This is a genomic window from Gordonia gummivorans (assembly GCF_022513585.1).
Classification (GTDB): domain Bacteria; phylum Actinomycetota; class Actinomycetes; order Mycobacteriales; family Mycobacteriaceae; genus Gordonia.
In genome coordinates this window covers 1-87753 of record NZ_JAKWBF010000024.1, presented here as the reverse complement: position 1 = coordinate 87753, position 87753 = coordinate 1, and the positions used below count along the sequence as shown (strand labels likewise).

Annotated in this window: 74 protein-coding genes and 1 tRNA gene; 46 read left to right on the top strand and 29 right to left on the bottom strand. The window is 66.2% G+C overall.

Features of this window, described 5'->3' with window-relative positions; genetic code table 11:
* Positions 1-124: 124 nt before the first annotated feature.
* The gene (locus MKW15_RS17350) at positions 125-982 is read right to left on the bottom strand and encodes a chromosome partitioning protein ParB (RefSeq protein WP_240860358.1); all 858 of its coding nucleotides are present in this window, start codon (positions 980-982) and stop codon (positions 125-127) included.
* Positions 972-1664 (bottom strand): metallophosphoesterase family protein, encoded by a 693-nt coding sequence (locus MKW15_RS17345; protein ID WP_240860356.1) that lies wholly within the window; start codon positions 1662-1664, stop codon positions 972-974. Before MKW15_RS17345 ends, MKW15_RS17350 begins: the two co-directional genes overlap by 11 nt.
* Before the next feature lie 24 nt (positions 1665-1688).
* On the opposite strand from MKW15_RS17345, the gene MKW15_RS17340 reads away from it, so the two are divergent.
* Positions 1689-2264: a suppressor of fused domain protein gene (locus tag MKW15_RS17340; protein WP_240860354.1), complete on the top strand. Its 576-nt coding sequence runs from the start codon at positions 1689-1691 to the stop codon at positions 2262-2264.
* Here MKW15_RS17340 and MKW15_RS17335 read toward each other — a convergent pair whose 3' ends face one another.
* On the bottom strand, positions 2265-3350 hold the full coding sequence (locus tag MKW15_RS17335; protein ID WP_240860371.1) for a magnesium and cobalt transport protein CorA: 1086 nt from the start codon (positions 3348-3350) through the stop codon (positions 2265-2267). It abuts the gene before it with no gap.
* A 95-nt stretch (positions 3351-3445) separates the two neighbouring features.
* On the opposite strand from MKW15_RS17335, the gene MKW15_RS17330 reads away from it, so the two are divergent.
* A complete protein-coding gene (locus MKW15_RS17330) occupies positions 3446-4066 on the top strand; it encodes a MarC family protein (protein WP_240860352.1) in 621 nt (206 codons plus the stop codon).
* 31 nt (positions 4067-4097) lie between these two features.
* Positions 4098-5033 (top strand): glycine betaine ABC transporter substrate-binding protein, encoded by a 936-nt coding sequence (locus MKW15_RS17325; RefSeq protein ID WP_240860351.1) that lies wholly within the window; start codon positions 4098-4100, stop codon positions 5031-5033.
* A gap of 10 nt (positions 5034-5043) precedes the next feature.
* On the opposite strand, the gene MKW15_RS17320 is transcribed toward MKW15_RS17325, so the two are convergent.
* The 5 genes from MKW15_RS17320 to MKW15_RS17300 all read right to left on the bottom strand — a co-directional run bounded on the left by MKW15_RS17320 (position 5044) and on the right by MKW15_RS17300 (position 10587).
* Positions 5044-5676 (bottom strand): NifU family protein, encoded by a 633-nt coding sequence (locus tag MKW15_RS17320; protein WP_240860350.1) that lies wholly within the window; start codon positions 5674-5676, stop codon positions 5044-5046.
* Positions 5677-5683: 7 nt separating this feature from the next.
* A complete protein-coding gene (gene feoB, locus MKW15_RS17315) occupies positions 5684-7735 on the bottom strand; it encodes a ferrous iron transporter B (protein WP_240860349.1) in 2052 nt (683 codons plus the stop codon).
* A complete protein-coding gene (locus MKW15_RS17310) occupies positions 7732-7980 on the bottom strand; it encodes a FeoA family protein (protein WP_240860348.1) in 249 nt (82 codons plus the stop codon). Before MKW15_RS17310 ends, feoB begins: the two co-directional genes overlap by 4 nt.
* Before the next feature lie 216 nt (positions 7981-8196).
* Entirely contained in the window at positions 8197-9027 is an 831-nt protein-coding gene (locus tag MKW15_RS17305) for an SDR family NAD(P)-dependent oxidoreductase (protein ID WP_240860347.1), read from the bottom strand.
* 21 nt (positions 9028-9048) lie between these two features.
* Complete coding sequence (locus MKW15_RS17300; protein WP_240860346.1) at positions 9049-10587, bottom strand: flavin-containing monooxygenase; 1539 nt, start codon at positions 10585-10587, stop codon at positions 9049-9051.
* A gap of 133 nt (positions 10588-10720) precedes the next feature.
* Here MKW15_RS17300 and MKW15_RS17295 point away from each other — a divergent pair, with 133 nt between their 5' ends.
* Positions 10721-11305: a TetR/AcrR family transcriptional regulator gene (locus MKW15_RS17295; protein WP_240860368.1), complete on the top strand. Its 585-nt coding sequence runs from the start codon at positions 10721-10723 to the stop codon at positions 11303-11305.
* 60 nt (positions 11306-11365) lie between these two features.
* Here MKW15_RS17295 and MKW15_RS17290 read toward each other — a convergent pair whose 3' ends face one another.
* The 4 genes from MKW15_RS17290 to MKW15_RS17275 form a co-directional block, all read right to left on the bottom strand.
* Positions 11366-15229 (bottom strand): multifunctional oxoglutarate decarboxylase/oxoglutarate dehydrogenase thiamine pyrophosphate-binding subunit/dihydrolipoyllysine-residue succinyltransferase subunit, encoded by a 3864-nt coding sequence (locus tag MKW15_RS17290; protein ID WP_308221063.1) that lies wholly within the window; start codon positions 15227-15229, stop codon positions 11366-11368.
* Positions 15230-15422: 193 nt separating this feature from the next.
* Positions 15423-19289: an ABC transporter ATP-binding protein gene (locus MKW15_RS17285; protein ID WP_374247449.1), complete on the bottom strand. Its 3867-nt coding sequence runs from the start codon at positions 19287-19289 to the stop codon at positions 15423-15425.
* Positions 19286-20026: a hypothetical protein gene (locus MKW15_RS17280; RefSeq protein ID WP_240860345.1), complete on the bottom strand. Its 741-nt coding sequence runs from the start codon at positions 20024-20026 to the stop codon at positions 19286-19288. Before MKW15_RS17280 ends, MKW15_RS17285 begins: the two co-directional genes overlap by 4 nt.
* 35 nt (positions 20027-20061) lie before the next feature.
* The gene (locus MKW15_RS17275; protein ID WP_240860344.1) at positions 20062-21129 is read right to left on the bottom strand and encodes a glutathione S-transferase family protein; all 1068 of its coding nucleotides are present in this window, start codon (positions 21127-21129) and stop codon (positions 20062-20064) included.
* Positions 21130-21226: 97 nt separating this feature from the next.
* Between MKW15_RS17275 and MKW15_RS17270 the strand changes: the two genes are divergently transcribed.
* The 7 genes from MKW15_RS17270 to MKW15_RS17240 all read left to right on the top strand — a co-directional run bounded on the left by MKW15_RS17270 (position 21227) and on the right by MKW15_RS17240 (position 28490).
* Positions 21227-21889 (top strand): PadR family transcriptional regulator, encoded by a 663-nt coding sequence (locus MKW15_RS17270; protein WP_240860343.1) that lies wholly within the window; start codon positions 21227-21229, stop codon positions 21887-21889.
* Complete coding sequence (locus tag MKW15_RS17265) at positions 21886-23400, top strand: MFS transporter (protein ID WP_240860342.1); 1515 nt, start codon at positions 21886-21888, stop codon at positions 23398-23400. Before MKW15_RS17270 ends, MKW15_RS17265 begins: the two co-directional genes overlap by 4 nt.
* Positions 23401-23456: 56 nt before the next feature.
* Positions 23457-24686, top strand: coding sequence for an exonuclease SbcCD subunit D (locus MKW15_RS17260; RefSeq protein ID WP_240860341.1), 1230 nt, complete (start codon positions 23457-23459; stop codon positions 24684-24686).
* Positions 24683-27655 carry an AAA family ATPase gene (locus tag MKW15_RS17255; RefSeq protein WP_240860340.1) on the top strand — a complete coding sequence of 991 codons (2973 nt, stop codon included), beginning with the start codon at positions 24683-24685 and terminating at the stop codon, positions 27653-27655. Before MKW15_RS17260 ends, MKW15_RS17255 begins: the two co-directional genes overlap by 4 nt.
* Positions 27656-27711: 56 nt before the next feature.
* Positions 27712-27784 (top strand) — tRNA-Arg (locus MKW15_RS17250).
* Between the two features lie 179 nt (positions 27785-27963).
* Positions 27964-28329, top strand: coding sequence for a hypothetical protein (locus tag MKW15_RS17245; RefSeq protein WP_240860338.1), 366 nt, complete (start codon positions 27964-27966; stop codon positions 28327-28329).
* Positions 28326-28490: a hypothetical protein gene (locus MKW15_RS17240; RefSeq protein ID WP_240860336.1), complete on the top strand. Its 165-nt coding sequence runs from the start codon at positions 28326-28328 to the stop codon at positions 28488-28490. Before MKW15_RS17245 ends, MKW15_RS17240 begins: the two co-directional genes overlap by 4 nt.
* 901 nt (positions 28491-29391) lie before the next feature.
* Here MKW15_RS17240 and MKW15_RS17235 read toward each other — a convergent pair.
* From MKW15_RS17235 to MKW15_RS17185, 11 genes are all read right to left on the bottom strand, one after another.
* Complete coding sequence (locus MKW15_RS17235; RefSeq protein WP_240860334.1) at positions 29392-31110, bottom strand: HK97 family phage prohead protease; 1719 nt, start codon at positions 31108-31110, stop codon at positions 29392-29394.
* Positions 31111-31518: 408 nt separating this feature from the next.
* On the bottom strand, positions 31519-31785 hold the full coding sequence (locus tag MKW15_RS17230; RefSeq protein ID WP_240860332.1) for a hypothetical protein: 267 nt from the start codon (positions 31783-31785) through the stop codon (positions 31519-31521).
* A gap of 93 nt (positions 31786-31878) precedes the next feature.
* Complete coding sequence (locus MKW15_RS17225; RefSeq protein ID WP_240860331.1) at positions 31879-32199, bottom strand: transcriptional regulator; 321 nt, start codon at positions 32197-32199, stop codon at positions 31879-31881.
* Between the two features lie 252 nt (positions 32200-32451).
* Positions 32452-33501, bottom strand: coding sequence for an AAA family ATPase (locus MKW15_RS17220; protein WP_240860330.1), 1050 nt, complete (start codon positions 33499-33501; stop codon positions 32452-32454).
* Positions 33498-33779 carry a DUF2742 domain-containing protein gene (locus MKW15_RS17215; RefSeq protein WP_240860329.1) on the bottom strand — a complete coding sequence of 94 codons (282 nt, stop codon included), beginning with the start codon at positions 33777-33779 and terminating at the stop codon, positions 33498-33500. The genes MKW15_RS17220 and MKW15_RS17215 overlap by 4 nt, the downstream gene beginning before the upstream one ends.
* On the bottom strand, positions 33776-34021 hold the full coding sequence (locus MKW15_RS17210; RefSeq protein ID WP_240860328.1) for a DUF6011 domain-containing protein: 246 nt from the start codon (positions 34019-34021) through the stop codon (positions 33776-33778). Before MKW15_RS17210 ends, MKW15_RS17215 begins: the two co-directional genes overlap by 4 nt.
* 97 nt (positions 34022-34118) lie before the next feature.
* A complete protein-coding gene (locus tag MKW15_RS17205; protein ID WP_240860327.1) occupies positions 34119-34316 on the bottom strand; it encodes a helix-turn-helix domain-containing protein in 198 nt (65 codons plus the stop codon).
* 111 nt (positions 34317-34427) lie between these two features.
* Complete coding sequence (locus MKW15_RS17200; protein ID WP_240860326.1) at positions 34428-34940, bottom strand: hypothetical protein; 513 nt, start codon at positions 34938-34940, stop codon at positions 34428-34430.
* Positions 34933-36066, bottom strand: a complete 1134-nt coding sequence (locus MKW15_RS17195; protein ID WP_240860325.1) for a tyrosine-type recombinase/integrase — start codon at positions 36064-36066, stop codon at positions 34933-34935. The genes MKW15_RS17200 and MKW15_RS17195 overlap by 8 nt, the downstream gene beginning before the upstream one ends.
* Positions 36067-36372: 306 nt before the next feature.
* Positions 36373-37173, bottom strand: coding sequence for a DUF305 domain-containing protein (locus MKW15_RS17190; RefSeq protein ID WP_240860322.1), 801 nt, complete (start codon positions 37171-37173; stop codon positions 36373-36375).
* 15 nt (positions 37174-37188) lie between these two features.
* Positions 37189-38010: a DUF3105 domain-containing protein gene (locus MKW15_RS17185; protein ID WP_240860321.1), complete on the bottom strand. Its 822-nt coding sequence runs from the start codon at positions 38008-38010 to the stop codon at positions 37189-37191.
* Positions 38011-38198: 188 nt separating this feature from the next.
* On the opposite strand from MKW15_RS17185, the gene argS reads away from it, so the two are divergent.
* From argS to rho, 6 genes are all read left to right on the top strand, one after another.
* On the top strand, positions 38199-39851 hold the full coding sequence (gene argS / locus MKW15_RS17180) for an arginine--tRNA ligase (protein ID WP_240860320.1): 1653 nt from the start codon (positions 38199-38201) through the stop codon (positions 39849-39851).
* Complete coding sequence (lysA, locus tag MKW15_RS17175; protein ID WP_240860319.1) at positions 39848-41269, top strand: diaminopimelate decarboxylase; 1422 nt, start codon at positions 39848-39850, stop codon at positions 41267-41269. Before argS ends, lysA begins: the two co-directional genes overlap by 4 nt.
* Positions 41269-42603 carry a homoserine dehydrogenase gene (locus MKW15_RS17170; RefSeq protein ID WP_240860318.1) on the top strand — a complete coding sequence of 445 codons (1335 nt, stop codon included), beginning with the start codon at positions 41269-41271 and terminating at the stop codon, positions 42601-42603. The genes lysA and MKW15_RS17170 overlap by 1 nt, the downstream gene beginning before the upstream one ends.
* On the top strand, positions 42596-43675 hold the full coding sequence (gene thrC, locus MKW15_RS17165) for a threonine synthase (protein WP_240860317.1): 1080 nt from the start codon (positions 42596-42598) through the stop codon (positions 43673-43675). The genes MKW15_RS17170 and thrC overlap by 8 nt, the downstream gene beginning before the upstream one ends.
* Entirely contained in the window at positions 43656-44645 is a 990-nt protein-coding gene (gene thrB / locus MKW15_RS17160) for a homoserine kinase (RefSeq protein WP_240860316.1), read from the top strand. The genes thrC and thrB overlap by 20 nt, the downstream gene beginning before the upstream one ends.
* A gap of 330 nt (positions 44646-44975) precedes the next feature.
* Positions 44976-46964 carry a transcription termination factor Rho gene (gene rho, locus MKW15_RS17155; protein WP_240860314.1) on the top strand — a complete coding sequence of 663 codons (1989 nt, stop codon included), beginning with the start codon at positions 44976-44978 and terminating at the stop codon, positions 46962-46964.
* 52 nt (positions 46965-47016) lie between these two features.
* Here the strand turns inward: rho and MKW15_RS17150 are convergent, their stop codons facing one another.
* From MKW15_RS17150 to MKW15_RS17135, 4 genes are all read right to left on the bottom strand, one after another.
* A complete protein-coding gene (locus MKW15_RS17150) occupies positions 47017-48591 on the bottom strand; it encodes an aspartate:alanine exchanger family transporter (RefSeq protein WP_240860312.1) in 1575 nt (524 codons plus the stop codon).
* 93 nt (positions 48592-48684) lie between these two features.
* Positions 48685-49683: a ChuX/HutX family heme-like substrate-binding protein gene (locus MKW15_RS17145; RefSeq protein WP_240860310.1), complete on the bottom strand. Its 999-nt coding sequence runs from the start codon at positions 49681-49683 to the stop codon at positions 48685-48687.
* 40 nt (positions 49684-49723) lie between these two features.
* Positions 49724-51562 (bottom strand): sulfite reductase subunit alpha, encoded by a 1839-nt coding sequence (locus tag MKW15_RS17140; protein WP_240860309.1) that lies wholly within the window; start codon positions 51560-51562, stop codon positions 49724-49726.
* A gap of 1 nt (position 51563) precedes the next feature.
* Entirely contained in the window at positions 51564-56897 is a 5334-nt protein-coding gene (locus tag MKW15_RS17135; RefSeq protein ID WP_240860307.1) for a glutamate synthase-related protein, read from the bottom strand.
* Between the two features lie 304 nt (positions 56898-57201).
* Here MKW15_RS17135 and rpmE point away from each other — a divergent pair, with 304 nt between their 5' ends.
* The 17 genes from rpmE to MKW15_RS17050 all read left to right on the top strand — a co-directional run bounded on the left by rpmE (position 57202) and on the right by MKW15_RS17050 (position 72982).
* Positions 57202-57429: a 50S ribosomal protein L31 gene (gene rpmE, locus MKW15_RS17130; protein WP_240860304.1), complete on the top strand. Its 228-nt coding sequence runs from the start codon at positions 57202-57204 to the stop codon at positions 57427-57429.
* A gap of 128 nt (positions 57430-57557) precedes the next feature.
* Positions 57558-58634: a peptide chain release factor 1 gene (gene prfA, locus MKW15_RS17125; protein ID WP_240860303.1), complete on the top strand. Its 1077-nt coding sequence runs from the start codon at positions 57558-57560 to the stop codon at positions 58632-58634.
* Positions 58631-59500 (top strand): peptide chain release factor N(5)-glutamine methyltransferase, encoded by an 870-nt coding sequence (prmC, locus tag MKW15_RS17120; RefSeq protein ID WP_240860300.1) that lies wholly within the window; start codon positions 58631-58633, stop codon positions 59498-59500. The genes prfA and prmC overlap by 4 nt, the downstream gene beginning before the upstream one ends.
* Positions 59501-59611: 111 nt before the next feature.
* Positions 59612-60454: a hypothetical protein gene (locus tag MKW15_RS17115; protein WP_240860298.1), complete on the top strand. Its 843-nt coding sequence runs from the start codon at positions 59612-59614 to the stop codon at positions 60452-60454.
* Positions 60455-60504: 50 nt separating this feature from the next.
* Positions 60505-61164, top strand: coding sequence for an L-threonylcarbamoyladenylate synthase (locus MKW15_RS17110; RefSeq protein WP_240860296.1), 660 nt, complete (start codon positions 60505-60507; stop codon positions 61162-61164).
* Positions 61161-62378: a serine hydroxymethyltransferase gene (locus tag MKW15_RS17105; protein ID WP_240860294.1), complete on the top strand. Its 1218-nt coding sequence runs from the start codon at positions 61161-61163 to the stop codon at positions 62376-62378. Before MKW15_RS17110 ends, MKW15_RS17105 begins: the two co-directional genes overlap by 4 nt.
* A 52-nt stretch (positions 62379-62430) precedes the next feature.
* Positions 62431-63603: an MraY family glycosyltransferase gene (locus MKW15_RS17100; protein ID WP_240860360.1), complete on the top strand. Its 1173-nt coding sequence runs from the start codon at positions 62431-62433 to the stop codon at positions 63601-63603.
* Between the two features lie 636 nt (positions 63604-64239).
* A complete protein-coding gene (locus MKW15_RS17095; RefSeq protein WP_240860291.1) occupies positions 64240-64653 on the top strand; it encodes a hypothetical protein in 414 nt (137 codons plus the stop codon).
* The gene (atpB, locus tag MKW15_RS17090) at positions 64650-65405 is read left to right on the top strand and encodes a F0F1 ATP synthase subunit A (protein WP_240860290.1); all 756 of its coding nucleotides are present in this window, start codon (positions 64650-64652) and stop codon (positions 65403-65405) included. The genes MKW15_RS17095 and atpB overlap by 4 nt, the downstream gene beginning before the upstream one ends.
* A gap of 96 nt (positions 65406-65501) precedes the next feature.
* Positions 65502-65756, top strand: coding sequence for a F0F1 ATP synthase subunit C (locus MKW15_RS17085; RefSeq protein WP_240860289.1), 255 nt, complete (start codon positions 65502-65504; stop codon positions 65754-65756).
* A 51-nt stretch (positions 65757-65807) separates the two neighbouring features.
* Positions 65808-66311, top strand: a complete 504-nt coding sequence (locus MKW15_RS17080; RefSeq protein WP_240860288.1) for a F0F1 ATP synthase subunit B — start codon at positions 65808-65810, stop codon at positions 66309-66311.
* A complete protein-coding gene (locus MKW15_RS17075; RefSeq protein ID WP_240860287.1) occupies positions 66312-67658 on the top strand; it encodes a F0F1 ATP synthase subunit B/delta in 1347 nt (448 codons plus the stop codon).
* A 126-nt stretch (positions 67659-67784) separates the two neighbouring features.
* Positions 67785-69413: a F0F1 ATP synthase subunit alpha gene (atpA, locus tag MKW15_RS17070; protein WP_240860286.1), complete on the top strand. Its 1629-nt coding sequence runs from the start codon at positions 67785-67787 to the stop codon at positions 69411-69413.
* 60 nt (positions 69414-69473) lie between these two features.
* A complete protein-coding gene (locus MKW15_RS17065; RefSeq protein ID WP_240860285.1) occupies positions 69474-70403 on the top strand; it encodes a F0F1 ATP synthase subunit gamma in 930 nt (309 codons plus the stop codon).
* A gap of 69 nt (positions 70404-70472) precedes the next feature.
* A complete protein-coding gene (gene atpD / locus MKW15_RS17060; RefSeq protein WP_240860284.1) occupies positions 70473-71921 on the top strand; it encodes a F0F1 ATP synthase subunit beta in 1449 nt (482 codons plus the stop codon).
* 9 nt (positions 71922-71930) lie between these two features.
* Positions 71931-72311, top strand: a complete 381-nt coding sequence (locus MKW15_RS17055; protein WP_240860282.1) for a F0F1 ATP synthase subunit epsilon — start codon at positions 71931-71933, stop codon at positions 72309-72311.
* A gap of 209 nt (positions 72312-72520) precedes the next feature.
* The gene (locus MKW15_RS17050) at positions 72521-72982 is read left to right on the top strand and encodes a DUF2550 domain-containing protein (RefSeq protein ID WP_240860280.1); all 462 of its coding nucleotides are present in this window, start codon (positions 72521-72523) and stop codon (positions 72980-72982) included.
* 420 nt (positions 72983-73402) lie between these two features.
* Here MKW15_RS17050 and MKW15_RS17045 read toward each other — a convergent pair whose 3' ends face one another.
* On the bottom strand, positions 73403-74014 hold the full coding sequence (locus tag MKW15_RS17045) for a cob(I)yrinic acid a,c-diamide adenosyltransferase (RefSeq protein ID WP_240860278.1): 612 nt from the start codon (positions 74012-74014) through the stop codon (positions 73403-73405).
* 45 nt (positions 74015-74059) lie between these two features.
* Here MKW15_RS17045 and murA point away from each other — a divergent pair, with 45 nt between their 5' ends.
* From murA to MKW15_RS16985, 12 genes are all read left to right on the top strand, one after another.
* Positions 74060-75334, top strand: a complete 1275-nt coding sequence (gene murA, locus MKW15_RS17040) for a UDP-N-acetylglucosamine 1-carboxyvinyltransferase (RefSeq protein ID WP_240860276.1) — start codon at positions 74060-74062, stop codon at positions 75332-75334.
* A gap of 5 nt (positions 75335-75339) precedes the next feature.
* Positions 75340-75669: an ArsR/SmtB family transcription factor gene (locus MKW15_RS17035; protein WP_240860272.1), complete on the top strand. Its 330-nt coding sequence runs from the start codon at positions 75340-75342 to the stop codon at positions 75667-75669.
* Between the two features lie 198 nt (positions 75670-75867).
* Positions 75868-76587, top strand: coding sequence for an energy-coupling factor ABC transporter permease (locus MKW15_RS17030; protein WP_240860270.1), 720 nt, complete (start codon positions 75868-75870; stop codon positions 76585-76587).
* On the top strand, positions 76584-77048 hold the full coding sequence (locus MKW15_RS17025; protein ID WP_240860268.1) for a PDGLE domain-containing protein: 465 nt from the start codon (positions 76584-76586) through the stop codon (positions 77046-77048). The genes MKW15_RS17030 and MKW15_RS17025 overlap by 4 nt, the downstream gene beginning before the upstream one ends.
* 1 nt (position 77049) lies before the next feature.
* The gene (cbiQ, locus tag MKW15_RS17020) at positions 77050-77826 is read left to right on the top strand and encodes a cobalt ECF transporter T component CbiQ (protein WP_240860266.1); all 777 of its coding nucleotides are present in this window, start codon (positions 77050-77052) and stop codon (positions 77824-77826) included.
* Complete coding sequence (locus MKW15_RS17015; protein WP_240860265.1) at positions 77823-78593, top strand: energy-coupling factor ABC transporter ATP-binding protein; 771 nt, start codon at positions 77823-77825, stop codon at positions 78591-78593. The genes cbiQ and MKW15_RS17015 overlap by 4 nt, the downstream gene beginning before the upstream one ends.
* Before the next feature lie 190 nt (positions 78594-78783).
* Entirely contained in the window at positions 78784-80076 is a 1293-nt protein-coding gene (gene mdo / locus MKW15_RS17010) for an NDMA-dependent methanol dehydrogenase (protein WP_240860264.1), read from the top strand.
* An 88-nt stretch (positions 80077-80164) separates the two neighbouring features.
* Positions 80165-81457 carry an AAA family ATPase gene (locus MKW15_RS17005; RefSeq protein WP_240860263.1) on the top strand — a complete coding sequence of 431 codons (1293 nt, stop codon included), beginning with the start codon at positions 80165-80167 and terminating at the stop codon, positions 81455-81457.
* A gap of 20 nt (positions 81458-81477) precedes the next feature.
* Entirely contained in the window at positions 81478-83004 is a 1527-nt protein-coding gene (locus MKW15_RS17000; RefSeq protein ID WP_240860262.1) for a VWA domain-containing protein, read from the top strand.
* Positions 83005-83067: 63 nt separating this feature from the next.
* Positions 83068-84255: an iron-containing alcohol dehydrogenase gene (locus MKW15_RS16995; RefSeq protein ID WP_240860261.1), complete on the top strand. Its 1188-nt coding sequence runs from the start codon at positions 83068-83070 to the stop codon at positions 84253-84255.
* A 1-nt stretch (position 84256) separates the two neighbouring features.
* Positions 84257-85681 carry a MadS family sensor histidine kinase gene (locus MKW15_RS16990; protein WP_240860260.1) on the top strand — a complete coding sequence of 475 codons (1425 nt, stop codon included), beginning with the start codon at positions 84257-84259 and terminating at the stop codon, positions 85679-85681.
* Positions 85678-86334, top strand: coding sequence for a MadR family response regulator transcription factor (locus MKW15_RS16985; protein ID WP_240860259.1), 657 nt, complete (start codon positions 85678-85680; stop codon positions 86332-86334). Before MKW15_RS16990 ends, MKW15_RS16985 begins: the two co-directional genes overlap by 4 nt.
* 69 nt (positions 86335-86403) lie before the next feature.
* On the opposite strand, the gene mftM is transcribed toward MKW15_RS16985, so the two are convergent.
* Positions 86404-87243: a mycofactocin oligosaccharide methyltransferase MftM gene (gene mftM, locus MKW15_RS16980; RefSeq protein ID WP_240860257.1), complete on the bottom strand. Its 840-nt coding sequence runs from the start codon at positions 87241-87243 to the stop codon at positions 86404-86406.
* Between the last annotated feature and the right edge of the window lie 510 nt (positions 87244-87753).

Genomic DNA, 87753 nt, shown 5'->3' with positions numbered 1-87753 from the left:
GTTCGAAGTCGTCCGCGAGATTTTTCTGGGGGAAGACACCAAGGGTAGGGGAAGAAGTCTCTTCCCCTACTTTTTGTGGGCGCAGGTTGCCTGGCACTTCAGCCGGCGGGAGGGACTTCCAGCGCTATCTCCGCCGCCGTCGCGAGTGGTCCCGCAGTTCGTCAAAGATGTCGTCGTCCCAGATGTGCTTGCGCACCAATCGGTATCGCTCGCATGCGACCCACATGTACAGTTCGGCGTCGCTCTCGAGGTCGGGACGGATCTCGGCGCGGCGTGCCATGCGCACCACCGGCAGGAACTCTTCGCCGAACCATCGTCGCGCGGCGTCGACCCGGCCCAGGTACTCACCGGTCTCCTGGCTGCGCCGAAAACCCCACGCCTCAACGTTTTCGGCGAGCTCGGCGTAGTCGAACGGGTAGGAGAGCCGAATGGCGTCGGCCTGGGCACCGGTGAGTGGAACCCGTGAGAGGAACAGCCGCCGATGGTCTTTGAGCACGAGGTCGGACGGCGCATTGATGCCCTCCGGTGAGATTCGGGTGTGGATCTCGGTGACGTAGGCGTCGATCGTGGTGAAATGTCGCGCGAAGGCGATGGAGACGCGATGGTGCCCGTCGATGACGAAGTGCATCGATCCGATGCGATAGAGCTGGATCGGCGGAACCGACTCGCCCCGTCGCTGGGCTGCTGCGAGTCGTTGCCACCGTTCCCGGATCCGTGATGACGTGGGCCGGAAGTAGCGGTCGAAATCCCTGGTGCGGTCGACACTTCCGACGATCGAGGACACCTCGACCACCTGCAGGCCCAACGCGGTCTCGCCGGTACGGCCGAGAGCGGCGACGACTTCGTCGAACGGCAGGATCGTGTTGACGTCGGCCGGAGCGCGGGTGAACCAGTGTGCGAGACGGGACAATTCGGCCTGTCGGCGGAGACGGGCGAAGTCGTTCTCGGCGTCAGCGTCGGGAAACCCGGTGTCACGCGCCATGTCGTCGTCTCACCACCTCGAACTCGCGCGTGCCCGGCTCGATGTCGAACTCGCAGTAGCCGACCACGTTCATGGATATCGTCGCCTCGCCGACCATGCGGTCGCGTGGTGATCGGCCGTACGGATGGACGTGACCGTGGACCAACAATGTCGGGTCCAGTGACCGTATCAGCGGATGGAAACAGTCGAACCCGCGATGGCACGCGTCGTCGGCGTCGCCGACTCCACGGGCCGGGCTGTGCGTGAGCAGGATGTCGGGGCGGGCATCTCCCCGGGTCAGTGCCGCGGTGCAGCGCAGACGCCAGCCGCGAAGACGCTGCTGGGTGTCGGTGTACTGATTGGGCCCCGGGTTGTAGCGCCGGCTGCCGCCGAGCCCGCTGATGCGCAGACCGCCGACGGTGACCGTCCGGCCGTCGGCATTGACGGCACCGTTGGGTCCGGGGTTCGACGTCGGAAGACCGGCTCGCGTCCAGCCGCCCCGACCCTCGCGATACCCGTGCAGATCACGATCGTGATTGCCGGGCACAAAGACGCACGGAGCATCACAGAGCTCGGAGAGGACCTCGAGGTAGTCGAACGGGAGGTCGCCGGCGCCGAGGATGACGTCGGGTTTCGCGTCGAGTCCGACGCCAAAGGTCAGCGATTCCACCACCTCGTCGGCCACCGCCAGAACTCGCACCACCGTTCCCACGTTAGTGTGTGCAAGGTGAGTGAGTCCGTTACCGATACCCTCGGCCGGTTTCTCCGGGATCGCATCGGTGTCGAACCGCAGCGCGCGTCGGTCACCTTTCTCGGTGTCGAACCCGTCGAGGTCCTCCGATTCTCCACGTCCGAGCAGGTCGTGTACGTGACGTCCGGCTGCTCGCGCCACCCGATGTCGGACCCCACCGACCTCCACGCCGACCCGGTGCGCGGGCCGCGCGCCGAGTTGGTGGTGCGTATGGCAGCGGGCTCCTCGTTGCCGGGGCTGCACAAGCGGATGGCGACGGTGGCGGCCGCACCCGCGGTGGAAGGGCTGATCCTGGCTGCCGATGCGCTGGTCGACCTGGGTGAACCGCTGTGGGACACGGCGACGAGCACCGCGTTCCTCCTCGACGACGACGACCTGGGAGAAGTCCCTCTCACAGAACCGATGGACTCGATCCGCCTGCTGCGTGCCGTGCCGATCACCGCGAACGAGGCCGCGTGGGTACGCCTCAAGGGTGCTGCTGCATTGCGGGAGGCGTGGACGGAGGCGGGGATCGACGTGACGCACGCGGATCGGTCGTCGGCGAATCCCTGATCAGAGCCAGTGGTGGCGCCGGAACACCCAGAACAGGGTGGTGCAGGCGACGACGAGGCACAGCACGACGGCCGGGTAGCCGTAGCGCCACCCCAGCTCGGGCATGTGCGCGAAGTTCATGCCGTAGATACCGGCGACCATCGTCGGCACTGCTCCGATGGCGACCCACGCCGAGATCTTGCGCATGTCCGTGTTCTGCTGGATGCCGACTTTCGCGGCCGCGGCATCCAGCAGTGAAGTGAGCACCTCGTCGTACTCGACGACGCGCTCGACGACCGTGGTGAGGTGGTCCGCGACGTCGCGCAGATGACGGCGGATCTCCTTGGGGATCAACGGATTGTTGGTGTCGGTGAGTCGGGCGAGCGGCACCGACAGTGGTTGGACAGCGCGCCGCAGTTCGAGGACCTCGCGTTTGAGCAGGTAGACCGGGTCGATGTTGAGCCAGCGTTTCTGCCTGCCGAAGACCGACTCTTCGATGGCGACGACGTCGACCTCCATCCGCTCGGTCACCGCGAGGTAGCTGTCCACCACCTTGTCGGCGATGGCGTGCATGACCGCGGTGGGGCCGAGCGCCAGCCGCTCAGGGCGAGCCTCGAGTTTGCGTCGAACGCCTGACAGGTGGGTGTGGGCGCCATGGCGGACCGTCACGACGAAGTCGGGTCCGGCGAAGATCATGATCTCGCCGGTCTCCACCACCTCGCTGGCGTGTTCCATCGATTCGTGCTCGACGTACTTGACCGTGCGCAACACCATGAACTGGGTGTTGTCGTAGATCTCCAACTTGGGGCGCTGGTGCGCGTGCACGGCATCTTCGACGACGAGCTCGTGCAGACCGAAGGCCTCACCGACACCGGCCATTTGTTCGTCGTCGGGAGCATGCAGCCCCAGCCACACAAAACCTTGTCCGGACTCTCGGACCTCGGCCAGCGCCTGTTTGTAACCGATCCGCCCCGGCTGTCGGATGCCGTCGACATAGACCGCGCAGTCCACCACCGCGCGTGCCACCGGCACCGGGATGCGCGGCAGCGGCGGCTTGTCCCGCCGCGGGTAGACAAAGCCGCGTCCGCCCGGACGGAGGTTCGGCATCGAGGGCACGTGATGGATGCTACTCGCGTGGTTGGTCACCGACCCGACCACTGACGGGGCTTCGCGATGGGCGGCGACTTTGTAAGATTCCGTCCGTGTCCTTCGACGTCACGGTCTACACCACGACGCTGATCACCCTGCTGGTCATCATGGATCCGCCGGGCCAGATCCCACTGTTCCTCAGCCTCGTCGGCCACCGCTCGCCCGAGTACCGGCGTCGGGCCGCGTGGCAGGCGCCGTTGGTGAGTTTGCTCGTGATCAGCGTGTTCGCGGTCGGCGGCAAGGCGATCCTGACCTATCTCCACATCGGGATCCCGGCGTTGCAGGGGGCGGGCGGACTGTTGTTGCTGCTGGTTGCACTCCAGTTGCTCACCGGGCTGGGAAATGCGGGATCACCACAGGCCTCCGAGGACGTGAACGTCGCCCTGGTGCCGTTGGGAACTCCGCTGCTCGCCGGCCCGGGAGCGATCGCGGCGGTGATCGTCGGGGTCAGCGCCGTGTCGGGCGATGCGGGCGGCTACCTCGCCATAGCGGCGGCGATCGTGAGCGTGCACATCGTGGTGATGCTGGTGCTGCGCTACTCGACCTATCTCATCCGCATCCTGGGCGTCGGCGGAATCACTCTGCTGGCCAAGATCGCGGGTCTGCTGCTGGCCGCGATCGCCGTGCAACTCATCGCCGACTCGATCGCCGGGTTCATCGCCGAGGGCGTCTGAGCGTTGGGAGGCCACACGCTACGGTGAAGCGGTGGTGAACGGGGTGCTGAAGACAAGGCTGACGGCGGTGGGGCTGACCGCTGTGGCGGTGCTCGTGCTGCTCGGCGGCTGTGCGCAGCCGACCACGCCGTCGACGTCCGAACTGCATGTGGGTTCGTCGTCGAGCCCCGCGATGCGCGTCATGGCCGAAATCTATGCGGGAGCCTTGCGCAACACCGGCACAGAGGTTGCGCGCGAGATGATTGTCGGCGACGACCCGGAGTTGCTCGAGGCCATGCAGAAGACCGACGTCGACCTGTTTCCGGCGTTCACCGGGCAACTGCTGAGCGTGCTCACGCCCGAGACGACCGCGGTGACCGCCGAGGCCGTCTACAACGACGTCAATCGTGCTCTGCCGCAGGGTGTTTCGGTGGGGGACGCGACGCCGGTGTCGGCATCGCCGCAGGTGGTGGTCGCCACTCGATTGGCCGAGCCTGCGCAGGTGACCGGTCTCGCCGATTGTGGACGGCTACCGGCGGGACTGACGGTGGTGACTGTCGGTGCGCCCGACGACGCGGTGCTCCGCTCATTTGCCGACGCCGGATGCCGATTCGGGGCAGTCCAAGCCCTGCCGGACGCGTCGGCCGTCGTGGATCGGGTGGCCACCGGGACCGCGGTAGGAGTGCTCACACCCCTGGAATTGTCCGGTGACCGTCGCGGTTCGGCGACTTCCGTTCAGGCTCTGCGGGTTTCGACACCCGATTCCGATGGCGGACCGGTGAGCGCAGTCGTCGCAGCAGGTCCACGTGCCCAGACCCTCGTGCCGGTCTACCGCAGTACGGCGTTGTCGCGCGACGACGTGAAGACCGTCAACAAGGTTGCCGGCGAGATCACCACGGCCGACCTCGCCGCGATGGCCGCGAGCGTCGCACGGGGGAACGACCCTCACGAGATCGCGGTCACCTGGCTGGGCGATCACGGTCTGTAGTGGTGCGTCTCTAGCGGCCGCGACGACCGACACCCGGCAACGAGAGCCACGTGCGCGGCGAGCGCTGGGGCGTCTCGTGGTCGCCGACCGTGTGCAGTGAGCGGAAACCGGGAACGCGAAGCAATTGTGCGGCCAGGTTGCTCTGCAGCGTGTTGTTGGCGGCGGCACACCCGTGGCAGTGGCCGGTCAGACGGACCGTCACGTCCCCGTTCTCGACGCCGACCAATTCGACGGCCCCGCCGTGTGACGCGGTGTACATGCCAAAGCTTCCGGCGAGAACTGCGCGAACGGCGTCGGCGACCTCCGCGTCGGCGGCCTGGCGGACCGCTTCGCGTTCGTCCGAGGCGATGGCTTCGTGTGCGTCGGGCCATCCACCGGGCGCGGTGAGGATCTCGTGCAGTGCGCCGCGGATGCGCCGACCATCCGCGGCTGCGGTGTGATCGGCGCCCAAACGAGTGCGTACTTCACCGGGTGTCACCCACACCGACTCGACGGTGCCCTCGGCGGCGAGGTCGGCGAGAGGAGTGGGCAGGTCCGCGGCGTCGACCTGGCCGGTCTTGCGAACCAGACCCGGCCCGACGCGCCACCGTACGAGAGCGGGATCGTCGGGGTCGGCCGGCATCGGCAAGAGGACGAGACTCATGGCGGCATCACCCGGTCACCGCGGCCGTGATGGTGTGACCGATGTAACCGGCCACCCACGCGAGGGCGAACATGTAGACCCACGCGATGATCGGCCATCGCCACGAATTGGTCTCGCGCCGCATCACTCCGATCGTCGACATACATTGCAGCGCGTAGACGAAGAACAGCAGCATGGCCACGATCGTCGGCGGTGAGAACACGACCTCACCCTTGTTGGGGCCGTCCGTGTACGTCATTTGTTCCAGGGCCGACGTCGGGTCGTCGGGATCTTCAGCAGCAGCGATCTGGCCCAGAGTCGACACGACGACCTCTCGCGCCGCGAACGAGCCGAGGATGCCGATGTCGATGCGCCAGTCGAATCCCAGTGGGGCAAACACGGGCTCGACGAACTTGCCGATGGCGGCACCGAAGCTGTTGTCCATCACATACGAACGCGACTCCGCGTCGCCGGCCGCTTCGGCTTCCTCCTGGGTCGCACCCTGCTGGAGTTGTACGGCGACGGTGTCGTTCTTGATCTGCTCCGCTTCGTCCGTGCGGGCGGGCAGCGACAGCAGAATCCACAGCACGATCGACGTGAGCAGGATGATCTTGCCGACCTTGCGCAGGAACATCCGAGTCGAATCCCACACCATCATCAGGACCGTGCGGGCCGCCGGGATGCGGTACGGCGGCATCTCCATGTAGAAGGGCATCAGTCCGCTGCGCAGCGCCGGAGTGCGTTTGAACACCGCCGCCGCCGTCATCGCCGACACCCCGCCGAGCAGATACAGGCCGAACATCACCGCACCCTGCATGCCGAACGGACCGAACTTCGCGTCGGGCGATACCAGCATTCCGATCAGCAGTACGTACACGGGGATGCGGGCCGAACAGGTGGCGAGCGGGGCCGCCATGGTGGTGGCGATGCGATCCTTCGACGACGGGATGCTGCGGGTGGCCATGATGCCGGGGACCGCACATGCGAACGACGACAGCATCGCGACGAAGGCGCGACCCTCGAGCCCGGCACCGCTCATCGCGCGGTCGGTGACGAACGCGGCGCGGGACATGTAGCCGACGTTCTCCATCAGGGCGATGAGCAGGAACATCAGCACGATCTGCGGCACGAACACGAGCACACCGCCGACGCCGCCGATGACCGCGGTGGACAGGAAGTCCGCGAGGATCGGCCACGTCACGTACTCGGTGACCAGGCCTCCGAGCCACCCGAAGAACGACTCGACCAGGTCCTGTAGTGGCGCCGCGACCGTGAAGACCACCTGAAAGAAGCCGAACATGATGCCGAGGAAGACCAACGTGCCGACCACGGGGTGCAGCAGGACACGGTCGACGGCGTTGGTGATGGAGTGCGAGCGGGGTGCTTTGTAGCCAGCCAGTTGCAGGACCGACGCCACCCAGTCCTCGTGTTCTTGGCCGTCGGCGACCGTTGGCGGCGCGACGGCAGGCCTGCTCCACGACTCCGGCGCGCCGAGCAGGGTCCGGACAGACTCGAGGGTCGACTTGCGAGTCCCGATGACGGCCCGCACCGGGACGCCGAGCGCTTCCTCGAGTCCCTCGGGGTCGGCCTTGCCTCCGCGAGCGGCCATTTCGTCGGTCATGGTGAGCACGATCGCGATGGGGATGCCGAGGTTCATCGCCTCTGCGACAAGTCCGAGTGACCGTTGGAGCACCGTCGAGTCGACGACGATCAACGCGGCGTCGGGCCTGTCGGCGCCCGATATCTTTCCGTCGAGCAGGTCGGCGACGACCTGCTCGTCGGGTGAGATGGGCTGGAGGCTGTAGGTGCCCGGGAGGTCTTCGAGATTGATCTCGATCGGTTTGGCGGCTCCGGCACCGGCCATGGCCGGGACCTTCGCCCGCCCGATCGATCGTGTCACGGTGACACCCGGGTAGTTGCCCGTCTTCTGGCGTAGCCCCGTGAGTCCGTTGAACACCGACGTCTTGCCGGCGTTGGGGCTGCCGATCAGCGCGACCGACGGTGCATCCGCCAGCGGCTTCTGGCCGCCGCCACCGTGTTCGTGGTGGTGCCCGCCGCCGGGATCGTGGCAGTCGCTCATGACGCCACATCGCATTCGATGAAGTCGGCTTCGTGTCGGCGGAAACAGATCTCGTAGTCCATCACCCGATAGACGCTGGGATCGCCGAGCGGTGCGCGGCGCATGCGGCACACGGTGGTGCCGTGGATGAAGCCGAGGCTGGCGAGCCGGTGACGTATCTCCGGTGGGCAGGACTCGCTGAATCCGTGTATCCGGGCGCTCTGACCGACGTTGAGTCTGGCCATCGGCATCGTGCTGGCTGCCATCGTCGCAGGCCGCCTTTCGAGGTAAATCGACCCTAACTCGATTTACTTTACGCGCGGGTAGGGCGGTTCTGGTCGCAACAGCGAGTCTTTGGGTCTTTAGCCCCGGAGCCGAACGGGCCGAATGTCACCGGTGGCGAACACGACACAGGGCCGCCTGCGCCTTGCGCGAGCGGCCCTGTGTGACTTGGGTTTTGGGCAGACCTGAGTCCTGTTGGGTCAGTTCACCTTCGACAGTGCCCAGCCGGTCACCTTGGCGGTGACCCACTGGTACTTCGACGCGACGATCCGCACCCAGATGTCGAGTAGCTGGGCGTCGGCGCCGACGAGGATGCGTGCCTTGTTCTTGCGCACACCGTCGATGATGATGTCGGCAGCCTTGGGCGAGGTCATCCGCGCGAGGTATTTGTCGAAGAAGGCGGCACTCGACTGCTGGTCGTGGTCGCCGGACACCGTGGCGTTACGCGCGATTGCGGTCTTGATTCCGCCGGGGTGGACACAGGTCACCTTGACGGGGTGCTTCGCGATGATCATTTCCTGACGCAGCGCCTCGGTGAAACCGCGGACCGCGAACTTGGCGGAGTTGTAGGCGGCCTGGCCTGGCTCGGCCAGCAACCCGAAGAGCGACGACGTGTTCACGATGTGTCCGTCGCCGGACGCGATGAGGTGGGGGAGAAATGCCTTGGTGCCGTTGACGACTCCCCAGTAGTCGACATCCATCACGCGCTCGATGTCTTTGAATTCGGTGCGTTCGATCTCACCGTGATGGGCGATGCCGGCGTTGTTGAACACGGCGTTGACGACGCCGTAGTGCGCGACGACGGTGTCGGCGTAATCGAGTACGGCCTCACGCTCGGCGACGTTGAGGATCTGGCTGTGCACCTGCGCGCCGGTCTCGCGGATCAGGTCCTCGGTGACCTGGAGGCCGCCGGGGTTGACGTCGGAGATCGCCAGGCATGCACCGCGTTGCGCCAACTTGACCGCGAGGTCGCGGCCCATGCCCGACCCTGCGCCGGTGATGACGACGACCTTGTTGTTGAAGTCTTTCATCTGCTGCTCCTGTCTGCTGGGTCAGGCGGTGACGGTGTCGGTGATTGACGCCGTGCTCGCGGACGTGGTGTCAATGGGCGCCTTCGTCCGGGACACCTCGAAGGCGGAGATGTCGAAATGCTTTGTCGCACGACGGAAGTTGAAGGTGAAGCCGGGCCACAGTGTGGTGATGTTGCCTCTGGCGTCCTTGTACCAGGAGGCGCAGCCGCCGTTGACCCATACGCTGTTGCGCAGGGCGTGCTGGATGTCCCGGTTGAACCCGCGCTGTGCCGACTCGGTCACCTCGGTACGGGTGATGCCTTGGGCGCGTGCAGTTTTCAGGTAGTCGACCAGATAATTCAACTGTGATTCGATCATGTACACCATGGAGGTATGGCCCAGCCCCGTGGACGGTCCGACCATCAGCAGCATGTTCGGGAAGCCGTGCACGAAGGAGCCCTTGTAGCCCTGCATGCCGATCTCGTCCCAGACCGCTGCGAGGCTGCGGCCGTCCTTGCCGACGATCCTGCCGAACACCGGTGAATCGGTGACGTGGAACCCGGTCGCGACCACGACCACGTCGACGTCGCGCGTGGTGCCGTCCACGGTGGCGACGCCGGTGGGGGTGACGCGGGCGATGCCGTCGGTGACGAGGTCGACGTTGGAGCGGTTGATGGCGGGGTACCAGTCGTTGGAGCGCAGAATGCGCTTGCAGCCGACCTGGAAGGCCGGGGTGGCCTTCTTGCGAAGCGCGCGGTCGGAGATGCCGCGGGCAATGTTCGCGCGGCAGATCAGCTCGACGGGTTTGAGTGCCTTCGGCGAGTAGGTCAGACCGAAGGCGGTCGCTTCGTTGGCAGCGTAGATTGCGCCGCGCACGGCGGACTGGAAGCCGGGCACGTTTTCGTAGGCCCAGTGCTCCGCGCCGGTGTACGCGCGCTCGGTGCGGGGGACGATCCACGGCGCTGTGCGCTGGTACACGTCGAGGCGCTCGGCGACCTTCGCGAGCTCGGGGACGAGCTGGATGGCCGATGCGCCGGTACCGATCACGGCGACGCGCTTGCCGGTGAAGTCGTAGTCGGTGTCCCAGCGTGCGGAATGGATGATCTTGCCGTCGAATCCGTCGATGCCCTCGATGTCTGGGAGGTTGGGTTCGCACAGCGGGCCTACGGCGCCGACCATCACGTTGGCGCGGACCTGGGTGGCCTCACCGTCGCGCTCGGTGTCGATCAGCCAGACGCGCTGCTCGTCGTCCCACGCCGCGTGGGTGACCTCGGTGCCGAAGCGCGTGTTGGCGCCGATGCCGTAGGTGTCGGCGACACCGTTGATGTAGCGGTGGATCTCCGGCTGATGTGAGTAGGACCGCGACCAGGTCGGATTCTTCGCAAAGGAGAAGGAGTACAGCTGCGACGGGACGTCGCACGCCGCACCGGGGTAGACGTTGTCGCGCCAGGTGCCGCCGAAGTCGCGGCCCCGATCGAGGATGACGAAGTCGTCGAAGCCTGCCTGCTTGAGCTTGATCGCCGCACCGAGCCCAGAGAAGCCTGCTCCGATGATGGCAATCTCTACATCGTTCGTTGTCATGAAGTCACCATAGGAAGCTACTGAACTCATGTCAATAGCTTATTGAATCTGATTCAGTAAGTGGCTAGGGTCGGTGTGTGTCGACGGTGAGAGGAGGGAATCCGTGTCGGTGACCCAGGGTAAACGCACGCGGATGAGTCCCGAGGCGCGTCGCGAACAACTCATCGAACTCGGTCTGGAGATGGTGTCGGAGCGTCCGCTCGACCAGGTGTCGATCGAGGCGATCGCTGAGGCCGCCGGCGTCTCACGAGCGCTGCTGTTCCACTACTTCGAGTCCAAGCAGGACTTCCATGTGGCCATCGCGGCCACTCAGGCTCGGCAGATGCTCGAGTGCACAGCGCCCGACCCGTCACTCGAGGACCCGCTCGCGATCCTGCAGTCGTCGATGACCGCGTTCATCGACTATGTGAGCGAGAACCGGTCGTCGTACATGACGTTCATGCGCGGTGCGTCGAGTTCGGATGCCACCATGCGCGCCATCTTCGACGACACTCGTGCGGTGATGGCCCAGCGCGTGCTCGACCACGTGCCCGCGCTCGGACTCACCGTGACCCCGGTCGTCGAGATGACCGTGCACGGCTGGATCTCCTTCGTGGAGGAGACCACGATCAGCTGGCTTGCGGGACCCCGGATCTCTCGCGACGAACTGCTGGCGCTGATCACCGCGGCGTTGCCGGCGCTGGCCGGGGCGGCGGGTGTGGTGGTTCCCGAGGCCTGACCCCCTGAGGTGCGGGCGAAGCGAGCCCCGACCGCACCTCAGTCGGCGGAGAGGCCGTCGCTACTCGGCGAACGCCTCGCCGATGATCTCCTGCTGCTCCACGGCATGGACCTTGCTGGAGCCCGACGACGGTGCCGACATCGCGCGCCGCGAGATACGACGCAGGCCGCCGAGCGTGTCCGGGAGCACCTCGGGCAGCCACAGGCCGAGGAACGGCCACGGTCCCTGGTTCGCCGGCTCCTCCTGGACCCAGGCGAAGTCGGTGGCGTTCGGGTACTGCTCCAACGTGTTGCGGAGTCGGCGGTGCGGAACCGGGTAGAGCTGCTCGATCCGGACAACCGCGACGTCGTCGCGATCATCCTTGTCGCGGCGTGCGGCCAACTCGTAGTAGAGCTTGCCGCTCACCAGCAACACCCGCTTGACCGTGCTGCGATCGCCTCCGCCGACATACTTCGGGTCGTCGATCACCGAACGGAACTTGTCGTCGGTGAAGTCTTCGACCGGGGAGACAGCGGCCTTGTTGCGCAGCATCGACTTCGGGGTGAACACGATGAGCGGGCGGCTGATGCCGTCGAGCACATGGCGGCGCAGCAGGTGGAAGTAGCTGGCCGGCGTCGACGGTAGGGCGACGGTCATCGATCCCTCGGCACACAGCTGCAGGAAGCGTTCGATACGCCCCGAGGTGTGGTCGGGGCCTTGGCCCTCGTGACCGTGCGGAAGCAGCAGCACGACGTCGGAGAGCTGGCCCCACTTGGCCTCACCGGAGGAGATGAACTCGTCGATGATGGACTGCGCGCCGTTCACGAAGTCGCCGAACTGCCCTTCCCAGAGCACCAGGGCGTCCGGGTTGCCGACCGAGTACCCGTACTCGAATCCGACCACCGCGAACTCGGACAGCGGCGAGTCGTAGACCATGAATTGGCCACCGCCGTGCTCACCGTCGATGGGCTTGAGATGGTTGAGGGGGGTGTACTCCGACCCGTTCTCCCGGTCGATCAGAACCGAGTGACGCTGCGTGAACGTGCCGCGGCGGGAATCCTGTCCCGACAGGCGCACGGTGCGACCCTCGAGGACGAGCGATCCGAACGCGAGAAGCTCGGCGAACGCCCAGTCGATACCGCCGTTGCGTGATGCCTCCTGCCGGCGGTCGAGCACCGGCTTCACGCGGGGATGCGGGGTGAATCCGTCGGGCACGTTGACGAAGGCATCACCGATGGTCTGCAGGGTCGTCTTGTCGACGGCGGTGACGAGCTTGGTGGGCAGCGTCTGGTCGGATTCGACGGACGGGCTCGGCTCGGGGCGGTACTTCTCCAGTTCTTTGACCTCGTTGAAGACCCGCTCGAGCTGTCCCTGGTAGTCGCGCAGGGCGTCCTCGGCCTCCTTGGTCGAGATGTCACCACGACCGATCAGGGCTTCGGTGTAGCTCTTGCGGACTCCACGCTTGGTGTCGATCACGTCGTACATCGCCGGCTGGGTCATCGACGGGTCGTCACCCTCGTTGTGTCCACGACGGCGGAAGCAGACGAGGTCGATCACGACGTCCTTGTGATAGGTCTGCCGGTAGTCGACGGCGAGCTTCGCCGCCCACACGCAGGCCTCGGGATCGTCGCCGTTGACGTGGAAGATCGGCGCGCCGATCATCTTCGCGACATCGGTGCAGTACTCGGACGAGCGCGAATGCTCCGGTGCGGTGGTGAATCCGACCTGGTTGTTGACCACGATGTGCACGGTTCCGCCGGTGCGGTAGCCGGGCAGCATGGCCAGGTTGAGGGTCTCGGGCACCACGCCCTGTCCCGCGAAAGCGGCGTCGCCGTGCAGCATCAGCGGCAGGATCGAGAACTCGCCCTCCTCGTCGAGCTGGTCCTGCTTCGCGCGGACCAGACCTTCGAGAACCGGATCGACGGCCTCGAGGTGACTCGGGTTGGCGGTGAGCGACACGGTGATCTCGTTGTCGCCGAACATCTGGTAGTACTTGCCCTCGGCGCCCAGGTGATACTTCACGTCGCCGGAGCCGTGCGCCTGCGACGGGTTCAGGTTGCCTTCGAATTCGGTGAAGATCTTCGAGTAGGGCTTGCCGACGATGTTGGCCAGGACGTTGAGCCGCCCGCGGTGCGGCATACCGATGACGACCTCGCCCAGGCTGTGCTCGGCGCTCTGGTCGATGACGGCATCCATCATCGGGATGACCGATTCCGCGCCCTCGAGCGAGAACCGCTTCTGCCCGACGTACTTGGTCTGCAGGAAGGTCTCGAAGGCCTCTGCGGCGTTGAGCTTCGACAGAATGTACTTCTGTTCTGCGACAGGCGGTTTGGAGTGCTTGATCTCCACGCGCTCGCGCAGCCACTTCTGCTGGTCGGGCTCGAGGATGTGGGTGAACTCCACGCCGACGTGGCGGCAGTAGGCGTCGCGCAGAATCGACAGCACGTCGCGCAGCTTCATCTTCTCCTGGCCGTGGAAGCCGCCGACGTTGAAGGTGCGGTCGAGATCCCAGAGCGTCAGACCGTAGGTCAACACGTCCAGATCGGGGTGGCTCGCCCGGGCGTCGCTGTCCATCATCAACGGATCGATGTCGGCCATGAGGTGGCCGCGGCTGCGGTAGGCGGCGATCAGTTCGAGCACTCGGGTGTTCTTGTCGACGGTTCCCGCGGGGATGTCGCGGCGCCACCGGATCGGCTCGTAGGGGATGTGGAACGCGGTGAAGATCTCGTCGTAGAACGCGTCGTCGAGCAGCAGCTCGTGGATCCGTCGGAGGAAGTCACCCGACTCGGCACCCTGGATGATGCGGTGGTCGTAGGTGGACGTCAGTGTCATCAGCTTGCCGACGCCGAGCTCGGCGATCTGCTCGTCGCTGGCTCCCTGGAACTCGGCCGGGTACTCCATGGCGCCCGCGCCGATGATGGCGCCCTGACCCTTCATCAGGCGAGGAACCGAGTGGACGGTCCCGATGGTGCCCGGGTTGGTCAGCGAGATCGTCACGCCGGCGAAGTCGTCGGCGCCGAGTTTGCCGTCGCGGGCGCGGCGGACGATGTCCTGGTAGCCGGAGTAGAACTCGGCGAACCCCATCGTCTCGCATTCCTTGATGGCGGCGACGACCAGCGTGCGGTTGCCGTCCTTGCCGACCAGGTCGATGGCGAGCCCGAGGTTGGTGTGTGCGGGCGTCACCACGTTGGGCTTGCCGTCGACCTCGGCGAAGTGCCGGTTCATGTTCGGGAACGACTTGATCGCCTGCACGATCGCGTAGCCGAGAATATGGGTGAAGCTGATCTTGCCGCCGCGGGTGCGGGCCAGATGGTTGTTGATGACGATGCGGTTGTCGATCATCGCCTTGACGGGCACGGCGCGAACGCTGGTCGCGGTCGGGATTTGCAGCGACGCCGACATGTTTTTCGCGATCGCGGCCGCGGGACCACGCAAGACCTTGTTCTCGTCGGCCGATTCGGACTTGTCGGTCGATGTCGCCGTCTTGGCGACCGGGCGGCTCTGCGACCGCGCCGATCCGTCGCGGCTCGCCACGCTCTGCCCGGAGGCCGCCTTGGTGGCGGTGGCCTCCTTGGCCGGTGCGCTCTTGCGCGCCGCGGGACGGGTGGGTGTCTGGTCGAGGGTGACCTGCTTGGACGCAGAGCCCTCGGACGATGCCTTGGTTGAGGCCGGCTTCGCAGCGGACTTGCTCGCAACAGGTTTGCTTTCGGCGGTCTTGCTCTCGGGAGCCTTACTCGGGGCGGGCTTGTTCGACGAGGCAGTCGCGGGGGCCGACCCGTTGCCGTTGGCGTTCGATCCCGACTCGGCGCCGTTGGCTGACGGCTTGTAGTTCTTCAGCAGGTCGTGCCAACTCGGATCCACCGAATCAGGGTCCTGGATGAACTGCTGGTACATTTCCTCGACCAGCCACGTGTTCTGCCCGAAATCGGATAACGAACTGCTCACAGCGGTATCTCGCCTCAATTCCCAAAAAGGTGCCGGGTTTTTCTGCCACCGAGGTCTCTCGTGAAGACTATCGGTGAACCACCTGCAGATGGTACGCGCGTGAAAGCAGTCCGTGCGCACCGACCTGCTACTTCACGGTCAGTTCCACACGTCGTCCACACGAGGACAGAGCCTCGTCATCTGGCTCGGACTTTCACGCTGTCGTGGGGCCGGCGTCGTTGCCGGATGGGCCCACCGGAATCGGCGATTCGTCGGGATCGACACCTGCATCCCAGAACGCTCGATACCTTCCGGTCAACGACAGCAACTCGTCGTGTGTTCCCATTTCGACGATGCGTCCGTCTTCGACAACGGCAATCAGGTCGGCCCGTGCGGCGGTGGCAAGTCGGTGCGCGACGATCACCGACGAGCGACGCCTGGTGACCGCGGCGCCCGCAGCGAGCACGAGCGCTTCGGTTGCCTGATCCAGTGTTGCGGTGGCTTCGTCGAGAAGCAGCAGATCGGGTTCGACGAGTTCGGCACGCGCCAGAGCGACGAGTTGCCGCTGGCCTGACGACAGGCCCTGGCCGCGCTCGCCGAGCGGATGATTCATGCGTCCGGGAAGTGACCGGATCATGTCGATGGCACCGACTGCCGCCGCGGCCCGAGCGATCGTCCGGTGGTCGGCATCGGGCCGGCCGTAGGCGATGTTCTCCGCGACCGTGCCGGTGAACAGGTGTGGTTCCTGGGGGACAAGTCCGAGGCGTTGCCGGTAGGCCGACAACGTGTACTCGCGGATGTCGACGCCGTCCATTCGCACCGAGCCGGAGGTCGGGTCGTAGAACCTCGCCAGCAGTTTGACGATCGTCGACTTGCCTGCGCCGGTGCGCCCGACCAGGGCCACCGACGTGCCCGGCGCAATGGCCAGGTCGAGGTCGGTGAGTGCGTCGCCGGCGGCACCGGCGTAGCGGAACGAGACGTGATCGAGCGTGGCAGCCCCGTCGAATCGGGCCGGGCCGGGTTCGGTGGCCGACGGCGACGCGGCCAGCGAACTCGGTGTCGACACCAGATCGCCGATCCGTCGCAATCCCACGGCGGCCTGCTGGTACCCGTCGAAGACCTGCGTGAGCTGCTGCACCGGGCCGAACAGCATCGCGAGATAGAGAATGAAGGCGACCAGGGTGCCGGCCGACATCGCGCCCGTCGACACCTGATGGGCACCCACCGCGACGGCGACGGCGGTCGCGAGATCCGACATGAAGGTGATGAACGGGAAGTAGATCGAGATCGCGCGTTGGGACACCATGCGCGCGTGCACCCAGTCAAGGGTCCGCGTGGTGAATCGTGCGTCGGCGACCGCGACGTGACGGTAGGTCTGCGTGGTCTTGATGCCGGCGATGTTCTCTTGGAAATCTGCGTTGACCGCACTGACGAGTTCGCGGGACCGGGTGTACGCGCGCGCTGCGATGCGCCGGAACACCACGGTGGCCACCACGACGACGAGAAAGACCGGGAGGATCAGCGCGCCCAGGACCGGGTCGGTCACGACGAGTGCGATCGTGACGCCGATCAGCGTGAGTGCGGCGACGATGGCCGAGGAGAGGCCGGTCTGCAAGAACGTCGACAGCGCGTCGACGTCGGTGGTCATGCGGGTCATGATGCGGCCCGACAACTCACGCTCGTAGTAGTCGAGTCCGAGGCGTTGCAGGTGCGCATACGAGCGGATGCGCAACCCGTACAGGACTCGCTCGCCGGCCCTTGCCGAGGTGATCGTCATCGCCGAGGTCGCCACCCAACCCAGGCCCACGAGCGCCACACCCACCCCGGTGGCCCACCACAGTGTCGCCTCGTCGGCGTTGGTGGCAGCGTCGATCACGGTCCTCGCGAGGGTCGGGAACATCAGCCCGATCAGGGTGTCGGCGGCGATCGCCACGATCGCGGCGACCATCAACCACCGGACCGGTCGAAGGATGCCGCGCAGAGTGAAGTGCGGGTTCTCCCGGCGCGCGGCGACCGTGTCGACCTGCGGGTCCTCGGTTGCCGGTGGCAGCGCGGCCACCGCCTCGGTGAGTGCGGGCGTGGCAGGCATCGACCCGAGGGCGGAACCGATGCCCGGGCCGCGTCCCATGCCGCCGGTGGCCGGGGCCGGATTCCGGATCGGTCGAGCCGGGGCGTCGGCGCCGGTCGGAACCCGATCGGGCCAGAGATCCTCGGCGGAGTCGGGAGACATGGTGATACCGGCCGGGACCTCGGGCATCGTGGGTGACACCGGCGCCATGAGGTCACGGAAGCGTGGTGACGTCGTCTCGAGTTCGGCCACGGTGCCGACCGCGGTGATCACGCCGCCCTCGATCACGGCGACACGATCGGCGAGGGTCAGGGTGGAGCGTCGGTGGGCCAGAACGAGCATCGTACGGTGCTGGGCGCGGAGACCGCGCAGGATGCGGGCCTCGGTGGCGGCGTCGACCGCCGACGTCGCGTCGTCGAGGACGAGGATGCGTGGGTCGGCGAACAGGGCGCGTGCGAGGGCGATGCGTTGACGTTGTCCGCCGGACAGGGTGAGTCCTCGTTCGCCGACGACCGTCGCGTACCCGTCCGGGAGGTCGTCGATGAACTCGGCCGCGTCGGCGCGTTGTGCTGCGTCGACGACGCGCTTCATCACCGCCGCATCCACGTCCTCGGCGGCGACGTCGAGCGCGATGTTCGCGACGATCGTGTCCGAGTAGAGGAACGGCTCGTCGAAGACCACCGCGAGCGCGTGGTGCAACGCGTCGGGGGCCAGCTCCGACACCGGATGGCGGCCGTCGGCACCGACGATGTCGATCGACCCGGCGTCGGGTGTCAGGTATCCGCTGACGAGGTCGGCCAGCGTCGACTTGCCCGAGCCGGGCGGCCCGACGATGGCGACGCATTCGCCGGGTGCGATGCGCAGATCCACGCCGTCGAGGACCGCCGGTTCGGAATCGGGATCGTCGTATCGGTGGTGTCCGAAGCGGACGGCGTCGAGTTCGAGTCCGAGTGGTCCCGGCGGCAGTGTGCCGGTGTTGCCGATCGCCGGGTCGCGGGGATGCTCGGTCACGTCGAAGACACGCTCGACCGCGGCTCGCGCCAGCTGTGCGCTCACCACCAGGTTGGTGAGGAGTCGGGCCATGGCGGTCATGCTCGCCACATACGTCGTGAAGGCGAGAAAGGTTCCGGTGGTGATGTGGCCATCCATCGTCAGATAGCCCCCCACGGCGATCACCGCGACCATGCCGATCTGCGGGATCGCGGCCATGGTCGGTGCGAATCGTGCGTTGATCCGGGCGGCGCGCAGTCGCCGTGCGTAGAGTGCGGCACCGAGGTCGACGAGTTCGTCGACCGCGCGCTGCTCCTGCCCGAAGCCCTTGACGACGCGGACACCCGTGACCGTCTCCTCGACGTGCTGCGCGACGTCGGCAGCGGCTTGCTGAGCCGACCATGTGGCAGCGAACAGACGCCGACGAGTACGCCAGATGACCAGTGCAACAACGGGAATGATGAGCAATGTGACGGCGGTCAGCAGAGGCGACAGGTAGGCCATGATGCCGATCGCGATGACCACCTGGACCGCGGCGCCCGCCGACAGGGGAACCATCGCCAGCAGCCCCTGCAGGATCTGGAGATCGGAGATCGAGCGGGAGACGATCTGCCCGGTCCGGATCTCGCGCTGCGCCAGGCCATCCAGATGCAGCAGCGTGTCGAGCAGTCGCAGGCGCAGAGCGTTCTGCACGTTGATGGACAGCCGGCCGGCCGTGATGCGGCGTCCGTACTGGCAGGCGTACCGGACGAAGGCGAGCACCACGAGCATCGTCACGATCGCGGTGATGGACAGCCCGTGGGTCGCGACGCCGGTGGCGTTGTCGACGGCGGCCTTCGCCAACAGGGGAGTGGTGAGGTCCACCGCGACGGCGATCGCGGTGGCGATCAAGGTGGTGACGACCAGCCGCCGGTACTTCCACGATTCGGCGGCCAGGCGTCGGATCCATCCGGGTGATGTCGCGTCGGCCGCTCTCTCCTCCGACGGGGACGGCTGGACTTCGTTGTCGAGGGCCGTCGTCACCACCGGCGCACGGGCGGCAGGCCGGCGTCGTACACGACCGTCGAATCGACATGCCACGCGACCGGCGGGGGTCCGAAGACCTGCCGGGAGTTACGCACCACTCGTCGGCCAATCGCCCGACTGCCGGCACCACCGATGACGGCGCCGATCCCGGCGGGCATCAACTTGCCGAGCACCAACGGCGCCTTGCGATATGCGTACTTGCGCGACAGTTTGGCGACGAGCTTCTTGTTGAGTTTGGTGATCGCGCTCTGCGGGACCGACGAGCGGCCGAGTCGGCGCAGCACGCCTCCCCGGGTCCCGACCACGCGTCCCAGCGCGAGCACACCCTCTTCGCCGAGCGCGACGGTGAGCACCAACGTCTTGCGTCTTTCGTTGTCGTGCAACGGAATTCCATGGACCTCGGCGATTGCCAAGGCAAGTAGCGCGGAGGCCTCGATGAAGAAGGCCGATTCGCCCGTCATCGCACCGAGTGCGGTCATCGTCCCGACGCCCGGGATGGCCGCAGTGGCACCCACCGCGCCGCCCGAACCGGTGACGGCGTGCAGGTAGCGCTTCTCGAGACGTCGGATGAGTTGCGCGGGTGAGTCGTTCGGGTACTTCGCGCGCAACGATTCGACGTACTTCTTGACCCGGGGGGCCTGGAGTCGTTGGGCGCGGTCGAGCACACCGCCGGCCACCTCGACGGTCCGACGCGACGTCGGAGGTTCGGGCTGTTCCCACTGGGGCTGTTGCATGTTCCGTGGCTGGGGCGGGTATCGGGGGTCGAATGTCATGAGAGGGGTACCCAATCTCGAGCGGGGACGACTTCGGTTGCCGGCGGTGGCCCGGGTGGCGTGCCATCTCCGAATGGCCGTCCGCCGAGTTCTTCGCGATGGTGCGGCGTCAGCCATCCGCGCAGGTCCGGGCCCTTGGGAACGATCTGCGTCGGATTGATGTCGCTGTGCACGATGTAGTAGTGCTGCTTGATCTGGGTGAAATCGGTGGTGTCGCCGAACCCGGGCGTCTGGAACAGGTCGCGAGCATACGCCCACAGAACCGGCATCTCGCTGAGCTTGGTGCGATTGCACTTGAAATGGCCGTGGTAGACGGCGTCGAACCGGGCGAGCGTGGTGAACAGCCGCACGTCGGCCTCGGTGATGGTGTCGCCCACCAGGAATCGTTGCGTGGACAGCCGTTCGGATAGTTCGTCGAGCTTGGTGAACAGGCGGTCGTAGGCAGCGTCGTAGGAGTCCTGGCTGCCGGCGAACCCGCACCGGTACACGCCGTTGTTGACTTCGGTGTAGACGCCGCGGTTCACCTGGTCGATCTCGTCACGCAGGTGTTCGGGGTACAGGGCGGGTGCACCCTCGCGGTGGTAGGCGGCCCATTCCAGCGAGAAGTCGATGGTGATCTGCGGAAAGTCGTTGGTCACCACTTCGCCGGTGGCGGTCTCGACGATGGCCGGCACGGTGATGCCCTTGGGGTAGCCGGGGAATCGCTTCTCGTAGGCGTCTTTGAGTCGCGGGATGTCCAGGACCGGGTCGACGCCGCCGGGGTCGAGATCGAAGGTCCACGAGTTCTTGTCGTGCGTCGGACCGCACAGGCCGAGCGAGATCACGTTCTCGAGTCCGAGGAGCCGGCGCACAATCAGCGTCCGATTGGCCCACGGGCATGCACGGGCGGCGACGAGACGGTAGCGACCGGGTTCGACGGGATACCCGTCGCGACCGTCGGCGGTGATCCGGGTCTCGATGTACTTGGTGTCGCGCACGAACTCCTGACCGGTGGTCACATAGCTGCCCTGCTCGGCGTCGCCGTGTGTCGTGCCGGTGTCTCTCGTTCCGCTGTCGGGGGCCATGCCTCACACAGTAATGATCTGTACCGACTCTTGGCATCGGTTGCCCGGCGCGGTATATTCCAGTCGGAATATTTGGTCGGAAACATGGAGTTGGGACATGGGTGAACACGGCTCGGCGCAGCCTCTGCCGCCGATCGCGATGCTGATCCTCGGTTTGCTGGCCGAGCGGCCCATGCATCCCTACGAGATGTTCCAGACCACCGTCGAACGCCGGGAGGACAGGTTGGCCAAGATCCGGCCCGGCACCATGTATCACTCGGTGGACCGTCTGAATTCCAAGGGACTCATCGAGATCCAGGAGGTTCGACGCGAAGGCAATCGGCCCGAGCGGACCGTTTACGCGATCACCGAACACGGACGTGAGGTGCTGACCAGAAGCCTGGAGCAGATCCTTGCCCGGCACCCGGAGGAGTATCCCGAGCTCTATCTGGCTCTGTCCGAGGCGCACGGGTTGCCCCGGGCCCGGGTGATCGAGTTGGTCGGCGAACGAATCGAACGGATGCAGACCGAGCTCGCCGAGTACGAGGCGGCGGTCGCGGTGGCGCAGGCCTGCGGCAAACCGGAGATGTTCCACCTCGACGCCGGCTGCAAGATGGCCACGCTACGCACCCAGATCGACTGGCTCACCGATCTCGTCGACCGCATGCGAACCTCGCGGATCGCCTGGCTCGACGACCCCGACTTCCTGACCACCATCAACGGCCTGCCTGCGGGGGCGGCGGCCGATCCCGAACGCGCACAGAAAGAGAACACACCATGACCACCTCTCCGCCCTCAGCTGGGCAGATCACCAGCCGGCCATGGGTCGCACTGCTGGCGCTCTGTGTCGGCTTCTTCATGATCCTCGTCGACATGACGATCGTCGCGGTGGCGCAGCCGCAGATTCAGGCCGCGCTGGACACCGACGTCAACGGGATCGTCTGGGTGTCGAGCGCCTATCTGCTCTTCTACGCGGTGCCGCTGCTCATCACCGGCCGGCTCGGCGACAAGTTCGGGCCGAAGAACGTCTACCAGCTGGGTCTGCTGGTCTTCACCGCCGCCAGCCTGTGGTGCGGTCTGTCCGATTCGATCGGTGAGCTGATCGCGGCCCGAGCCCTGCAGGGTATCGGCGCGGCGCTCATCACCCCGCAGACGATGGCACTGATCACCCGCATCTTCCCGCCGGAGAAGCGCGGCGCGGCGATGGGTGTGTGGGGCACGGTTGCCGGTGTGGCCACCCTTGTCGGTCCACTGCTCGGCGGCATCCTCACCGACAGTTTCGGCTGGGAGTGGATCTTCTTCGTCAACATCCCGGTCGGCATCGTCGGCCTGGTCCTCGCCGCCGTGCTGGTGCCCAGCGTCGAAACTCATGACCACCAGTTCGACTGGATCGGCGTGATCCTCTCGGCGGTCGGTCTGGCGGCCCTGGTGTTCGGCATCCAGGAGGGTGAGACCTACAACTGGTCGGCGTGGATTTGGGCACTCATCGTGGGTGGCGTGCTGGTGATGGCGTTGTTCGTCTACTGGCAGTCGCGGATTCGCACCGAGCCGCTGGTGCCGCTGTCGTTGTTCCGCGATCGCAACTTCTCGCTCTCCAACATCGGTATCGCCACCATGGGCTTCGCGATCTCCGGTCTGATGATCCCGACGATGTTCTTCCTGCAGCTCGTCGGCGGTATGTCGCCGACCCAGTCGGCGGTGATGATGGTGCCGATGGCCGTGCTCACCGGCGTCCTCGCGCCGATCGTCGGCCGCATCCTGGACCGCGTCCACCCACGCGTGATCATCGCCTCGGCCCTGCTGCTCAACGCCGTCGCGGTCGGACTGCTCGGCATGCTGGCTCAACCGGATACTCCGGTGTGGCAGTTCGTGATCCCGCTCTGCATGATGGGTATCGCGTCGGCCGGGATCTGGGCCCCGTTGGCCGCCACCGCCACCCGAAACCTGCCCTGGCAGCAGGCCGGCGCCGGCGCCGGCGTCTACAACACGACGCGGATGATCGGTTCGGTGCTCGGCGCGTCGATGGTCGGCGCACTGATGCAGACACGACTGGCTGCGGAGCTGCCCAACGTGAACACCAACGAGCACCGGGACACGGTCGCCCAGTTGCCGGCCTTCCTCCGGGAAGGGTTCGCCGACGCCATGGGGCAATCGCTGTACCTGCCGGCCGCGGTGCTGCTGATCGGTGTGGCGGCGACGGTGTTCCTGGTGCGGCCCAAGCACCAGACGCCTCGGGCGGCCACGGAGGCACTGCTCGCCGAAGGTGAGGTGGAGGGAGCAGGCGCGGCCTGAGGACGCGCGTCGTCGCCTCCCGAATCCTGTCGGTGCCCGGCCGTACCGTGTAATCCATGCGGATCTTGCACACCTCGGACTGGCACCTGGGCCGGACCTTTCACGGTGTCGAACTGCTCGACGACCAGCGACGTGCCCTGACGCAGCTGGCCGCGATCGTGGCCGAGGAAGCCGTCGACGTGGTGGTCGTCGCGGGCGACGTCTATGACCGGTCGGTTCCCTCGGCAGACGCGATCGCCACCTACGACGCGGGCCTGGCCGAGATCGCCGCCGCCGGGGCACAGATCGTGATCACCTCCGGCAACCATGATTCGGCGACCCGGCTGGGCTCGGCATCCGCCTTCGCCGCTGCGGGCGGACTGCATCTCCGTACGACGATCGCCGGCATCGACCGTCCGGTCGTCCTGTCCGACCAGTTCGGTGACGTGGCGATCTACGGCATCCCGTATCTCGAACCCGATACCGCGCGTGGCGAACTCGGCGTCGAACAGGATCGCGGGCACAGCGCGGTCCTCGCCGCGGCGATGGATCGGATTCGGGCGGATCTCGAGGGCCGGTCGGCGCGATCGGTGGTCGCTGCACATGCATTCGTGGTGGGTGGCATCGCCTCCGAGTCCGAGCGGTCGATCAGCGTCGGAGGTGTCGAAACGGTGTCCGCAGATACTTTCTCGGGCGTCGATTATGTGGCCCTGGGGCACTTGCACTCGCCGCAGCGGCTCACCGACACGGTGCGCTACAGCGGCTCGCTGCTGCCGTATTCGTTCGGTGAACGTACGCACCGGAAGTCTGTGTGGATCGTCGACCTCGACGCGCGTGGGGTGTCGGAGGTCCGTGCACACGACCTGCCTGGGGTGCGCGAACTCACTTGTCTGCGTGGCACTCTCGACGACCTGCTCACCGACCCGGCCCTGGAATCCGCCACCGACCACTACGTGGAGGCCGCCCTGACCGACAAGGTGCGCCCCGTCGACGCGATGCGCATACTGCGGCAACGCTTTCCGCACGCGGTGCATGTGCGGTGGGAGCGTCCCGAGCAGGGTGAGGGTGTCGACTATCGCTCGCGAGTTCGGGGTCGCACCGATGCCGAGGTGGTCACGTCGTTCATCACCGATGTCCGGGACGAGCCGACTCCGGGTGAACTGGCGATCGTCGATCGTGCACTGCGCGCGGTGGTCGGTGAGCCCGAGGCGGACGGTGTCGGCGCCAGCGCACCGGAATCGGTTGCTTCGGAAGGGGAGTGGGCCCTGTTTGATGTCGGGGTGGTCGATGTGGCGGAATCCGCGTGAGACTGCACAGACTCCGCATGCGCGCCTTCGGGCCGTTCGCCGAGGACACCGAGGTCGACTTCGATGCGCTGTCCGCCGAAGGCCTCTTCCTGCTGCACGGTCAGACGGGTGCGGGAAAGACGACGGTGCTCGACGCGGTTGCCTTCGCACTCTATGGCCGGGTTCCGGGAGCTCGCGACATCAATCGGCGGCTGCATTCGGATCATGCACGCCCGGAACAGGTCCCGGAGGTCGAACTGGAGGCGACGATCGGTGGGCGCCGGATGCGGATCATCCGCTCACCCGAACACCACCGGCCCAAGAAGCGGGGCCAGGGCACGCGCAAGATCAACGCCTCCGCCACGCTCCACTGGGTGGACGGTTCGGGACCCGATCTGACGCGTTTGCCGGACATCGGCGATGTCGTCGTACGGCTGATCGGTATGAGTGCGGAACAGTTCTTTCAGGTGGTTCTGCTTCCCCAGGGTGAGTTCGCGAAGTTCCTGAGGGCCAGTTCCGAGGATCGGGAACGGTTGCTGGAGAGGCTGTTCGACACCGAGCGCTTCGGTGACCTGGAAGAATGGCTTCGCGACTGTTCGCGTGCGAGCGAGGCGACCGTGACCGAGCGAGTGACAGCGCTCGACCGCATCGCCGGGCAGATCGTCGCGCTGGGAGGGGTGGATGCGCCGCCCGCAGCGCCGGACCTGGACTGGGCGCAGGAGTGTCTCGACGCTGCGCGTTCGGTGTGCGACAGTGAACAGGCGGCCCTCGATGCCGCCAGGGCCGCAGTCCACGTCGCACAGGCCGCACACGACGCAGGAGTGCAGCGCGCCGAACATCGACGCCGAGGGAGGCAGGCCACCGAGCGGCTCGATCAGCTCCGCCTCGGTGAGGCCGATCGCTCGAAGGTGGCTTCGGCTCTCGACGCAGCACGGCGGGCTGCGCCGATCGCATCGCTGATCGACGAGCACGAACATGCCTGTAGCGCTTACGATGCCGCCACCCGCGCATGGGAGAGCGCTCGCGCGGCCATGGCGGCAGTAGCCGGCGGTGAGGCGGTCTGCGACGCGAACGAAGCCGAGTTGCGGGTGGCGGTGGACGGCTGGACCGCCGAGTCCGGTCGGTGGGAACCACTGGCGGCCCGGGTCGCAGAGAGGCCGGCGTTGGTCTCCGACATCGAGACCCTGAAGCGCGACGTCGGTGCCGCGCAGACTCGTCGTGCGGAATTGGCCGGACTGTTGGCGGCGGCTCCTGGTCGCCGTGACCAGGTCCAAGCTGCGCTCACCACGGCGCTCGAGGCGCGTGGGCGAATCCCGCAACTCGAGTCCGAGCGCGAGCACGCCGAACGGATCGCCAGGGCGCTGCTGGCCCGCACGCAGGTCGATCAGTCTCTGCGGCAATCGGATACGGCAGTTCTCGAAGCCCGCGAGATCCACGTGGCCGCCCGCGAGCATCTGCTCGACCTGCGTACACGCAGACTGGCCGGGATGGCCGCCGAACTCGCGGCGGAGTTGGTCGACGGGGAGCCGTGCGTCGTCTGTGGGTCGCAGGAGCACCCGCAACCCGCGCGAGCGGGGGACGCGTCACCCGTCGGCGATGCGCAGGAGTCAAGTGCTGCGAACGCAGAGCAGCGTGCCGCGAAAACACGCGCACGGGCCGAATCGGACCGCGCCGCTCTGGTCGAACGCCGCAAGAGCCTCGACGAGACCGTCGGAGACGCAGTCGCCACGGACACCGAGCATCGGCTGCAACGGATAGGTGAACAACTCGCGGATGCGCGTCGTTGCGCCGAAGGTGTTCCGGCGCTGCAGGTTGCGGTCGAGAATGCGGCCGCGGAGTCCGACGCTCACCGGGCAGAGGCAGCCGACCTCGATTCGGCGCAGTCGGCGCGCAATGAACGGTTGTCTGCGTTACGGACCCGTCTGGCCGAGCTCGACGCCGAGGTCCTCGAGGCCACAGGCGGACGCGTCGGAGTGACCGAACGGCGTCGTGAACTGGCCGACCTGTGCCGCCTTGCGGGACAGTTGCGCGATGCCCTGCGGGAGCGGGAGTCGGCCCGGGTCCGGCGTGACGAGATCGCCGCGCGCCTGCGCGATAGGTGTGTCGACGCCGGCTTCGAGGATCCTGCCGGCGTCCGGGCCGCACTGGCCCCTGCCCAGCAGATCCAGAAGTGGGAATCGACTTTGCAGCAGGCGATCACGCTGCGCTCGGCCGCGCTCGAGACGCTCGGCGACCCCGACGTGACATCCGCCCTCGAGGGCGATCCGGTCGACACCGGCGCCCTGGCAGCGAGTCTCGCGCTCGCACGCGGCGCGGCAGACAAGGCGGCCAGCAGTCATGCGGTGGCGGCCCGGCGAGCGGCAGATCTGGAGCGATACGTCGCCGAGTTCTGGGCGGCGTCGGATGCGCTGGCGCCGCTGCAGGCCAAGTGCGCGGAACTGTCGGGGCTTGCCGAACTCGTCAGCGGACACGGCCAGAACGCGCGTCGGATGTCGTTGCATTCGTACGTGCTGGCAGCGCGTCTGGAGGAGGTGCTGGTCGCCGCGTCGGCCCGTCTGCACCAGATGTCCTCCGGACGTTACGAATTCGTGCACACCGATGCCGTCGGACCGCGAGGACGCCGGGGTGGCCTGGGTATCGAGGTGCGTGACGAGTACACGGGTGCGGTACGCGCGACGACGACCCTCTCCGGCGGTGAGACCTTCTTCGCATCGTTGGCGCTTGCCCTCGGTCTCGCCGACGTGGTGTCGGCAGAGAGTGGCGGTCGGGTCCTCGACACGATCTTCATCGACGAGGGTTTCGGCACTCTCGATCCGGAAGCACTCGACTTGGTGATGGGCGTCCTCGACGACCTGCGTTCCGGTGGGCGATTGGTGGGAGTCGTGAGTCACGTCGACGAGTTGCGCGCTCGAATTCCCGCTCAGCTGCAGGTGGTGCGGGGCGACAGCGGTTCGACGGTCCGGATGAGTGAACTGCTGCGCGTGTCGTGAGCAGCCCGATTGGGGATCGCCCGAGCCCGTGCGCTACTCTGTGTTTCGCCCGTTGAGCCCCCGTAGCTCAGGGGATAGAGCGTCTGCCTCCGGAGCAGAAGGCCGCAGGTTCGAATCCTGCCGGGGGCACCGTATCTATGCAGGTCAGAGGCTTTTCTAGCCCGGTTCGCTGACCGTGTGCGATCACCGTGTCATCCCGGATGATCCTCCGTTGAAACCAGAACGGCCCCGGTCGGTGCGTCAACACCGATCAGGGCCTCGGCCCAACGGAAGTGAGTCCGATGAACCGTTCATCAACCCTATCCCTCGTGGCGGGCGCTGTAGCGTTCGGCGCGCTCGTCTACTTCGTCCCGCTCGGACTGTTCGAGCCGGTCATGAGAACCACAAACTCCCAGCTGACCGCGTGGTGGAACCTGCACGACGTCGCCCGCGAGGTGGGTGTCGACGCCGATCAGCTCCGCAGCGCGTTGCACGACCTTGAGGACCAGCTCGACAACGGTGCGGCCGGGGACTCGACGCGCGTCGACGAGCTGGCAGCCACGGTCCGGCAAGATGTGATCGCCGTGTGCCGCAAAGGCACTGACGCAAACTCGACATTGACCGCAGCGCAACTGTTCCGCGCTGCGGACACACTCGGAATGCGCGCCTCCAAATTGCTCGGAGTCACCGAATGAGCGGCGGTGACCGCACCTTCTGGTGCGAGCGGGCAGCCGACGCGCTGGATCGCATCGAGTCCGAGTCGATGTCTACCGAGCAGATACGGGTGCTGGCGTTGGTACTCGAAACGCTGACGGGTGAATCTGCGCCGCGTCGGCCTGTATTGACTCTCGTCTGACCTTTCAGTCCACGGGGCGCACGTTTGCGCCCGCGAATGCCCTCACGGTCGAACCGTCGTCATGATGGCCGCGGTTGCCGGTTCGATTCCGGCATGGGCACGCACGCAACCGATCCGACCGCGTTGCCGTCGTTCTCGTACCGCTCGACGCAAACCAGCGGGCAGCACGTAGCCCAGTCCTCAGCCGTGCTCTGAGGCCACCGATCCCGACCTCGCGAATCGAGACCAGGTGCCACAGCGATACCGCCTACCCTCCGGGTCAGGTGGCAACACGTCGTGGCCTGACGCGATCAAGGGCTCGGGTTCGTGGGTCGACCGGGATGGGGTAGAACGCGCGGCCACCCGTCAGGGTGTCCACTATGCGACCCTAGTTCTCCCAGTCGTCAGTCGCCTGAACGATGTCCTTGAAGGCGAGGGATTGTGCAACCGTATCGAGAACTGCCTGAACGTCTTCCGGCTCTCGCTCAAGCGCTTCCATGATCTGATCCGTAATCATGAGCACGGTTGGTCGTAGCCGGTCGTCGTCAGTCTGTCCCAATGCCTCGGTGAACCCTTCCGCGACACTCGACGCACGCGAGATCAGCGCCGCGATTCTCAGCAGCGCGACGTCGAGCTAGCGGCCCCGACCGCTCCCGTCTGCTTCGGCGAACAACTCTGCTGCTTTCGCTGAGTCCTGCCGGTTGACGCGAATGATGAGCAACGCGCGGCGATAGTCCGCTTCGTAGAGAGCCATCACCGGAAGCTACACCATCGGCCCTGACAGCACACGACCCCGCTGCTCGGCGCTGCAGCGGGGTTGTGTGGCTTGGGGGATGGCCCTCGACGCCGGCCAGGGAAGAGGTTCCGACATCGAGGGCCGTCCGGGTCGGGCGCGCAGTCAGACGCCCGAGTCTGCGATCGATCAGGCGGCGGTTTCCACGCTGACGATGCCGGCGGGCTTGAACACCGACAGGCCGAATCGGCCTTCGACGCGGCACCGGACGAAGTTCTTCACGAAGTCGTCGGACACCGCGTCAGACCACCGGGTATCGATCATGCCGTCGGTGTCGATGGACACGGCCGAACTGTCCAGCAGCACAGCGGTATCGGCGGGTAGCGCGTTGGAGATGACGGCCTGCACGCCGAACAGCTTGCGGGTGATCGCGTCGACCGGCACACCACGCACGTCGGTCGCACCGGAGGTCACCGACAACAGCTCCAGGGCCTCCCAGTCGGCGGCCGAGATCGCCAGGACCGAGGGCACGTAGCCGGTCGATTCGAGCTTCGTGATGGCCTTGCGGACCGAGGTCAGAGTGTTGGTGGCGAACGCCTGGGTCTGGATACCCGAGGTGTTGAGGATGCCGCGCAGGGCCGGGGCGGTTCCGCTGCCGTTGAGCACCTGGTTTTCCAGAGCGACGCGCAGCCCGTAGAGCATCTCGGACTCGACGAACGCTTCGAGGTTGGAGTTGTCCTCGATCGCGTAGTGGCCGATCTGCTCGGACACGTGCGCGATCACCTGCAACTTCGCGTCGACCGACTCGACCGTGTACACCGACGTGGGCTTGGTGCCACCATCGGCGACCGGGGCGGCGTTGCCTGTCCGCACCGTCTGGCGCAGGAAACTGTACGTCGTCCCGACACTGCGCGTGGCCAGCACATCGAGCAGGGATTGCGGCACCCGGCCCTGTTCGGCGACTTCCTCGCGCAGCTCGATCGGCGTCGTGCGCGACCCGGACGCAACGAGCGCCTTGGTCTGCGGGTCGGTCGAGGCCTTCGCGATGCGCTGCGCCATCGACTTCACCCCGGCACCGGTCATCGGGAGATACCCGCTCGTGCGGGCCGAACCGTCGTCGTCACCGCGCACACCACCGACCGACTTCGCCAGGGCGAACGCCTCGGCCATCACCGACTCGTCGGCCTCGGCCTTCTTCAGCTTCTTGTCGAGATCCTTGGCCTTCTCGGTCGCGGCCTCGACCTGCTCGGCTTCCTCACCGGTGAGGTCGCGCTGCAACTTGTCAGCGGTCTCGACGATCTCGGTGATGAGCTTGATCTGTTCATCACGGCCCTTGGTCAGTGCCTCGATACGTGCGGTGGTGTGCATGGTGGTGGTGCCTTTCAGGCTGAGAACGGAATCGGCTGCGCGGCGCGCGAGCCAGGAACGGGTTGGTGCGGTGGAGCGGGACTTGACGTTGGTGACCAGCGCGCGGTCGTTGGCGCCACGCGCGACAAGGGAGACCTCGAGGAGATCGAGGTCGAGCAACTCGGTGTTGCCCGCGGCGTTCTTCGTCGAGCGGTTGACGTAGTAGCCGATCGACAGGCCGGTGACCCTTCGCCCTTTCACCTGCCGATACGCCGCGGCACCCTGGTTGGTGTCGAGGTCGAACCGGCCCTTGATCGCCAGGCCCTCGTCGGTCTCGCGGGCCTCGATCACCTCACCCACGTAAGCCAGCGGCGAGGATGCCTGGTGCTCCCAAATCAGGGGGGTGACCTGATCGGCCTTGAGTGCCTTGGCGAACGCGCCACGCCGGACGATGTCACCGACGCTGTCGACGTTGTCGAACGCGCTGGCAATGCCCTCGAAAACCCCTTCGTCCAGGCCGGCGGTCTTGATCGCCGCGACCTTCAATGTCTTGCGGTTCATACGTGAATACCCTTTCCGGGCAACAGAATTGGAGAGGACTCAACAGACTCGCGGGCCGACGGGGTACGGGGTGTGCCCGGTGGCGGGGCGGTCCGGATTCGTTCGCGGACTCGGTGATGCTGGCGAGCACACGAGGTGCTTGGCCGCGATGAGCTGGCGACGTCTCCACTGCCGAGAGTATCAGCACCACAGGACGACTCACGTGCATCGAACACCTTTGCGCGGGTCATCGCGGCGGCTGACGGTGCCATACCCGGTCGTCCCAGTGCTCCCAGGCGTCTGCGGGCACGTCCACGACCTCGCGGACGAAATCGCCCAGCTCGTCATCGAACCGCACTCGCACAGCTCGGCGGGTAGCGCCCGCCGGGTCGGCCGGGGTGGGGTCCGGGGGCGTACCCCCCTCGCCCGTCACCGCTGGCCACCCGGATCGACACTCAAGTCAAGCAAGGTGAGATCCACGGTCTTCTTCGCGGCCTCCAGATTGCCGCCAGTCGCGTAGGCGAGTTGCTCGGTCAGTGCCGTCGTTAACGAGGCGATGATGCCGCACAGCGCCGCCTCACAGCCGTCCGCCCACGCCTCATCGAGCACCGCACGAGCACCGGACGTGTCGTCATCGAGCTGCGCACGCAGAATCAGGGCTGCGCGTCGTCGGTTGGTGATCTGGTTGTCGGTCATCGGTCGTTTTCCTTCCAGAAGGGGGTAGGGGGGTCAGAATCCCTGCGGTCGACAGGGGGGTACGCCCGCTCGGGGAGCACGGCTTTTTTATGCTCAGAATCTGGACACTTTGTTGGGTGGGTGTCCAGGTTTGCCGTGGATGGGTGGGTCGGGGATTCGGCCGGCCACTACGGACTCGTCGAGGTCTGCGGTGCTGGCCCAATCGCGGCACCGGGTGAACGCCGTGCATCGGTGGCAGAGCCGGACGGCGGCTCGGTGCCGGAAAGCTGTGTCGTCGGCGTCCTCGTCGGGGCGCCGCGCGTCGAACAGCTCGGGTCGGCCGATGCATGGCGCCCCGGACAGGTCGGCCGTTCCCTCCAGGATCGCGGCGAGCAGACTCACCGGACCGGGTTCGACGGTGCGGGCGTGCCTCACAGGTCGCCGTCCTCGTCGACGAGCTCCGTGATCTTCCATTCAGGAGACATGGTTGCTTCGTTTCCTCCGTGCGTTGTGTGCGTTGTGGGCGTGACCTGCGGTTTTGTCTGCGTTCTGGTGTGCGTTGTGGTGCGCGGTGGTGCGTTGTGGCTCTGACCTGGGGTTTTGTGGTCTGCGGTCCAGAACGCACCAGAACGCACCAGAACGCAGTCCACAACGCACGTGTTTGTGCTGGTCAGAGCCACAACGCACCTACTCCGGGATCAGACGCCAGAACCACGGGCCCTTGGGGTTGTCGCGGCGGCTGGCTTCGATGAACTTCTTCTTGATGCAGTTCGTGCGCGCACGCCCGATCTGCGAGTCCGACCACTTCGTCTTGCTGGCGGCCTGACCCTTACGGAGAAGGTCCGAGGCGTCGGTGGCGAGCAGCCAGCCGCTCCCGTCGCATTCCTTTTCGACGACGCCGAGTAGGTCGGCCGCGCAGCCGTCGACCCGTTCACTTTCGGCCTCGTCCTCGGCCACCTGTGATTGGGCGGCCATCGTCGAGAACATCTCCTTAGCTGACTGCTCAGCGATGCCCACCGGACGAGCCACGGTGATCGTGATGCCTTCCGCGGTGACCTCGGTGATGTCGAACAGTTCGGCCGGCTGATCGTCGCGACAGATGTTCGACTTCTCCACGCCGATCGCCAGACGGCCGTCCTCGTCGCGCTGGGCGAGCAGGTTGAGCCGGATGCTCTGCCGGATCTGACCGGAGAGTCCGACCGCGCCGCGAGTGCCGTTGAGCGTGTCCCTGTTCGTGTGCCCCAGGGTGAGGACCGCTGCGTTGCGCTTGCGGGCGTACCGCTTCCACGCGTTGATTACGGGCCGCCACTCGGTGGCCTTGGGTAGTCCGCCGTTGACGACTGCTGTGGCGTCGGCGAGTCCGTCGACGACGACGAGCGCGATGTCGGGGAGTCCGTTGAGATCGGCCAAGTATCCCGGACCGGGTATGCCCATCTCGAAATCGTCGTCATCTTCGGCGACGTTGAGCACGAGCACGTAGTCGAGGTTCACACCGGCCGCTTCCATGCGCGGCCGTGCGGAATCTTCCCAGCCGTCTTCGGTGATGATGAGAACCACGTACAGCCGTAGCGCGGTGAGCTTGGCTACTTCGCGCACCCACCATGTCGACTTGCCGATGCCCTCATTGCCGAACAGATACGTCACGTGACCGCGGGCGAGACGTTCAGGGACAAGCCATTTCACCGGCCGCGACTTCGGTGCATCCGATCCACGTATCCATCCTCTGGGGAGATTCATCCGATCACCTCGCGCTTGGCCCAGGGGTTCGCTGCGAGCCACTGGCGTCGGTTCGCGATGCGGCGGCCGGCGTCGCCCCACGGCAACGCGCAGGACACCTCGACCGCGGCATCCTTGCGTGCGCGGATCTCGTCGAGCGCGTCGAGCTCGGCGAGCAGCACGTCGCGGACACCGGCCGTCAACAGGGCGCTGAACTGTGCCCGGTCGATTCCATCCGGCATCGGCAGATGCACCAGACGCGCACGGATATCGAGCGCTTCGGGATAGGTGAGGCTCATCCGGCCACCCGCTTACGGCATTGCGGGCCGACGCCGAGCTGGCGTGATCGTTTCGCGGTCAGCGGGGAGCCGCACACACGGCAGACGACGGCGAGGACGTAGTTTCCCTCACGCAACGCGGCCAACATCAGGCGGTCGGCTGGGTCCAAGTAGGCGTCGAGGTTGATAGAATCGACGTCGAGATTCCCGCCACCCGCTGAATCTTTCGGAGCCCCGCCGTTCGCCCCGGCGGGGTTTCTCATTGCAATCACTCCGTGTCACCGCCGATCGCCTCGTCCTGGTGATCGGTGACGCCGAGATCAGCGAGCGCGTCGAGCTGGCTGTAGTCCGGATCGGTGCTCATGCGGCACCGCCACCAACGAGACGCATCATGGCGTCGAGGTCGTTGAGGTCGACCTTGATGAGTCGCGGACCTACCCGGTAGGCCGTCAGCCGGCCGGATGCGATGTAGCGGCGGAGTGTGCGTGTCGAGACGTCAGCGTATTCGGCTGCGACCGTGATGGATTCGAGACGTCGCAAGGTTGGTGTTCTGGGCATGCGTCAGCTCCATGATGGATCTGACTCGCACGCCCTTTGAGTCTTCGGTGCCCCTTGGTGGGCTTCGCGATCACCGCCTGACGATAGGTGACACAGTAGTCGATTAGGCGGTCATTTGATGACACGCTTACGTCGGCGTGTTGCGACGTCGCTGACGATGACGAGGTAGGGAACTTTGAGGGATGCTGTGCACTTGCAAGTGAGAGACAGCTCAACGTCGGTCTCGACACCCTCCGCGATCTCAGCCCAAAGGCGTGGCCGGTCAAGGTGTTTGGACTTCCGGTTGAGCGCCCATTTCGGGGACATTTGCTTCCGATAGTCGGTCACGATGGCCTTGTAGTTCTCGACACTCGCGGCGAAGAACTCGTCCTCGGTTAGGCCTGAGCTCTCTATGACGTCGCAGAGGTCAGGCAGCTCAACCGGCTTCATTTCGGGCGTGTAGTTCTCGAATCCGGCGCGCTGCGTGATTCGGAAGCACATCGGGTCTGTGTTGTAGACCGCAAGCACTTGAGTACCGCATTGCCCGCACACGGTCTCGTGGGCCGTGAGCCGCCGTAAGTCGGCCTTCGACCTGATCGCAAGTAGTTGGTTCCAAGCGGATTCGAGGTCGCCGTTGTCACTCATCGCCGGGTACTCCCTCCGTTGCGAGCGCAGAAAGTGCCTTAGCGACTTCGGCGTCTCGCCCGGTCACGATCTGCTGATAGATCAGAGATGCGCGTACAGTGCTGTGCCCGAGCCTGCCCATCGTCTCGACGAGGTTTCCTACGCGCGCCGCCTGGGTGCCCGCAAAATGGCGTAGATCGTGAATGTGCATGTCAGGCTTGCCAATTGATTCGAGCGCGTGAGCGTAATACTCGCGGCGGAAGGTCCGATCGTTGAGGTGCTTGCCGCGTGCGGACGGAAAGAGCAGCGCGTCGGGTTCCTCGCCGACGTGCGTGTCGAGGTGGTGCTGTATGTCGTCGCGGATGTGCGGGGGAACGACAACAGCGCGGCCGCGTCCCGACTTCGTTGAGTCCACCCGGTATTGGCCATCTCGGCGCGTGACAGCGCGACTGACTTGCAGCACCTCGCAACCCTCGGTCAAGTCGCTGCGGCGCAGCTCGGTTACCTCGCCCCAGCGGACGCCGCACCAGGCGGCTAGCAGGATGAGCGCCCGGAACCGCTCGGGGCGGATCACGTCGGCCAGCTCGGCGACCTCGGCGACGGTCGGGATCATGGGGTCTCGCTTGCGCGGCGGGTTCATCGCCCGCGGGATGGTGCACGGGTTCGCGGCGATCACGCCGTCAGCGGCCGCGGTCGCCATGATCGCGTGGAGCAGGCCATAGGCGTGAGAGTTGCGTCGCGGGTACTCGGTGCCGAGCCCGGAGTGCCACGAGCGGATGGTGCCGGCCAATATGTTTTTCATCGCGACGTTGCCGAGGGTCGGTTTGATGTGCAGCCGCAAGAGATCCTTGTAGCCGGATCGAGTGCGGGGCTTGAGCTGCCGTTCATCAACCCAGCGGTCGGCGTACTCGGCGAGGGTGATGATGCGGGCCTTGGCACGCTCGCGAGCCAGCGCAGGCGGCTCCCACACATCCATCTCGATCTTCCGGCGCTCATTGGACAGCCAGCCCTCGGCGTCGATCCGGTGGGTGTAGGTCGTCGGCGCTGTGTGCCGCACGAGATCGGGACCGACATAGGACGCTTGGAGGCGTCCAGAGGGGAGCTTGCGGATGTATCCCCAGCCGCGATGACCCTTCTTGCCCGCCATAAGCGCCTCATTTCGTGCGATCCAATGAGCGTTCCGTGTGTCACTTTCCGGCAATCCGTGACAATTCCTGGCACTAGTGTATCGTGACGTATCAGCAGGTGAGAGCAGCGAAACGCCAGCGCATCGGCTACAACGGCAGGATCATTCCGAGCAGGTTCGAATCCTGCCGGGGGCACCACAAAATCTGGGGGAAGAACTTGTTCCCCGGGGTTCTTAGTCGTCCCCTAGAAGTTTCTGGGGGAGGACTCCAAGGGTAGGGGAAGAGTTTCTTCCCCTACTTTCTTCGGCGACGTGCCTGGGTGGAGATCAGTTCATCGGCAACGGCTGCGCATTGCGTTGCGCCAGCATCGTTTTGATGGTGTTGATCTCGTTGCCCTGGGTGTTGATCATCGACGTGGCGAGGGAGCGCACGTAGTCCTCGTCGACGTTCTCCGGGTTCGCGGCGTACTGCATCATCGGCGTGCCGCCCTCGTGGTGGCGCAGCATGAGTTGCAGGAAGTAGGTGTCGGCCTCGGCGCCGCGCAGGCTGTACAGCTTGGCCATCTCGGCCTGAGTCGCCATGCCGGGCATCATCGGCTGATCGGTGGCTGCGGGAGCCGGAGTTCCCGACGGCATCGGCATGCCGCTCATGTCGCCGTGATCGTGATGGTGGCCGTCCTCGGACATACCGCCCATGTCGTGGCCCATCCAGGCCATGTGCTCACCCGGGTTGTCGAGCGGATAGCCCCACCGCGTCAGCCACGACTGCATCTGCCCGATCTCGTTGCTCTGCGTGGTCAAGATGTCGTAGGCGAGCGATCGCACCTGGATGTCCTCGCCGGTGCGGTAGATGATCGACGCCATCTCCACACCCTGCTGGTGGTGAGCCGACATGTCCTGAGCGAAACCGACCGCGGCCGAGTCGGCGGCGGGTCGGTCCTCGGTGCTCGCGTCGTCGGCGAAGCTGGCCTGGATCACCAGCCCGAGTCCGACGCCGACGAGCAGGATCGCCACGCCGGCCAGGGCGAGCAGGAGTCGACTGCGCGAAGCGGGCTCGGCTGCCTCGGCAGATTCGGGCTCGGCAGCGACGGTCGTCGCGTCATCGTGAGATTCAGGGCTCTCGGTCATCGAATTCACCTTCTCCTAGCCGGTCGGCATCGGCTGCGTCACGGGCGCAGCGGGCTTGCCGTCCATCGGGAAGGCGTCCGGCCCGGGCGGGCCCTGGTCGGCCGGCGGCGGGTTCGACGGGTCGAAGCCCGGGGTCGGCCCACAGGTCGCCTGAACCTCGGGGTACGCCGATGCCTGCGGATTCTCGCGGTACACATTGGTCATGGGGTTGCGTCGCAGCGCGGTGATGAACTGATTCACCCGCGGATCCTTGGCGGAGTCGAGCTTGAGCTGATGTCCCCAGCTCTGCAATGACAACGGGGTGCTCAGGCCCGGGTAGGGCGACATGAACAGGTACTGCTCGCCGCGAACCAGATTCTTGAGGTAGTCGAGATCGCCCGACGAGATCGTGTCCGGGTTGTAGGTGATCCACACCGACCCGTGCTCGAGTGCGTGGACCGCGTTCTCCGAGCGGATCGGGTTCGGGTAGACGATGCCGGTACAGGTCGCCCAGATGGCGTCGTGCGGACCGCCGAACGGCGGCGACTGGTCGTAGGCGACCCGCTTCTCGGTGTGCGTGGCGGCCGGGTAGTAGCGCTTGACGATGCCCTCGATCTTGTCGGAGGGATCGGGATTGGCCGGTGTCGGAACGAACTCGGAGATGGTTTCCGGCGCGATCCGCGCGGCCTCTTCCTCGGCACGCTTGTCGAGGAACCGCGGCACCAGATAAATGGCGAGTCCGGCGACCAATGCGACGACCACCACGACCGCGCCCACCATCATCCAGTCGATGCCGCCCGACGGCGACTTGCCGCTCTTACTGGTCTTGGGGACGTGTGCCCCGGCTTTGCCCGCCATGTATCTCTCTCTGTATCCCGCTACTCGACACCGCGTTGTGTTACCGCTTGGCGCCACCATCGACCACCCCGGGCGCCGTCATGCCACGCGGCGTGGACAGTCTACTTGTGCGCCGACGCGTGCCCGTTGTGGCCACTGGGACCGGGCGATTGTCTGCGTGAGTCGGCGGGCCAATAAGATGGTGCTCTGTGACTCCCGCCGACCTTGCCGCGCTGCTCGCGGCCGTGACACTGACCGTGGTTCGTGACCACGGTCTGGACGAGACGCTCGTACCCGATTCCGTCGGCGTCGAGCGTCCACGTCATGCCGACCACGGCGACTACTCGACCAACATCGCGCTGCAATTGGGCAAGCGCCTCGGCGTTGCTCCGCGCGAGTTGGCCGGGTGGCTCGCCGAGGCCTACTCGGCCGCCGATGGCGTCGAGAAGGCCGAGATCGCAGGGCCCGGGTTCGTGAATCTGTGGCTGGCGGCGGCCGCGCAGAACACCGTGATCACGACGGTCCTCGAGCAGGCCGAACGCTACGGCCGGGGAGACGACCTGGACGGATCGGTCATCAACCTCGAGTTCGTGTCGGCCAACCCCACCGGGCCCATCCACCTCGGTGGCACGCGCTGGGCGGCCGTCGGCGATGCACTCGGACGGGTTCTGCAGGCCCGCGGTGCCGACGTGACACGCGAGTACTACTTCAACGACCACGGCGCGCAGATCGACCGGTTCGCGCGGTCCCTGGAAGCGGCGGCCCTCGGGCAGCCGACCCCCGAGGACGGCTATGCCGGGGCCTACATCGCCGACATCGCGAAGCAGATCGTGTCGCGGGTGCCCGACGTCCTTGACCAAGCGGCCGATGAGCGGGTCGAGACCTTCCGGTCGGTGGGCGTCGTGCTCATGTTCGACCACATCAAGGAGAGCCTGCACGAGTTCGGCACCGACTTCGACGTGTTCACCCACGAGGACAGCATGTTCACGTCCGGCCTGGTGGACGAGTGCATCGCCGAGCTCAAGGCCAACGGCAAGATCTACGAGAAGGACGGCGCCTGGTGGCTCCGGTCCACGGAGTTCGGTGACGACAAGGATCGGGTTGTCATCAAGAGCGACGGCAACGCCGCCTACATCGCCGGCGACATCGCCTATATCCGCGACAAGCGCAACCGCGGCTTCAACCTGTGCATCTACATGCTCGGTGCCGACCACCACGGCTACATCAGCCGGCTCAAGGCTGCCGCGGCCGCGCTCGGCGACGATCCCGACGTCGTCGAAGTACTGATCGGGCAGATGGTGAACCTCGTCCGCGACGGCAAGCCGGTCCGGATGAGCAAGCGCGCGGGAACCGTCATCACCCTCGACGACCTCGTGGAGGCCGTCGGCGTCGACGGCGCGCGCTATTCGCTCATCCGGTCGTCGGTCGACGTCAACATCGACATCGATCTGGATCTGCTCACCAAGCAGTCCAACGAGAACCCGGTCTATTACGTGCAATACGCGCACGCACGTCTGAGTGCGTTGTCGCGCAACGCCGCCGAGCTCGGACTTGCCGCCGACGTCGCGCACATCGATCTGCTCGACGATCCTGCCGAGGGCGAATTGATCCGCACCATCGGCGATTTCGACGAGGTGGTGGCAACCGCGGCGACCCTGCGCGAACCGCATCGCGTCTGCCGCTACCTGGAATCGCTGGCAGGTGCCTATCACCGCTTCTACGCACGCTGCCGGGTGCTCCCACAGGGCGACGAACCGCCCGCCGACATCCACCGCGCTCGACTGGCGCTCTGCTCGGCGACCCGTCAGGTCCTGGCCAACGGTCTCGACCTGGTCGGCGTGAGCGCACCGGAGCGCATGTGAGCGCGCACCCGGCCGGACCCCGGCACGCCGAACTGCTCGCCGCGCCACATCTCGCGCAGCGGCCCAGCGATCCGTCGCAGCTCGCCGAGATCCCCGCAAATGTGTGGCCGCGCAATGCACTCCGCAACGACGCGGGCGAACTGGAGATCGCGGGTGTCGCGGTCTCTGCGCTCGCCGAGGAGTACGGGACGCCGCTCTTCGCGATCGACGAAGCCGATTTCCGGTCGCGGTGTGCCGACATGGTGTCGGCGTTCGGGCCCTACGGTCGAGTTCACTACGCATCCAAGGCATTCCTGTGTACCGAGATCGCCCGCTGGGTGCATGAGGAAGGGTTGTCGCTGGACGTCTGCTCCGGCGGTGAACTCGCCATCGCGCTGCGCGCCGGATTCCCGCCCGAGCGAATCGCCATGCACGGCAACAACAAGAGTGTCGCCGAACTCGCCGCGGCACTCGATGCCGGCGTCGGCCATGTCGTCCTCGACTCCTTCGTGGAGATCGATCGGCTCGACGCGCTGGCCGGCGAACGTGGCCTGGTCGCCGATGTCCTTGTCCGCGTGACGGTGGGTGTCGAGGCGCACACACACGAATTCATCTCGACCGCACACGAAGACCAGAAGTTCGGCTTCGCGCTCGCCGGTGGGGTAGCGATGGACGCGGTGCGGCGGGTGTTCGCCACCGACAACCTGAGGCTCGTCGGTCTGCACAGTCACATCGGTTCGCAGATCTTCGACATGGACGGTTTCGAACTCGCCGCGCACCGCGTGCTGGGTCTTTTGCACGACGTCGTCGCCGAATTCGGCGTCGACAAGACGTCGCAGATGTCCATCGTCGATCTCGGTGGGGGACTGGGTATCTCGTATCTCCCCGAAGAGGATCCGCTGCCGATCGGTGCGGTTGCCGAGACGCTGGCGGCCATTGTGCGTCGTGAGTCGGCTGCCGTAGGTCTGCCGATGCCGACCATTGCCGTGGAACCCGGCCGGGCGATCGCCGGACCGGGAACGGTGACGCTGTACCGGGTGGGCACCATCAAGGATGTGGCGCTCGGCGGCGGTGCGGTTCGGCGCTACGTGTCCGTCGACGGCGGGATGAGCGACAACATCCGAACCGTGCTCTACCAGGCCGAATACGACGTCCGTCTGGTCTCGCGGGTCTCGTCGGCGCGCGCGGTGGTCAGCCGCGTCGTCGGGAAGCATTGTGAGAGTGGCGACATCGTCATCAAGGATTGTTGGCTGCCGGATGATCTGGCGCCCGGAGACCTCATCGCGGTGGCAGCCACTGGCGCCTACTGCTATTCGATGTCGAGCCGATACAACATGACGATGCGCCCGCCGGTCGTGGCGATTGCGAACGGCGCCGACCGACTGCTGTTGCGGCGCGAGAACATTGACGACTTCTTCAGCCTGGAGGTGAGCCAGTGATGGCAGACGACAAGCTCGAGCCGGACTCGCTCGAATCAGACCGATCCATCGGGATCGCGGTTCTCGGCATGGGAAATGTCGGCGCCGAGGTGGTACGCATCATCACAGACAACGCCGCCGACCTCCAGTCACGCGTCGGAGCGCCGGTCCGCCTGCGCGGTGTTGCGGTCCGCGACCTGAGCCGGCCCCGCAAGATCGCGCAGGAACTCCTGACCGACGACCCGGAATCGCTGGTCGCACGCGACGATGTCGACATCGTCGTCGAGCTGATGGGCGGGATCGACCCGGCCCGCGGCCTGATCCGGGCTGCGCTCGAGGCCGGGAAGTCGGTCGTCACCGCCAACAAGGCGCTGCTCGCCGAGTACACGGGCGAGCTGGCGACGGCGGCGGCGCAGGCCAAGGTCGATCTCTACTTCGAGGCCGCCGTGGCCGGCGCCATCCCGGTGGTGCGTCCCCTGATGCAGTCGCTGGCCGGTGACACGGTCGAGCGGGTGGCCGGAATCGTCAACGGCACCACCAACTTCATCCTGTCGGCGATGGACGAGACCGGCGCCGACTACCACGCCACGCTGGCCGAGGCCGGCCGCCTCGGCTATGCCGAGGCCGACCCGACCGCCGACGTCGAGGGATTCGACGCGGCGGCCAAGGCAGCCATCTTGGCCTCGATCGCGTTCCACACACGGGTGACCGCCGCCGACGTGTACCGCGAGGGCATCTCGTCGGTGACCTCCGATGATCTGGTGGCCGCCAAGAAGTTCGACTGCACCGTCAAACTCCTGTCCATCTGCGAGCGGATTCACGACGCCGACGGCTCGGAGCGGGTGTCGGCCCGCGTCTATCCCGCACTCATCCCGCTCACACATCCGCTGGCGTCGGTGAACGGCGCCTTCAACGCCGTGGTGGTCGAGGCGGAGAACGCCGGACGGCTGATGTTCTACGGCCAGGGTGCCGGTGGCGCTCCGACCGCGTCGGCGGTGCTCGGTGACATGGTGATGGCCGCTCGCAACAAGGTGCACGGCGGGCGTGGTCCGCTCGAATCCACCTATGCGTCGCTGCCCATCGCCTCGATCGACGACGTGCCCACCCGGTACTACGTATCGATGCAGGTCGCCGATCGTCCGGGTGTGCTCGCCCAAGTGGCGGGTGAGTTCAGCAAGCGGTCGGTCAGCATTGCCGCGGTGCGGCAGGAGGGGGCCGGCGACAACGCCCGCCTGATCGTCGTGACGCACCGGGCGCCCGACCGGGCGCAATCGGAATGCGTTGCGGCGCTGGAAGACATGGACGCCGTGATCAAGGTGTCGAGTGTTCTGCGATTGGAAGGAACCGATGACTGAAGCGACGCCCGTGCACACCGCGTGGCCGGGTCTGATCGAGGCCTATCGGTCCCGACTGCCGGTGGCCGATGACTGGAAGGTCGTCACGCTACTCGAGGGTGGGACCCCGCTGATCAGTGCACCGCACCTCTCGGCGCTGACCGACTGCGAGGTCTACCTCAAGGTCGAGGGCCTCAACCCGACCGGGTCGTTCAAGGATCGCGGTATGACGATGGCGGTCAGCAACGCGGTCAACAACGGTAAGACCGCAGTGCTCTGCGCCTCCACCGGGAACACCTCGGCGTCGGCAGCGGCGTATGCGACCCGCGCCGGGATCACGTGCGCGGTCCTCATCCCGGAGGGCAAGATCGCCATGGGCAAGTTGGCTCAGGCAGTCATGCACGGCGCCAAGATCATTCAAGTTCAGGGCAACTTCGACGACTGTCTGGAGATGGCCCGTAAGGCGACCGCCGAGTTCACCGAGATCGAACTGGTCAACTCGGTGAATCCCGCTCGCATCGAAGGACAGAAGACGGCGGCCTTCGAGATCGTGGACGTCCTCGGCCGCGCTCCCGACGTGCACGCGCTGCCCGTCGGCAACGCCGGGAACATCACCGCATATTGGAAGGGCTACACCGAGTATCACGCCGACGGCATCAGCGATCGCCTGCCGCGCATGCTCGGTGTGCAGGCGGCCGGCGCCGCGCCGCTCGTGAACGGTGCGCCGGTGAAGAACCCGGAGACCATCGCGACCGCGATTCGCATCGGGTCGCCCGCCAGTTGGAATCAGGCGGTCGCCGCGAAGGATGACTCGAACGGCCAGTTCCGGGCTGCCACCGACGAAAAGCTTTTGGAGGCTTATCGTCTCGTGGCCGGCAAAGAAGGTGTGTTCGTAGAACCGGCGTCGGCGGCGAGTGTCGCCGGCCTGCTGGCGGCGCGCGCCGACGGCTGGGTGTCGGCAGGGTCCACGGTGGTCTGCACCGTCACCGGGAACGGGCTCAAGGATCCCGATACCGCGTTGTCGGGGATGCCTGAAGTGGAAGCGATTCCGGTGGATCCGGTGGCGGTGGCGCATGCCCTCGGCGTGGCCTGAGTCGACCGTGACCACCGACGCCGCCGAGACCGCCACCTCTGGTGGCCGACTACCCGAGGGCCTGTCGATCCAGGTCCGCGTACCGGCGTCGAGTGCGAATCTGGGTCCCGGGTTCGATTGTCTGGGAATCGCTTTGGGTGTCTACGACGAGGTGACGGTGGTGACCGTACCCGGTGGTGACATCGAGGTGGAGGTCGACGGGGAGGGTGCCGGCGACGTGCCCCGGGACGGCAGCCATCTGGTGGCGCGCGCCCTGACCCGTGGACTGGAGTATGCGGGAATCTCCGCCCCCGGCTTGAAACTCCACTGCCGCAACGACATTCCTCATTCGCGCGGACTTGGTTCGTCGGCGGCCGCGGCGGTGTCGGGGTTGGCCGCCGCGTCGGGCCTCATCTCTGCGTCGGGGATCGGCGACGGTCTGTCGGCGGATGAACTGGTGCAGTTGTCGAGCGAGTTCGAGGGGCACCCGGACAACGCCGCCGCCAGTGTGTACGGGTCGGCGGTGGTGACGTGGACTGCGGACACCGCCGATGCGCCCCGCTATCAGGCGCGTCGACTGCAGGTGCACCCCGACATCGGGGCCACGGTCTTCGTTCCCGACACGGAGTCGTCGACGTCGTTCACCCGGGGGCTGCTCCCCGACACCGTCCCGCGCGCCGACGCCATCTTCAACCTCAGCCGTTCGGCACTGGCGGTGGTGGCGCTGACGGCGGACCCCACCTGCCTGATGGCTGCTTCCGACGACCGCCTCCACCAGCCGTACCGCGCAGCAGCAATGGCCCCGACGGCCGAACTCGTCGCGAAACTGCGCGCACACGGGTTCGCGGCGACCGTCTCGGGCGCCGGACCCAGCGTGCTGGTGCTCAGCATGCGGCCGGTTCCTGGGGAGATTCGTGAACTCGCCGCAGCGTCCGGCTTCACTCCGCGTACGGTGGAGGTCGCCGGAGGCGTCGAGGTCACTGTGTCCTGACAGACCTGGTCTCGCCTCATCGGCGTGTTGCCGGTATCATGCGATCGGAGTTACCATAGTCTGGTCTAGCCGCTCAGGCGCGCTCTGCCGTGTTTCCCACCGATCACTGATCGAAGTTATCCGGCCTCCCTTGGTCGGGGTCCTCCGATTCCAGTTCAGGCGGTCGTCGAAACACCGGTAGTCCCCGAGCAAGCTCGCAGCGGACCCACACAGATTTCTCCCAAACAGAGTTTTCACCGCCCACCGCGGGCGGCCATCCCTGAGGTGACAAGCAGGGAGATCAAGACCTTGAGCAGCTGATACAGCCGCGAAAGGAACGAAAGGACATCCGTGACTGATACGGACCTGATCACCGCACCCGTCGACCGCGATTCCGCCGACGATGCGGCGACCGGTGGCGCAGGTGCCACCAAGACGAAGGCACGTTCGACCCAGCGCACCGGGCTCTCGGGCATGGTGCTCAGCGAACTGCGGACCGTCGCCGGTGAACTCGGCATCAAGGGCACGTCGGGAATGCGTAAGGGCGACCTGATCGCCGCCATCAAGGAGCGTCAGGCCGGTGCGTCGGACGCGAAGGCCCCTGCCAAGGCGTCGGCCCCGGCCGGCGAACGCAGCGCACCCGAGAAGAAGTCCGAGCCCGAGCAGATGACACTCGGTGATTCGGCGTCGGGCAACGGCGCACCGCAGCGCACACGGCGCCGGCGCGCTGAAGCGCCCGACGCGACGACCGAGGCTGCGGCCGGGGCCGATTCGGCCCAGAAGGAGTCGGCCCAGAAGGATTCGGCCCAGAAGGAGTCGGCCCAGAAGGATTCGGCCCAGCAGGATTCGGCCCAGACCGAAAACACTGAGGCGCCCGCGAAGGGCGAAGGCCGGAACAATGAGGTCCGGAACTCCGACGGTGGCGACGGAAACGACCAGCGCAACCGGAACCGCAACCGCAACCAGGGCGGCAACAACCAGAACGCCAACCAGGGCGGCAACAGTCAGAATGCCAACCAGGGCGGTAACAGCCAGGGTGGCAACAACAACCAGAACCGGGACAACAACCAGAACCGGGACGACGACGACGGATCGGGCCGCGGTCGCCGCGGTCGTCGGTTCCGTGAGCGCCGGCGCGGACGTGACCGCAACGACGCGTCGGGCGGCGGCGAACCCCAGGTCTCCGACGACGACGTGGTGCAGCCGGTCGCGGGCATCCTCGATGTCCTCGACAATTACGCGTTCGTCCGCACGTCCGGGTATCTCGCCGGGCCCAACGACGTCTACGTGTCGATGAACCTCGTCCGCAAGAACGGCCTGCGCCGCGGCGACGCCATCACCGGAGCCGTGAAGGTGCCGCGTGAGGGTGAACAGCCCAACCAGCGCCAGAAGTTCAATCCGCTTGTGCGTCTCGACACCGTCAACGGCGGTGACGTCGAGGCGGCCAAGAAGCGTCCCGAGTTCGGCAAACTGACGCCGCTGTACCCGAACCAGCGACTGCGCCTGGAGACGACGCCCGAGCGTCTCGACACGCGCGTGATCGATCTGATCATGCCGATCGGCAAGGGGCAGCGCGCCCTGATCGTGTCGCCGCCCAAGGCGGGTAAGACGACGATCCTGCAGGACATCGCGAACGCGATCACCATCAACAACCCGGAATGCCACCTGATGGTGGTGCTCGTCGACGAGCGTCCGGAAGAGGTCACCGACATGCAGCGGTCGGTCAAGGGTGAGGTCATCGCCTCGACCTTCGATCGTCCGCCGTCAGATCACACCTCTGTCGCCGAGCTGGCGATCGAGCGGGCGAAGCGTCTGGTGGAGAGCGGCAAGGACGTGGTGGTCCTGCTCGATTCGATCACCCGCCTCGGTCGTGCCTACAACAACGCGTCTCCGGCGTCGGGCCGAATCCTGTCCGGTGGTGTCGATTCGACTGCGCTCTACCCGCCGAAGCGTTTCCTCGGCGCGGCGCGCAACATCGAGAACGGCGGCTCGCTGACGATCATCGCCTCCGCGCTGGTGGAGACCGGTTCGACGGGTGACACGGTGATCTTCGAGGAGTTCAAGGGCACCGGTAACGCCGAGCTCAAACTCGACCGCAAGATCGCCGATCGCCGTGTGTTCCCCGCGGTCGACGTCAATCAGTCGAGCACCCGCAAGGACGAGCTGATGATGTCGCCCGAGGAGTTCTCGATCATGCACAAGCTGCGGCGCGTGCTCTCGGGCCTCGATTCGCAGCAGGCGATCGATTTGCTGCTCAGCCAGCTCAAGAAGTCGAAGACCAACATCGAGTTCCTGATGCAGGTCCAGACCAACGCACCCGGAGCGATGCGCGACGAGTGAGACCCATCCGCGGCGCAGGTGTGAACGCTCCTACCCGCTGCTTGAGGGCAGCTCAGAGAATGCAGATCACCTGAGCCGCGATGATCTTCACCACCATGGCCGCTGGGTATACGAGCGCATAGCCGAGTGCGATGCGCGGGTCGCCGCCACCGCGGGCGTTGGCGAAGGCGAGATGGGCCGGGTTGGTTTGTGATCCGGCCAGCACACCGGCCATCCGCAACCTGCCGACCCGCAGCACCCAGCGGCATGCGGCAAACATGCCGACGCCCAACACGGCCGCGGTCACAATGCCCGTGACCAGCATGTCGACGATCTCGCCGCCGGTCAGTGCGGTGAGAATGAGTGAGCCGGCCCGTTCACCGGCGTAGGCGAGGAACAGCAGCAGCCCGATCTCGGACACCACCTGAGCCGAGGTGAGCGGCATCGATGTGGCGACCGGCCCGATCCGCCCGAGGCGGCCCAACACGAGTCCGACGATGAGGGTGCCCGCGGCCGCGCCGAGCGACAGCGACCCGACGAATGGCACGGGGATCGAGATCACGCCCAGCCCGATACCGGCCGCGATCCCGAGACCGAGTGCGGCAGCATTCAATTCGGTCATTCCGCGGCTCGAATCGCCCAGTTCTCGAGCGATGTCGGCCATCCGTTCGGGTGGCGCGACCACCCGCACCCGGTCACCGAGCTGCAGCACGGTGTCGACGTTCGCGATCAGATCCTCGTCGCCGCGTCGTACCCGGGTGATGGAACCGTCGTGTCTGTCGAGTTCCAGATCCCGCACGCGTCGTCCGGCCAGGCGGGGCGCCGAGATCGTGATCCGCCGGAAGTCCAGCGCGCTGCGGTCTGCGGTGAGGTCGTGCGACGACCGGTGTCCGAGTTCGTCGGCGACCTTTTCGACCTCGTCGGCAGGCCCGACGGCGGTGACCAGGTCCCCGTGGTGCAGGATGCTGTCGTCGTGCACGTGCTCCGGCGGGGTGGTGGAGTCGTGGGCGACGCGCGAGAAGGTGATCCGATGGCCGTGGCGCTTGCGGAGGTCGGCGACGGCGATGTCGGGCCGGTCGACACGGACCGTGACGTCGACGACATCTGCCTGGGAATCGGGGTCTTCTCGTCCCTTCGCCAGCGCGAGCCCCACCATCACCAGCATCGTCACCACACCGAGCAGATACGTGGTCGCGTAGCCGACGGTCGCCTGAGGTGATCCGCCGGTGGCCGCGAGCGCCGGAGTATTGGTGACCGCCCCGGCGAACGTACCCGCGATCGCGGTGGGCGAGAGCCCGAACGTCGTCCCCAGGCCCTGTGCTGTCGCGGCGGCAGCGATCACCACCAGCGTCACGGTGACGACCAGATGCCAGGCCGTCCGCAACGTCGCGAAGAACGTCGGACCGGCCATCAGCCCGGTGGTGAACGCGAACAGCACCAGACCGAGGTTGCCCAAGATCTCCGGGATCGAGATGTCCACATCCAGCGCCGTACCCCACGCCGTGATCACCATGGCGGTGAATAGCACTGCGGCCGGACCCAATCCGACGCCGCGGTAGCGGATTCGCCCGAGCGCCACACCCAACCCGACGACGAGCGCGGTGAACAGCAAGGGCTGATCAGCAAAGAAGCTCAGGACCGCCGTCATGCAAGCAAGTATCGCCCCGCCGGTCAGGTCGCCGCAGGCCACCAGCGGGATCTGATGACCTTGTACCCACCAGGTGTGATCGGGGTGACAAGTCTAAGTGACCAAGTCGCCGAGCAGGTGATCCCAGGCCTCGAAGGTCGCTGCGGAGACGGTGCCGGTCTGCGTCGCCACCAGGGCGCAGTGCGCGTGCCGGTCGTAGATCTCGATGGAGCCCGTTTCGCCCCAGGCGCCTTGGGACCAGGTGATCCAGCACTCGGTGGCCAGATTGAAGTTGATCATCGCTCGGCAGCCGCCAGAGGCGAGGACCATCTGACCGCGATGCTCTCGCGCGCCGTCCAGCTGGTCATGGCGCATCTGGATGCATCCCGGCGCCGCGGTTGCCAGCGTCATCGGCATACCCAGCAGGGCGGCGTGTTCGAGGGCGGCGATGACACGCCGCGATTCGACGCGCGTGTAGCGATTCTCGCGAAACGCCGGTAGCGAAAACAGGCGTTGCACCCCTCCGTCGTCGAGTATCGAGTCGAACTGCGCTATCTGGTCGGCTTGCGGCGCGGGTACGTCGCTCGGCGTGCTCGCCCCCGAGACGTCGGCCGCAAGGTCGCCTTCGGAGGCCAGGTCGCCGTCGGGCGCGCCGGCCAGGGACAGCGACTCGAAGGCGAGACGATCGGAGTGCTCGGTCAGGTAGGTGGCGTGTGCGGTGTTTCCGTCGGTGTCGAACAGTCGCAGGGTGGGCGGCACATGCGCAGCCGGATCGGTGACCAGCGCCGAACCGAGACGAGCAGCGTTGAGACGCAACGTGATCCGCGACGGATCGGTCCGGATGGGGCCACCCATACTGACGGGCGCGTCGTGGATACCGACGTCGTTCATGATCACCGGTCCGGCGACGGTGACGCCGACGACCTTGTCGAGTGCCGGCAATTGACGTGTCACCGTGGCAACCTCGGAGTTCAGCAACGAGCCCGCGAATCCCGGTGTCGCCAGCAGGGTGTCGAGATCGCTCGTGGTGCGCTGTCCACGCGGACAGCAACAACCGCGATCGGCCCCGCAGGTCGGATTGCTCTTGTCATGAGCGTCGGGGGAGTGGGGCATCGTTGCCATTCCTAACTGCCGTTGTCGCTGGTGGTGCGGTCTAGTAGACGTCGCGCAGGTAGCGCTTGTCCTTCTTGAGTTGATCCACGTAGTCCTGGGCACCCTCTTCGTCGAGGGAACCGTGTTCGGCCACGATCTGGTGGAGCGCGTCCTCGACGTCGCGGGCCATCCGGGTCGCGTCGCCGCACACGTACAGATGCGCACCGTCCTGCAGCCACGCGAACAGCTCAGCGCCCTGCTCACGCATCCGGTCCTGTACGTAGATCTTGTGGTCCTGGTCCCGGGAGAACGCGAGATCGAGACGGTTGAGAACGCCGTCGGTGACGAACTGGTTGATCTCGTCCGCGTAGATGAAATCGCTGTCACGATGCTGATCTCCGAAGAACAGCCAGTTCTCGCCCTGCGCGCCCCGGCTCTGCCGCTCGTGCAGGAAGGATCGGAACGGCGCGATACCGGTGCCCGGGCCGACCATGATGGCACGGGCGTCGTCGGCGGGCGGCCGGAACGACTTGTTGGGCTGGATGAACACCGGAACGGTGTCGCCGACGTCGCGGTGGTCGGCCAGGTAGGTCGAACACACTCCGCCACGCAGTCTTTCACCGGAGCGGTAGCGAACGGTCGCCATGGTGATGTGCACGGTGCCCGCGTGCGCGAGTGGGCTCGACGAGATCGAGTAGACGCGCGGAGCCAACGGCCGAAGTTCGGCGATAAGTTCCTCGGGTGTGATGGTGATCGTGGAGTCGATTTCGAGGAGGTCGAGGACGTCACGACCCCACAGCCACGCGTCGAGTGCCTCATGGTCTCCGGTGGCCGACAGGTGGGTCAGCTCGGGATCCTCGGTGCGCGAGGCGATGTAGTCGACGAGGTACTTGGACGGAGCCGCAATCTCGAAGCGGTTGCTCAACGCCTCCCGCAGCGAGTACTGGCTCTTGCGGTCGGTGATCATCTCGTCGCCGGTCGCGCCGAGACGCGCGAGTACCTTGTCGACGAGGATCGGGTCGTTGAGCGGTGCGATACTGATGCCGTCGCCGGGCTCGTACTCGATGCCGCTGTCGCCCAACGAGATCACCACATGCCGGACCTCTTTGTCCGACGTCGGTCCGGACAGCACGGTGTTGGCGAGGATCTTGGCGGGATACGGGTTCTTGCGACCCCAGTCGGACTTTGCGGACTTGGCCTTGGCGGGCGCATCTGACGCCGGCGCTGCTGCGGGCTCGACTCCGGCGACGGACTCCGCGGTGGTCACCGAGTGTGCCTGTGCACCATCGGTTTCGATGGCGCTGAGTGCGGGCAGCGCGTTCGCCAGCCACTCGTCGGCCGGCTTCTGGAAGTCGATGTCGCAGTCCACCCGGTCGATCACCCGGGTGGCGCCGAGCTCGGCGAGACGGGCGTCGATGTTCTTGCCCGCCTGACAGAATCCGTCGTAGATGGAGTCACCGAGCGCGACCACGCCGTAGTAGAGGCCGTCGAGGCGCGGCGCGTCGGGTGCGGCCAGAGCCTGCCAGAAGTCCTCGGCATCGTCGGGCATGTCGCCCTCACCGTAGGTCGAGACCACCACCAGGAGTCGCCGAACGGCAGCGAGGGTCGTCATGTCCATGTCGGCCATGTCGGACACCTGGGGGTCGAATCCGTGTGTCGTCGCCAGGGTTTGGGCGGTATCGGCCACCCACTCTGCGTTTCCGGTCTGCGTCCCGTAGAGGATCTGCAGGCCGACCGGGCCCGACTGCTCGTCGGTCGCCGCCGCGGTCGCGACTCCTCCGGCCACGACGGCACCGGTGGGCATCGCCATGCGGGTGTTGAGCCCGGCGAGGAATCCGGCGAGCCACGCCTTCTGCTCGCCGGTGAACGGGACGTCGGTGGGGATGTAGGGGAGTTGCATGTCACCCGGCCTTGGTTTCTGTGGAGGAGGAACCGAACTCTGGTGCCGCGATACGCAGCAGGTCGGCGATGTCGGGCATCGCCTGGGTGGCGAACAACTCGTCGAAGCTCGGCAGCCCGGCGAGCTTCTCGCGATTCTTGCTGTCCTGCAGCAGAATCCACCCATAGGTTGCTGGTGCGTCCATCGACCGCACGTTGCGCAGCGCAAGTGCCTGCTTGTAGTCGTCGACGCGCTTGGCGGCGATCAGCGCCGCGACCTGCTCGGCGTCGTACCCGGACAGGATGGTGCGGGCGTACTTCGCGACCCGGCCGATGAGATCGAAGTCCTCGGTGAGCACCAGGTTGCGCGCAGCGCGGGCGATGACCTGTTCGGTGGCCTCGGTACCGGTGGCCACGGTGCTGCGACCGCGCGCGAGGCGGCCGGCGGCCAACTCGCGGGCGAGTTCGAAGACGGTGAACGCGTTGAGGAGTCGGTACATGTCGTCGTTGTCGGTCTGGCCGTACTCCGGGAGCGCGCCGCCGGCGACCGGACGCTGGGTCCGCATGCTGATCTTCAGTTTGCGGACCTGATCGGCCGCGATCGCCGACGACAACTCGTCGAGCAACTCGCGGTGCGAGAGGGTGGCCATCAGCACGTCGCTGTCCTGGTAGGAGAGCAGCGCGCGGGGCATCGCGTAGGAGATGTAGTGGCGTTCGGTCTCCCAGTTCTCCAGCAGACGGGTGGCCAACGCCGACCCCGTTGCCTCCGCATGCATCTGCAGCATGGTGTGCACGGCGAGGTGATGGATGGGCGCCAGCGGGTCGTCGACACCGGTGATGGCACCGATGACGACCGAGTCCGAACTGATCCGGCTCTCGAGTTCGCAGGCGGGGTCGTACTGGTAGAGGAATCCGCCACTCATCCCGTTCGCCAGGCCCTTGCCGTAGCCGCCGAGATTCAGTACCGCACCGTTGGTCATGTACTCGCAACCGAACTCGCCGAGTCCCTCGACCACCGCAGTGGTACCCGAGTTGCGGACGGCGAACCGGTCGCCTGCCTCGCCTTCGACGAACAAGCGTCCGCCGGTGGCGCCGAACAGTGCGAAGTTGCCGACCAGGACGTTGCCGCCGACCGCAGGTGACCCGCCGCCGGGGGAGCGGACGACGACGACGCCGCCCGACATCGACTTGCCGACACCGTCGTTGCAAGTGCCGATATGCGTCATCCGCATGCCGTCGTTGCAGAAGGCCGCGTAGGAGAGACCGGCGGATCCGGTGGTCGTGACCTGCACCGAGTCGGGCGCCAGGTAGCGCCGTCCTCGATCGTCGGAGTGGACTGCGGGCAGCACGGAAGCCGTTTGGGCGTCGATGCGGTAGTTGACCAGTCGTTCGATGTCGATGGCCAGCTGCGCGCCGACACTCTTGTTCCGATTGCCCAGGCACACGGGGTCGGTGGTGACGGTGTCGGCTCCCGCGTCGATGAGGTGCGCGTGGACCTGTTCGACAAGGGCGTCGTCGATGGCGTAGTCCCGTTCGAGATAAACAGGATCGACGATCTCGGGCATGTCGACGCGAGCCAGCAGTGCGGACAGGCGCAGGGTGCCGACCAGGTGCGCGTCCTGTGCCAGGTGCAGCAGATCCGTGCGACCGCGGGCGGCGCGCAGCGAGGGCACGCCGATCGACGCCAGGATCTCGCGTACCTCGTGGGCGATGTTGAGCAGGTACTGAGCCATCGACCGCGGATCTCCCTCGAAGACCTCGGGATTGGTGGTGAGTCCGGCCGGACACTTGATGTTGCAGTTCTTCGCCATCACGCAGCCCACCATCATCAGGGCGGCGGTGCCGAACTCGAAACTGTCGGCACCGAGTAGCGCCGAGGTGACCACATCCTGCCCGGTCTGGTGCGCGCCGGAGGTCCGCAACACGACCTTCTGTCGAAGTCCGTTGGCGCACAAGGCCTGATGGACTTCGGCGAGACCGATCTCGGCGGCCCGGCCGGCGTAGCGAAGGCTCGACACGGATGCCGCGCCGGTGCCGCCGGTGTTGCCGGCCACGTTGATCACGTCGGCACCTGCCTTGGCCACACCGACGGCGATGGTGCCGATGCCCTCCGACGAGACGAGTTTGACGATGACTCGCACGCGCGCTGCCTTGCAGTCGTGGATGAGCTGCGCGAGGTCCTCGATCGAATAGGTGTCGTGGTGCGGGGGCGGTGAGACGAGTTCGACGCCGGGGGTGCCGCCACGCGCCGCGGCGATCTCGACCGTGACCTTGGGTGCCGGAAGTTGACCTCCCTCACCCGGTTTGGCGCCCTGGCCGATCTTGATCTCCAGCTCGGTGAGCATCGGGTCGGCCAGGTAGCCGGCCCAGATGCCGAACCGTCCCGAGGCGAACTGCTTGATGCGCGAGGCGCGAATGGTGTTGTACCGGGACAGATGTTCGCCACCCTCGCCACTGTTGGAGAGGCCGCCCACCATGTTGGTACCGTGTGCGACGGCTTCGTGTGCGGGCGCGACCAGCGCGCCGTGGCTCATCGCCCCGGACGCGAACGTTGCCGTGATCTCATGTGCGGGTTGAACTTCGGTGAGTGCGATGGGCGCCACCCGGTTGTCTCCGGCATGGTTGTCTCCGGCGCGGTGGTCGTTGGCTTGGAGTGCGAGGACGTCGCGCAGGGCGCTGGGCCGCTGCGTGCGTGTCGAGGCGAGTTCGGTGGAGAACGAGCGGTACGCCGCGGTGATCTCGAAGGTGTCGATGTCGTGGTCGGACAAGCGGTCGAAGCTGCTGTCGACGTACGCACCCGCGTCGAGCCCGAAGGCGTCGCCGAGTTTGCCCACGGTGAGCAGTCGCACCGCGTCCCCGGCGCCCACCGTGCGCGCCGCCTCCGACTCCCTTCCTGCGGTGGCGAAGCTGATCTTCTCGGCCGTGAGTTCCTCGTACTTGCGGACGGCGGTGGTACCGAACGAATGTCCGGCGCCGTCGGCGCGCTCCTTGAACAGCCCGAGGAGTGGCAGATCCTTGTCGGTGCGCGGGGGTTCGTCGCTCATCGCCGCGCGATGCGCCGCTCCGAGCGCCTCGGCGATCGGAGCAAGCCCGACCCCGCCGACCGGCGACGGCAGGTTCGGGAACCACCGGCGCAGGTTGTCGTCGGCGGTGTCGAGGAAGTTCGGTTCGAAGAATTCGCCGCCGATGTAGCTCTCCGCGGTGCACAGACCGACGCGGCCCATCGTCTTCATGAGTGACTTCTCGGCGGCCTTGGCCCACCGCGCGAACGCTGCGTCCGGTTCGTCCGGCGCGAGCTCCCGGGCACGTCGCGCGACCGAATGCGGGTGCACCGCAGCCGCACCGAAGCCGAGCACCGCCGCGAGATGGTGCGATGACTCGATCTGGCCGCTGTCGACGACCAGGGAGACGCGCAGGCGCAGTCCCTCGGAGATCAGCCGTTGGTTGATGGCCGACACCAGGAAGATCATCGGTAGAGCAGCACGGTCGCGGCCGATACTCCGGTCACTGAGGACGGCAATGCCGCCCTGCTGCTTGGCGAAGGAGACCACCTCGTCGCCGAGCCCGTCGACCGCCTGCACGAGGGCGGTGTGAGCGTCGTCGTCTCCGGCTCGCAACGCGTACGTCGCGTCGAACCGTTCGATCGGTGCCTCGTTCTGTCCGTACAGGGTCGCGAGATCGGTCGCCGTCAGAATCGGTGTGCCGAGCACGATCTGGCGAGACTTCCCGGAGCGCTTGCCCAGCCGCGGACGGGTACCGAGGGCAATGCGCAGCGACATGCCGTCGGCCTCGCGAATGCTGTCCAGGGGTGGATTGGTGACCTGGGCGAATCGCTGTGAGAAGAAGCGGGCGACGTTGGCCTCGATGTTGGTGAATGCGTTGATTGCATTGCCGAAACCCATCGCCGAAACGCGCTCGGCGCCGGTGTCGAGCATCGGATCCATGAAGTAGCGGAAGCTCTCCTGATCCAGGTAGTACGCGGCGAATCGCTGATGGTCGGTCAGTTCCTCGTCGTGACCGTCGGTGGCGGCGACGGCCACGTCGAGCGCGGCGAGATCGACCTTGGCGGCCGCCAGCAGTGCTGGGTAATCCTTTGCTGCGGCGAGCTTTTCGTACGCCTCGTCGGTGGTGTAGGTGCGATGGTCGCGGTGGTCGTAGTAGATCATCCCGCCGGCGGACACCCGGCCGCGCGAGATCACCGACTCCGGCGGCACCGAGATCTGACCGGCCTCGGAGAACGCGCACAGATACTCGGAGGTCTCCAGCGTGCGCAGGGGCCGCAGGCCAAGTCGATCGAGGCGGGCGCCGATCACCGAACCGTCGCCGAACACCACGGCCGCCGGGCCGTCGTTCTTCTCCTCGTAGAGGGAGAAGTACTCGAACATGGCGCGCACCTGCGGAGAGAGCGAGCTGTCGTTCTCCCAGGCCGGCGGCATCATCGACACGACCGCGGTGACGAGATCGACCTGGTCTTCGGTTACCCGTGCGGCGACGGTCTGGTCGAGGCGTGAGCTGTCGGACTGGCCGGGTGGTCGCACGATGGTGCGTCGCTGCGCTGCGGCGGCGGTCACCTGGGCGATGCGATTCTTCTTGTCGGTGTTGAGCTCACCGTTGTGCGCGAGGTAGCGAAACGGTTGGGCCATCGTGGGATGCGGGTCGGTGTTGGTCGAGAAGCGTGTGTGGAAGTACAGCGTGTGGACCGCATGGTCGGGGTCGAGGAGGTCGGTGAAGTAGCCGATCACCTCTGGGGAGGAGAGGCGTCCCTTGAGTACCTGGGTCCGCGCCGAGAGGGACAGCGGATACAACCCGGCCAAGGCGGGATGGGTGTAGCCGATGGACTCGATGTGCAACAGCGCCTGCTGGACGAGTTGGTCGAGGTCGGCGGGTTCGGGACACGGGTCCGGTGCGGCGAACACCCACTGGCGGATCGGCAGCTGATGGGCCACCGCCGCGGGCCGCAGGACGCCGTTGTCCACGGGCACGTCGCGCACGGTGAGCACGGTGAAGCCGCGATCGGTCATGGTCCGCTCGATGAGGGCCGTCGCCTTGGTGGCACCGGCGGCGGTGTCGGGCAGGAAGAAGTTGCCCACACAGAACTGGCCGAGGGCGAGCTTTCGTCGACCGGTCACCTTCCGGAAGAAGCGCAGCGAGAGGTCCATGGACACGCCACCGCCGTCGCCGACGCCCTCGGAGGACATGCCGCCGCGGTGCGGCACCGAGCACAACGCCTCGGCCGCCTTCTCGATCACCTCGTGGCGCTGGACGCCGTCCTTGCGGGCGATGAAGCCGACCCCGCAGCTGCTCTTTTCGTCGCTTGGATCCCACAACAGATGCTGTGAGGGGATTTCAGACCGCATTCATCCTCTGTTCTCGGCAGTGATCGTGGTGATCAGGGGAGGGCAGGTGACGTCGCTGCGACGATGAAGCGACGCCGGGGAGAACTATAACTTAGCTAAGGCTTACCAAGATAAGCCCTACCTAATGCGTGGTCGAATCCCGGGAATGAATCCAACGTCGCCCCTGTTGAGCCGAGTGACCCCGGTACAAGCGCGATTTCTTCGGAAGCGATTGCGCGTGGCATACTGGTCGGTCGAGTCCGGTTCCGGTTCACACCGTCGAAGTGCGACGGTGACCCGGCGACCACAGAAAGGGACAACCACCATGAAGCAGGGCATTCACCCCGAGTACGCGACGACCACCGTCGTCTGCGGCTGCGGCAACACCTTCGAGACCCGCAGCACCGCTGCCAACGGACGTATCAACGTCGAAGTCTGCTCGCAGTGCCATCCGTTCTACACCGGCAAGCAGAAGATCCTCGACACCGGCGGCCGTGTCGCGAAGTTCGAGAAGCGCTACGGCAAGCGCACCAAGAACGCAGAAGCCAAGTAGTCCGGTGTCGCAGTAACTCCCGTGACGACGCCCACCCGGTCCATCCGGGTAGGGCGTCGTTGGCGTCTGAAGGGGGATCGTCGGGGTACGGGGTTGTTCGGGTGAGTATCGGCAGAGGTGAGTGAGCAGTGAGTACGCAGAGTCCGTCGGCGATCGATGACATCCTCGCCGAGCACGCGGGTCTCGAACGTCAGCTGTCCGATCCGTCCCTGCACGACGACCCCGGCGCCGCGCGCCGCGTCGGCAAGCGGTTCGCCGAGCTCGCGCCGGTGATGGCAACGCATGCCAAACTGCAGGCCGCCCGCGACGATCTCGACGCGGCCCGTGAGCTGGCCGCCGACGACCCGGCCTTCGCCGAGGAGATCCCGGCACTCGAGGCCACCGTGGCCGAGCTGGATGCGACGCTCACCGATCTGCTCGCTCCCCGCGATCCGCACGACGCCGACGACGTCGTTCTCGAGATCAAGTCGGGAGCCGGTGGCGAAGAGTCGGCGCTGTTCGCCGCGGACCTCGCCCGGATGTACCTCAAGTACTGCGAACGCAACGGATGGAAGGCGCAGGTACTCGGCGTCACCGAGTCCGACCTCGGGGGCTACAAGGAAGCGACGCTGTCCATCAAGTCCAAGGAAGCGGTCCGCGACGGCGTCTGGTCGCGTCTGAAGTTCGAGGGCGGAGTTCATCGGGTGCAGCGCGTGCCGGTGACCGAGTCGCAAGGCCGGATTCACACGTCCGCGGCCGGGGTGCTCATCTATCCCGAGCCCGAAGAGGTCGAAGACGTCGTCATCGACGAGACCGAACTGCGCATCGACGTCTACCGGTCGTCCGGCAAGGGTGGTCAGGGCGTCAACACCACGGACTCGGCGGTTCGAATCACCCACCTGCCCACGGGAATCGTGGTGACGTGCCAGAACGAGCGCTCCCAGTTGCAGAACAAGGCTCGCGCATTGCAGGTTCTCGCCGCGCGGCTGCAGTCGGCGGCCGAGGAACAGGCGCAGGCCGCCGCGGCCCAGGATCGAGCGGCGCAGATCCGCACGGTCGACCGCTCCGAGCGCATCCGAACCTACAACTTCCCGGAGAACCGCATCACCGACCACCGCATCGGCTACAAGGCCAACAATCTCGACGCTGTGCTGGGCGGCGACATGGATGCGCTGCTCGACGCACTTGTCGCGGCCGACCGTCAGGCGAGACTCGAGGCGCAGTGACCGCGGTCTCTGCCGAGATCGCCACGGCCACCACGTTGTTGGCCGATGCCGGGATCGACACCGCACGCGTCGACGCCGACCGGCTGATGGCGGATGTTCTCGGCATCGAGATCGGCCGACTGCTGCTCGTCGACGGCATCGACGACGCGCAGCGCACAGCCTTTCGGGCTGCGGTCGCGCGACGTGCGACGCGGGAACCGTTGCAGCACATCATCGGTCGGGTCGGCTTCGGTCCCCTCGAGCTTGCCGTCGGGCCGGGGGTGTTCATTCCGCGGCCCGAGACCGAACTCATTCTTGAATGGGCGGTCGACGCGGCGTCGTCCGTCGACGGATCGCGCCCCGTCGGAGTTGTCGACCTCTGCAGCGGGAGTGGCGCCCTGGCACTCGGCATCGCGACGATGGTGCCGCGAGCGGAGGTCGCTGCGGTAGAGGAGGACACCGAAGCGTTGAAGTGGTTGCAGCGCAACGTCGTCGAACAGGGTCTGGGCGAACGCGTCCGCGTCTGCGCGGCCGATGTCACCGATGCCGTCGCGATGCACGACGTGCTGCCGGATGGATCGTGTGACGTGATCGTCAGCAACCCGCCGTACGTGCCGGCCGATGCCCAGGTCAGTGCCGAGGTCGCCCATGATCCGGCTCGCGCCGTCTTCGGTGGGGCCGACGGGATGTCGGTGATCATCCCCATGGTCGAGGTGATCGGGCGGGCGCTCCGGCCCGGTGGCCGGGTTGCCATCGAGCACGACGACACCACTGCCGGCTGCGTCGTCGAGGTACTCGGCGATGCGGGAGTCTTCGATTCGATCGTCGCCCACCAGGACCTCGCCGGCCGGCCGCGGTTCGTCTCCGCGACACGCGCCGCGGGGTAACCGGCGGCGCTTTCCGTGCACGGTCAACGGTTTTCGACGCACGGTCAACGAGTTTGGGGGGTGCGGGAATTCGGTTGACCCGTGACCACACGTCACTACGCTTGGCGGCATATGACAACGAATCACGCAGAAGACATCGACACCTTCCTCGCGGCCTACGACGAACAATTGAGAGGAGATGCCGAGGCGTCGTCGGCGACCGACGTCGAGAGGTGCGGTCCGCTGTACCTGATCACTCTCGCGGGCGGTCGGGGGTTGGTGACCTATCGACCCTTCACGACGACCCACGACGAGCTCGCCGCGCTCGTGTGCTCCGCCGTCGACTACTTCCGGGCGGTGCCCGGACTGACCTCGGTGGAGTGGAAGACGCGTGGCCACGACATCATGCCGGGGTTGTACAAGAGTCTGCTGCACAACGGATTCCGGGATGGGGGCACGGAATCGATCATGATCGGGCGCCCCGAGTTGCTGCTCGCCGAGGACACCGCACCCTCGGGTGTCACCCTCCGGCGCATCACCTCGGCGGCAGACGTTCGAGCAACCAGGGCGATGGTCGACAGCGTGTTCGGCGCACGAGGCGAGCCCTCGGAAGCGAGTGTGCAGCAGGAGTTGGCGCGCCTGCACGACGGGACCGGCCGGCAGGTCTGGGTCGCCGAAGCCGACATTGACTACGTGACGTCGGACAACGTGGCTCAGCACATCGTCGGGTCGGGACGGCTCGAACCCGTCTCCGGCACCGACTTCGCCGGAATCTGGGGCGGTGCAGTGGTTCCCGAGTGGCGGCATCGAGGCATCTACCGGGCGCTCACCGCGGCCCGAGCGGGTGCAGCCCTCGAGCAAGGAAAGACGCTGATCCAGTCCGACTCCACTGAATACTCACGACCGATCCTGGAACGGTCGGGGCTGATCAAGGTGTCGACCACCACCCCCTATCGGCTCGCCGTGATCGACTGACGAAGCGTCGGCTGCGTTGTCGCGCAACCCGTGCATGCGAGGATGAACGGGTGAGCATTGTTTTCGACTGCAACGATCCGGAGAGTCGCAGCGCGGGTATCCGTGCCGCCGTGGGGGCGGCCAAGGCGGGCCGGCTGGTCGTGATGCCGACCGACACGCTTTACGGACTCGGTTGCGATGCCTTCGATGCCGATGCGGTGGCGCAGTTGTTGGCCGCCAAGCACCGTGGCCGTGACATGCCGGTGCCGGTCCTGGTCGGTTCCTGGCACACCATCGACGGCCTGGTGCTGTCGGTGTCACAGGCCGCCCGCGACCTCGTCGAGGCGTTCTGGCCGGGTGGGCTGAGTCTGGTCGTCGAGCAGGCGCCGTCGCTGGCGTGGGATCTCGGCGACACGGCGGGCACGGTGATGCTGCGGATGCCACTGCATCCGGTGGCCATCGAGGTCTTGCGCGAGGTCGGTCCGATGGCGGTGTCGAGTGCGAATGTGTCCGGTCAGCCGCCGGCCACCACGGCCGAGCAGGCCCGGACCCAACTCGGCGAAGAGGTGTCGGTCTACCTCGACGGCGGACCCTCACCGGCCGCGCAGGCGTCGACCATCGTCGATGTCAGCGGGCCGAACCCCCGGGTTCTGCGGGTGGGGGCGGTATCGGTGGCCGACGTTGCCGACGTGCTCGACGTTGACCCGGAGTCACTGCTGGAGCAGCGATGACCGGCGTCACCGGGGACGCCGCCGTCGACGATCTCGTCGCACGCGAGCGGGAGCGCCGTTCGACGTCGATACAGCTGATCGCCAGCGAGACCGAACCCACTCCGGCGGTCCGGGCCGCCATGGGCTCGGTGTTCGACGCGAAATACGCCGAGGGCTACCCGGGAGGGCGGTATCACGGTGGTTGCGAAGTCGTCGACGAGGTCGAAAGCCTGGCCATCGAGCGGGCCCGCACCCTGTTCGGTGCCGAATACGCCAACGTCCAACCCGCGTCGGGCAGTGCGGCGAGCCTGGCGGTGTACGCCGCCTTCGCCCAGCCCGGCGATCCCGTGCTGGCGCTGCGTCTCGACCAGGGCGGTCACCTCACGCATGGTTCCCGGGCGAACTTCTCCGGCCGATGGTTCACCCCGCTGCACTACGGGGTGCGCAAGAGCGATGAATGTATCGACTACGACGAGGTGCGCGACCTCGCGTTGGTCCACCGGCCCCGCATCCTCGTCGCGGGGGCGGCCTCCTACTCGCGGCTGATCGATTTCGCCATCCTGCGTCAGATCGCCGACGAGGCCGAATGCGTGCTGTGGGTGGATGCCGCCCACCTCGCCGGTCTGGTGGCCGCGGGAGTCGCACCGTCGCCGGTGCCGTTCGCGGACGTCGTCACGGTGTCGACGAACAAGGTGATCCGAGGTCCGCGCGGAGGTCTGGTGGTCGCGCCCGAGCGTCACCGAAACGTGCTGGACAAGGCGGTGTACCCGTTTGTTCAGGGTGGGCCGGCGATGAACTCGATCGCTGCCAAGGCCGTCGCGTTCGCGGAATCGGCCACCGACGAGTTTGCCGCATACGCACGGACCGCGGTTGCCAACGCGACCGCGCTTGCCGACGCGTTGGTCGGTCGGGGTCTGCGGATCGTGTCGGGCGGGACCGACACCCACCTCGCCGTGGTCGACGTATCGGCCCGCGGCCTCACCGGCGTCGAGGCGCAGCGTCGGCTGGCGGCAGCCGGAATCGTCGTCGACAAGGCGGTCCTCCCATTCGACACGCAGCCGGTGGCACTCGGATCCGCCTTCCGGATCGGGACGGCGTGCGCCACGTCTGCCGGCCTGGGAGCCGCCGACATGAGCATGCTCGCGACCTGGATCGATGAGGCGTTGAGCGTCGCTGCCGACGACCCGGCGCAGGCGCGTATCCGCGACCGGATCTCCGAACTGCCGGCCGGGTAGCGTTGTGCGCGTGCCGCCACCGCTGAGCCCGTCCGGCGCCGACCCCCACGTGATGATCTGGGCGGCCGGCGGCGGCGTCGGCGTCCCATTTCGCGAGCTCTTGCTGGTCGGTCTGACGGCGGCCGCGATCACCTATCTCGTGACCTCGGCGGTGCGAGTGTTCGCCATCCGCGCAGGCGCGGTCGCGGTACCGCGTGTGCGGGATGTGCACGTCATCCCGACCCCGCGCCTCGGTGGTCTGGGCATGTTCGCCGGGGTGGTCGCGGCGATCGCGCTGGCGGCCAACCTGCCCGCGCTGAACCGCGGGTTCGCGTACACGACCGACATGAGTGCGGTGATCGCCGCCGGAGCAGTCATCGTGTTGGTCGGTGCGGTCGACGATCGCTGGGGTCTGGATGCCTTGACCAAGTTCGTCGGCCAGGTGACGGCGGCCGGGGTGATGGTCCTGATGAAGATCAGCTGGCTGCAGGTGCCCGTACCGTTCGGCGATATCGGCACGCTCGTGCTGGATCCGCTGCAGTCGGGACTGCTGACAGTGATCATCACGGTCGCGACCATCAACGCGGTGAACTTCATCGACGGGCTCGACGGACTAGCGGCCGGGCTCGGGCTGATCGCAGCGTCGGCCATCTGCATGTTCTCGCTGGGGCTGCTGCGTGATCAGGGCGGCGACGTCAGTTACTACCCGCCCGCGCTGATCTCGGCCGTTCTGGCCGGCGCATGCCTGGGCTTCTTGCCGCACAACTTCTCGCCCGCCCGGATCTTCATGGGGGATTCGGGGGCGATGCTGATTGGTCTCATGCTGGCTGCGGCGTCCACGAGCGCGTCTGGCCGTATCGCAGTGAACGCCTACGGCCCGGCGGACGTGTTCACCTTGTTGTCGCCGTTGCTGCTGGTGGCGGCCGTGGTCTTCGTGCCGATGCTCGACATGCTGATGGCGGTCATCCGACGAACGCGCGCCGGGGTCGGCTTCTACACGCCGGACAAGATGCATCTGCACCACCGACTGCTCGAGTTGGGCCATTCGCAACGCCGAGTGGCGTTGATCATCTACTTGTGGGTCGGGGTGCTCGCATTCTCGGTCGCGGCGAGCACCATTTTCCCGCTGTCGGTCGTCGCACCGGTGTTCGCGGGCGGTCTCGTGATTGCGATGCTGGTGACGATGGCGCCGCGTCTGCATCGCCGCTATGCCGAGCTGCGGACCGCGACGCGCGCCTTTCGTTGACCCGAAGCGTTCGGTGAGCATTCCTCTGACCTGGGGAACTCGGCGGTCCCGCCACGGTCGTCCCACCAAAACCAGGGGAAGAGTTCCTTCCCCGAGGTTCGTAGTCGTCCGCGAGAATTTTCTGGGGGAGGACTCCAAGGGTAGGAGAAGGAGTTTCATCCCCTACTTCTTGTGGCGGGTGAGTCGCCGATCCGCAGAGTCCGGTGGCCGGGCCCGTTGGGCTGGAAATCTGTACGCGGGAGGCCGATGAAGTGGGCACAGTCTACTTCATCGGGGTGGGGAGTCCAGCTTTCCAACGTGGTTGCTTGCGCTCGTCACACCTGGCTGGCGGCCGGGACGCTTCGTTCCCGGCTCTACGATCGCGTTGGTCGATGTCGAGGCCCGGGGTGGTAAGGGGACAGTAAAGAATCGTGTACTATCCCCTGTAGTAGGTGATGAGACCGATCATTCGGTCAGGCGTCACCCAACCGGGCGGACAGTATGTCCCATGGCGGCATACCCCGCGATGAGCACGCCCGATCCATGTTGGTAGGGTCACACCCGAACGTGAGCTTACGCCCGGCGACCTGGTCGCCGAACGCACGCGCGGTGCTTCGTGCCCATCCGGCGCGAGGTGAGAGAGCTGAGGAGAGGCGCATGACGACTTCTGCACCTGACTCGGCCCCCGTTTATCCGCAGGCTCCGACCGGCCTCCGCCGGCCCGGTGCGATCGCGGTCGTGGTGAGCGGCATCGTCATCGGTCTTGCGACCTACCTCGGCCACCCGGTGTTCGGGGCGTTCTTCGTCCTCGGCATGGTCGGGATCTTTGTCAATGCGGCGATGGTGCGCCAGGTCGTCGAGACGGTGGCGGCCGCACCGGATCCGCACAAGAAATCGTTGGCACTCAATTCCGCTGCCCGGCTCGGCGCCATCACGGTGCTCGCGCTCGTGGCGGCTTTCCTGGTCCGGCCCGATGGGTTGGGCGTCATGTTCGGGCTCGCGATCGGCCAGGTGATCCTGGTTCTCAACGCGGTGATTCCGGTGATGAAAGGACTGCGCAAGCAGCTATGACGGATACGACCTACTTGGCCGAGGCGGCCATCCACGTCGGCGTGCACGAGACGGTCACGATCGGTGGGATGACCTTCAACACCGACACGATCCTCTCGTCGGCGATCGCAGCGGTGATCGTGATCGCCATGGCCTTCTACGTCAAGGCGAAGGTGACATCCAGCAAGCCGAACACGGTGCAGCTCTATTTCGAGGTCGTGACCGTGCAGATGCGCGGGCAGATCGAGAGCGCCATCGGCATGAAGATCGCCGGCTTCGTCCTCCCCCTCGCGGTCACCCTGTTCACCTATATTCTCGTCGCGAACTGGCTCTCGATCCTGCCGGTCCAGTACGCATCGTCCAACGGCGAGGTGCACGAACTGCTCAAGCCCGCGGCCAGCGACGTGAACTTCGTCTACGCGATGGCGCTGTTCGTCTTCGTCTGGTACCACGGGGCCGGCATGCGGCGTCGCGGCGTCTTCGGCCACCTGGGCAAGCTGGTCAAGGGCCACGTGCCCGCGCTGGCAGCGATCAACATCATCGAAGAGATCGCCAAGCCCGTCTCGCTCTCCCTCCGTCTTTTCGGCAACATCTTCGCCGGCGGCATCATGGTCGCCCTGATCGCGCTGTTCCCGGCCTACATCCTCTGGGCGCCCAACGCCCTGTGGAAATCCTTCGACCTGTTCGTGGGTCTGATCCAGGCGTTCATCTTCGCCCTGCTGACGATCCTGTACTTCAGCCAGGCCATGGAGCTCGACGAAGACCATCACTAGACCATCTACCCTGCTCGACCCCGGGCGGCGCCGCCAACCGGGACCCAAGACCTGACAACCGAGATTGTCAGTTCCACCCGAAAGGAAAGTTCAGAAATGGATCCAACAATTGGTATGGGCGCCCTGATCGGCGGCGGTCTGATCATGGCCGGCGGCGCGATCGGTGCCGGTATCGGTGACGGTCTGGCCGGCGCCCAGCTGATCGCGGGTATCGCTCGTCAGCCCGAAGCTCAGGGTCGTCTGTTCACCCCGTTCTTCATCACCGTGGGTCTGGTCGAGGCCGCCTACTTCATCAACCTCGCGTTCATGGCGCTGTTCGTGTTCGCCACCCCGATCTCGGCCGAGCAGTAAGCGCTTCGCCCGACATCGACCTGACGCTGTTCCGATAGGGGAAACGCAAACATGATGCTGTATCTCGCCGCAGCCGCCGAAGAAGGGGAGAAGCCGCCGAACTTCTTGATCCCCAACGGCACGTTCTTCGTGTGTCTGTTCATTTTCGTCGTCGTGCTGATCGTGATCCGCACGCTGGTGGTCCCGCCGATCGTCAAGGTGCTCGACGAGCGCGATGCGAGGGTGGCGAAGACCGTGGACGACACCAAGAGCGCTGCGGCGAGCTACGAGGATGCGGACACCCACTACCGGGCGGCCATGAAGGAGGCCCGTGGGGATGCCACGGGCATCCGGGACGAGGCCCGCGCAGCGGGCAACGAGGAGCTTTCGGCGGCGAAGCGGCGCGCGACCGAGGAGGCCGACGCCGCTCTCGCTGCCACCTCCGAGTCCTTGAAGGCAGAGGGTGACCGTGCCGCAAGCACGGCGCACGCGGATGTCGACCGGTTGTCGGCCACGCTGGCCGGCCGAGTTCTCGGCACCGAGGTCGATACGACCAACAAGGAGAAGGTGAACTAGGTGGACATCCTCATTGGCAACTTCATCGGGTTCGCCGTCATCGTCTTCTTGTTCTGGAAGTATGTGCGACCGCCGCTGAGCCGCGCGGTGCACAACCAGAAGGAAACGATCGCCCGGCAGGTGATCGAGAGTGAGGAAGCGAAGGCCCGGCTCGCCGACGCCCAGGCTGCTCACGATCGCGCTCTGGCCGAGGCAAAGGCCGAGGCCGCGGAGCTCCACGAGTCCGCACTGAAAGACGCCGAGGGCATCCGGGAGGACATCAAGGCCCAGGCCGACTCCGAGGTCCGGCGGATCAGCGAGCACGGCAAGTCTCAGGTCGAGCTGACTCGTTCGAACCTGGTTCGCCAGTTGCGTACCGATCTCGGTCTCACCGCCATCGACGGCGCGGACAAGCTGGTGCGCTCGCACCTGTCCGACGAGTCCAACCGCTCGGCGAGTGTCGACCGGGTGATCGCCGAGCTCGAGGCGATGGCATCGAGCACGCAGACGGCTGTCCCACACAGCTCGGAACTGATCGGTCTGCATCACATGCGGGCCGGCAGCCGTGAGGCTGCGCGCGTTGTCTCCCACGAGTTCGATTCCGCGAGCAAGGATCTCGACGGACCTGCACTCACCGCGGCGGCCGCCGAATTGACCCAGGTCATCATCGTGCTCAACGCCAATCCGGTGCTGCGCAAGAAGCTGACCGAGGACGAGGACAACCCCGCAGGCAAGGAGCAGCTGGTGTCGACGCTGTTCGGCGGAAAGGTCGCACCCATCGTCGTCGATGTGGTCGCCTCGGCGGCCAAACAACGGTGGTCGACGTCGACTGACTTCATCGCGGGGCTGCGCAGGCAGAACGCTCTGATCGTGCTCACCGCGGCCGAGCGGGAAGGCCAGATCGAGCAGGTCGAAGACGAGCTCTTCCGCGTGAGCCGCTTGCTGGACGCCAATCCGCAGCTGGCCTCCCTGCTGTCTGATCACACCCATCCAGCCGACAAGCGAAATGGCTTGCTGGAGAAGCTGATCGGCGGACAGGTCACCGAACACACCTGGTACCTGCTGTCGCACCTCATCGCGCTGCTGCACGGCCAGCCGGTCGAGGTCGCCGTCGAGCAGCTCGCCGAACTCGCGGCAGCCCGCCGCGGCGAGTCGGTGGCTCACGTCGTGTCCGCTGCACCCCTGTCCGATGCTCAGATCGAGCGTCTCGGGACGGTGCTCGGCAGCATCTACGGCCGGACGATCTCGGTGCAGACCGAAGTGCGTCCAGAGATCCTCGGCGGCCTGCGTATCGGGGTTGGCGAGGAGATCATCGACGCCGACATCGCCACTCGCCTCGCGAAGGCGACCGAGACGCTGCCGCGCTGACACAGCCGAGACATCGAAGCGCTCACGCGCCGAGACAACGAAGCGCTCACGCGCCACCAACCACCACCCGACGACCACCACACCCAGGCTCGCAAGCCGGACCAGAACAAGGAAAGACGAGAACCCATGGCGGAGTTGACGATCTCACCAGACGAGATTAAGGGAGCGATCGAGCAGTACGTCTCGTCGTTCGAAGCCGAGGCGTCGCGCGACGAGGTCGGCATCATCACCGATACCGCGGACGGCATCGCGCACGTCAGCGGCCTGCCCAGCGCTATGGCCAACGAGCTGCTGCAGTTCCCCGGCGGCATCCTCGGCGTGGCGCTCAACCTCGACGAGGACGAGATCGGTGCGGTCATCCTCGGTGACTATGAGGACCTCGAAGAGGGCCAGGAAGTCAGCCGGACCGGCGAGGTGCTCTCCGTCCCGGTCGGCGACAAGTTCCTCGGCCGCGTGGTCGACCCGCTCGGCGCGCCCATCGACGGACTCGGCGACATCGAGGCCGAAGAGCAGCGCGTTCTCGAACTCCAGGCGGCCACCGTGCTCGAGCGTCAGCCGGTCGAGGAGTCGCTGGCCACCGGCATCAAGGCCATCGACGCCATGACCGCGATCGGTCGCGGCCAGCGTCAGCTCGTCATCGGCGACCGCAAGACCGGCAAGACCGCGGTCTGCGTCGACGCGATCCTGAACCAGAAGGCCAACTGGGAGTCGGGCGACGAGAACAAGCAGGTCCGCTGCATCTACGTCGCCATCGGTCAGAAGGGTTCCACCATCGCGGGCGTCAAGACCGCGCTCGAAGAGGCCGGAGCGATGGAGTACACCACCATCGTCGCCGCTCCCGCGTCTGATTCCGCCGGTTTCAAGTGGCTCGCGCCCTACACCGGTTCGGCCATCGGACAGCACTGGATGTACCAGGGCAAGCACGTCCTGATCGTGTTCGACGACCTCACCAAGCAGGCCGAGGCCTACCGCGCGATCTCGCTGCTGCTGCGCCGCCCGCCGGGCCGCGAGGCATACCCGGGTGACGTCTTCTACTTGCACTCGCGTCTGCTGGAGCGTGCGGCCAAGCTGTCCGATGAGATGGGCGGCGGTTCGATGACCGCACTGCCGATCATCGAGACCAAGGCCAACGACGTGTCGGCGTTCATCCCGACCAACGTCATCTCGATCACCGACGGCCAGGTGTTCCTCGAGTCCGACCTCTTCAACAAGGGCGTTCGCCCGGCCATCAACGTCGGCACCTCGGTGTCGCGCGTGGGTGGTGCCGCACAGACCAAGGGTCTGAAGAAGGTGTCCGGCTCGCTGCGTCTGGAGCTGGCCCAATTCCGTGAGCTCGAGGCGTTCTCCGCGTTCGCCTCCGACCTCGACGACGCGTCGAAGGCGCAGCTCGAGCGCGGTGCACGCTGGGTCGAGATGCTCAAGCAGGATCAGTACAGCCCGTACTCCGTCGAGGACGAGATCGTGTCGATCTACCTCTGCGGTGAAGGCCACTACGATTCGGTGCCGGTCAGCGACGTCCGCAACTTCGAGACCCAGTTGCTGAGCCACCTGCATCACAACGCGACCGGCGTCTACGACTCCATCGCCGGCGGCAAGGTGCTCACCGACGATCAGGCCGAGGCCCTTGTCGACGAGACCAACAAGTTCAAGAACAGCTACCTCACCCACGACGGCCAGCGCGTCGTCAACGAGGCCGAGGCATCTGCGATGGACTCCGAGGACGTCGAGCACGAAGAGATCAAGATCCGCAAGTGATCGTGACCGCATTCGACAGCCGGGCCATGAGCCCAGCACAGAGGAAAGGGGTGAGGGAGCATGGCCAGTATTCGTGAGCTGCGCTCGCGCATCCGGTCGGTGCAGTCGACCAAGAAGATCACCAAGGCGCAGGAACTGATCGCCACGTCGCGAATCACCAAGGCACAGGCCCGCGTGGCCGCGGCCAAGCCGTACGCGAAAGAGATGACCACGGTGCTCTCGGAGCTGGCCAGCAACGCCGGTTCGCTGGATCACCCGCTGCTCGTCGAACGCGAGAACCCGAAGCGGGCGGCTGTGCTGGTCGTGACCAGCGACCGCGGTATGTGTGGTGGCTACAACGCCAACGTGCTGCGTGCGACCCGCGAGCTCGTCGCCTTGTTGAAGGACGAGGGCAAGGAGCCCGTGCTGTTCGTGACCGGGCAGAAGGGCGTCGGGTTCTTCAGCTTCCGTGGTTCGGAGGTCGCCGATTCGTGGACCGGGTTCTCCCAGGCCCCGGAGTACGCGGACGCAGCGCAGGCGAGCAACTTCCTCGTCGACCTGTTCCTCGCCGGATCGGGCGAGCAGGTCGAGCGCCCGGGCGGCGACGGCAGCCTGGAAGGCGTCGACGAGTTGCACCTGGTGTACACCCGGTTCGTCTCGATGCTGACCCAGTCGCCCGAGGTGCGCCGTGTGGCTCCGCTGGTGGTGTCCGAGCACGACGAGGGCAGCGATGTCGAGGTGACCGAGAAGTCCCGGAACTACTCGTTCGAGCCGGGCGCGGATCACCTCCTGGATGCGCTGCTGCCGAGGTACGTGGCTACGCGCGTCTATGCGGCGTTGCTCGATTCGTCGGCATCGGAATCCGCAGCGCGTCGTACGGCGATGAAGGCGGCAACCGACAACGCAGAAGAGTTGTCGAAAACGTTGTCGCGCGAGGCCAACCAGCTTCGCCAGGCACAGATCACCCAGGAAATCAGCGAGATCGTCGGCGGTTCGAGCGCGCTGGCATAACAGCCATGCGTCGCCGTTCTTGTCGGCCCGACACCATACTTCGATCGAAGAGGAAGTGACCCAAGCATCATGACCGCAGCAGTAGAAAGCCCCTCCGCGAAGTCGGCGGGCTCCACCGACGGGCGGGTCGTCCGCATCATCGGCCCGGTGGTCGACGTCGAGTTCCCGCGCGGCTCGATCCCAGACCTGTTCAACGCGCTGCACGCCGAGGTCACCCTCGAAGCTGTGGCCAAGACCCTCACGCTCGAGGTCGCACAGCACCTCGGCGACAACCTGGTGCGCACCATCTCGATGCAGCCGACCGACGGCCTGGTCCGCGGCGCTGCGGTGTCCGACACCGGCAAGTCGATCGTCGTTCCGGTCGGTGACGTGGTCAAGGGCCACGTGTTCAACGCTCTCGGCGACTGCCTCGACGAGCCGGGTCTCGGCCGAGACGGTGAGCAGTGGAGCATCCACCGCAAGCCGCCGCCCTTCGACGAGCTCGAGGGCAAGACCGAGATCCTCGAGACCGGCATCAAGGTCATCGACCTGCTGACCCCGTACGTGAAGGGCGGCAAGATCGGGCTGTTCGGCGGCGCCGGCGTGGGCAAGACCGTTCTCATCCAGGAGATGATCACCCGTATCGCGCGTGAGTTCTCCGGTACGTCGGTGTTCGCCGGCGTCGGCGAGCGCACCCGTGAGGGCACCGACCTCCACCTCGAGATGGAGGAGATGGGCGTTCTCCAGGACACCGCCTTGGTGTTCGGCCAAATGGACGAGCCGCCGGGCACGCGTATGCGCGTGGCCCTGTCGGCGCTGACCATGGCGGAGTACTTCCGCGATGAGAAGCACCAGGACGTGCTGCTGTTCATCGACAACATCTTCCGGTTCACCCAGGCCGGTTCGGAGGTCTCCACCCTCCTCGGTCGTATGCCGTCGGCGGTGGGTTACCAGCCGACTCTGGCCGACGAGATGGGCGAGCTCCAGGAGCGGATCACCTCGACCAAGGGTCGTTCGATCACCTCGCTGCAGGCCATCTACGTGCCCGCCGACGACTACACCGACCCGGCGCCGGCCACCACCTTCGCGCACCTCGATGCCACCACCGAGCTCTCGCGTCCGATCTCGCAGCTGGGTATCTACCCCGCCGTGGACCCGCTGACGTCGACCTCGCGCATCCTGGAGGCTTCGATCGTCGGTGACGAGCACTTCCGCGTCGCCAACGAGGTCAAGCGCATCTTGCAGAAGTACAAGGAACTGCAGGACATCATCGCCATCCTCGGTATGGACGAGCTCTCCGAAGAGGACAAGGTCACCGTGCAGCGTGCACGGCGCATCCAGAAGTTCCTCGGCCAGAACTTCCTCGTCGCCGAGAAGTTCACCGGACAGAAGGGTTCGGTGGTGCCGCTCAACGACACCATCGAGGCATTCGACCGCGTGTGCAAGGGCGAGTTCGACCACCTGCCCGAGCAGGCGTTCAACAGCTGCGGTGGACTCGACGACGTGGAGGCCGCCGCCGCCAAGATCGCCGGAAAGTAGCGAACCGACATGGCTGACAAGTCCTTCCACGTGGAGGTGGTCTCCGCCGATCAGGAGCTGTACTCGGGCGAGGCGACTTTTGTCATCGCTCAGACGACCGTGGGTGAGCTCGGTGTCCTCGCCGGACACGAGCCGCTGCTCGGTCAGCTGGTTCCGGGTGGCTTCGTGGTGATCGTCGAAGAGTCGGGCACTCGGAAGGCGGCTTCGGTGGAGGGTGGCTTCCTGTCCATCACCGGCGAATCCGTCACGATTCTCGCGGAGGCGGCCGACTGGGCCGACGACGTCGACGAGGCATCCGAGCGGCAGGCGTTGGAGTCTGCCGAGCCCGGTTCCCCGGAGTACAACCACGCACATGCGCGTTTGACTGCGGCACAACACCTTTCGAAGTAGCGAGAGTGAGCGCCTGCGCGCGCTGAAACTGATGTGATCGGCCAGTCACTCCGGGACACCCCGGGTGGCTGGCCGATTCGTTTGTTCGGATGGCATGCTGGTGCACATCAGCCCGTTCGCGTGACGCTGTCGACAGCCCGATAGACAGTCCGGTCGAGATCGTTCGATCGGTGGGGAACACGCGTAGTTGTCGCAAGGAGGTGTCGGGGGTGACGCTTCTCGCCGTGCTGCTGACCGTTCTGCTCGTGGTCGCAGTGGCGCTGTGTGCGCTGCTGGCCTTCCGGCTCGGACAGCTACGGAGTGCCGGGACCCCGGTGCTTCTACGAGAGATGCCCGCCGGTGTCGACGAGGGGTGGCGGCACGGCACCATTCACTACACCGACGAGACACTGCGCTATTACCGGCTCAGTTCGCTTCGGCCGGGTCCCTCGGTGACGTTCTGTCGGCAGGGCATCGACATCGTCGGCCGGCGTGAGCCGATGGGGACCGAATGCGACATCATGGACGGGCTCGTTGTTCTCCAGGTACGCGAGACGCCGTATGGCTCCGATGCCGTCGAACCGCGCACCGACACCTACGAGATGGCGATGACGCTGGGTGCGGTCACCGCGTTCCAGTCCTGGCTCGAGTCGCGACAGTCCGACCGCTCGCAGCGTCGTCGTAGTGCGTGAAGTATTCCCAATCGCTCCCTGATCCGAAGATTCGGTAATCAAACCCGCTGACCTGCGGAAATGAGCCCGCGTCGTGCCCGCAAAATCTAGGGGAAGAACTTCTTCCCCGGGGTTCATAGTCGTCCGCGAGAATTTTCTGGGGGAGGACTCCAAGGGTAGGGGAAGAACTTCTTCCCCTAGTTTTGCGGCGCCGGTTCGCGCCGCCGACGAGAATGCCGCCGCTGCGCACTCATGGCAACCACCTGGTCGGCCGCCCATTGATCCGTTTGAGGTTGAGCCCGGGATCCGAAGAGTACTGCCTTCGGCCTCCTGAACTGGAGGTATGCGCAGGCTTCGCGGCGGCGGTCCCACCGAAAGGAGGGGAAGAAGTCTCCTCCCCTACTTTTCGTGTTGCCTATGCACCCGTCGGGGCGGGACTGGTCACTCAGGCCGGTCACGATCCCCGCCGGGCACCCAGCACACATCGCCCGGGATCTCGCCGTCGGGTCCAGGTGACCGGTTCGCCACCCGAGCGAGGATGAACAGCAGATCCGACAGCCGATTCAGGTATTTGGCGGGCAACACGGACGTGTCGTCCGGGTTCGCGGCCACGGCCGCCCAGGCAGATCGTTCGGCGCGGCGCGTGACGGTCCGCGCCTGATGCAGCAACGCGCTCAACGGGGTGCCGCCGGGCAGGATGAACGAGTTGAGGGCGGGGAGGTCCGTGCCGAACTGATCGCACCAGGATTCCAGTGCGTCGATGTAGGACTGCTCGATACGTAGCGGCGGGTACTTCGGGTCGTCGACGACAGGCGTCGACAGATCGGCGCCGGCGTCGAAGAGGTCGTTCTGCACTGTGGTGAGAACGGTTCGGACGTCGTCGGCGATCGGTCCGCCGACGGCGAGGGCCATGCCGATGACGGCATTCGCCTCGTCGCAGTCGGCGTAGGCGACCACCCGAGGGTCGGTCTTGGGAACTCGGGAGAAGTCGCTGAGGCCGGTCGAGCCGTCATCGCCGGTCCGCGTGTAGATCCGCGTCAGATGCACCGCCATCACTCGAATGTAGCGGCCCGATGCGCGGCCGATAAGGTGGCAGGCGTGAGTGATCGTTTTCTGGTCACCGGCGGAGTCCGGTTGGCGGGCGAGGTGTCGGTGGGTGGCGCCAAGAACAGCGTCCTCAAACTGATGGCGGCCGCCCTGCTGGCCGAAGGCACCACGGTGCTGACCAATTCGCCGGAGATCGCCGACGTGCCGTTGATGGCCGACGTACTCCGCGGATTGGGTGCCGTGGTTTCCCAGGATGGGGACACCGTATCGATCACCGCGCCCGCGGAGCCGAAGTATCACGCCGACTTCGACGCGGTCCGACAGTTCCGCGCCTCGGTGTGCGTGCTGGGACCGCTGATGGCTCGCTGTCACCGGGCCGTCGTCGCGCTGCCCGGTGGCGACGCGATCGGATCGCGACCGCTCGACATGCATCAGTCGGGACTGCGTGCGTTGGGTGCGCACAGTTCGATCGAGCACGGGTGTGTGGTTGCCGAGGCCGATGCCCTGATCGGAGCTCCGATCGCGCTCGAGTTCCCGTCGGTGGGTGCCACCGAGAACATCCTGATGGCCGCCGTCCTCGCCGAGGGCGAGACCACGATCGACAACGCAGCACGCGAACCGGAGATCGTCGACCTGTGCGAGATGCTGCAGCAGATGGGGGCACAGATCGAGGGTGCGGGCACCTCGACCCTCGTGGTGCGCGGCGTCGACCGCCTGCATCCGACCACCCACCGCGTCGTCGGCGATCGGATCGTGGGCGCAACCTGGGGCATCGCCGCGGCCATGACCCGCGGCGACGTCTCCGTGCACGGTGTGCGGCCCGAGCATCTGCAGCTGGTCCTGAACAAGCTGGTCGACGCCGGCGCGCAGGTGGACACCTCCAGCGACGGCTTCCGCGTCCGACACGACGCGCGTCCCACCGCCGTCAACGTGTCCACGCTTCCGTTCCCGGGCTTTCCGACCGACCTTCAGCCGATGGCGATCGGGCTGGCCACGATCGCCGACGGGATGTCGGTGATCACCGAGAACGTCTTCGAGGCCCGTTTCCGTTTCGTCGAAGAGATGGTCCGACTCGGCGCCGACGCACGCACCGACGGGCATCACGCGGTGATCCGCGGCATCGAGCAGCTGTCGAGTGCCCCCGTCTGGTGTTCGGACATCCGGGCCGGCGCGGGGCTCGTTCTGGCCGGCCTGGTGGCAGACGGCGTCACCGAGGTGCACGACGTCGAACACATCGATCGTGGGTATCCGCACTTCGTGGAGATCCTGCGTGGACTCGGTGCCCAGATCGAGCGCGTCACCGACACCGACCGAGCAGGGAGCTGAATCGGGTGGACGGCGCCGACCACTCTTACGCGCACGCTGATGCCGCCGACCGTCCGCACGAGGTCGACGTCACCGAGTGGACCCGACGATTCGACCTCCTCTCCGATCCGCACCGACTCGAGATCCTGATCGTGCTGCACCGGCAGCCGGGCATCTTCGTGGGTGACATCGCCACGGCCGTCGGTCGGACCGAAACGGCGGTGTCGCAAGCGCTTCGGGTTCTGCGGCACCAGGGCTGGGTGACCTCGACCCGGGTGGGACGCTCGGTGAGTTATCGGCTGGACGACGAGACCGTGCACGAATTGCTGCACTGGATGGGCGCCGGTCACGAGTGACCGTTGAAGGATGCCGTCACGAGTGACCGTTGAAGGATGCCGTCACGAGTGACCGTTGAAGGATGCCGTCACGAGTGACCGCTCGAGTGGGCGCTCGGCGCACCGCAGGACAGGGCGGGCCCTGCCCGAACGGATAGTCTGTCTGCTCAATCATCTGAATAAGTGGACAGATGTTGTGGGTGGTCCTACCGTTTTTCCATGTCCTCGACAACCACCACCGTCGCCATGCACATGAGCGATGGCATCATCAACGCGCCGGTCTCCGCGATGTTCGTGGCGATAGCGATCGCCGGCCTGGCGCTCTGCGCATGGCGGGCCCGCACCGACCTGGACGAGAAGACCGTTCCGATGGCCGGGCTGGTGGCAGCCTTCATCTTCGCGGTCCAGATGATCAATTTCCCGATCCTGCCGGGGGTGAGCGGGCACCTCCTCGGCGGAGCGCTGGCCGCGATCCTTGTGGGCCCCTTCACCGGAGCCCTCTGCGTCGCGATCGTCCTCGTCGTGCAGGCATTGCTGTTCGCCGACGGTGGGGTGAGCGCGCTGGGCGCCAACATCACCAACATGGCGTTGATCTCGACCTTTGTGGGCTATCTCGTCGCTATCGGACTCCTGCGGCTGTCCGGGCGGCGTGGGCGGTCACTCGGCCCGCTCGGGGTGATCTCCTTCATTGCGGCGCTGTGTGGAACCGTCTGTGCTGCAACGGGATTCGTCATCGAGTATGCGATCGGCGGCGCTGCGACCACCTCGCTCGGCACCGTCGCCACCTACATGTGGGGCACACACGTGCTGATCGGTGTCGGCGAGGGACTCATCACCGCGGTAACCGTGGTGGCAGTGGCTCGGGCACGGCCGGACCTGGTCTATCTGTTGCGACACAGGCCGGTCGACGTCACGAACCCGGTTGGAGTCGCGGCATGAGTGTCACGAACAGTCAGCAGACCCCGTCTGCGACCGGGCCCAAGATCCGGTTGCGCTACTTCCTCATCGGTTTCGGTGCGGTCGCCCTGCTCGTCGCGGGCGTCATCTCGTACTTCGCGAGTTCGTCGCCGGACGGCCTGGACTCCGCAACGCAGCGTGGTTGCGAGACGGTGATGGTCGACGGCGTAGAACAGTTGAAGGGCAACTGCATAGCGCAGCACGCCACCGATCACGCGATGGCGTCCTCGCCGCTGGCCGACTACTCGGTCAAGGGAATCGGTGACTCCAACGGTCTCGCCGGGATCATCGGCGTGCTTGTCACGCTGGCGGTGGCCGGCGGCCTGTTCTGGCTGATTCGTCTTCGCTCGCCCGGTTGCAATTCCCCGTCGCTTCGCTCGCCCGGTTGCAATTCCCCGTCGCTTCGCTCGCCCGGGCCACGCCGAACTGAATCGGGCATCTGACGTGGGTGCGGGCCACGCTCATCCGCTCTACCGGGAGGGCCGATCGTGTGTTCATCGGGCGCCGGTGGAGGTGAAGCTGGTCTGCCTGGTCGTCTTCGTGTTCGCCGTGGTGGCGACGCCGCGTGAGATGTTCTGGCCGTACGCGGGTTTCGCGATCATTGTGTTCGTGGTGTGGCGACTGGCCGACGTGCCGGTGCGGTGGATCGCGCCGCGGATGCTGATCGAGGCGCCGTTCGTGGTGCTCGCCGTTCTGTTGCCCTTTGCCGAGGGCGGACAGCGAGTCGAGATCGCCGGGCTGTCGATGTCGCTCGCCGGCTTGTACGCCGCGTGGGGCATCGTCATCAAAGGCACTCTGGGCGTGGCGGCCTCGCTGACCTTCGCCGCCACCACGCCTGCCCGAGAATTACCGCTTGCGCTGAGTCGGCTCGGAGTGCCTGCCACCATCACTCCGGTGATCGTGATGATGTTGCGTTACATCGATGTGCTGTCGGCGGAGGTTCGACGCATGCAGGTGGCGCGCCTGGCCCGAGGCGATTCGCCGCGGATGATCCACCAGGCGGGTGCGATCGCCAAGGGCGTGGGGTCGATGTTCCTGCGGTCCTACGAGCGCGGCGAGCGGGTTCATCTCGCGATGATGTCGCGCGGCTTCACCGGGGTCATCCCGGAGATGCCGGGTGTGGCGACAGCGACGAGAGCCACCCGTGCACAGTGGCTCGTAGTGGTCATGCCCGCGGCCGCGGCGGTCATGGTCGCAGCAGCGGCGTGGAGCCTGCGATGACCGGGCCCGCGATCGAGGTCTCGAACCTGCATTTCACGTATCCGGATGGACGCGTGGCACTTGCCGGCGTCGACCTCACGATTGCGCCGGGTGAGCGAGTCGCGCTGCTCGGACCCAACGGTGCAGGCAAGACCACGCTGATGCTGCAGCTCAACGGAGTACTGTCGCCGACCCTGGGCTCGGTCGTGATCAACGGTGTCACCGTGAGTGCCAAGACGATTCGCGAGATCCGGTGCCAAGTGGGACTGGTGTTCCAGGACCCCGACGACCAACTCTTCATGCCGACGCTCATCGAGGACGTCGCCTTCGGGCCGGCCAACTTCGGTGTGAAGGGTGACGAGCTCGCCGACGTGGTCGACCAGGCGCTCGACGCGGTGTCGATGAGAGAGCACGCGCGCCGCAGTCCGCACCATCTGTCCGGGGGACAGCGGCGCCGCGGGGCGCTCGCCACGGTATTGGCCTGTCGCCCAGATATTCTCGTGCTCGACGAGCCTTCCGCCAATCTTGATCCGGTGGCCCGGCGACAACTCGCGGAAACACTTCTCGGACTGCATCAGACGATGCTCGTGGTGACCCACGATCTGCCCTATGCTGCTCAACTCTGCGACCGAGCCGTCATCGTGGATGCCGGCCGGATCGTCGCCGACGGTGCCATCGACGACGTTCTCGCCGACGAGGGACTCCTCGCGGCCCACCGGCTCGAATTGCCCTGGGGATTCAACGCACACAGTCTCTCGGCGGCGCGCGCCGCCCGGGCCGGCGGCTGACCGTTCGGCCAGCCTGACACCTCTCCGAACGGTCAGGTGTGGAACTGCTCCCAGGAGGAGCGTCGCAGGCGTAAAGGACGGTTTGCTTCTCGGGAGGTGTCGGACCCGGATGTGACGCGCGTAACGTCGCCGATGCCCCACTAGATCAGCGACGACACGCGTGCGCCCCAGCTCGCGGGAGGACAGCATCATGCAGGTTGACGAATTACTCAAACCGTTTCCCATCAAGGAGTTTCACCCGTTCCCGCGGGCGATGATGGGCCCCGGCGCTCACGAGATGATCGGGCCCGAGGCACTCAAACTGGGCTTCAAGAAAACCCTCGTCATGACCACGGGTCTGCGGGGAAGCGACACCGTCCACAAGATCGTCGAGTCGTGCAAATACCACGGTCTCGAGGTCGTCCTGTTCGATCAGGTCGAGTCCAATCCCAAGGACTACAACGTGATGGACGCGGTGTCGCTGTACAACTCGGAGAAGTGTGATTCGTTCATCTCCATCGGCGGCGGCTCGGCGCACGACGCCTGCAAGGGCGCTCGTATCTCGGTGGCCCACGATGGGCGCAACATCAACGAATTCGAGGGATTCAACAAGAGCGAGAACCCCAAGAATCCGCCGCACATCGCCGTATCCACCACTGCCGGAACGGGTTCGGAGACCTCGTGGGCGTATGTCATCACCGACACCACCACCGACCCCGACAAGCCGCACAAGTACGTGGCCTTCGACGATGCCTCGGTGACCACCCTGGCGATCGACGACCCGGTTCTGTACTACGACTGCCCGGTGGCCTTCACCGCCCAGTGCGGATTCGACGTTCTCGCACACGCCTCCGAGCCGTACGTGTCACGACTGAACTTCCCGCCGTCGATGGGCAACGCGCTGCACGCGGTCAAGATGACTGCCCAGCACCTGCGCGAGGCGACCTGGAACCCGACCGAGCTGTCCGGCCGCGAGGGCATGATGTACGCGCAATACATTGCGGCACAGGCCTTCAACTCGGGTGGCCTGGGCATCATCCACTCGATCAGCCACGCGGTGTCGGCGTTCTACGACACCCACCACGGTCTGAACAACGCCATCGCACTGCCGCGTGTGTGGGCGTTCAACATGCCCGTGTGCTACGAGCGGTTCGCCGACATGGCCGAGGCGATGGGCGTCGACACCCACGGCATGACCAAGGTGCAGGCTGCGGATCAGGCACTCAACGCCGCCATCCGGCTGCTGCGCGATGTGGGTATCCCGGAGAAGTTCACCGACGTCAACCAGGATTCGCACATCAAGAACCGATTGGGCCAGGGCCCCACCAAGTTCTACGAGAACCGCAAGGAGATCTCGGGTGCGCCGGAGTCGATCGATGCGATCACCAATCACGTCCTCGGCGACGCCTGCACCCCGGGCAACCCGAAGGAGTGCACCTTCGAGACGGTCCGACCGGTCGTCGACCACGCGTTCAACGGCGACCTCGATGACCTGCTGACGTAGGTCAGCAGTTGGGCGTGGCCGGCGTCCTGCCCCCGAGGCGCCGGCCACACCATTCTTTCGTAACACCAACCCCCGCAAGGAGACACCGATGTCCGTGCAGATCGTTTCCGACTCGTCCGCCGGTTCCGGCCCAGCGCCAGATGAGGCTGTCGGCGATGGCACGGCAGAGTTTGTCGACGTGGCCGACGTTGTCGAGAAGTTCGCTGCGGCAGGCTATCTCGCGGATCAGCGGTTGGCCACCACGGTGTTCCTGCAGCACAAGCTCGGCAAGCCGATCCTGCTCGAAGGACCCGCGGGCGTCGGCAAGACGCAGCTGGCCAAGACACTGGCTGAGGTCACCGGTCGGGAACTGCTGCGTCTGCAGTGCTACGAGGGGCAGGACGAGACCACGGCCCTGTACGAGTGGGACTACGGAAAGCAGCTGCTCTACACCCAGGTCTTACGCGAGAAGATCAGTCAGGTCGTGGCGGACGCGTCGACGCTGTCGGAAGCGGTCGACCGCATCGGCGCCGAGGAGAGCGTCTTCTTCTCCGAACGCTTCCTCGCGCCCCGGCCGCTGCTGGAGGCGGTACGCGCCGACCATCCCGTGGTCCTGCTCGTCGACGAGGTGGACCGCGCCGACGAGGCGCTCGAGGCAGTTCTCCTCGAACTCCTCGCCGAGTATCAGGTGTCGGTACCCGAGATCGGAACCTTTGTCGCCACCCACCAACCGATGATCGTGTTGACCTCCAACAACACTCGCGATCTGTCGGCCGCCTTGAAGCGACGCTGCCTGCACCTGTCGCTGGACTACCCGGATTCCGCGCGCGAACTGGAGATCATCAAGTCCAAGAACACCGGACTCTCGGACACGTTGTCGGCCAAGCTGGTCGAGATCGTGCGCGGTCTGCGCGACCTCGATCTTCGCAAGGCGCCCAGCATTTCCGAGGCGATCGACTGGGCGCGCACCCTCGCAGTACTCGGGGCCGACGAACTCACCGCGGACGTGCTGGCGCAGACCGCGAACGTGGTCGTCAAGTACGACCGGGATCTCGCCCGTGCCATCGACGCCCTGCCGAAGCTCGTCGATCCCAACGCCGAGGTGCCCGAACACCTGCATTCCCACGGTCATTCACATGGGCACGGGCACAGTCACTCTCATGGCGAGCACAGTCACGACCACGGCGACCACGACCATGGAGATCACGATCACGGCAAGGACCAGAGCGACCACAGCGGACAGGCCAAGCGCGCCGCCAAAGATGTTCCCGGACGGCATGGTTCGGACTACTACGGCTCGCCCGGAGCCAAGAGCGACGCAGGTACCCGGACCATCAGCCCGGGCCAGGGTGATCGCTCGTTCAAGTCGCGCGGCGGCGGTGCGCGCAAGCGGCCCTTCTGAGCGGGACGGGAGTCCAGCGCATGGAAGCCGCCATTCACCGCTTCGTCCGTCTGCTGCGCCTGCACGGCATCCGCATCGGGGTGTCGGAGGCGATGGATGCGATGTCGGCAACCGCGACAGCGGAGATCCTCGCCGACCGCGAACTCCTGCGATCGGCCCTCGAGGTGTGTCTGGTCAAGGACCGCCGGGACGAGGCCACCTTTCACGATGTCTTCGACCGCTTCTTCGCGTTGCGTCCGGTACTCGAGAACGCTGATGCACACGGCCACTCGCACACCCACGATGACCTGTCGGACTCCGGCGAACTCACCGAGTACAGCCTGTCCGATGAGATCAGCGAGACACCGCAGCAGGGCCACAGCCACGGACCGCCGTCGAATCTGAAGGAGTACTTCGACCCGGAGGACCTGGCCGAGCAGTACAACCTTCACCAGGAGGCCAACCGGCTCGACATGGCCTCGCTCACCGACGAGATCGTGCTGTCCTCCGACGAGGTGCCCAACGCCGAGGCCGCCGCTCGGGTCCAGCTGACCGTGTCGCGTCTGGCCAACCCGGGCCGGCCCGGAGATCTGGTCACCGACAACCGAACCCAACTCGACGTCGAACTCTCGGTGGCGCAGGAGATGGCGTTGCTGACGTGGCTCGACGATCCGGACGCGGCGTCGGGACCGCAGCCCGACGCCGAGGAACTCGCGGCGCTGCGCAGCGCGCTGGCCGGACTGCTCGACGGGCTGCCCGAAAAGCTCCGCGACCACCTCGAACAGCTCATGGCCACCGACCATCAGATCGAGGAGCGTGAGGTCAAGGCGGAGGTCCGCGACCTCATCCACGAACACGAGCGGGCCAGTCTGGAGGATTCGATCCGGCGTCTGATCCGCAGTCTGCACGGGGCACCCCGGGCGCGTCGGAAACTGGCCGCCCGCGGGACCGTGGACGCCGCTCGCACGATGCGGGCCAACCTGCGCTACGACGGTGTGCCGTTCCGGCCGATCACGGTGGCCAAGGTGGAGGATCGGCCCAGTCTGCTGATCCTGGCCGATGTCTCGCTGTCGGTCCGAACCGCCGCCCGGTTCACGTTGCAGCTCGTGCACGGTCTGCAGTCGATGGTCGCGCATGTGCGGTCGTTCGCCTTTGTCGCCGACCTGGTGGAGATCACCGACCTGTTCGCCGAACACCAGCCCGAGGAGGCCCTGTCCCTGGTGGTGTCAGGACTGCAGGCGGGGGGCGTCCTCGACACCGACGCCGACTCCGATTACGGGCTGGCCCTCGGGAAGTTCCTGGAGGAGTACGGGGGCGCCGTCACCCGCCGCACGACGGTGATCGTTCTCGGCGACGGACGCAACAATGGTCGCGACCCCAATTTCGAGGCGTTCGAGGAGATTTCGCGTCGTGCCCGCGAGACGATCTGGATCACTCCGGAGGCCGCCTATTCCTGGGGGCTCGGTTCCTGTGATCTGCCCGCGTATGCGACCTATTGCGACCGCGTCCACGTGGTGCACGACCTCGCCGAACTCGAGCAGGTCTCTGTCGATGCATACGGCGCGTGACGCCGATCACGCCGCGTAGGATCGCGGATACGGCGGGGACCGGGAGCGAACGGGTGAGAGTGCGTGCAGGCGAAGGTCGATGGTGAGGAGTTGACGCGGTCAGACCTGCGTGTCGCCAAGTTCCATACACCCGAGATCATCGTGGGTTCCGGAGCGCTCGCCGAGATCGCCGGGGCGGCCCGCGGCCTGGGTGTGCAGCGCTTGATGATCGTGTCCGACCGCGGCATCGTGGCCACCCCCTGGTATCCGGAGCTGGCTGCGTCACTGCGCTCCGAGGGCCTGTCGGTGTCGTCGTTCAGCGAGGTGTCGCCCAACCCGCGCGCGCCCGAGATCAGCGCCGCCCTCGAGCATTACGATTTCCGGCGCTGCGACGGCATCGTGGCGCTCGGAGGCGGGTCGGTGATCGATGCCGCGAAAGGCGTCGCGATTCTCGCGGCCAATGGCGGGCACATCCTCCAATACGAGGGCATCGACAAGGCGACATCGCCGCTTCCACCGCTGATCGCCGCCCCAACCACGGCGGGCAGCGGCTCCGACGTCTCGCAGTTCTGCATCGTCAACGATGTCGACCGCATGACCAAGGTGACCATCATCGGGCGCGGGCTGGTGCCCGACGTGGCGGTGATCGACCCACGCACCCTGGCGACGCTGCCCCCGGAGGTCGCAGCCCAATCGGGGATGGACGCCATCACCCACTGCATCGAGGCCTACGCCTCGGTTGCCCACAGTCGACTCACCGACGGCGCGGCGTTGTCGTCGATCGCGACCGCGTGGCGGAGCATCGAACGATTCGTCGGCGACCCGTCCGACACCGTCGCGGGCACCAACATGGCCTACGCCTCTCTCGAGGCCGGGATGGCGTTCACCAATGCGATCCTCGGTGCCACGCACGCGATGAGTCATCCGGTGGGCGGCCTGTGCGACGCCCCGCACGGCGCGATCAACTCGGTGTTGTTGCCGCACGTCATCCGCTTCAATGCCGCAGCCGATCCGCGGCCCTATGTGGACCTCGCTCGAGCTGTCGGCGTCGACGATTCTGGGTCGCCTCATGCGGTCGCCGAGCGATTCGCGGATGCAGTTGCGCGACTGTCATATTCGGTGGGACTTCCGCGTACCCTGCGGGCGGTCGGCGTGCTCGGCGAGCACTTGCCGGTGCTGACCGCCAATGCGATGGTCGACGCCTGTATGACCACCAACCCGCGTCAACCCACACCCGACGAGATATTGGGCATGTATCGCGAGGCCCTCTGAGATGGCAGTGCAGGGTCGACTCGCCGACGACGGAGCTCCCGACGAGGAGGCCTCGCGCCTGGAATCCCTGCTGGGCCTGCACTCGGTCAAAGGATCGCACTACGCGCAGTACCGCGGTGTGGAGCAACGACTCACCAGGGTGGTCGAGGCGCTCGACCGCATCTCCCGCGCGCTCGTCCAGACCGGTGAGGGGCCGGAGACACTCGTGTTGTCGGTGGTGCGCGCAGTACAAGAGCATCTGGACGCCGAGTGGGTGGTGTTCGCGCTGTGTGACGGCGAACTCGACCGCACCGGGCCGCGCCACCTGATGATGGGTCGCGACGGCACGATCTACGCATTCGAGGGCGTGCATGTCGCACGCACGCCGAGTCATCTGCCCGACGAGGTGCTCAACCGGCTCAACGACATCTTGCGCAACCAGATGACTCGACTGAAGCGGCCGATGGTCGACGACCATCACGTGCACGTCCCGCTGCATCTCGACGGCCGGGTGGTCGGCGGGTTGTCGGCGTGGACGCCCGAGCACAAGGTCGTCGATTCCGCCGATCCGGTGGTGCTCCGCATTCTCGCGCGGCAGGCGGCCGTCGCGCTGCTCAATGCGGCGCTGCTCGAGGAGAGCCGGCATCAGCTGGCGCGCGCCGAGCAGGCGTTCGCCCAGGCGACGGCGCAGGCCGCCGACCTCGCGGTACGCAACACCGAGCTGCAGCGCACGCAGCGCGAACTCTCCGCCGTGATGCGTCAGCGGCTGGTGACCGAGGAGCGCGAGCGGATCGCTCGCGAACTGCACGACTCGGTGACACAGTCGGTGCTCTCGGCCGGGGTGCACATCGAGGTCTGCCGGATGGAATCCGATCCGAAAACCGCAGACCGACTGGAGGTCGCCGGACGTCTCACCCGAAATGCCGTGGAACAACTGCGTTCGGTGATCTATGCGCTGAACCAGGCCCCGTCGGTGGAGGGACTGAGTCTTGGCGAGGTACTCGACGAACTGTGTTCGATGCATCTTCCGAAGGAACTCGAAACACAGGTTCGGGTGACCGGTCGGATTCGTGACCTGCCCGATGACATCCAGCACGCCGTGCTCAGGATCGCGGGCGAGGCGCTGTTCAACACCGCGGTCCATTCCGAGGCGAACACGGCCCGCGTCGACCTGACCTATCTCGACGACGCCGTGCAGCTGGCCGTCGACGACGACGGGGTCGGCGATCCCGGTCACCTACGACGGGTTCTGCGCGCCGCGACGCTGGGAGACCTGGCCGGGCGCCACCGCGGGTTGGCGAACATGGCCGCGCGTGCGGACGAGTTGGGCGGTGAACTGCGGATTCGTCGTTCGCGACTGGGTGGTGTGCGCATCGTCGTCACGATTCCGGCGGTCGAGTCACGTCGTGGCAGGGCCACGCCATCCGAGCAGGAGGTCATCCGATGAACAGTCCGGCAGACACCACGGCGATCCGAACGATGCTCGTGGACGATCACGCACTGCTACGAGAGGGGATTCGGTCGCTGCTCGACCGCGAGTCGGCGATCTCGGTGGTCGGGGAGGCCGGCTCCTACGACGGGGCACTTGCCGAGGTGCAACGGTGCCGCCCCGATGTGGTGGTGGTGGATCTCAAGCTCACCGCGGGAACCGAATACGAGGGGTTGCGCCTGATCACCGAGATCGCCGGTCGACATCCCGACGTCGCGACACTGGTGCTGACCACCTTCCTCGACGACGATCTCGTCGTCCGCGCGGTTCGTGCGGGCGCGCGCGGGTACGTCGTGAAGGACGTCGACACCACCGAGCTGGTGCGGGCGATTCAGGCCGTCTCCGGAGGTGGCAGCGCCTTCGATCCGCGGAGCGCGGCCATCGTGCTGCGTAGCGTCTCCGGTGATGGTGCGGGACCGGAGGCACTGACCGAGCGCGAACGCGAAGTGCTGCGGTTGCTGGCAGATGGGTTGTCCAACAAGAAGATCGGGCAGACACTCTTCATCTCGGAGTCGACCGTCAAGTTCCACATCCGCAACATCATCCGCAAACTCGGCGTCTCCAAGCGCACCGACGCCGTGTACATCGCGAGCAAGCGTGGATTGATCTGAACGCAGTCGGGTGGCCCGAGGAATGTCCACTCATCCGTGTGAAGTTGGGCCCGGATTCCGGACTCAACTTCACACGGATCGTCTTGCGACGGGAGTGAGGACCATCCATCCACCGAGGTGGGTGAACAACTCGACCCCGTCGTGCTCAACCTGGCCGGCCCAAGCTGCGAGGTCGTCGAGCGTGAGTTGGATCAGGTGGCCGAAATGTTCGCTGGGATGTTCCTCGAAGGGCACCGCGACGACGACGCGGCGTCGGGCTACCCGTAGAGCCTCCGTCAGAGCCCGGACCGTTGCTTGCTCGTCAAGGTGTTCGAGCAGGTGGATGAGGGTGACGGTGTCGACCGCATCGGTGTCGAACGGTAGGTCGGTGGCGTCACCGACCACCGCGCGAAGCGGCGTTTGCCTGCGCCGAGCCGCCGCACGCAAGTGCTCGACGGCGCCAGGGGAGATGTCGCAGGCACTGACCTCGAAGCCGTCCTCCGCGCACTGGAGTGCGAGGAAGCCAAAACAGGAACCGACCTCGAGCAGACTGTCGCCGACGACCAGCGACCGCGCGCGCGCATGAACCGGACCGAACGGTGACCCACCGTCGCGGAGCTCGGTGATCGAATTGTCGTAGAACGCTGCCCAGGACCCAGCCTCGGTGCTCGCGGCCGAACGGATCATCTGCACGGCGGCGTCCTCGAACTGCCTTTGACCTGCGATGACACCCGCGTCGACGAGGCCGACGAGACTGCCGACCATGGCCGAATCCGAGATCGACCCGCCATCGAAGGGATGAACGATGTCGACCGACACCGGGCCGATCCGCCAGCCGAGATCGCCGCACCGCCGAAAACCTGCCGGCACAGACCGGCAATGACGCACAGAAACCGTACGAACCGATTCGAGATGCTGGGCAATGGTCACCCTATAGACGCTAAAAGCACGCTGACCTGCGCATAACTGGCCGTCCAGGCGCGCGTACTGTCCAAAAGGACGGTTTGCGGCGTAGATCACATCGATGGAATTCGGCGTGCGAGCGGGAATGTTTGCGTTCGGTCGGTGGTTGAAATCCCCGTGACCAGCGAGAATGGAAACCGGCGCACGCCGTGACCAGGCGATTTGACCCTGACAACGCGGCCCAGTAACTTTCTTCAAGTCAGCGCGCCACGGCGCCGCCCCGGACAGACTCCCGAGAGGGAGCGGATGGGGAGAGGAAACCGGGTTCTGCACTGACCGCCCCCGAGAAATCGAACAGGGTAGCTTCGCGCGCCCCGATCGACCATCTCGGGACTGCCAGACACTCCCGATCGGAACCAAGACCGAGAGTTGCGGACCGGCAAGAGGGTCTGGTAGGCTGGAAGAGTTGCGCCGGAGACGGGGCAACTACTCCAAAACGAACAAAGCTCGCAGGTGAGCGCCCGATGTGGGTAGTGC

Bases quoted from the DNA above. Each gene is read 5' to 3' on its own strand.
- MKW15_RS17350 (WP_240860358.1), bottom strand. From the start codon at position 982: ATGGCGCGTGACACCGGGTTTCCCGACGCTGACGCCGAGAACGACTTC.
- MKW15_RS17335 (WP_240860371.1), bottom strand. From the start codon at position 3,350: ATGCCGAACCTCCGTCCGGGCGGACGCGGCTTTGTCTACCCGCGGCGG.
- MKW15_RS17320 (WP_240860350.1), bottom strand. From the start codon at position 5,676: ATGAGTCTCGTCCTCTTGCCGATGCCGGCCGACCCCGACGATCCCGCT.
- feoB (WP_240860349.1), bottom strand. From the start codon at position 7,735: ATGAGCGACTGCCACGATCCCGGCGGCGGGCACCACCACGAACACGGT.
- MKW15_RS17310 (WP_240860348.1), bottom strand. From the start codon at position 7,980: ATGGCAGCCAGCACGATGCCGATGGCCAGACTCAACGTCGGTCAGAGC.
- MKW15_RS17305 (WP_240860347.1), bottom strand. From the start codon at position 9,027: ATGAAAGACTTCAACAACAAGGTCGTCGTCATCACCGGCGCAGGGTCG.
- MKW15_RS17300 (WP_240860346.1), bottom strand. From the start codon at position 10,587: ATGACAACGAACGATGTAGAGATTGCCATCATCGGAGCAGGCTTCTCT.
- MKW15_RS17295 (WP_240860368.1), top strand. From the start codon at position 10,721: ATGAGTCCCGAGGCGCGTCGCGAACAACTCATCGAACTCGGTCTGGAG.
- MKW15_RS17280 (WP_240860345.1), bottom strand. From the start codon at position 20,026: ATGCAACAGCCCCAGTGGGAACAGCCCGAACCTCCGACGTCGCGTCGG.
- MKW15_RS17275 (WP_240860344.1), bottom strand. From the start codon at position 21,129: ATGGCCCCCGACAGCGGAACGAGAGACACCGGCACGACACACGGCGAC.
- MKW15_RS17270 (WP_240860343.1), top strand. From the start codon at position 21,227: ATGGGTGAACACGGCTCGGCGCAGCCTCTGCCGCCGATCGCGATGCTG.
- MKW15_RS17265 (WP_240860342.1), top strand. From the start codon at position 21,886: ATGACCACCTCTCCGCCCTCAGCTGGGCAGATCACCAGCCGGCCATGG.
- MKW15_RS17260 (WP_240860341.1), top strand. From the start codon at position 23,457: ATGCGGATCTTGCACACCTCGGACTGGCACCTGGGCCGGACCTTTCAC.
- MKW15_RS17240 (WP_240860336.1), top strand. From the start codon at position 28,326: ATGAGCGGCGGTGACCGCACCTTCTGGTGCGAGCGGGCAGCCGACGCG.
- MKW15_RS17235 (WP_240860334.1), bottom strand. From the start codon at position 31,110: ATGAACCGCAAGACATTGAAGGTCGCGGCGATCAAGACCGCCGGCCTG.
- MKW15_RS17230 (WP_240860332.1), bottom strand. From the start codon at position 31,785: ATGACCGACAACCAGATCACCAACCGACGACGCGCAGCCCTGATTCTG.
- MKW15_RS17220 (WP_240860330.1), bottom strand. From the start codon at position 33,501: ATGAATCTCCCCAGAGGATGGATACGTGGATCGGATGCACCGAAGTCG.
- MKW15_RS17215 (WP_240860329.1), bottom strand. From the start codon at position 33,779: ATGAGCCTCACCTATCCCGAAGCGCTCGATATCCGTGCGCGTCTGGTG.
- MKW15_RS17210 (WP_240860328.1), bottom strand. From the start codon at position 34,021: ATGAGAAACCCCGCCGGGGCGAACGGCGGGGCTCCGAAAGATTCAGCG.
- MKW15_RS17205 (WP_240860327.1), bottom strand. From the start codon at position 34,316: ATGCCCAGAACACCAACCTTGCGACGTCTCGAATCCATCACGGTCGCA.
- MKW15_RS17200 (WP_240860326.1), bottom strand. From the start codon at position 34,940: ATGAGTGACAACGGCGACCTCGAATCCGCTTGGAACCAACTACTTGCG.
- MKW15_RS17195 (WP_240860325.1), bottom strand. From the start codon at position 36,066: ATGGCGGGCAAGAAGGGTCATCGCGGCTGGGGATACATCCGCAAGCTC.
- MKW15_RS17190 (WP_240860322.1), bottom strand. From the start codon at position 37,173: ATGACCGAGAGCCCTGAATCTCACGATGACGCGACGACCGTCGCTGCC.
- MKW15_RS17185 (WP_240860321.1), bottom strand. From the start codon at position 38,010: ATGGCGGGCAAAGCCGGGGCACACGTCCCCAAGACCAGTAAGAGCGGC.
- MKW15_RS17170 (WP_240860318.1), top strand. From the start codon at position 41,269: ATGGCAGACGACAAGCTCGAGCCGGACTCGCTCGAATCAGACCGATCC.
- thrC (WP_240860317.1), top strand. From the start codon at position 42,596: ATGACTGAAGCGACGCCCGTGCACACCGCGTGGCCGGGTCTGATCGAG.
- thrB (WP_240860316.1), top strand. From the start codon at position 43,656: ATGCCCTCGGCGTGGCCTGAGTCGACCGTGACCACCGACGCCGCCGAG.
- MKW15_RS17150 (WP_240860312.1), bottom strand. From the start codon at position 48,591: ATGACGGCGGTCCTGAGCTTCTTTGCTGATCAGCCCTTGCTGTTCACC.
- MKW15_RS17145 (WP_240860310.1), bottom strand. From the start codon at position 49,683: ATGCCCCACTCCCCCGACGCTCATGACAAGAGCAATCCGACCTGCGGG.
- MKW15_RS17140 (WP_240860309.1), bottom strand. From the start codon at position 51,562: ATGCAACTCCCCTACATCCCCACCGACGTCCCGTTCACCGGCGAGCAG.
- MKW15_RS17135 (WP_240860307.1), bottom strand. From the start codon at position 56,897: ATGCGGTCTGAAATCCCCTCACAGCATCTGTTGTGGGATCCAAGCGAC.
- rpmE (WP_240860304.1), top strand. From the start codon at position 57,202: ATGAAGCAGGGCATTCACCCCGAGTACGCGACGACCACCGTCGTCTGC.
- MKW15_RS17115 (WP_240860298.1), top strand. From the start codon at position 59,612: ATGACAACGAATCACGCAGAAGACATCGACACCTTCCTCGCGGCCTAC.
- MKW15_RS17105 (WP_240860294.1), top strand. From the start codon at position 61,161: ATGACCGGCGTCACCGGGGACGCCGCCGTCGACGATCTCGTCGCACGC.
- MKW15_RS17100 (WP_240860360.1), top strand. From the start codon at position 62,431: ATGATCTGGGCGGCCGGCGGCGGCGTCGGCGTCCCATTTCGCGAGCTC.
- MKW15_RS17095 (WP_240860291.1), top strand. From the start codon at position 64,240: ATGACGACTTCTGCACCTGACTCGGCCCCCGTTTATCCGCAGGCTCCG.
- atpB (WP_240860290.1), top strand. From the start codon at position 64,650: ATGACGGATACGACCTACTTGGCCGAGGCGGCCATCCACGTCGGCGTG.
- MKW15_RS17085 (WP_240860289.1), top strand. From the start codon at position 65,502: ATGGATCCAACAATTGGTATGGGCGCCCTGATCGGCGGCGGTCTGATC.
- MKW15_RS17080 (WP_240860288.1), top strand. From the start codon at position 65,808: ATGATGCTGTATCTCGCCGCAGCCGCCGAAGAAGGGGAGAAGCCGCCG.
- atpA (WP_240860286.1), top strand. From the start codon at position 67,785: ATGGCGGAGTTGACGATCTCACCAGACGAGATTAAGGGAGCGATCGAG.
- MKW15_RS17065 (WP_240860285.1), top strand. From the start codon at position 69,474: ATGGCCAGTATTCGTGAGCTGCGCTCGCGCATCCGGTCGGTGCAGTCG.
- atpD (WP_240860284.1), top strand. From the start codon at position 70,473: ATGACCGCAGCAGTAGAAAGCCCCTCCGCGAAGTCGGCGGGCTCCACC.
- MKW15_RS17055 (WP_240860282.1), top strand. From the start codon at position 71,931: ATGGCTGACAAGTCCTTCCACGTGGAGGTGGTCTCCGCCGATCAGGAG.
- MKW15_RS17045 (WP_240860278.1), bottom strand. From the start codon at position 74,014: ATGGCGGTGCATCTGACGCGGATCTACACGCGGACCGGCGATGACGGC.
- MKW15_RS17030 (WP_240860270.1), top strand. From the start codon at position 75,868: ATGTCCTCGACAACCACCACCGTCGCCATGCACATGAGCGATGGCATC.
- MKW15_RS17025 (WP_240860268.1), top strand. From the start codon at position 76,584: ATGAGTGTCACGAACAGTCAGCAGACCCCGTCTGCGACCGGGCCCAAG.
- MKW15_RS17015 (WP_240860265.1), top strand. From the start codon at position 77,823: ATGACCGGGCCCGCGATCGAGGTCTCGAACCTGCATTTCACGTATCCG.
- mdo (WP_240860264.1), top strand. From the start codon at position 78,784: ATGCAGGTTGACGAATTACTCAAACCGTTTCCCATCAAGGAGTTTCAC.
- MKW15_RS17005 (WP_240860263.1), top strand. From the start codon at position 80,165: ATGTCCGTGCAGATCGTTTCCGACTCGTCCGCCGGTTCCGGCCCAGCG.
- MKW15_RS17000 (WP_240860262.1), top strand. From the start codon at position 81,478: ATGGAAGCCGCCATTCACCGCTTCGTCCGTCTGCTGCGCCTGCACGGC.
- MKW15_RS16990 (WP_240860260.1), top strand. From the start codon at position 84,257: ATGGCAGTGCAGGGTCGACTCGCCGACGACGGAGCTCCCGACGAGGAG.
- MKW15_RS16985 (WP_240860259.1), top strand. From the start codon at position 85,678: ATGAACAGTCCGGCAGACACCACGGCGATCCGAACGATGCTCGTGGAC.